We start from the raw sequence: 113,718 nt of genomic DNA, 5'->3' as shown, positions 1-113,718 counted from the left end.
GGTGCAGGGCATGTTCGTGCTCAAGCCCGAGAAGGTCTACATGAACATCGGCACCGGCGGCTCGATGCCGCAGGTCGTGCTCGATACGTTCGAGCAGGAAAACTTCGCCAAGGCGGCCGATTCCTCGAGCGGATATGGCAACCTCGCGGACCTGCGCGAGGCCGTGGCCAAGGGCTTCGGCGTCGATCGCGACGAGCTCGCCTTCTCGGCCAACACCTCGTCGGGCATGTGCCATGCGATTCTGGGCATCAAGTGGGAACCGGGCGATGTGGTGGTGACCACCAACCACGAACACGGCGGCGGTCTGACGCCGCTCAATATCGCGGTGGACCGCTATGGCATCGAAGTGTCGATGATCCAGGTGCCGACCGGCAATCGCCAGAGCGCCAGCACCTATGTGCAGCTGTTCGACGAACGGATCCGGGCGCTGAAGGGCCAGGGCAAGCGAGTGCGCGCGATGATGTGGTCATCGCCGACCTACAAGACCGGCACCATGCTGCCGATCGCCGATCTGATGGAGGTGGTCAAGGCGCATGGCCTGATCAGCATTGTCGATGGCGCGCACCTGCCCGGCATGATGGCGTACGACTACGGCGCGCTCGGCATGGACTTCATGTCCGGCGCCGGACACAAGTGGCAGTGCGGCCCCGGCTCGACCGGCATCCTGGTCATCCGCAACAAGATGCGCGCATCGAACCCGCTGCCGCTGCCCGACTGGTTCCCGATCCATACCAGTTCCTACGCGAGGCAGCAGCCGCGCGGCGCCTACGATATCGCCGCCACGGTGACCTCCTGCGGCAGCCTGCATGTGCCGATGTTCCGTGCGCTGGCACGGGCCTGCGAAATGTGGGATTCGATCGGCAGGAAGAAGATCGAAACCTACGATCTGACGCTGTCGGCCTACCTGAAGGAAAAGATCGTCGAACGCTGGGGTATCGACTCGCTGTATTCGCCGAAGGACGACCCGAAGCTGGTGTCGGCGCTGACCTGCTTCAATCCGTTCCGCAATCGCGACGACGTGATGAACCAGCAGAAGGCCACCACGTTCGTCAACCGCATGCTGAGCGACTTCTCGCCGGGCTTCGTGATCCGCTCGGTCAACTTCGAAGTCATCGGCGCGCCCGCGCAGCACTACGGCATCCGCATCTCGACGCACCTGTGGCACGACGCGAACGACATCGACCGGCTGGTGGAATCGATGTGGAATCTGTCCGGCGCCATGGCATAACCGACCTTCCCCCTTTCCAACAAGAGTCAGCCCATGAAACGATCGATCGCTTTGATTGCCGCCGCGCTTTGCGGCGCGGCATCGCTGTCCGCCTGCGCCCAGCAAGGCGGCGCCCTGCGCGCCGTCTCGTCTCCCGATGCGCCCAAGGCCATCGGGCCCTATTCGCAGGCGGTCCGCGCCGGCAATGTGCTGTATCTCGCCGGGCAGATCCCGATTCATCCGAAGACCGGAGAATTGATGAAGGACGCGCCAATCGAGGCGCAGACCCGGCTGGTGCTCGACAACCTGAAGGCCGTGCTGGCGGCCGACGGGATGACGATGGCCAACGTCGTCTCGACCACGGTCTACATGAAGGACCTGAACGACTTCGCCAAGATGAACGAGGTCTACGGGACCTACTTCACCGGCGTCACGCCGGCGCGCGCGACGGTGCAGGTGGCCAGGCTGCCGCGCGATGTGGCGGTCGAGATCGGGGCGATTGCGGTGAAGCCCTGAGCGGGCCCAAGGCCCGCCACGCGGCAAGGACAGCGGGGCACGGCGTCGGCCGGCCCCGCTTTCCCCGTTGCCGCTCGCGCCGCCCGCGGCGTCCACTCCCGCCTCGATCCCGCCACCGGATCGCCTCGATCACCAGCGTCAGCGCCTTCGACGCATTGCGCCGGTTCGGATAGCAGGCGAACAGCACCGGAAACTTGGGGGCCATGGGCCGCCATCGCATTGCACGCCGTGCGCCTCGAAGTAGTCCGGCGAGCCGACGCATCAGTGCTTGCCGATTGCGCACGCTGCGAGAAACGGCATTAGCGAATATCATTGCGCCGGAGCGCAATTCGGCGCGCAATCGGCGTGCATGCCGCAGCGGCCCGCGCTCGGATAACAACTCCCGAACACTACCCCACCGACCTCTATTCCGCCATGGCACGCCTCCAACTCAATGGCCAGATCAAGGAAATCGACGTTCCGGGCGATACCCCGCTGCTATGGGTATTGCGCGACGAGCTCGGCATGACCGGCACCAAATTCGGCTGCGGCATGGCACTGTGCGGCGCCTGCACGGTGCATATGGACGGCTCGCCGATTCGCGCCTGCATTACCGCGGTCTCCGCCGCGGACGGGCACGCCATCACAACGATCGAAGGCGTGGAATCCGATCGCGTCGGCCGCGTCGTGCAGAAAGCCTGGGTAGAGAACAACGTGGCCCAGTGCGGCTATTGCCAGGCCGGCCAGATCATGTCGGCGGTCAGCCTGCTGAAGGCCACACCGGCGCCGAACGAGCGCCAGATCGACGAAGCGATGAGCGGCAACATCTGTCGCTGCGGCACCTACCCTCGGATCCGTGCGGCGATCAAGCAGGCGGCCGGCGAACTGGCCAAGGGGGGCAAGTAATGCGCGCAAACGACTCGACCATGACCCCGGCCATGACCCCGGACCTCTCGCGCCGCGGCTTCCTGCAAGGCACTGCGCTCGGCACGCTGGCGCTGGCGGTAGGCGCCAATGGCATCATCGGCCTGGCCCGCGCCGATGACGACGCGCCGAAGAAATATGGCGCGGATTCGATGCCCGGCGGCACGGTGTCCGATCCGCTGGTATTCGTCTCGATCGGCGCCGATGGCACGGTGACCATCGTCGCGCATCGCGCCGAGATGGGCACTGGCGTGCGGACCAGCCTGCCGATGGTCGTCGCCGACGAGATGGAGGCGAACTGGGACCGCGTCAAGGTGGTCCAGGCCGAGGCCAACGAAACGCGCTACGGCAACCAGAACGTCGACGGTTCGCGCAGCGTGCGGCATTTCCTGATGCCGATGCGGCGCGTCGGTGCGGCGGCGCGGCAGATGCTGGAGGCCGCCGCCGCGGCGCGCTGGTCGGTGCCGGTCGGCGAGGTCCGCGCGCAACGGCATGAGGTGGTCCACCTGCCGACGGGCCGGCGCCTGTCCTATGGCGAGCTTGCCGCCGACGCCGCGAAGCAGCCGGTCCCCGCGCAAGGCACGCTCAAGCTCAAGACCCCCGACCAGTTCCGCTATATCGGCAAGGACCGCGTGCGCCTGGTCGATCTGGAAGCGATCGGCAAGGGCCAGGCCACCTATGGCATGGACGTGCGCCTGCCCGGTATGGTCTATGCCGTGGTCGCCCGGCCGCCGGTGGTCGGCGGCAAGGTGCGTGCGGTTCGCGCCGACAAGGCGCTGGCCGTACCGGGCGTGCTTAAGGTCGTGGAGATTCCGCCGTTCAGCGGCGCGCCCGCGTTTCAGCCGCTCGGCGGCGTCGCCGTGGTCGCGCGCAATACCTGGGCCGCGATGCAGGGCCGTGCCGCGCTCGAGATCGAGTGGGACGACGGCCCCAATGCCGCTTACGACTCGGTCGCCTATCGCCGTACGCTGGAAGCCGCGGCGCGGCAACCGGGCAAGGTGGTACGCAACGAGGGCGATGCGCCGGCTGCCTGGAACAAGAGCGCCGAGAGCGAGCGCTACGCGGCCGAGTACTACCTGCCTCACCTGGCCCATGCTTCGATGGAACCGCCGGTGGCGACGGTGCGCGTCAGCGGCAAGACCGCCGAGGTATGGACGTCGGTCCAGAATCCGGTGGCCGCCCAGACCGCCGTCGCCAAGCGGCTCAAGCTCGAGCCCAAGGACGTGCGCGTCAACGTGGTGCTGCTGGGCGGCGGCTTCGGCCGCAAGTCCAAGCCCGACTTCGTCGACGAGGCCGCGGTCGTGGCCCAAGCCATGCCCGGCACGCCGGTCAAGCTGGTATGGACACGCGAGGACGACATCCATCACGACTACCTGCACACCGTGTCGGTGGAGCGCCTCGAGGCGGTCGTCGGCAAGGACGGGCGCCCGCAGACCTGGCTGCACCGCAGCGCCGCGCCGACCATCGGCTCGCTGTTTACGGCCGGGGCCAAGGGCCAGCAGCCGTTCGAACTGGGGATGTCGGCCATCAACATGCCGTACCGGATTCCGAACGTGCGTGTCGAAACCGCGGAAGTCGAGGCCCACGCGCGCATCGGCTGGTTCCGCTCGGTGTCCAATATCCCGCATGCGTTCGCGGCACAGTGCTTCATCGCCGAGCTGGCTCATCGCGCCGGCAAGGATCACAAGCAGTTCGCGCTGGACCTGATCGGCCCGGCCCGCAAGATCGATCCGCGCACGATGGCGGATAGCTGGAACTACACCGAATCGCCGGAGCGCTATCCGTATGACACGGGCAGGCTGCGCGACGTGATCGAGGCCGCCACGCGCGGCGCGCGCTGGGGCCGCAAGCTGCCGCGCGGGCATGGCCTGGGCCTGGCCTTCTGCTACAGCTTCATGAGCTATACGGCCGCGGTCGTCGAGGTCGCCGTCAACGACAAGGGCGAGGTGCAGGTCGTCGCGGTGGACATGGCGATGGACTGCGGCCCGCAGATCAACCCGGAACGCATCCGTTCGCAGCTCGAAGGCGGCGCGATCATGGGGCTGAGCCTGGCGCTGTCCAGCGAGATCACCTTCGAGAAGGGGCGGGTCAAGCAAAGCAACTTCCACGACTACGAGGTACTGCGCCACCACGCGTCGCCGCGGACGATTCGCACGCACCTGGTCAACGGCAGCCACGACGTGCCGCCGGGCGGCGTCGGCGAGCCGCCGGTGCCGCCGGTCGCACCGGCGCTGTGCAACGCGATCTTTGCCGCAACGGGCAAGCGGATCCGTTCGTTGCCTGTGCGCACGGTCGCCTAGCACGGGCCACAGTGCCATCGCCGGGGGCTCGCTGCCTCACCGGCAAGCACGCGCGCAAGGCCGATCGCCTTGCGCGCGTGTTTTTTTGCAGTTGGTGCGCCGCTAACCCGCCACCACTGGCAGGCGGAACTCGAATTCGCTGCCGCCCTGCTCGGGCCACCTCGCCTGCAGCGTGCCGCCATGCGCCTCGACGATCGAGCGGCAGATCGCCAGGCCCATGCCCATGCCGCTCGCCTTGGTCGTAAAAAACGGATCGAAGATCCGTTCGGAGGCGTCCGCGGCGATGCCCTCGCCGCGGTCCTGCACGCTGACCACCACCTGCTCCTGCTGCCCCTGCCGCCCCGGCTCGCGCCGCGACGTCACGATCAGTTCGCGCCGTTCGGCGGGCGTGCCGTCCATCGCATCGAGCGCATTGGTAATCAGGTTCAGCACGACCTGCTGCAGCTGGACCCGGTCGCCTTCGACCGTCGCCGCGCCCGCCTCGAGCCGCACGTGGACGCGGACATCGTGTTCCTCGATATCCATCCGCACCATGTCAAGCACTTCACTGACCACGTCGTCCGGCCGCAGCGGCGCCAGCACGGCCGGCGCCTGCTTCGCCAGCGACCGCAGCGCGCGAATGATGTCGGCCGCGCGCAGTCCGTTCTGCTTGATCTGCGCGAGCCCCTCGGCGACCTCGCCCAGCTCCGGCGCCGGACGGTTCAGCCAGCGCAGGCTCGCATCGACCGATGCCACGATCGCGGTCAGCGGTTGATTGACCTCGTGCGCGATGGACGCAGCCAGGCTGCCCATTACCGTCAGATGCGAGGTGCGGGCCAACTCCGCGCGCGCCGTACGCAGGTTCATCTCGGCGGTCAGCCGGCGCGTGTTCTCGTCAAGCAGCTGCTCGTAGAGCCGCGCGGTCTCGAGCGAGATGGCGACCTGCGGCGCCAGCACCTCCAGTTCCGCGATGCAGTCGGCATGGAACACCCCCGGCGACAGGTTGTTCTCCAGATAGAAGGCGCCGATCAAGCCGCCGCCCCGGATCAGCGGCACGCACAGCACCGACCGCAATGGCCCGACGGTGCCGGCGCGCTCGCGGATCGACGGCGCCTCGACGGCCGCGTCGGCCAGCGCCAGCGTCCGCTGCGTCCTGAGCACGGTATTGAGCACGGTCAGCGGCAACGCCCACTGGGTCGGCGCGGCGGTGCCGAGCGTCACCGCGACGCGTCCATCGGCGACCCGCGCCGTTGCCTCGATCATCGGCCGGTCGCCATGCATCAGCAGCAGCACGCCGTACTGCGCGCCGGCATGCACCACGACATTGGTCATCAGCGTCTCGATCAGCCGGTCCATCACGACCTCGCCCGACAGCGCCTGCGCGGCCTCAATACCGAGTGAGCGCGTCGCCGCGGGCAGCGCCGCGCCCGACCGCGCCACGGGGCTTGCCTGGGCGTCGGACCAGGCGCCGAGCTCCGGATGGCGTGCGGCCAGCAGTGCCGCCTTGTGATCGGCGCCCCAGCGACGGTAGCAGTCCTGCGCGCCGCGGTAGTGCTGACGGGCCGCGGTATGCAGACCGTGGTTCTCGCACAGCATCGCGGCCAGTTCGTTGGCCAGCGCCTGCTCATGCACGAAGCCGGCGGCCTGCGCGGCGTGGGCCGCGCGCTCGTAGCAGACCAGCGCGGCAAGCGGGTCGCCGCGCAGCCGCGCGATCTCGCCGTCGAGCAGCGACAGCTTGCTCTGGAACGTCAGCGCATTGAGCGAGGCCCATTGCGCAAAGCGCTCGCGATGGTTTTGCAGCGCGGTGATGGCCTGGTCGCGATCCAGCGCGGCCGCCGGACCGCGGGCAAACGACAGCGCCAGAAACAGGCGGCAATCCGCCACATTGATATGCGCGGGCGCCGACCAGATCAGCGTTTCCGCCTGCGCCAGGCTGCGGCTCGCGTGCTCCCAGTCGTGCAGGTATGCCGCTGCCATGCCGTCATACAGCCAGATCCAGAAGCGTGTGGGCAACGAGTTGCTCAGGCGCAGCCGCTCCTTGACACTGGTCTGCGCCGCCGGCATCGGCCCGTCCTGCGCCATCGCATCGTCGCCGGCGCACAGGCGCTGCGCGAAGTGGCTCTGCGCGTGCAGGATCAGTTCGATGTCGCGGTACTGGACCAGCCTCGTCAGTTCGAGACCGCGCTCGATCTCCTCCTTGACCAGCCGCAGATGCTCGCCCATCGCCAGCAGGTCGGAGGCGATATGGTTGCAGGCGTAGCACGCCATGCCGATGTCGCCGGACGCGCGCCCCAGCGCGACCGCGCGCTGGGCGTGTTCCAGCGCGTACGGCAGCGGCCGGGTCCAGGCGCTGACCTGGTCGAGCGCGACCAGCGTGGCGATGCGCTCTGCCTCGTAGCCATGGCGATCGATCAGCGCCAGCGCGGCGAGGCCATAGGCCAACCCGTCGTCGTATTCGTCGTAGAGACTGGCGACGAACACGCCGAACCACGACAGGCCGTAGGCCGATTCGGGCGTCGCGCCGTGTTCCAGCGTCAGCTCGACCATCTTGGCGACATGCAAGAAGCTGATGCCGTCGGACACGAACAGCGACGAGATCAGCGTCGACAGCAGGCCCATCGCCGTGCGGATACGTGGATCGCCGGTCGCCGGCAAGGCGCCGAGATCGGCGATCGCGCGGTCGCCCAGCGCGGCCGTGACGGCCTCGTAAGCGGCGCGATGATGGATGCGCGCCGGATCCCGCTGCAGGCGCACGTCGAGCAGCGCGAGCCCGGACAGCGCCGCGTTGATCGCGCCTTCGTAATCGCAGCGCACGGTCAGCAGGATGGCCTCGAGACGGTGCACGGCCGCGCGGTCGATCGGCCGCAGCTCGCGCATCAGCAGCGCATCGATTTCCCGCCGGGCGCCGTCGAGATCGGCCTGCGCCAGCAGGCATTCGCAGCGCAGCACGCTGGCCGCGTAGGCCAGCGCGTAGGGGGAACCATCGTCGGGCCGCGCATGGGGGGCGTCATGCGGACCCTCAGGCGGACCGTCTTGCGGACCGTCATGCAAGCGGTCTTGCGGTGACCGCCACGACGCCGGCATCAGCCGGAACGCCGCGTCGGTATAGCGCGCCGCCTGTTCGATCGCGGCCGCGCGCTTGGCGCGCCGGCCCGCGACGATCGCGACATGGACAAAGGCGGCGCGCTGCTGCCCGGTCAGCGGATGATCGCCCGCGCGCTCGATCTGGTTGCAGATCTCGAAGGCGTAGTCGGGCAGCTCGTCCTGCCAGTGCTCGATCATGCTGGCCGCGATGTGCGCATGCATCGCCGAACGCCGGTCCGGCGCGATCATCGTGTACGCGGACTCGAGCACGCGATCATGGCGGAACGCATAGCCCTCGGGCAGCCGGTCCAGCAAGCCCGCGTCGACGAAGGGCCGCAGCCGCTGGCCGATCTGCAGCGGACAGATGCCGGCAATGCGCGCCAGCAGCCCCTCGCCGCAGCGGATGCCGACGCAGGCCAGTTGCTGCAGCAGCAGCGTGCCGGCGGTCGGCAGCCGCGCAAAGCGCCGGACCATCAGGTCGATCACGCTGTCGGTATAACGCAGGCGCACCAGGTCGGCCGCGTTCCACTGCCACAGCGAAGCCGCACCGTCGTAGGCCAGCACCCCTTCGTCGATCAGCGTGCGCAGCAGCTGGTAGGTAAAGAACGGATTGCCCGCGGTCTTGGCGCGCACGGCACGCGCGAGCTCCGCCACCCGGGCCGGCGCTTCGTCCAGCGCAGCCGCCACCAGCTCGGTGAGCTCGGCAAGCGCCAGCGGCTTGATCTGGATACGGCTGACGGCCATCGGGGCGCTCGTTGCGGCCGTCGTTGTGTCGGATATCGGCGTTGCCGGCGCTGCCGCCGTCATACCCGGCCGCGCCGGCTGCGCCAGACCCGCGAGCCGCTCGATGGCGCCGGCACCGGGCTCCTGCCCGGCGCGGGAATCGCGATAGGCACCGATCAACAGCACGTTGTCGGGCGGCTGCGCGATAAACGCCTCCAGCAGCCCGAGGGTTGACGCATCGGCCCACTGCAGATCGTCGATGAACAGCACCAGCGGCGTGCCCGCCTCGCCAAAGGCGGCGAAGGTTCGCAGCATCGCGGTGTCCACCCGTGCCCTCGCCTGCGCGGCCGGCACCTCGGACAGCGGCGCGGTGGCGCCGATCACGTGCTCGGCCTCGGGAACCAGCTCGACCACGGCCCTGCCCTGGCCCGCAAGCCCGTCGAGCCAGCGCTGCCGCAGCGGCGCCAGCACGGCCTCATCCTCGCCAAGCAAGGCCATCGTCGACGCGCGCAGCGCCTGCACCACCGGCGCATACGGCGTCTCGCGCTGCAACTGATCGCTCTTGCCGCCGGCAAAGTGCAGCGCGTCCAGGCCCGCCTCGCGCCGAAGCCAGTCGACCAGCGCCGATTTGCCGGAGCCCGCGGCACCGGCGATCAGCACCAGCTCGGATCTGCCGGTGTCGCGCACACGCGACCATGCCTCGGACAGCATCGCCTTCTCGGTGTCGCGGCCGAACAGCTGGCCGGGCAGCATCGGAATCGGCGGCCGAACGGCGGCGTCGGGCTGGAACGGCGCAATCCGCCCCGTCGACTCCCATTCGGTCCGCAGCCGCAGCAGATCCGACACCAGCGACGCGGCGCTGGCATAGCGGTCGGCGGGGTCCTTTGCCAGGAGCTTCAGCACGATGCGGCCCAGCATGCCGGGCACATCGTGACGGCGGAACTGCGGCGGCACCGGTTCGACGGCGAGATGGGCGTGATGCCATGCGGCCGGCGATTCGGCCTGGAACGGGGTCGCGCCGATCAGCAACTCGTACAGTGCAACGCCCAGCGCGTACAAGTCGGAACGCACGCCGATGCGGGCGACGTCGCCGCGGGCCAGCTCGGGGGCAAGATACGGCAGCGCGGCGGCGCCCGGTTGAGGTATGGGTTGCGGTATGGGTTGCGGGGCCGGTTGCGAGGCCGGTTGCTGGGCCGGTTGCGGTACCGTTAGGGACGCCCATTGCCCGCCGGAGTCGACGGGAACGGCATGGCCGAAGCCGGTCAGGCGCAACGCGCCGCTGTCGTCGATCAACAGGTTGTGCGGGCGGATATCGCCATGCAGCAGGCCTTTCCCGTGCATGGCCGCCAACGCGCGAGCGGCGGCGATGGCAATCTGGAATACGGCGGCAATGGGAAGCACGGGACCGATCTGCGCCGCGGCGGTGCGGGAAGACGGATGCGCCTCCGACAACAGCACCATTCGGTCGGCGGTCCAGACGGTGGCAATCGGCACCGTCGCCCATCCGGGATGCAAGCGCGGCGCCAGCCTCAGTTCGTTCTGCAACTGCCGATGCGCGCCGTCCGATGCGAGCGACGCGCTGCGGGACAGCCAGTATGTGCCGGTACGAGGATCGAACAGACGCTCGGCGACCACGCCGTCCGCCGCGCTCAACAGGTGGGCTGTCGTGGCGGCAAGCCATGCGGCATCGAAGGCGATCGGTGAATGCCGCTCGGGTCGGTTCGGCGAGGTCATGACGCGGCGCTCCTGGACTGGCCCGCGCCACCCCCAGCCGGGGCGATCGGGGCTGCCTGCACTGGATCCATCACCGCCCTTCTCCCGTCCGTTGCTTGCGAGTGGGCGGCCATTATAGACAGCCATGCGACGGCCGCGGCGCAGCGCGGCACGCCGCATCGAGTCAGGCCTGGATGCGGGCGCCGTCCAGATACGGATTGACGCCGCGTGCGCCTTCGCTGAAGGCATCGAAGCCGCGAGCACCATCGGTGTACGCATCGGCAGCACGGCCGGGGGTTGCCGAGACGCCCACGCGATCCAGTCCGGCCACCTTGCGCGCGCCGTCGACAAACGGGTCGGCCTTGCGCGCGCCCTGGGTGTACGGGTCGAAGCCGCGGGCGCCATCGCCATGCACATCGAAGGTGCGCGCCCCTTCGGTGTAGGTCTGCGGCGTGCGGAACTCGTAGCCGTACTTGTCGGCGGGGACCGTCGCGGCCTGCGCGATGCCGGCACCGGCAAACGACAGCAGCAGAGCGGAAGCGATCTTCAGGGCGGTGTTCTTGGGCATGGCTTTCTCCTTCATCAGTCAGCGAATTTGAATCGGTTCGGACGCTGCCGCGCTTGAGTTTGTTGCGCCGTCGCGTCGTCCATGTGCTGAACTATAGAGGGAGGTCGCAGTGGGAGAAAGACCGCGGTTTGGCCTTGTTATTCAAATATTTTGATGCCAGATCGCCCCCCGCTTGGGAAGGCACGCGTAGCGCGAATTCAGCCGGCCGGCAGGCCTTGCCGGATGCCCAGTTGCTGGGCCATCAATACCAGGTCGGCGAAGGTTCGGGCCTTCATCTTGCGCATGGCCTGCCCGCGATGGATCTTGACGGTGACCTCGCTGATGCCGATCTCCGCCGCGATCTGCTTGTTCAGCAGGCCAGTGACCGCCAGCCCCATGACCTCCGCCTCGCGCGGTGTCAGCGTGGCGTAGTGCCGCCGGATCGCTTCGACCTGGCGCATCCCTTGCCGTCGCGCGCGGTCCTTGTCGAGCGCCGCCGTGACGGCATCGAGCAGATCCTGGTCGCGAAACGGCTTGGACATGAAATCCACCGCGCCCGCCTTCATTGCCGCGACTGTCATCGGGATGTCGCCATGCCCCGTCATGAAGATGATCGGAATGGGAACGCCCATCTGCAACAGGCGCGATTGGAGCTCCAGGCCGCTGGGGCCGCGCAGGCGAACATCCAGCACCAGGCAGCATGGCATGTCGGGAAGCTCGAACTCGAGTAGTTCGGCTGCCGAGTCAAACAGCGCCACTCGGATGCCGACGGACCGGAACAGGTTGCCCAGTGCATTGCGCAGCCCCGCATCATCGTCGACGATCAGCACCATCGACTCGCCGCCGGCAGCATGTGCCTCGCTGTGGGTGGTCACGGTCGGTCCTCCAGTGTGCTCGAGCAGATCGCGGGGATTATAGACAGGGCCGATGACGCGGCCCGCGGGACCGGCCGATTTCAGCATAGCGGCGCCGGCACGGCCACCCATACCTTTGTGTTAGTGGCGCCGCCGGCAGCGATGCCGCCACCGCCGTCCCCGTGAACGCGGGCGACGACGGTTCGCGTACTGCGCTGCCGCCATCGCGCCACTGGCCACTAATACGATCGGTCAATGGCGGCCAACGCCTGGGCCGTCTAGTCTTCTGTCGGGCTGCATCGCCGTCGCCCCGCCGATCGCGCACCGGTTCGGTGCCGCCCACCCCGCTTCGCGTACCGCGAATGCGCGCACCGCCTTTTTCGTCCCTCTCGTCCCACTTCGTTCTAACCTCGTTTCCAGGGAGCTCCCGATGGCCAACCCGAAGCTAGAAGTCCTGACCCCGCAGAACAGCCAGCTGATCATCATCGACCAGCAGCCGCAGATGGCGTTCGGCGTGCAGTCGATCGACCGCCAGACGCTGAAGAACAATGTCGTCGGCCTGGCCAAGGCCGCGAAGATCTTCAATGTGCCCACGACCATCACCACGGTCGAGAGCGAGTCGTTCTCGGGCTACACCTTCCCCGAGATCCTGGACGTGTTCCCCGAGGCAAAGACGCTCGAGCGCACCTCGATGAATTCCTGGGACGACCAGAAGGTGCGCGACGCGCTGAAGGCCAACGGCCGCAGGAAGGTCGTGGTGTCCGGCCTGTGGACCGAAGTCTGCAATACCACGTTCGCGCTGTGCGCGATGCTCGAGGGCGACTACGAGATCTACATGGTGGCCGATGCGTCGGGGGGCACCAGCAAGGACGCGCACGACTACGCGATGCAGCGCATGGTGCAGGCCGGCGTGGTGCCGGTGACCTGGCAGCAGGTACTGCTCGAATGGCAGCGCGACTGGGCGCACCGCGACACCTATGACGCGGTGATGAAGCTGGTCAAGGAACACTCCGGCGCCTACGGCATGGGCGTCGACTATGCCTACACGATGGTGCACAAGGCCGAGCAGCGCACGGCCACCCCGCACCAGTCGATCGCGCCGGTCGCGGCACGCTGAACGCCCCCCACCCCACCGCTTCCACCTGACTCGAGGAACGAACCGATGAACACGATCACCACCAAGGATGGTACCCGCATCTTCTACAAGGACTGGGGCACCGGCCGGCCGGTCGTCTTCTCGCATGGCTGGCCGTTGAACGCCGACGCCTGGGATGCCCAGATGCTGTTTCTGGTGCAAAAGGGCTTTCGCGTGATCGCGCACGACCGGCGCGGCCACGGCCGCTCCGATCAGCCGGCCCACGGCAACGACATGGACACCTATGCGGACGACCTGGCCGCGCTGCTCGACGCGCTCGACATCCAGGGCGCCACGCTGGTCGGCCATTCCACCGGCGGCGGCGAAGTGGCGCACTACATCGGCCGCCATGGCACCAAACGCGTCGCCAAGGCGGTGCTGATCGGCGCGGTGCCGCCGACCATGGCCAGGAGCGCTGCCTATCCGAATGGCCTGCCGCTGGAGGTATTCGACGGCATCCGCAAGGGCGTGGCCGACAATCGGTCGCAGTTCTACCAGGACCTGGCGATGCCGTTCTTCGGCTTCAACCGGCCCAATGCCAAGGTTTCGCAGGGCACGATCGACGCGTTCTGGGCGCAGGGCATGGCCGGCGGCATTGTCGGTCAGTACGCCTGCATCAAGGAATTCTCCGAGGTCGACTACACCGAGGACCTGAAGAAGATGACGGTGCCGACGCTGATCCTGCATGGCGATGACGACCAGATCGTGCCGATCGACAACGCGGCGCGGCTGTCCGTCGAGATCGCGCCGAACGCCACGCTGAAGGTCTACCCGGGCGCGTCGCATGGCATGTGCGTGACCAATGCCGACGAGGTCAATGCCGACCTGCTGGCCTTCCTGAACGCCTGAGCCGCAAGACAAGCCTATGTCAGTCACCCGCCGGCAATTCATCGCCTCGGCGGCCGCGCTCGGCGCGGCCGCCTCTTCGGAGCTCTTCGCCATGTCACCGAACCCGACACCCGACCTGATTCTCGTCAACGGCAAGTTCGCCACGCTCGATCGCGCCAATCCGCAGGCCGATGCCGTTGCCATCGCGGACGGCCGCTTCATTGCCGTCGGCGAGCGCCAGGACGTGATGAAGCTGGCGGCATCGGGCACCCGGGTGATCGATCTGAATGGCCGGCGGGCCATCCCCGGGCTGATCGACAGCCATATGCACATCATTCGCGGCGGCCTGAACTACAACATGGAGCTGCGCTGGGATGGCGTACGCTCGCTGGCCGACGCGATGCGCATGCTCAAGGCGCAGGTCGACCGCACTCCCGCGCCGCAATGGGTGCGCGTGGTGGGCGGCTTCACCGAGCACCAGTTCGCCGAGAAACGCCTGCCGACCATCGAGGAACTGAACGCCGTGGCGCCCGACACACCGGTGTTCATCCTGCATCTGTACGACCGCGCGATGCTCAACGGCGCCGCGCTGCGCGCCGTCGGCTACAACAAGGACACGCCCAATCCCCCGGGCGGCGAGATCGTGCGCGACGGCAGCGGCAACCCGACCGGCCTGCTGCTGGCCAAGCCCAATGCCACCATCCTCTATGCGACGCTGGCCAAGGGCCCGAAGCTGCCGCCCGAGTACCAGAAAAATTCGACCCGCCATTTCATGCGCGAGGTCAATCGGCTCGGCGTCACGGGCGTGATCGATGCCGGCGGCGGGTACCAGAACTACCCGGACGACTACCAGATCGTCGAGGAGCTGCACCGCGAGGGCCATCTGACCGTGCGGCTGGCCTACAACCTGTTCACGCAGAAGCCCAAGGAAGAGCTGCGCGACTTCCAGAACTGGACCTCATCGGTGCGGCCCGGCCAGGGCGACGATCTCTATCGCCACAACGGCGCCGGCGAGATGCTGGTCTACACCGCGGCGGACTTCGAGGACTTCCGCGTCGAACGCCCAGACATGCCGCCGTCGATGGAGGCCGATCTGGAGCCGGTGATCCGCCTGCTGGCCGAGAAGCGCTGGCCGTGGCGCCTGCACGCGACCTACGACGAAACCATCACGCGCGCGCTCGACGTCTACGAGAAGGTCGCGCGCGACGTCTCGTTCCAGGGCCTGAACTGGTTCTTCGACCACGCCGAGACGATCTCGGACCGCAATATCGACCGCATCGCCGCGCTCGGCGGCGGCATCGCGGTGCAGCATCGCATGGCCTACCAGGGCGAATACTTCGTCGAGCGCTACGGCGCCAAGGCGGCCGAGGCCACGCCGCCGGTCAGGAAGATGCTCGAGCGCGGCGTCAGGGTCGGGGCCGGCACCGATGCCACCCGCGTGGCCTCGTACAACCCCTGGGTATCGCTGTACTGGCTGACCACCGGCAAGACGGTGGGCGGCATGGCGATGTACCCGCAGGCCAATCTGCTGGACCGGGAGACCGCGCTGCGGTTGTGGACCGAGGCCAATACCTGGTTCTCGTCCGAGGTCGGCAAGAAGGGGCAGATCCAGGTGGGGCAGCTGGCCGACCTGGCGGTGCTGTCGGCCGACTACTTCTCGGTGCCCGGCGACGAGATCCAGGACATCACCTCGGTGATGACCGTGCTCGGCGGCAAGGTGGTCTACGGTGACGCCGAGTTTGGCCGGCACGAACCGGACCTGCCGCCGCCGATGCCGGACTGGTCGCCGGCCCGCCATGGCAGCCGCTACCAGCCGCGGCCGCAGGCGCAGGCCCGCACGCTGGCGCTGAACACCGCCTGCGGCTGCGTGTCCTCGTGCGGCGTGCATGGCCACGCGCACGCGAAGGCGTGGACATCGAGCGTGCCGACCAGCGATGAAAGCGGGTTCTGGGGCGCGCTGGGGTGCTCGTGCTGGGCGTTCTGATGGGTAGCCCCACCTGCAAGCCGTCCTGCAAGCCGTCCTGCAAGCCGGCGTGCAAGCCGACCCGCAAGCCGCCAACCGGAGAACCAACATGATGCTGTCGAGCTCCCGGCCTTCCCCGGCCGATGACGATGCGGGCATGCTGCCGCGCGCGATGCGCTGGATCGCGCTGTTGCTGCTGTGCGGCGCCTATCTGCAGGGCGGGCTGGTCAAGCTGCTCGATTTCCCCGGTGCCGTCGCCGAGATGCAGCATTTCGGCCTGAGCCCGGCCGTGCCGATGGCCGTCGCCACCATCGCGCTCGAGCTGGTGGCCGCCGCCATGATCCTGGCCGGCATTGGGCGCTGGCTCGGCGCGCTGGCCCTGGCGGCCTTCACGCTGGCCGCCACATTCCTGGCCAACCGCTTCTGGAACGCGCCGCCCGAGGCGCAGTTCATGATGGCCAACGCCTTCTTCGAGCACCTGGGCCTGGTCGGCGGCTTCCTGCTGGTGGCCTGGCACGACTGGCGTACGCGGAGGCGGGCATGAGCACCGGCGCGTCCCCCGATACGGCAGCGGCCGCGCCGGCATCGGCCGGCACCTTCGCGCCGCTGGCCAGGCCGACCTTCGCGGTACTGTGGGTCGCGACCATCCTTGGCAATATCGGCAGCTTCATGCGCGACGTCGCCAGCGCCTGGCTGGCCACCGACCTGTCGAGCTCGCCCGCTGCCGTCGCGACGATTCAGGCGGCGGCCACGCTGCCGGTATTCCTGCTGGCGATTCCCGCCGGCGTGCTGTCCGACATCCTCGATCGGCGCCGCTTCCTGATCGTGATCCAGATCGGCCTCGCGCTGGTCAGCGGCACGCTGATGCTGCTGGCCTGGCGGCAGGCGCTGACCATCGAGATCCTGATCGCGCTCGCCTTCGTCGGCGGCATCGGCGCGGCGATGATGGGCCCTACCTGGCAGTCGATCGTGCCCGAGCTGGTGCCGCCGAGCACGCTGCGGCAGGCAGTGGCGCTGAACGCGCTGGGCGTCAATATCGCGCGCGCCATCGGCCCTGCCACCGGCGGCCTGCTGCTGGCGGCATTCGGTGCGGCGGCGACCTACGGTGCCGATCTGCTCAGCTATCTGTTCGTGATCGCGGCGCTGATCTGGTGGCAACGCCCGGCCCAGCCCAGCGATCCGCTGCGCGAGCATTTCTTCAGCGCCTTCCGGGCCGGACTGCGCTTTACGCGGGCGCACAGCAAGCTGCATATCGTGCTGCTGCGTGCTGCCGTGCATTTTGCGTTCGGCAGCAGCGTCTGGGCCTTGCTTCCTTTGGTCGCGCGTCAGCTGCTCAACGGCGGCGCGGGCCTTTACGGCATCCTGCTGGGCGCCGTGGGTGCGGGCGCGATCCTGGGCGCGCTGACGATGCCGGCGCTGCAGAAGCGGCTCGATTCGGATGGCATGGTGCTGCTGTCCGCGGTAGTCACCGCCGCGGTGATGGCCGCGCTGTCGATCGCACCGCCGGTGTGGGTTGCGCTGCCGCTGCTGTTGCTGCTCGGCGCGGCATGGATCATGGCGCTGACCACGCTGGGCGGCGCGGCCCAGGCCATCCTGCCGAACTGGGTACGCGGCCGCGCGCTGGCCGTCTATCAGATGGTCTTCAACGGCGCGCTGGCCGGCGGCAGCCTGATCTGGGGCTTCGTCGCGCAGGGTTTGGGGACGCCCAATGCGCTGTGGATTGCCGGCGCGGGCCTGATCGTCGCGACACTGCTGCTGCGCCGGGTAAGGCTGCCGCGCGGCGAAGAGGACCTCGGTCCGGCACGCCACTGGCCCGAGCCGGAAAAGGCCGACGAGATCGCGCACGACCGGGGGCCCGTGATGATCCTGATCGAGTACTGCATTCCGGCCGCCAGCCGCGATGCCTTCCTGCGGGCCGTGCATCAGCTGTCGGAGGAGCGGCTGCGTGACGGCGCCTTCAGCTGGGGCGTGATGGAAGATCCGACCGATCCGGAGCTGCTGACCGAATGGTTCCTGGTGGAGTCGTGGGCCGAGCATCTGCGCCAGCACCGCCGCGTACCGCACGCGGACGCCGACCTGCAGCGCGACATCGCCCGCTTCCACACCGGTACCGAGCCGCCGCGCGTACGCCACCTGCTCGGTGTCGGCCTGCCGCCCGCGCCGCCCTGATTCCGCTCGCTTTCGCCGCGCTTGCCGCTTGCTTCCCTTGCTTGCCGCTTGCTTCCCGCTTCCTTCCTGCTTCCTTCCTGCTTACGAGGCTGCCATGAAGATCTATCTCGTTTCCTTGGGCGCCGGCATCCTGGTCGGCATCATCTATGCGCTGATGCAGGTCCGATCGCCCGCGCCGCCAGCGGTGGCATTGATCGGCCTGCTGGGCATGCTGATCGGCGAGCAGCTGATTCCGCCGGTCAAGCGCATGCTCGCGGGCGAGCCGGTCACCGTGGCCCGGTTCCATGCCGAGTGCGTGCCGAAGATTACCGGCACGCCGGGGCCGACGCTTGCCGCCAATCGCAAGGATGGCGATGCGGCGCACTGACGCGCTCTGCTGCGCCGGCATGCTGACGATGACGTGCGGCTGCGCGCTGGCGGAGGGTTCCGTCACGGTCTACGGCCGGCTCAATACGGCGCTCGAATACGTCCGTGCCGGTACGGCCGCCGACGGAAGCCATTTGGGCAGCGTCATCCGCCAGAGCAACTACCGGTCGGTGTTCGGCCTGCGCGGCGAGCAAGCGCTGGGCGGCTCGATGAAGGCGGTATGGCAGATCGAGAGCAACCTGTCGCCCGACACCGGCGACGGTCAGATCGCCGGGCGCAATTCGCGGATCGGGCTGCAGGGCGACTACGGCCTGCTGTTCCTGGGCCATTGGCATACGCCGTATACCGAGTCGACGATGGGCTACGACCCCTACTATCCGACCACCGCGGGTTATATGGCGCTGATCGGCAATGGGTCGGCCTCCACCTCCGACAACGTCGAAAACATCAGTTCGTTCGATCGCCGCCAGAAAAACATCGTGCAATACCGGTCGCCGCGCTTCGGCGGTGCCAGCTTGTGGCTCGGCTGGGGCTTGCCTGAGGAAAGGACGACGGTCGCGCGCAATCCGTCGCTCTACTCCGCTGCTCTGGTCTACCAAAGCGGACCGATCGACGCGACCGTTGCCTACGAGGTCCACCGGCACTATCAGGCGGCCGGCCGCAACGACGACGCATTGAAGCTCGGCCTGGCGTGGCAATTGCTGCCCGGCACGCGCATCGCCGGCGTCTACGAGCGGCTGCACTACCGGACTGCCAGCGGCGATCTTCAACGCAATGCCTGGTATGCGTCGCTGGTGCAGCGCCTGGGCGCCGGCAGCCTGCGGCTGGGCTTTGGGCTTGCGGCCAATGGCTCCGGCGCATCGACCGACACCATCGGGTTCGTCCGCAGCGGTCCGCAGACTGGCGCCATGCAATGGACGGTCGGCTACGACCATCCGCTGTCGAAGCGCACGGCGCTGTATGCGTACTACAGCCGCATCGACAACAAGCGGAACGCCACCTATGACTTGGCGATCAATGAGCTCGGCATCGCGGCGGGAGCCAATCCGCAGGTCTTTGCGCTCGGCATGCGGCATACCTTCTAGGCAAACGCCCGATTCCTCAAGGATCCCTTGTGACCTCGCCCCCCGTGATTGCCATCGTCGACGACGACATCTCCGTCAGGGATGCCATGGGGAGGCTGGTGCGGTCCCTCGGCCTGGCGGTCGAACTCTATGGCTGCGGCGCGGATCTGCTGCAATCGGCCACGCTGCATCAGATCGCATGCGTGATCACCGACGTCCAGATGCCGCAAATGAACGGCTTCGCGCTGTGCGAGGCGCTGCGCGCGAGGGGCTGCCACGTGCCGATCATCTTCATGACGGCGTTTTCCGAACAAGGCCACGAGCGACGCGCCTGCGCGGCTGGCGCCGCCTGCTTTGTCAACAAGCCGTTCGAGGATACGGAGATCATCGGATGTATCGAGCGGGCGCTGGGCGGCGGCGAGCAGAACCGCTAGTCATCGAGCATATCGTCCAGCCTTTCCGCATGACAAAAGGCACAGGGCACATGGCACATGGCACGGTGATTCCCGCCACCCCAGGTTGACACCGCAAGTACGCATGCCAATACTGGGCTTTGGCAATGGCCTGCTCGGTTCTTGCCGTTTCGCTCACGCTGCAAGGAGTAAGCCATGCCTCAAGCCCGACCGCTGCTGCTCGCCGCCCTGCTGACACTGCTCGCGGGATGCGCCGGCCAAGCACCGATTGCGCCCACCGCTTCCACACCGGGGCCGGCACCAGCCGCCGCCGGCCCGACGTCTGGCGGCAAGACCGAGGTACTGTGGCTTGGCCAAGCCGCCACGCGCATTACGACGCCAGGGGGCAAGGTGATCGTGATCGATCCCTGGCTGACTGCGAATCCGAAGACCCCAGCCCCCTTCAAGCAGTTGCAGGCGCTGGGCAAGGTCGATCTGATCCTGGTCACGCACGCGCACGGCGACCACCTGGGCGACGCCCCGGCATTGGCCAAGATGCATAACGCCCCGATCTACAACGGCGGCGGCATGGGGCAAACGCTGGTCAGCCTCGGCATGGTGCCGGCCAACCTGTCGCAGCGCTTCGGCAAAAGCGGCACGGTGACGCCGTTCGGCCCGAACGGTCCCAGGATCACCGCCGTGCATGCCGAGCACTCGTCCGAGCTGGTCTGGAAGAACCCGAGTTCGGGCAAGGACGAGGTCCACTACGGCGGCGAGCCGGTGGGCTACATCATCGAGATGGAGAACGGCTTTCGCATCTGGCATATGGGCGATACCGGCCTGTTCGCCGATATGCGCCTGATCGGCGAACTCTACAAGCCCGACCTGGTGCTGATTCCAATCGGCGGGCATTTCACCATGGGACCGCGCGAGGCGGCGATCGCCGTGCGCGAGATGATCCGGCCGAAATACGCGATGCCGATTCACTACCTGACCAATCCGATGTTGCGCGGCACGCCGGCGGAATTTACTGCGGCGCTGGGCGCCACGGAAACGACCCGGATCATCGTGCCGGAGCCGGGGCAGAAGGTCGACTTCTGAGGGGCCGGCGCTCTCCGCCTGCATTGTCCCCGCGATCCGATGGCAGCCGCGTTGCCGGCTATCAGCCATCTCCGTGATTGACGCATCGCGCTGCGCCTCCTATGGTCGATTGGCCGCCCCCTTGCGCGGCCTGACAGCCTTCACAAGTGCCGGTCCAAGGCCAAGGCGGAATATCGACATGGAGACAAAGCATGCAAGATACCAACACGGACAATCCGCCGGACCAGGACCGCAGCACCCGCCACGCTGACTATCCGATCCGCGCCGCCTCTGGCGCGCTGCTGGCCGGCATCGTCCTGACCCTTTCCGCCTGCGGGGGCGACGATCACGAACACAAGCCACCACCCAGTGCCGCCAAGCCCAAGACCTGCGCCGAAATGGCGACCGTCGAAGTACCGGCCACGGCAATCGGACTGCCCACTTCTGGTGCAGTGGTCACCGAGGCGACCGTGGTGCCGGCCGGCGGCAGCGGCGCGCAGGCTACCGGCGAGTATTGCCGGGTGTTGGGCCATATCCGGCCGGTCGACCCCAATGCGCCGAATATCCGCTTCCAGTTGAATCTTCCGGCCAACTGGAACAACAAGATCATGATGTTCGGTGGCGGCGGCTACAACGGCACGATTCCGGCGGCGCAAGGCAATGTGCCGGCCGGCCCCGCCGACCAGCCCACGCCGCTGGGGCGCGGCTATGCCACCTTCGCCAGCGACTCCGGCCATCAGGCCGGCGCGCTGGGCAGCCGGGATGGCTCGTTCGGCGTCAATGACGAGGCCTTGCGCAATTTCGCCAGCGATGCGTTGAAGAAGACCCGCGACACAGCGCTGCACTTGATCAAGGCTCGCTACGCGACCGAAGGACCGCGCAAGGCGTACTTTGCGGGAGGCTCCACCGGTGGCCGCGAAGCGCTCGCCGTGGTCCAGCGCTGGCCCGACGATTGGAACGGTGCCATCGTGCTCTATCCCGCGTGGAACGCTGCGACATTGGATCTGGCGTTTGGGCGCATCACGCGGGCGCTCGCGCAGCCAGGGGCCTATCCCAATGCCGCCAAACGTCGCGCACTCTTTGACGCCTCACTGCAGGCCTGCGATACGCTCGACGGCGTGCAGGATGGCCTCATCAGCAATGTCGCGGCGTGCAACGCCACCTTCGATCCGGCGACGGCGACCCTGAACGGCGCCCCGCTGCGCTGCACGGGCGGGGGCGACACCGGCGACAACTGCCTGTCCGATCCGCAGATCGCGGCGCTAAAGGTCTACAACGCGCCGATCCAGTTCGCGTATCCGCTGGGCAGCGGCGAGACGCAGTACCCGGGCTTCAACGTATGGGGAGCGGACTTTGGCATGTCGGGGCCGTCGCCCGTGCAAGCGACGGTGATCGCGCTCGCGCTCAATCTCGACCCGCCCGCGACGCCGATGTCTGCCACGGCGCCGTATTTCGCGGTGTTCTGGGACCAGTGGGTCCGCTTCTTCGTCACGCGCGACCCGAACTTCAACTCGCTGTCGCTGGATCCGGAGAACCCGGGCCCCTGGCAGTCTCGCGTCAGCGAACTGACCGCGCTGCAGGACATCAACAAGACGGACCTGAGCGCATTCGCCGCCAAGGGCGGCAAGATCCTGATGGCCCATGGCAATGCCGACGTGCTGGTCAGCTCGCGCGCGACGGCCCAGTACTACGAGCGCGTGCGCACCACCATGGGCGCGGACCGGGTCGGGCAGTTCATGCGCTACTATGAAATCCCGGGCTATGGCCACGCCGCCAGCACGGTGTTCAACGCGGCCTGGGATTCGCTGACCGCGCTGGAAAACTGGGTAGAGAAAGGTGCCGAACCGCCCCCGCAGGTGGTCGCCGACACGGTCGGTGTGCCGGGACGCACGCGCCCGCTTTGCCCGTATCCGAGCTGGCCGCGGTACAAGGGAGGCGGTGACATCAACATGGCCGGCAGCTTCAGCTGCGTCACGCAATAGCAAATAGCGCGAGCGTCTGTTACGAACGGCCTCGTGCTCCGGAGGCCCGGCCTCGGGTAACAGCGAGGCCGGGCCGGTGGCTAGTCTTGCTTTACAAGTCCGACCTGCCCCCGATTGCATGCGTCAGGGGCGAAAAACGTCGTCCAGGCACTCCGCCTCCAGGGTTCTGTCCTGCCAGACCTCCAGCTGATCCGTTGAAGCGGCGTCCAACTGGGCGAGGACATGTGTGGACAATGGGCCGAAACGATGCCGCAGGAGCTTTGCCAAAGCTTTGGCGTGACCCATGTGAACCCCCTTCTCGATCCCCTGCTCGACCTCCTTCTGCGCATACTCCCGCGCCCAGCGGTAAAACTTTGCCGTCATGTCCATTTCCAACTCCATCAGGTTATGTACTTCAGTTAAACGCAACGCATTCGGTGTCAGAGCAGCGAACCAGGCTGTCATTGCCTCGTCGAGGGCGGCATTGTGTGCCGTCAATTCTCTCGCCAGCCGCAATGGTTCGAGCATCGCTTCGATGTTCTGGGCCCGTTCCAACCGCATCAGCACTGCCACCAAATTTCGCTTCCCCGCCAGGTCGGCATCCGTGTAGCGGGTACGGTCGATCAGGAAATAGTTCAGGCGCGGCTGGTGACTCGCCATGGACGGCGGCAGTGGGCAAATCATCGCCGCGATTTCCGTATCCGCTTGCCATGGTCGGTTGCCGTTGTAGAACACGATCGGCAGCACCGCCGGATACCGTGGACCGCGCCGACGGCCATGTGGACGGCTGGGTCGACGGCTCGCATCGCGGTAGAACATGCCGACATAGGCGAGCATGCGTGCCGCCATGTCGGCATCGACTCGACTTTGAAATTCAATCAGCAAGTAGAGCGGCTGCTCCTGCCCGGCGACGTCGATTCGCCGAACCACATCGTTGATGCCGTAACGAAGGCGGTCCGACACATAGTGTCCGGGTACCGGCTCAAGGGAATTCCAGTCCAGCGCGTGCAGCCAGGACTCGTCGATGAAACCATGTATCAGGTCGCGCACGACTTCGCGAAAGGAGAACACCAGCTTGTATGAGCCATCGTGGTCGCGGCCTTTCGCAGGGGCGTCACCGTCTGCCGTATCCCCGGGTTCGGCTATGCGGTGGCATATCGGATCGGGAAATCGGCGCAGGGTCGAATAACCGCCGATGGCATGCCCGCCCGAATGCGTCATCAAACAGCGCGCGGGAGGGCGAACGGGATAGCGGGCGAGATGGGCGGCAACGGGGGGGTCGAGATAGGGGTTCATAGGCAAGGACAGCCAGGTTGAGGAGGGGGCCAACGTCCCGATAAGTTGCCAGCCAATCGGCTACGGTGCTTGCCTGAAATGCCGCGGATTTAACAGGCGGGGACCTCTATAGGGTGCGCGCAGGAACGCCTGCCCGCGGCGGCCCCTGCGCGATACCGGTTCCCTGTCCATACCGCCAGCAGCCCCCTGGATCGGCGTCCCGTACGGCCCTTCCTGTGCCCCCAATCTCGGTTAGTGGTAACCTCCGCTATTTTTAAAACGCATATCTGGTCTCTGAAAATATGACTTCGCCCGCCCCACTCCCGCCCTCTAGACTTGCTCCAGCCCAGCGGGACCGGCGCAATCCGGCCGCGACAAGCCAGCAGCACGACTGGTTCGGGACAATCCAGAACAGGAGACAAACGATGAAGAAGGCGTTGCTCGCCCTTCTGGCGGTCTGCGGCATGGCCGCGGTCGCCCCGGCCCAGGCCGACCCCGCCTGGCCTTCGAAGCCGATTCGACTGGTGATTCCATTCCCCCCGGGCGGCGGCACCGACATCCTGTCCCGCCTGGTCGCCAATCAGCTGACCCAGAGCGCCAAATGGACCGTGGTACCGGACAACCGTCCGGGCGCGGGCGGCACCATCGGCATTGCCGAAGCCGTACGGGCGACGCCCAATGGCTATGAGCTGGTGATGGGCCAGAAGGACAACCTGATCGTGGCCCCGTGGCTCTACAAGACGGTCAAGTACGATCCGACCAAGGACTTGGTGGCAGTGACCCACGTCGCCTATACGCCGATCATGATCGTCGCGCCGGCCAATTCGCCGTTCAAGAACATCGCCGACGTGGTTGCCGCCGCCAAGCGTGCGCCCGGTTCGATCAAGTACGGCTCGCCGGGCAATGGCACTACCATTCACCTGGCAGCGGAGATCTTCAGCCAGGCCGCGGGCATCAAGCTGCTGCACGTGCCGTACAAGGGCTCGAACGCCGCGATGATGGATGCGATCGCCGGCAACGTCGATCTGATGGTGGCCTCGGTGCCGTCGGCCATGGCGCAAATCAAGGCCGGCAAGCTGCGCGCGCTGGCCGTGACGTCCGCCACGCGCAGCACCTCGCTGCCCGATGTGCCGACGCTTGCCGAAAGCGGCTACAAGCAGGTCGACGTCAGCACGTGGTATGGCATCTTCGCGCCGGCGAAGACGCCGCGCGAGGTCGTCGACAAGCTGGCGACCGAAGTGAACAAGCAGCTCGCCACGCCGGCGATGATCCAGGCCATCCACGAGCAAGGCGCCGAGCCGAAGGTGATGACCCAGAAGCAGTTCGCCGACCTGGTCCAGTCGGACTACAGGAAGTGGAAGACCATCGTGCAGGAATCCGGCGCGACGGTCGAATAAGCAGCACCTCTGCCTCGCCGGGCGTCTTTCCGGATGCCTGCATGACGCGATGCCGCCGCCTTCGGTGGCGGCATCGGCGCCTCTCCCCTCCCTCCTCGCCCCGTTTCGGCAAATAACACTGACCTATTGGGCCTTGGCGGCATCCTCCGTCTGCTCGCCTATATTCGAGTGATCCGGACTCGCGAAATCGAGACGCCGCGTATCGCCCGATCCGCCGCGGTACGGCACCGGTCCGGGAGGCAAGACGAGGAGGCAACCATGGCCACGCCCAACTGGAACATCCGGGGTCAGTACTACGAGACCTGCAACTGCGACTTCATTTGCCCCTGCCTGCCCGGGCAGCTCGCGGTACCGCCCACCAAGGGCCACTGCATCTTCGCGATGGGCTTCCAGATCGAGCAGGGCCGTTATGGCGAGGTCCCGCTGGATGGACTTGGCTTTATCGTGCTGGGCTCGACGCCGGAGGAGATGGGCAAGGGCAACTGGTCGGTCGGCTTGATCGTCGACGAACGCGCCGATGCATCACAGCGTGATGCGATCACCGCCATTGCGAGCGGCGCCGCGGGCGGGCCGATGGCGGCGCTCTCCCCACTGGTCGGCACCTTCGAAGGCGTGGAGTCGGCGCAGATCCGCTTCGATCGCAACACCAGAAGCTGGTCGGTCACCGCGCCGAACCTCGTCGACATGGCCGCCGAAGGCGTGATGGGCATCAACCCGAATGCGACCGAGCCGATTCATCTGGACAACACCGGCCATCCCGCAGCCGACCGCGTCGCGCTGGCGCGCCCCGCACGCAGCCACGTCCACGCGCTCGGCATGGTCTGGGACGACGACAGCGGCCGCAACAATGGCCAATATGCGCCATTCTCCTGGCAGGGAACCTGAGCCCGCCGGCGCGGTGCCGCTGCCCGACGCCAGACGTTTCGGCGCACTGCCGCAACGCGACCGCCTGCTGGTCTGGGGTTGCATGCTGGTCATCGCCGCGCTGGCGTGGGGCTATCTGCTCCATCTGCATCGCTCGATGGCGCCGGCTACGGACCACGCCGCGATGATGGCCGGCATGGGCATGGCGATGCCGATGCACTGGTCGGCCGCGGACGGGCTTTACACCCTGGCGATGTGGGTGGTCATGATGATCGGCATGATGGCGCCGGCCGCCGCGCCAGTGATGTTGGTCTACGCCGGCCTGCAACGCCGGCGGCCCGGCCGCAGGCTGCCGGCAGCCGTGGTCTGCTTCGGGCTTGGCTATCTGGCCGTCTGGGTCGGTTTCAGCGCCGCCATCACACTGGTGCAATGGGGCCTTCATCAGACCATGCTGCTGTCTCCGGCGATGGCGATATCGAGCCGCGTGGCCGCGGGCGCCATCCTCTGCCTGGCGGGACTCTACCAGCTGACGCCATGGAAGCGGGCCTGCCTGACCCACTGCCGCAGCCCGCTCGGTTTCCTGATGACGAACTGGCGCGACGGCAAGCGCGGTGCGCTGACGATGGGTCTCCGTCATGGCGCGTTTTGCCTGGGCTGCTGCTGGGCGCTGATGGCCGTGCTGTTCGTCACCGGCGTGATGGCGCTGGTCTGGGCTGCCGCGCTCGCTCTGCTCGTGCTGCTGGAAAAGGCAGGGCCGGCCGGCCTGCAGCTGGCACGGCTTTCCGGCGTCGTGCTGATCGTGGCCGGCGCGCTGATGATCTGGCTTGCCGTGACACCTGCCGCCTGAGCGACTTGCCCTGTCTCGGCCATGCGGCGCCGGTACACTGCGGTATTCGACATCGGAGCCCGCACCCATGCCCGCACTGCGCACCCTCTACCCAGAAATCGAGCCCTACGAGACCGGCACGCTCGATGTCGGCGACGGCCATGTCATCTACTATGAGCGCGCCGGTACGCCGGGCGCCAAGCCCGCGGTGTTCCTGCACGGCGGGCCGGGGGGCGGCATCTCGCCCGACCATCGGCGCCTGTTCGACCCCTCACGCTATGACGTATTGCTGTTCGACCAGCGCGGCTGCGGCCGGTCGACCCCGCATGCCGGACTCGAGGCCAATACCACCTGGCACCTGGTCGACGATATCGAACGGCTGCGCGCATTGGCCGGCGTCGAGCGCTGGCTTGTGTTCGGCGGCTCCTGGGGCTCGACGCTGGCGCTGGCCTACGCGCAGAAACATCCCGAGCGGGTCAGCGAGCTGGTCTTGCGCGGCATCTACACGGTGTCGCAGGCCGAACTGGACTGGTACTACCAATACGGCGTCTCCGAAATGTTCCCCGACAAGTGGGCACGCTTCCAGGCGCCGATCCCCGAGGCCGAGCGCGGCAACATGATGGCGGCCTACCGCAAGCTGCTGACCGGCGACGACAAGGCCAGGCAGATCGAAGCCGCGCGCGCGTGGAGCGTGTGGGAAGCCGAAACCATTACGCTGCTGCCCGATCCGGCGATCGCCGCCAAGCACGACGATGGCCATTTCGCGCTGGCATTTGCCCGGCTGGAGAACCACTACTTCACGCACCGCTGCTGGCTGGAAGAAGGGCAGCTGCTGCGCGACGCGCACCGGCTGGCCAACATCCCCGGCGTCATCGTGCACGGCCGCTACGACATGCCGTGCCCGGCGCGCTACGCCTATGCGTTGCACCAGGCCTGGCCGCGGGCGGACTTTCATCTGGTCGAGGGTGCCGGGCATGCATGGACGGAGCCGGGCATTCTTGATCGGCTGATTGCGGCAACGGATCGCTTTGCAGCGGAGCGGTAGCAGGCAGCCGCGGTCGTCGTAACCCGCCGCGCCTGCCTGGCGGTTTTGCCACTACCCCGCCGTCACACCTCCCCCATCGCCGGATCGCTGACCGTATGCCGCCCGGTTTCCACCCGGCCGGCAAAGCGGCGATAGAAGGCCGGATCGCTGCTGCATGTCACCGCGAAGTCGTACCACTGGCCGCTGTCGGCCAGCGACCAGTGACGCGATGCCGTGCCGCCCGCGGCAACATCCACTTGCCATGGGCCGTCGGCGCGATAGGCCAGCGGCGTGATGGCGAACTGGCAAGCGGCGGCGCCCGGATTGAGCAGGTCCACGTAGACATCGCCATTGGCGATGTCGTAGCAGACGCGGATCTCGGGCGCGGCCTGCGTACCGCCCAGCCGGTTCAGATCGCCCTTGAAGTGCCGGTGATAGCCGTTGGGGCCCAGCACCCACAGATCGTAGCGGCCGAAATTGTCGGACGCGGCGTTCCAGGTATCGGACAGCGTCTTGCCGGCCTCGACCATATAGCGGCGTGGAATGCGGTCGAGCTTGTGGCCGTCGTAGACGTGGAACACGGCGGCCTGCGTCCCGGTATTCGAGAACAGCAGTTCGACCTGGCCGGACGCCTGGCACCGCGCGCTGGTATGCAGCTCGTAGGGAAGCGCGCGCGAAGGACGCGTGCCCGGTGCCTGCAGCGGCAGCGCCATGTCGCGCGGCACCGGCACGGCCGGCAGCCGCTGCTGCGCGGCGCGCAGCGCGTCGGCGGCGTCGCGCGTGGTGCGGCCGGCCAGCGTCGGCAGCGCTTCCGAATTGGGCGTCTTGAAATTGAACGCGCTGGTCAGGTCGCCGCAGACGGCGCGCCTGAACGGGCTGATGTTCGGCTCCTGCACGCCGAAGCGGGCTTCGAGGAAGCGCAGCACCGAGGTGTGGTCGAACACCTGCGAATTGACCCAGCCGCCGCGGCTCCACGGCGAGATCACGTAAAGCGGCACGCGCGGGCCCGGCCCATAGACACGGCCATCCGGCGCCGGCTGGCTGGTGCTGCCCTGCGGCGGCGGCTGCGTGAAATACTCCGGCGCCAGTTGCTCCTCGCTCAGCGTCGTCTTGCCGGCGTACGTGTTGTCCGGATTGCGGGACGGCGCCGACGGCGACGGCACGTGATCGAAATAGCCGTCGTTCTCGTCGAAATTGACGATCAGGACCGTCTTGCTCCAGACCTCGGGGTTGGCCGTCAGCGCATCGAGGACTTCCTGCAGGAACCACGAGCCTTGCACCGGGCTCGACGGCCCCGGATGCTCGCAGTAGATCGACGGCGCGTTGATCCACGACACCTGCGGCAGCTTGCCTTCGCGCACGTCGCGCTTGAAGGCATCAAGATACTGGTCCGGCTGGCTTCCCGGCAGCGTGTTGGCGACGCCCTTGTACAGCGGGTTGTTGGCGTTGTCGGTCGCCGCATCGTAGGCGTGATACGGCAGCGGCTGGCCCGTATCGTTGTACGGCGCGCCCGGGGCGCCGCCGCTCGACACCGGAAAGCCCGATGCCAGATTGGCGCGGCGGAAGCTCTGGAAGGCGCCGAGCATGTTGTCGCCCCACTCGTCCGGCATGTTCTGGTAGCTGATCCAGCTGATGCCGGCCTCTTCCAGCCGCTCGGCATAGGTCTTCCACGTGTAGCCGATGTTCGCGTCCGACGGAATGCCGTTGATCGCATCCCACTCGTTGTTGACGAAGGCGACGTTCTGCGGCACCGGGCCGTTGGTGCCGGTCAAATGGAACGACCGGTTCGCGTCGGTGCCGGTATGCATCGAGCAGTGATAGGCGTCGCAAATCGTGAACGCGTTGGCCAGCGCAAACTGGAACGGGATCTCCTGTTCCTTGTAATACCCCATCGACGTGTCGGTCTTGGCTACCGGCCAGCGTGACATGCGGCCGTGGTCCCACGCTTCCTGGCTGTCCTTCCACGAGTGTGGCGTGCCGGCGACGCGCTGCGCGTTATTGGCGGTGCCATCCAGATGGTAGGGGGTGATCACCGTGCCGTTGGCGCGTTCCTGCTGCCAGACCTTGCGGCCGTTTGGCATCGGAATCGTGATGCGATCGCCGAATCCGCGCACGCCGCTGAGCGTGCCGAAGTAGTGGTCGAACGAGCGGTTCTCCTGCATCAGGATCACCACGTGCTGCACGTCCATGATGGTGCCGGTGGCGTTGTTGGCCGGAATGGCCAGCGCGCGGCGGATGCTCGGAGGAAAGGCGGCCAGCGCGGCGGCCGAAAAACCGGCAGCCGCGCTCGCCTGCAGGAATCTGCGGCGAGAGGTCATTTCTGTTCGTTGTTGTGGTAGGAGGCAGAGCGCGCGATGGCGCAAGGTACGCCGGTTGACGGAGTGCGGGCGTTCGCTCAGGGCGCGCAGCGCAGTTCCGGCTTCGGTGTCTCCGGCGGCTTGGGCGTTTCGCCCGGCTTGTCGTCGTCGCCGCCGCAGGCTGTCAGCACGGCAGTGGTCAGAAGAACGGCCAACAGCGCTCTCGTCATTCTCAGGGCTTGCATTGGGACCTTCGCTGGCGTGGAAGAAGGATGGGAAAGATTCCGGATCGACAGGCGTGCCGCTCCGGAAAATCCCGCCAGCCTAGTGCCGATGCATGACGGCACTGTGACCCGAGCCCGAACTCCCGCACAAGTTGTGAAGTGGCGGCTGTCATCCCGACGTCATGGCGCTGACATCGCGCTCCGGTACGGTGCCGGCTTCGGCTGTCCGGCGTCCCGCTGAACGCGGGCGCCGGCGCCCATGGTTTCCCGATCGCCGCCCTGCCGGTACCATCCCGTCATCCCAGCCGCCTTTCGCCATGCCATCGAACAGCCGTCGTCAATTCCTGAAGATCGCCAGCACCGGCGCCGCCGCTGCCGCCACGCTGGCCGCATTCCCGCCTGCGATTCGCCGCGCCCTGGCCATTCCCGCCAACAACGCCACCGGCACGATCCGCGATGTCGAACACGTCGTGATCCTGATGCAGGAGAACCGCTCGTTCGACAACTACTTCGGCACGATGAAGGGTGTGCGCGGCTTTGGCGACCGCTTTCCGATTCCGCTGGCCGGCGGACGCAACGTGTTCGAGCAGACCTATACCGAGAACGGCGTCAGCCGCATCGTGCTGCCCTACCACCTGGACAGCAGCGCCGGCAATGCGCAGCGCGTCAGCGGCACGCCGCACAGCTATCCCGATGCGCAGGACGCCTGGGACCTGGGCCGCATGAACCAGTGGCCGACGTACAAGGAACCGCATTCGATGGGCTTCTATACCGAAGCCGAACTCGACTTCCAGTACGCGCTGGCCAACGCCTTCACGATCTGCGACGCGTACTACTGCTCGTTCCACGGCGGCACCAATCCGAACCGCCTGTTCCACTGGACCGGGACCAACGATCCGACCGGCGCGATGGGCGGCCCTGTCATCGACAACCGCGGCGATTCGCTCGATGCAACGAGCATCAGCTACCGCTGGACCACCTATCCGGAACGGCTGCAGGCGGCCGGCGTCAGCTGGAAGGTCTATCAGAACCTGCCGGACAACTTCACCGACAACCCGCTGGCCGGCTTCAAGCAATACCGCGACGCCAACGCGGCGCGGGGGAACCAGCCGAATGGCAGTCCGTATCCGCCGTACACGCCGGCCGACGAATCGATCAGCCCGCTGATCAAGGGCATCGGCAACACGATGCCCGACGGCGGCTTTCTGCAGGCGCTGAAGGACGATATCGCGGCGGGAACGCTGCCGCAGGTGTCGTGGATCGTGGCGCCGGCCACCTACTCCGAACACCCGGGACCGTCGAGCCCGGTGCAGGGCGCCTGGTATACGCAGGAGGTGCTCAACGCGCTGACGGCCAATCCGGAGGTCTGGAGCCGCACGGTGCTGCTGATCAACTTCGACGAGAACGACGGCTTCTTCGACCACCTGCCGCCGCCATGTGCGCCCGCTTTCGACAACGGCACGCTGGCCGGCGCGTCGACGGTGGCGACCGACGGCGAATATCACACCGACGGCAATCCCTATGGCCCGGGCCCGCGCGTGCCGATGTACGTGGTATCGCCGTGGAGCCGCGGCGGCTGGGTCAATTCGCAGGTGTTCGACCACACCTCGGTGCTGCGCTTCCTCGAGGCTCGCTTCGGCGTGATGGAGCCGAATATCAGCGCGTACCGCCGCGCAATCGCGGGCGACCTGACCTCGGCGTTCAACTTCGTCAATCCGAATACCGAGACGCTGCCGTCGCTGCCGACTCGGGACAAGACCAGTGCGGACGCGATCCGCACCGCGCAGAGCCAGCTGCCGCAGGTGCCGCTGCCCGCGACGAGCGCGCAGCAGTTGCCCGCGCAGGCAACCGGAACGCGGCCGTCGCGCGCGCTGCCGTACGAACTGCATGTCAGCGGCCGCGAAGACGCCAGCGGCCGCGCGATGTGGCTGCTGTTCAGCAATACGGGAACCGCCACCGCGGTGTTTCACGTCTACGACCGCCTGCATCTGGACCGCGTGCCGCGCCGCTATGCCGTCGAACCGGGCAAGCAGCTCGATGGCCGCTACGACGTCTTTGCCAGCGACGAGGGCCGCTACGACCTGTTCGTGCTCGGGCCCAATGGATTTCACCGCAGCTTCCGCGGCGACGTCAGCACGCTGGGCACCGCGGGCGCCAGCGCACCGGAGATCCGTGTCTGCTACGACATCGCCAACGCGGCGGTCTATCTGACGATGATCAATGCCGGCGCCAGTGCCTGCACCTTCACCGTGGTGCCGAACGCCTATCGCGACGACGGTCCGTGGACCTTCGAGGTGCCCCCCGGCAAGCAGCTGGACCAGCACTGGCCGGTCGGATCGCAGGGCAATTGGTACGACTTCACGGTGACCACCCAGCAGGGCAGCTTCCGCCGCCGTTTCGCCGGACGCATCGAAACGGGCAAGGACCTGGTGTCCGACCCGGCGATGGGCGAACGCGACTGATGGCTTGAACGCTTGAGGGCTTGCGCCCGCTTCAGCCGAGGCGGCGCTCGCGTTCCGCCCGCAGCTTTTCGTAGTAGGCCCGCTTGGCGGCGTACATGCGTGCGTCGGCCTGCTTGACCGTGTCGGTCAGGCGCTCGCCGACCGCACAGGTAGCCGCGCCGATGGCGAAGTTCAGTGCCGCCCCGGGATAGAACTGGTTGTTCAGCTCGACGACCTGCTGGATCTGCGCGACGACCGAGGCCGCGGCATGCTCGTCGCGGTCCGGCAGCAGGACCATGAACTCGTCCCCGCCGACACGGGCCACGCAGAAGCCGTCGCCGACAGCCTTCTTCAGGACCTCGCCCGCGCGCCGCAGCAGCGCATCGCCATCGGCATGGCCGAAGTTGTCATTGACCTGCTTGAGCCCGTTCAGATCGACCGCGATCACGCTGACCGGCCACGGGCCCTTGCGGCCCAATCGGGCCAGCTCGTCCTCGTAGTAGGCGCGGTTGTACAGCTTGGTCAGCACGTCGTGCTTGCCGAGAAACTCGACATAGGCCTCAGCCTTCTTGCGCGCGGTGATATCGGTCAGCGATACCAGCACCTGATCCCATTCCGCCTCATGGCCCGGGAACACCGACCACTGCATGTACACATCGACCTGACGGCCGTCCAGCGCATAGTTGACGATCTCGCGCTGCTGCCACAGCTTCTCGTTCCACAAGTCGACCAGCTGCTCGGCGAAATGCTGATGCATGTCGTCCCGAAAAACGTCGCCCAGGCGGGAATACAGCACCGCTTTCGACGGCGCGCTGAACATCAGCAGCGTCTGCTGGTTGACGTCGATCACGCGGATTTCCTGCATGCAGCGCGCGACGAAATCGGGATGCACATTCAGGAATGTCCGGAAATCGGTGATGCCGGCCGCCCGGACCTCATCGAGCAGCACCTTTACTGCACTGAAGTCCTCGACCCACAGCGACACCGGGGAATGCTCGAACAGCCCGACCGCGTATTGCCGGCTATTGCGCAATTCGCGTTCGGCACGCTGGCGTTGCGTGATGTCGTCGATCGACAGCAGCACTCGATCCCAGTGCTGCTCGTGGCCGGGCAGCACGCGGCCGGACAGCTGGATATCGAGACGCTGGCCATCGAGCGTGTAGTTGACCGACTGGCCCGAGAAGGTTCCCTTGCCTTCCCACAGCTGCACCAGTTCTTCGACATGCTGCTCGAACATGTCGTCGCGGAACACCTTGTCCAGATTGCCGACGAGGTCGGCGAGATCGCGGGCGCCGTACAGCTCCAGCGTGCGGCGATTGACATGGACGATCCGCATCAGGGACGAACAACGGGCGACCTCGTCAGGATGACCGTGCAGATGGGCACGCAGGTCGACGATGCCCGCGGCGCGCAGGCCGTCCAGATGCCGTTTCAGGTCGCTATAGTCTTCCAGCCACAACGAGACTGGCGCGAGATCGAACAGGTTTTGGTAGTCGTCGACGGTCGACGCGGTGCTATCGGCCTTCAAGGCGGGGTCCTCTGATTCCTGGCTGGCGTGGCGCCCGCGGCGGGCCGGATGGCCCTGCCGCTGCGCCGGCAGGCCACGCAAAGCCCGTAGCATAGGGCACCGGGCCCCGGATGGGAAATCCCGCGATGGTACGGGAGCTGGCGCTGGCGCCTAGGTTCCCTCGATCTTGAAGCCGATGTCCTTGATGAACTTGCCCCAGCGGGCATGATCGGTCTTGATCTGCGTGGCAAAGGCGTCCGGCGTGACGGCCTGCGGCGGCAATACGCCGACGCCCGCCAGGCGCTTGTGATAGGCCGGATCGGCCAACACCTTGCGCACCGCGGCCGATACCGCTTCCACGGTCTCCTTGGGCATCGCCTTGGGACCGAACAGCGCGAAATAGCCGCTCAGCTGCTCCATCTCGGGGAAGCCGAGTTCCCGGAACGTCGGCGCACCGGGAGCCAGTTCGGAACGTTCCGGAATCGTGGTGGCCAGCACCTTGGTCTTGCCGGCTTGATACAGCGGCACGCCCGTGGTCAGCCCGTCGATCATCAGCGGCACCACGCCGCCGACCAGATCCTGCGTGGCCGGCGCCGAGCCCTTGTACAGCACCGGCTCGATATGGGTGCCGGACAGCCGATTGAACAGCAGCGGCCCGAAGTGCGACGAGGTGCCCGGGCCGTACGAGGCCGAATGCAGCGGTTTGCCGGGGTTGGCCTTGGACCAGGCGACCAGCTCCTTCAGCGACGAGAATGGCGCGTCCTTGTTCGCGACCATCACGACCGGGGCCTTGCCCAACTCCGCCAATGCGGTCAGATCGGTCAGCGGGTCGTAGGGCACGCGGTTGATATGCGCCCCGGAGGTCGCCGACGAGCCCAGCGTCACCAGCAGCGTATGGCCATCGTTCTTCGCGCGAATCACGTCCTGCGTGGCAGGGATCGTCGCGCCGCCTGGCTTGTTCTCCACGACCACGGACTGGCCGATGACCTTGGTGAAGTAGTCGGCGAACAGGCGCGCCACCACGTCGGTACCGCCGCCCGGCGGATAGGCGACCACCAGACGGATCGGCCGGCTCGGCCAATCGGCGGCCCATGCCTGTGGCGCCAGACCACTTGCCGCCAGCGCTGCGGTGGCACAAGCCGCCGCACCGAGGAACTGTCGTCGATCCATGCTGATGTCTCCGGCTGTCGTTTTGAAGTCCGCTGCTGCCGGTTCATCTTAATGGCTGTTCCAGGCCGCGACATGTTGGGGTTTTCCGCCATTTTCCGCAGAGCAGAACGACGGCGATTGAGCCACGGCGGCGTCGGCTCAGGTACCGCTTTCCTGGTCCGGTACCAGCTTGATGGTCAGCGGTGCCAGCGCCGGGCCGGACAGCACGCTGCCATCGGGCGCGAAACGGCTGCCGTGGCATGGGCAGTCCCAGCTTGCCTCGACCGCGTTCCAATGGACGATGCATTTCATGTGCGTGCAGACGGGCGATACCGCGAACAACCGTCCAGCGGGATCGCGATAGGCCGCGACGCGTTCCCCTTCCAGCTCGGCAATCGCTGCGCTTCCCGGTGCGAGGCTCTGCAACTGTTCGTGCTGGCGGCGCGTCAGATAGTCCTGGATCAGCGCCTTGCCCATGCTGACCACTTCCTCGGCGGTGCCCTTCGCCGATTTCACGGCGGTCAGCCGCGTTGCCCTGTAAAGCTCGCTCCAGCGGTTGTCGGCCCCGAGAATCCGGTCAGCGATGATGGCCGCGGCCAGCGTGCCGTAGGTCAGGCCGTCGGTCGCGAAACCGGTGGCCACGTAGCAGCCAAACGCGTCCTTGCCGATATAGGGCAGCCCGTCCGGCGACGGGAAGTTCTGCGCGGACCAGCGAAAGGCAATTTGGCGAATGCCGAGGCGCAGCCTTGCCGATTCTTCGAGCCTGGCCATGGCGGCGGCCGCGTCATGCTGACCGGTCTTGGCCGTCTGGCCGACGCATACGAGATAGTTGCCCTGCGTGGTATCAAGACCGCGCACCGACAAGCGCTCGCTGCCTTCGGCGTAGAAAATCCCCGCGGGAAACGAGTCGCCGTTCAATGGCGCAGCCAATCCATACTCGCGATGCGGCACCATGCCGGCCTGCATCAGATGAAAGCCGCTCGGCGAATGCGTGGCCAGAACGATGTGCTGGGCCTTGACGCTGCCGCGCTCCGTTCGCAGCAGCTGTTGCGAGCGGTCCAGCTCGATCACCGGCGAGCGCTCGAAGATGCGGCAGCCATTGTCGGCGGCATGCCGGGCCAGCGCGAGCACATAGGCAAGCGGATGGAATTGCGCCTGCTGCTCCAGCACCAGCGCATCGCCGTGGGCATGCGGCAAGCCCGGAGGCAAGACGCCCTCCCTCCGAATTGCTAGGCCGGCGGCCAGCGACGCCTCGAACTCGGCCTCGATCCCGTCGCGCGCATCGGCCGACGCCGGATAGCGAACCAAAGGGCAACGCCGAAACGCGCAATCGATGCCGAGGCGATGAACGTGTTCTTCGATCCAATCGACCGCCTCGCCGCGCGACTGGGCGACCTGCCGTACTACGTCGTCGCCCCACTTCTGCCGAATGGCGCGCAACCCGCTGCTGACCGTCGCATAGAGGTTGCCGGTGGAATTGCCGGTATCGCCGACGCCCAGGGCATTCGCTTCCAGCAGCACCACGCTGCGCCCCGCCTGCACGAGACGCCAGGCGAGGCTGACGCCAGTAATGCCGCCACCGACGATCGCGATATCGGTCTGGATGTCCTCGACCAGCATCGGACATCCTGTCGGGTTGGTCGTGCCGCGCCAGAGGGAGGTGGTCATGTCGAGTTCCTTGCGGCGTTGTTGATGGCGTTGTCTGGCACGTGGGCTACTTTGGCGATCCTTTCATCCCTTGCCAGCGTTCTCGCGGTCCAACCGTGCCATCACCCCCTGCACGATCCGATCGCAGCGCACGCCACCGAATTCGTACAGATCGCGGCCGGCCAGATCGACCTCGCGAGCCAGCGCCTCCCGCAGCAGGCTTCGTGCACGGAAATGCCGGCTGCGGACGGTTGCCTCCGGAATGTCGAGACACTGCGCGGTCTCCTCCACGCTCATTTCCTCGACTTCCCGCATCACGAATACGAGACGAAACGCCTTCGGCAAGCGGTCCAGCTGACGCTCGATCAATCCGCGCAACTCGGTACGCGCGAACGCCCGCTCGGGCGCATCGTCGTCGGGTGCGGGATAGTCGTGCTCCATAGCGTCATCCCCCGATGAAGCCACCATCGGAATCACCTTCTCGCGGCGCGCGTGCCGGCGCAATCGACCGAGACATTGATTCAGTACCAGCCGCGACAGCCAGGTCGCCAGCGCCGCATCGCCGCGGAATTCGCCGATCGCGCGATAGGCCGAGAGATAAGCCTCCTGCAAGGCGTCCTCGGCTTCCGCGTCGTCGCGCAGCGCGGCCCGCGCCAGACGATACAGGCGCCTGTTGTTCCGCCGGATCAGCAACTCGAACGCCGAACGATCGCCCGCCGCGATACGCCGGGCAAGCTCCTGGTCATCGTGATAAGGATTGCCGGTGGCGAGCGCCGTTGCACTGGAAGGGATCATCGCTTGCGAACCTCAAGCACCGCCTGCATGGTCGGATGGAGCGTGCAGACATAAGGCAGCGATCCTTGGCCCTGCACCACATGCTCCCATGACGCACCGGGCGCGATATGGCCGGAATCGAAGCCCTTGCCGTCCGACGCGGTCGCGGTATGCGGCACGAGATCCTGATTGACCCAGACGACGCGATCGCCGCGGTGCAGCACCAATGTCGAAGGACGGAATTCCATGCCCTCGATGGTGACAATATAGGTCGCCGCGCCGACTTCCGTGCCGCCAAGGATCGCCGCCATCAGCAGCGATCCCAGGATGGTCCCCCGGCTGCGAATCATGGCTACTTGTTCCTGGCGCCAGTCTTGCCCTTGGGCAGCGAGGCTTGCAACTGCTTCGCATGCTCCAGATGCGCAACGAAGGCAGGCCGTACCTTGACCAGCAGCGCCTTCAGCTCGGCATTGCTGGCGTTCGGCACCAGGGTCTTGTCCAGGGCATTGAGCACGGCCTGGTGGTAGTCGACCTCCTGATCGACATAGGCCCGGTCGAACGCCTCACCCTTGAGCCCCTTCAGTTTGGCGATGTTTGCTTCCCCTCCACGCTTCAGGGTCTGGGCGGTCGGGTTGTCTTCGGGCGTGAGGTCGAGCTTCCTGGCCAGGTCCATTGCGGACTGGTTGACGCTGGAGTGGTCGGTGACCATCAGGTCGGCGAACTGCCTCACCTCCTTCGACTTCGCCTTCGTTCGGGCCAGTTCGCCGGCGTCGATGTCGACCTGGTTTGCCGTGACGACAATGGCGGCGATTTGGGCGTCGTTGGGTGCCTGTGCCCATGCGATTGCCGCAGCGCAGCACAGGGATAGGGCTGTCAGCACGTGTTTCATGGCATCGCTCCTCCATCAAGTGGATCCGGTGGCCGCCGCCGGAAGGCGTGGGCGATCGGGTCCTTTCATGGAGATGGATGTCACGAGGGCAGGCGGCGTTCCGGGGGAAAGCGCCACCATCGAGACGCACTCCCGATCATCCCACTGCCCCGGCCTCCGCCCCCAGCCTCTCCCGCACAAACCCCAAAAATCCCCTCACCCCCTCCGGCAACGTCCGCCCCGCCAAGGTCTGCAGTTCGATCGAACGTCCCTTCATCCCGCGCTCCCGTATCACGGCAGCGTGCAGCTCCCCACGACGCAGCCGGTCTCCCACCGTCACCGCACCCGAAATCGATAACCCGCCGCCATGCAGCACAAAGCTGGTCAGCGTCTCGAAATGATTGGTGACCAGCACCGGCTCGAACACGATGCCGCGTTCGCCGGCGGCGATGTCGAACAGCTGGCGCACCGTGTTGTCGGCCTCCGGCAATGCCAACGGATACGGCTGCATCTGGGCCAGCGTCACGCTGCGAAAGCGAGCGAGCGGATGGTCCGGGCGCATGATGGCGATCACCGGTGCCGGCTGCCGATGCTCGACGCGGATGCCCTGCTCGCCTGCGCGGCTATAAGTAATGCCGATATCGGCGTCGCCATGCAGCACGATGCCGGTGACTTCAGCGGGCGGTGCCACGCGTACATGGAAATGCAGGCCCGGATAGCGCTCGCGGAATTCGGCAATGCATCGCGGCAGGAAGTCGATGGCAAATCCAGCCGAACTGGCAATGCGTACACGTCCGCGCCGCAGGCCCTGCAGCGCGGCGATTTCCGAGACGACACGGTCGGCTTCCAGAGCGCCGCGCAATGCGTAGGCGGCCAGTAATTCCCCAGCCGCACTGGCCACCATGCCGCGCGGGCGGCGATCGAACAGCGGCACGCCCAGCAGCGCCTCGAGCGAGGCCACCTGGCGGCTGACCGCCGATACCGTGACATTGAGCCGCTGGGCGGCTTCGGTCAGCGAGCCGCTGCGGACCACTTCGAGGAAATAGCGCAGCGAGGTGTCCTGCAGGCGGTGCGACAGCATCGGTTCGGGTCTCCGGCGGGAAGGTTTCCAGGTCTGGTTTGCGTTTTACGCAAGGATATTTGAAATAATCGTCGATTGTGCGAAAGCCTGCCCGGCCCGTATGCTTTGACGAATCCACGAAGGAGACAATGCCGAGCTCGCCCGCGGACAAAGCCGCGGCCCCCTGCATGGCTTCCCGCAGGCGCCAAAGGACATCAGCCCGGCCGCGGGCATGGTCACCACCAAGGGCTCGCCGATCTTCGCCGGCCAGGTCACGCAGACCGATGCCGCGATCTTCGCGCGCATGCGTGAAGCCGGCGCGCTGTTTGTCGGGCGCACCAATTCCCCCGAATTCGGCCTGGGCGGTCATACCTACAACCCGGTCTACGGCACCACGCGCAATGCCTTCGACCCGTCGCGCTCCGCGGGCGGCAGCAGCGGCGGCGCGGCGGTCGCCGTCGCGCTGCGCATGCTGCCGGTGGCGGACGGCTCGGACATGATGGGGTCGCTGCGCACGCCGGCAGCGTTCAATCATGTCTATGGGTTGCGCACGTCGTTCGGCCTGGTGCCGCACGGTCCGACCGATGAAGTCTTCTTCCAGCAATTCAGCGTGGCCGGTCCGATGGCGCGCAACGTGCCGGATCTGGCCCTGTTGCTGTCGGTGCAGGCGGGTTTCGATGCCCGCTTACCGCTGACGCGCCGCTGCGAGCCGCCGGGCAGTTTTGCGCTGCCGCCGGAGCGCGATTGGAGCGGCGTGCGCATCGGTTGGCTGGGCGATATGAACGGCCAACTGCCGACCGATCCGGGCTTGCTCGATACCTGCGCCCGCGCGCTGGACCATTTCCGCACGCTGGGCTGCACGGTCGAGCCCGCGCTGCCGGCATTCGATCTGGAAACGCTGTGGCACGCCTGGATCGATCTGCGCAGCTTCTCGGTGGCCGGCGCCAATGCCGCGCTGTGGCACGACCGTGCGAAGCGCGCGCTGCTCAAACCCGAGGCTGCATGGGAAATCGAGCGCGGCATGGCGCTGCCGAGCCCGCGCGTCTACGAAGCGATGTGCGTGCGCAGTGCCTGGTATCAGGCGCTGGTCCACCTGTTCGAGCGTTACGACTATCTGGTGCTGCCCGCCGCGCAGGTGTTTCCGTTCGACGCCGAATGGGACTGGCCGCAAGCCATCGACGGCCGCGACATGGACACCTATCACCGCTGGATGCAGACCGTGGTGCCGGCGACGATGGCCGGGCTGCCCGCCCTGGCCGCACCGGCCGGCTTCGGACCGAACGGCCTGCCCGCCGGCATCCAGATCATCGGCCCCGCGCAGACCGATGCCGCCGTGCTGCAGCTGGGCCATGCCTACGACCTTGCGGGCGGTTTCTCGCGGGTGCGCAGTCCCTGGCTGGGTTGAGCCCCGCCACCTCCGGCGATCCCACAGCCGCCCGACGAATTCGAACTTCACCACTGCTGGCAGGAGTGCCCTTGATGACCGCAATGCCCCCGAAGCTGCCCCACAAGCGATTCTTCCTCGCATGCACCGGCCTGATCGCCGTCCTGGCGACCACCATGGCGCCAGCCACGGCGCAGACGTATCCGGAGCGCCCAATCCGTCTGGTGGTGCCGTTTGCCGCCGGCGGCGCGACCGATGTGCTCGGGCGTCTGCTGGCGGTGGGCCTGGGCGAGAAGCTCGGTCAAACCGTGGTCGTCGAAAACAAGCCGGGCGCCAGCACGGTGATCGGCGCCACCCAGGTCGCCAAGGCCGCGCCCGATGGCTACACCCTGCTGCTCGCGGCCAGCACCACGCTGACGCTGAACCCGGCGATCCGCCCAAGTCTCGCCTACGACCCGGTCAAGAGCTTCACGCCGCTGGGTCTGGTCGCCGATATGAGCCTGGTGCTGGTCGCCAACCCGGATACGTCGCTGCATTCGCTGAAGGATCTCGTCACGCAGGCGAAGGCCGATCCGGACAAGTTCTCCTACGGCTCGTTCGGCACCGGTTCGTCGGTGCATTTCGGCGGCGAGATGCTGAAGTCCGCCACCGGCATCCGCATGGTCCATGTGCCCTTCAACGGCAGTGCGCCCAATCTGACGGCACTAGCCGGGGGCCAGGTGCAAGTCGCAGTCGATACCGTGGTCGCGACGCTGCCGCTGATCAAGGCTGGCAGGATCCGCCCGCTTGCGGTGCTGTCGCCGCTGCGCCTGCCAGCATTGCCGCAGGTGCCGACGGTGGCCGAGAGCGGCTACCCTGGCTTCCAGATGGGCACGTGGTTCGCGCTGATCGCACCGGCGGGCTTGCCGGCGCCGGTCCAGCGGAAGTTGGAGAAGGCGCTGGCCGACGTCGTCAATGCGCCGGCCACGCGCGCTCGACTCGTCGAGCTGGCGCTGACGCCGGCCTATGGCAATGCCGCCGCGGTCAAGGCCCGGGTCGAAAAGGAGCTGCCGGAGATGCGCGCCGTCGCGGCGCGGGCGAATATTCGCGCGGAATAAGGGCGGAGTCAGGCAGCGCCGCTGCGTAATCCCGCGTGCCCGGCCGCGGGCACAAGCAATGGCGCCCCGGCATTATTTGACTGACCGGTACAAAACAAATTATGCTCGTCGGCACGCGCTCAACCCACTGAGCGCCGTTGCCCCTCAAGCAACGATGCAACGGGTCTCATACACCCGTTGTTTTTTTGCCAATTTCTGTACCGATCGATAAATTTTTAGCCGCCACGAATACCGATGAGCCATCCCGTTAGCACCGACGTCCGCCAGATTCCGACCGCCACCGGCATGGTGGCCATTCCGCCCGAGCTCGAGGCCGACGTCGCGCAGTTCCACTATGCTCCCGCCCGGCGCGTCGGCGACTTCGTTTATCTGTCTGGCGTGGTCGCCTGCAACCGGCATGCCGAGCCGATGGACGAGGCAGCGTTCTGCGACGAATTGCGTGCGGTCTTCCGGCAGATCGAGCGCCTGCTGCTGGCCTGCGGCGCGCAACTGGACGATGTCGTTGAGCTGCAGATGTTTCATGTCTTCGGCAGCGAACGCCTCGCGCTGGATAAGGCCGGACAGCTGGCGGCGATCGGCCGCGTACGCGACGAGTTCTTTGCCGCGCCGTATCCGGTCGCGGTGGAATTGGCCGTCGCGGACTTGAACCCCGAGGGCGGACTGGTCGAAATCAAGGCCACCGCATTTGCGCCTCGATAGCCCTGCCCAAAGGCTGCCGCGCTAGCGCACGACGCGGCTGCTTTCCCGGATCACGAGGTCGCAGGCGATCTCTTGCACTTGCGGGCCGGCCGACGCCGTGCTGGCATGCAGCGAGGCCACGACGATTTCCATGGCGCGGCTGCCGATCGCATAAGGATCGGGGCGCACCGTGGTCAGCGAAGGCGTGGTCACCGCCGCCAGCGGCGCATCGCCAAATCCCGCCACCGCCAGATCCCCAGGTATGGCCAGGCCATGGGAATGCGCGCACAGAATGGCGGTAATCGCCATATTGTCGTTGGCAAAGATCACCGCCCGCGGACGTCTGCCGGGCGGCATGGCCGCCAGCGCGGCCATCGCTTCGCGCGCCGCCCCGACGTCGTCGCTCGCTCGCGCACGCCAGACATCGGGCACGAGCCCGGCGTCGTGCATCGCCTGTGCGTAGCCCTCGCTGCGCCGCGTGGCACGGCCGTCTTCGACGGCGCCGTTGAGCACGAAGCGGATGCGCAGCGCGCCTTGGCCAACGAAATGTTCAGCCAGCATCCGTCCGACTACCTGCTGGGAGAACCCGACCTGGTGAAACGGCCGGCCGGCGTGCACTTCCCATGCCTCGACGATCGGTACCTTCAGCCTGGCCAACAGCGCATCGGACTCCGGCGAATGATCACCGCGTGTCAGGATCAGCGCGCGCGGATGCCACCCTGCAAAGGTGCGCAAGGCACGGGCCTCGGAATCGCGCGAGAAGTGGCTGTTCGCCAGCAGCAGCTGCAGATCGTTGCGCTCCGCCACATCCATCATGCCGCGCACCATGTCCGCAAAGGTCGGGCTGGTGACGTTCTGCATCACGGCTCCGACCACGCCTCCCTGATTGGTCGCAAGGATCCGCGCCACCTGGTTCGGGACGTAGCCCGTTTGCTCGATGACCTGTGCCAGCCGCGTGCGCAGTGCCTCGGACACCTTCTGCGGTTCGTTGAAGTAGCGCGACACCGTGACCGACGACACCCCCGCCATCCGGGCGACGTCGTGAACCGTATAGGTGCCTGACCTCGGCCGCGACGCACGCGACCGCGTGGCGGCGGGTTTGGCGGGAGGAACAGGGCCGGGATCGGTGGGCATGCTGCCGAGGATCGGTTGATGGGTTGACCAGTTGGCGCAGCGGATTATACACTCGGGCAATGTTACCGGTTTCATTTCGCCAGCGATGCCGAAATGTAACCGGTAACATCCCCGACCGAGGCGAGGCTGACATCGCCCTTTCCATGGAGACACCCTCATGCATCCCCTCCGCCGCGCGGCCCGCATGCTGCCCTTGCTGGCTGCTCCCCTCCTCGTCGCGGCGGCGCCGGCCGCCATCGCCGCCTGGCCCGAGCGCCCCGTTGTGATGGTCGTGCCGCAACCGCCCGGCGGCGCGGCCGATGCCTTCGCCCGCCCCTTCGCGCAGGCGCTGGCCCAGCGTCTGGGCCAACCGGTCGTCATCGAGAATCGCGCCGGTGCCAACGGCAACATCGCGGCGGCCTACGTCGCCAAGCAGCCCGCCGACGGCTACACGATCTTCTTCGGCTCGGTCAGCACGCTCGCGGTCAATCCGCATCTGTACAAGTCGCCCGGCTTCGATCCGCTCAAGGACTTCCAGCCGATCACGCTGACCAATCAGACGCCCAACGTGCTGGTCGTCAACGCCGCCGCGCCGTATCGCACGGTCGCCGACGTGGTGGCGGCCGCCAAGGCGGCGCCTGGCTCGCTGAACTACGGCTCGGCCGGCAACGGCAACACCATGCATCTGACCGGCGTGCTGTTCCAGCAGAAGACCGGCACCACGCTGACCCACGTGCCCTACAAGGGCGGCCCCGCGGCGCTGACGGACGTGCTGGGCGGCCAGATTCCGATGATGTTCCACAACCTGAATGCGGTGCTGGCCTACGAGAAGTCAGGCAAGGTGCGCATCCTGTCGGTGGCCGACAACAAGCGCGCCCCGCTGTTGCCCAATGTGCCCACCATGAAGGAGGCCGGCGCGCCGGGCGTGGTGCAGGTGCCGTGGAGCGGCATGCTGGTGCGCGCCGGTACGCCGCAGCCGATCGTCGAGCGGTTGAGCAAGGAGATGGTGGAGATTCTGAAGAGCCCGGCCTTCCGCGCCCCGCAGGAGGCCCAGGGCACCGAGGTCCTGTCTTCCACGCCGGCCGAGTTTGCCGACCGCATCAAGTCCGACTACACCTCGATGGGCGCGCTGATCAAGGCCGCCAACGTCAAGATCGACTGACCCGACAGATCCTTCCCGATACCGGAGCACACGTGCCCTCACATAACCACTTCAAGCAGGCGCTGCACGAGCAGCGCCCCCAGATCGGCCTCTGGTCCACGCTGCCGTTTCCCTATGTGTCCGAACTGATCGCCGGTTCGGGATTCGATTGGCTGATGCTCGACACCGAGCACACGGCCAGCGATCCGGTGCTGATGCAGCAGCAGCTGCAGGCCGTGGACGCGGGCCGTACCGGCACGACTTCGGCGGTGGTCCGCCCCGCGTGGAACGACACGGTGCTGGTCAAGCGCTACCTCGACATCGGCGCGCAGTCGCTGCTGTTCCCCTTCGTGCAGACGCCGGAAGAAGCGGCCGCCGCGGTCGCGGCCACGCGCTATCCGCCGCGCGGCGTGCGGGGCATGGGCGGCACCGTGCGCGCCTCGCGCTTCGGCCGCGATGCCAACTATGTCCGCGATGCAGACGCGCAGATCTGCGTGCTGGTCCAGATCGAGACCGAGGAAGCGCTGGAACGGCTCGAAGAGATCGCCGCCGTGGACGGCATCGATGGCATCTTCATCGGGCCTGCGGACCTGTCGGCCAGCATGGGCGTGCCCGGCGAGCTGAACCACCCGCGTGTACGCGCGGCCATCGACGCGGCCATCCGCCGCATCCGGGCCTGCGGCAAGGCCCCCGGCATCCTGATGCTCGACGAGAAGCGTGCGCAGGAGTGCCTCGACCTGGGCGCGCTGTTCGTCGCGGTGGGTACCGACCAGGTACTGCTGCGCAAGAGCGCCGATGATCTGGCCAAGCGTTTTGGCCGCGGCCCCGGCGCGGCCAACGCGTCGTACTGAACGCGCGCTGCAAACCGGAGGAATCGCAAGCATGACACGCCCAGACAAGCCGCCGCGCCGCCCGGAAGACCTGCGCAGCCATCGCTGGTTCGCCAGCGACGATATTCGCGGCTTCGCGCATCGCCAGCGCATGCAGCAGCAGGGACTGGCCCGGGAGGCCTTCATGGGCCGGCCGGTGATCGGCATCATCAATACCTGGAGCGAACTTTCGCCGTGCCACGCGCATCTGCGCGAACGCGCCGAATCGGTCAAGCGCGGCGTGCTGCAGGCAGGCGGCTACCCGCTCGAACTGCCCGCGCTGAGCCTGGGCGAGGTGATGGTCAAACCCACCACCATGCTCTATCGCAACCTGCTGTCGATCGAAACGGAAGAGCTGCTGCGCAGCCTGCCGCTCGACGGCGCGGTGCTGATGGGCGGCTGCGACAAGACGCCTCCCGGCCTGATGATGGGCGCGTTCTCGATGGACCTGCCGGTGATCTTCGTGCCGGCCGGACCGATGCTGAACGACCGCTATCGTGGCGCCGCGGTCGGCGCCGGCACCCACACCAAGAAATACTTCGCCGAATACAGCATCGGCAATATCGCCAGGGATGAGTGGATCGCGATGGAGGCGCGCATGACGCGCTCGGTCGGCACCTGCAACACGATGGGGACGGCCAGCACGATGACGGCCATCGTCGAGGCGCTGGGCTTCACGCTCCCTGGGGCAATGAGCATCCCGGCCGTCGACGCGGCGCATAGCCGCATGGCATGGCGCTGCGGACAGCGCATCGTCGAAATGGTCTGGGAGGACCTGCGGCCATCGCAGATCGCCACCAAGGCGGCCTTCCTCAATGCGGTTGCCGCCTATGCCGCGCTGGGCGGCTCGACCAACGCCGCGGTGCATCTACCGGCAATGGCCGGCCGGGCCGGCGTCGCGCTGGACCTGGACGAGATCGACGCGGTTGCGCGCAATGTGCCGGTGATCGCCAACCTCTATCCCTCCGGCGAACGCCTGATGGAGGACTTCCACTATGCGGGCGGCCTGCCCGCCGTGCTGCAAAGGATCGCGCCGCACCTGGACCTGGACGCGCGCACGGTCACCGGCCGCACGCTTGGCGAGAACATCGCCGCATGGCCCTGCGAAAACGACGGCACCGTGCTGGACCTGGACCGGCCGCTGAAGACCGGCACGCCGGAATGTCCGGAGGCCGGACTTGCGCTTGCCGTGCTGCGCGGCAACCTTTGCCCCGACGGCGCGGTCATCAAGCCGTCGGCCGCCAGCCCTCACCTGCTGCGGCACGAGGGCCGGGCGCTGGTATTCGATTCCAACGCGGAGATGTTCGCGGCGATGGACGACCCCGACCTTGATGTCGATGCCTCGACCGTGCTGGTGCTGCGCAATGCGGGCCCAATCGGCGGCCCCGGCATGCCCGAGTGGGGCAACCTGCCGATCCCGAAAAAGCTGCTGCGCGAAGGCGTGCGCGACATGCTGCGCATCTCGGACGGCCGCATGAGCGGCACCCACTACGGGACCTGCGTGCTGCACGTGGCGCCCGAATCCGCGGTCGGCGGGCCGCTCGCGCTGCTGCGCACCGGCGACCTCGTGCGCCTGGACATCGGCGCCCGCCGGCTCGACATGCTGGTACCGGAAGCCGAACTGGAAGCGCGCCGCGCAGCGTGGCAGCCGCCACCGCTGCCGTATGCGCGCGGCTATGGCCGCATCTTCCAGCACGAAGTCACGCAGGCCAACGAGGGCTGCGACTTCGCCAGCCTGGCAGGCAACGCGCCGACCGTTGAACCGCCGATCTACTGAACAGCGAACAAACGGCGAGCAACGCTGATGTCATTGACCACCATGCCCCTTCCAGACCCAACCCTGTTCCGCCAGCCATGCCTGATCGGCGGCGAATGGCGCCACGCGGTCGCCAAGATCGAGGAGCATATCGCCGACGCCCGCCAGCGCGGCGCGCAGGTGCTGTGCGGCGGATCGCGCCACGCGCTGGGCGGCACCTTCTTCGAGCCCACGGTGATGACCGGCGTCACGCAGTCGATGCTGGTCGCGCGCGAGGAGACCTTCGCCCCGCTGGCCCCACTGATCCGCTTCGAGCCCGAGGCCGACGCCATCGCCATGGCCAACGATTCCGAGTACGGGCTGGCCGGCTACTTCTTCTCGCGCGACATGGCGCGCATCTGGCGCGTCGCCGAGGCGCTCGAATGCGGCATCGTCGGCGTCAACAGCGGCCCGATCGCCAACGAGGCAGCGCCGTTCGGCGGCATCAAGCAGTCCGGCATGGGGCGTGAAGGCTCGCGCGACGGTATCGACGACTACCTCGAGATCGAATACGTCTGCATGGCAGGGGTGGCGTGATGGCAGACCGCATGCACGACAGCCAACCGAGTGCGACGCCGGTCAAGGTGGAGCGGCTCGACGCCTTCGTCTTGCGCGCGCCCGCCGATCCGCCGGTGCAGACGTCGTTCGGCATCATGCGCGATCGCCCGGCGGTGCTGGTCCGTCTGACCGACAGCGATGGCTGCGAAGGCTGGGGCGAGGTCTGGTGCAATTTCCCGACGGTAGGCGCCGAGCATCGCGCCCGCCTGCTGCTGGCGTACGGCCGGCCCATCGTGACGGGCCAGGCGTGGGCCTCGCCCCGACGGGCCTGGGAAACGCTGGTGGCGCGGCTGGCGGTACTGATGCTGCAGACCGGCGAGCCCGGACCGCTTCACCAGATCGCCGCCGGCATCGACATGGCGATGTGGGATCTGTTCGCACGCCGCGCCGGCCAGCCGGTCTGGCGTGCGCTGGGCGGTGCCGGCGCGTGGCCCGTGCCGGTCTATGCGTCGGGCATCAATCCGACCGATCCCGCCGAACTGGCCTTGGCCAAGCGGGCCGAGGGCTACCGGGCCTTCAAGCTCAAGGTCGGCTTCGGCGCGGAGCGCGACCTCGGCAATCTGCGCGACATGCGCGAGGCGCTCGGTGGCGATGCGGTGCTGATGGTCGATGCCAACCAGGCGTGGGACGCCGAGGATGCGGTGGCCGCCGGCCATCGCATGGCACCGTTCGATCTGCTGTGGCTGGAGGAACCGGTGCGCGCCGACGCGCCGCCGCAGACGTGGGCAAAGCTCGCTGCCGAGCAGCCGCTGCGGCTGGCCGGCGGCGAGAACCTGTGCGGCCATGCACAGTACCGCGATTTCATCGGCGAACCCGGCATGTCGGTGATCCAGCCGGATGCCGGCAAATGGGGCGGACTGACCGGATGCCTGGACGTCGCGCAGCAAGCGATTGCGGCGGGCAAATGGTATTGCCCGCATTGGCTGGGCGCCGGCATCGGCCTGCTCGCCTCGCTGCACCTGAAAACCGCCGCGGGCGGGGCCGGCTATGTCGAAGTGGACGCCAATCCGAATCCGCTGCGCGACGCGATGGCGGCGCCGGTCATGCATCTGAGCGACGGCTGCGTGCAGCTTGGCGACGCGCCTGGCTTCGGCGTGGTGCCCGACCTGGGCGCGCTGGCGCCGTATCTGGTGGAGCTGCAGCAAACAGGCCTTTGAACAGGCCGCAACCGGCGGCAGTCCACCGTGCTGCCGCAGGTTCGTACTTGTCTCACGCGTGCGGATACGCCTGAAACGCCGCGAAGCCCTCGGCGGCTGCCGTCAGCGACGCGATGGCCGGATGCGCGGCCGCATCGACGGCCCCCGGCAGCATCGCCTGCGTGAAGGTCCACACCACCGCGGTCGTCAATTGCGCCTGCGTCAGCGCGGTCTCCTGCACCGGCACCGGCAGGCGGGCGACTTCTTCCTCGAGCAAGGCGAAGGCGCTGGTGCGCTGGCCGTCGACGCGCTCGACCCACGGCTGGTGCTGTTTCTCTGCCGGCCGCAGCATGTGCTCGTAGACGTTCTGCACCGCCTTCTCGCAAGCGGCCAGCGCCAGACCGATCACGCGCAGGTCGCGCTGGCGCGCCGCCAGCTCCGTCGGCATCAGGCTGCGTCCGGCCAACGCCTCGACGTAGTCGATGATCAGCGTCGAGTCCATCAGCACCACGCCGTTGTCGCAGACCAGCGATGGCGCCTTGACGACCGGGTTGATGGCGCGGAACTGCTCGAAGGTGCGGAACACCGAAACCGGTTCATGTTGGAAGGACAGCCCCAGCAGGCGCATCGTGATCGCGGCGCGGCGGACATAGGGGGAATCGAGCATGCCGATCAGTCTCATCGTGTTGGCTCCTGGGGTCGATATGGGTGTGCGGGAAATCGCCATATCATCCGTTGTCCGTAGCCCACTTGCCAACCCCCATCGCTTCGAACCCGCGCCGCCCGGCTCAGTCGCGTTTGCCTGAGGTCCGATGCAGCGGCAGGCGCCACAGTTCGTAGCGCTCCTGGCCGGCCTTGACCGCCCCCGCGAAATGCCCGTTCAGATGGCTGGCAGTAAACACCAGATCGCCGTTGGGCAGCAGCGCGGGCGTATCGGGCCAGAACACGCCCTCGTCCGCCGCGAGCAGCGACATCGTGCCGGTGGCCGGGTCGTATTTGACGATGCCATTGCGCGTCACGTCCGTGATGTACAGCTTGCCCTTCGCGTCGGTGACGATGCCATCGGTATTGCCGCCGACCTCGCCCAGATCGCGCACCGCCGCGGCCAGGCTCTCCGGGCTGGCGCCCTGGTCACGCAGCAGCCGCGTCGGCGCGGCATGGATGTGCGTACCCGTGGTGACGGCCCAGTACAGCGTGCCACCATCGGGCGACAGTGCGATGCCGTTGATGCCGAGCTTCAACGGATTGCCCGGCCACACCTCGGCGCCATGCGAGACGACCTTCGCGCCGGGCTCCGGCAGGAGGCTCGCGTGGCGGTCCAGCACGCGCCGCGCCTTGCCGGCGGCAAAGTCCACCACGATCAGCCCCGCCTGATTGTCCGGCGCGCTGCGCAGGCCGCTGTCGGAGATATAGGCGATCCGGCGCCGCTCGTCGACGACGATATCGTTCAGGAAGCTGCCCTTGCGGTCGGCCACCCCATCGAGTGCGATGCGCCGGACCGTGCGTCCGGTACGCAGGTCGTAGACCATCACCTTCTGCGCGCCGGCCGGCGCCTCGGCCTGGCCCGCGACGAAACCCATGTCGAGCGCCCATAGCCAGCCGTTGCGGCGGTCGACATGAAAGCCCAGCACATTGCGCAGATGGGTGTCGGGGGCGCCATCGACCGCATTGCCGGCAACCGACGGAAAGGCCGACAGTCGGGCCGGGCCGCTCTGCACGCTCGTGTCGAGCAGGCTCAGTGTCGCCGGCGCGTCGGCCGACACCAGCCGCGGCGTGGTGACGAAGGCGCGGCCCTGTGCATCGAAATGGATGCCCGCGATTGGCGCGTTGACCGAGCCGGCGAAGGGCACCGGGTCCGCGCCCCGGCGAGACGGCTCCCAGCTGACGCCCGCATAGCTGCGCCAGCGTTCGAGGGTGACCTGGGCGGGGGAATCTGCGGCATCGGCGGAACCGGCGAAGGCCGGCACGGCGGTGAGCGCGGTCAGCGCCAGCGCGGCGAGACGGGATAGGCGAAGCAACATGATGATGTCCGGAAGGTTGGGCCGAAAGGCAGTGACGGCCATCAAAGGATCGAGCGGAACGACCCGCCCTCGACACGGACGCCAGCCCCATTGGACGCAGCGCCGAGCGGACTGGCGAGCAGCGCCACCATCGCGGCGATCTCGTCCGCCTCGATCATGCGAGCGATCAGCGAACTGGGCCGGTACGTCTGGAAGAAATGCGCTTCGATCTCGGCATCGCTCATGCCCGGACGCGGCGCGGTCTGGCGCAGGTATTCGACGATGCCGTCCGAACGCGTCGCGGCCGGCAGCACGCTGTTGACCGTGACGCCGGTCCCCTTGGTCAACTCCGCCATGCCGCGCGACACGGCCAGCTGTGCCGACTTGCTGACGCCGTAATGCACCATGTCCGGCGGCGTGAAGGCGCCCACCTCGCTGGAGATGAAGATCACCCTGCCCCAGTTCTTGTCCAGCATGCGCGGAAAGTAATGGCGCGACAGCCGCACGCCGGACATCACGTTGATGTCGAGCATGCGCAGCCAGTCTTCGTCGGTGATTTCTGCGAAGGGCCGGGCTTCGTAGTAGCCCAGGTTGTTGATCAGGATGTCCGTGGCCGGCACGGCCTCGGCCAGCGCGGCCGCGCCGCGGGCACTACCCAGGTCGGCGACGAAGCCGGACACCTTTGCGGCGGGCGCGGCCGCGGCGATCTCAGCGACGGCGGCATCGAGCTTGTCGCGATGCCGCCCGGTGATCGTCACCGCAACGCCCTCGCGCGCCAGGGTCCGGGCGATGGCCAGACCAATGCCGGCCGTGGCCCCGGTGACGATGGCAGTCTTGCCTTGAAGTTGAAGGTCCATGGAGTTCTTCGTGATCGGGTGGTGATGCCCGACTTTATTACCCACACCAACGGAGATAAACTCGCCAATCGGGAATTCATCTGTTCTTCGGGGGACATAATGGCGCGCCGCTTCGACCATCTTGGGGACGTGGAGGCCTTTCTGGCGGTGGTCGAGCATGGCTCGTTCACGGCGGGCGCGGTGGCGTTGTCGACCACGGCTTCGGTGCTGAGCCGCGCCATCGCCCGGCTGGAGGCCCGGCTCGGCAGCCAGTTGCTGCGCCGGACCACCCGTCGCATCGGACTGACCGACGCGGGACGGCAATATGTCGAACAGGCTCGCGCTGCTTTCACGCTGCTCGACGACGCCGAGCGTGAGATACAGGGTCAGGAAGGCGAACTGTCGGGAAGGGTGCGGCTCAGCGTGCCGACCACCTATGGGCACTACCGGCTGCCGCCGTTGCTGGCGCGATTCACGCGGCAGTACCCGCGCGTGCAGGTGGAACTGAACATCACGAACCGCAATGTCGACCTGGTGGCGGAGGGCTTCGACCTCGCCATCCGTCTCGGCGAGCTGCCCGACAGCGGGCTGGTCGCCCGCAAGCTCGAAGACGCGGCGCTATGCCTGGTCGCGGCCCCGGACTATCTGCGGCGCGCGGGCACGCCGCGGACGCTGGACGATCTGCATCGCCACGTCTGCCTGCCCTTCGTGCTGCCCAGCACTGGCCGCATTGCGCCCTGGGTATTTCGCGACGGCGACCGAGATATCGATTGGGCCACCAGCTCCCCGATCGCGATCTCCGACGATGTGCTGGGCGTGGTCTCGCTCGCCGAGCACGGCGCCGGCATCTGCCAGAGCTATGACTTCATCGTGCGCGACCGGATCGAGCGCGGGCGGCTGGTCGAAGTGCTGCCGCTTCTGCGGGGGCGCTCGCGGCCGTTCTCGCTGATCTACGCGCCGCACCGCCGCCAGTCGGCGGCGGCACGGGCGATGATCGATCTGCTGACCGCCGGTTGAGCGGCAGCACGCACGCGGCCTCAGTCGAGATAATCCGGCTCGAGCCGTGCCAACTGACGGTGGATGCTCGCCAGATGCAGGCGCGCGCTGTCGGGATCGCCCTCGCGCATCTGCCGCGCGCACAGGGCAGCGACGTCGGGCGGCACGGGTATCAACTTGCGGCCGGTGCCGTGCGCGCGCACCTGGACCTCGGCCGCACGCTCCAGGTAATAAAGATCGTCCCACGCCTGCGCGATGTTCGGCGCGGTCACCATCACGCCGTGGTTGCGCAGGAAGGCGATGTCCGCATTGCCCATCGCGTCCGCGATGCGATCGCCCTCCAGTTCATCCAGCGCCAGCCCATTGAACGGCACCGTGGCCACGCGGTCGTAGAACTTCAGCGCGGTCTGCCCAGCCCATACCAGCGGTTCGCCATCGACCATCGCCAGCGCGGTCGCGTTCGGCATGTGCGTATGAAAGGCCGCGACCGCCGAGGGTTTGCGCATGTGCAGGCGGGCATGGATGAAGAAGGCCGTGGCCTCGGGCTCGCCATCGCCATCGAGCACGCGGCCGTCGACATGGCAGACCAGCAGGCGCGAAGCCGTGACTTCGCAGAACGCCAGCCCCAGCGGATTGACCAGGAACAGCCCGGGGTGCCCCGGCAACGTCGCCGAGAAATGGTTGCAGATGCCCTCCGCCATCCCGAGCCGCGCCGCCATGCGCAGGCAGGCCGCCAGATCGATACGGGCCTGCCGGACAGCAGGATCGTTCCGCAACACCGCCGCCATCTCGGCGTCGCCCGCAGCCCGGCTCGAAAGTTGATGCGCCATGGATCGCTCCTTCAGGGTTGCACCCATCCGAGCGTAGCAAATAACTGGCGCAGACCGGCGAGATCGGGCAGGACGGCGTCGGGCCGATAGTCGGGCAAGGGCTTGCGCGCCGTGCCGCGATCGATCCAGACGCAACGAAACCCCATGTCTCGCGCGGCGGCCAGATCCAGGTGCGGACTCGCGCAGATATGCAGCAGCTGGCCTTGCGACACGCCGATCGCGTCATGGGCGTGTTCGAACAGCCGCGGCGACGGCTTGTAGGCCCGTCCCTGCTGCGCGGTGACGACCCGATCGATATGGCCGCCGAGCTGGGCAACGTTACCGGCGATGATGGCGTCATCCGTATTGGACACGATGCACAGCTTGAAGCCTTGCGCCTTCAGCCAGGCCAACGTCGGCACGACCTCGGGAAAAGCCGGCATCGCCGCGATATGGCGCGTCAGCGCATCGGCATCGCCGGGCTCGAACGGTAGCCGGAACGCCTCCAGCGCGGCGCGCAGCGACAGCGCCGATATCTCGGCAAAACTGCGATGCGGCGGCGTCTGTTCCAGCCGGTGCTCGTGTTCGTCGTAGACGCGAATGAATTCGTGAGGATCGACGCCGCGCAATCCCTTACTGGCCAGCAGGCGGTCGACGCAGGCCAGCAAGCCTTCGTCCCATTGGATCAGGGTGCCATAGCAGTCAAAGGTCAACCATTCCGGACGAGGGGAAGCTTGCATGATCGGGGCTCCAGCTTTTACGTTGCGAATGGCTGCATGCTAAGCTGATGCAGAAAAATTCGAAAATTCGATTTTTAGCGCAATTTCATCGGCATTCCTAATCATGCTCGATCTCGAACTGCTCAAGACGTTTGTTAGCGTCGTCGACGCGGGCGGCTTCACGCGCGCCGGCGAGCGAGTCCACCGCACACAGTCGACCGTCAGCCAACAGATTCGCAAGCTGGAGGACCAGGTGGCGCAGCCGCTGCTGCTGCGCCAGCGCGCCGGCAAGTCGGTTGCTCTGACGGAGGCCGGCGAGCGGCTGCTCGGCTACGCGCGCCGTCTGGTCGATCTTGCCCGGGAGGCCGAGACGATGATGCAGACGCGGGGCAACGCCGGCGTCATCCGGCTCGGCGTGCCCGACGATTTCGATGTCAAGCGGCTGATTCCGCTGCTATCCGGCTTCGCCGCGCGCCATCCGGCGATCCGGCTGGATACCGTCAACGGTTTGAGCGTGGAGCTTTCCAACCGGATCGCCCGGCACGACCTTGATCTGGCGCTGCTCAAGCGCGACGCCGACGGTGCACCCGTACTGCTCCGGCGTCCGGAAACACTGAAATGGGTCGTGGGCCGGGGCTTTGCGATGGACACCGACCCGCTACCGCTGGTGGTGTTCGGCCATGGTTGCCTGTATCGGGACCGTGCGATCCACGCGCTCGAATCCTCGGGCCGCGGCTGGCGCATCGCCTTCACGAGCCAGAGCCTGGTCAGCATCCAGGCGGCGGTCGCCGCGAATCTCGGCCTAAGCCTGCTCCCGGCCACCGCCGTGCAGGACGATCATGTCGTGCTCGGCGCCAGGGCCGGATTGCCTGCCCCGCCGCCGACCGAGCTGGCGCTGATCGGCAGCGCGCGGCTGCTGACGCCCGCGCAGCAGGCGCTGGTGAACTATCTCGATGAGAAGCTGCCCGGACGCCGCCTACGCGCGCGACGTTGACGCTTCGGTCGATCCACGCCCCTTGCGCCGTACCGCCCGGACCTTCCCGCTGGGGCCGCCACCGCAGAAAAACCGATCCGCGCCATCGGACTCCAATCCCGACACGCCCATGCCTGCCGGCATCTCGATGCGCTCGATCACTTCCCCGGTCGCGGGATCGACATGGCGCAGGTCGCTGGCCTCGCCCTCCCAGGTGCCGTGCCACAGTTCGCCATCGACCCACGTGACACCGGTGACGAAGCGGTCGGAGGTCAGCGTGCGCAGCACCGCGCCGGTTTCCGGGTCGACCTGATGGATCTTGCGATCGCGCCACACGCCGACCCATAGCGTACCTTCCGCCCAGGCCAGTCCGGAGTTGCCGCCGTCGGTGGGTGCAGGGATGGTCGAGACAACCTGGCCGGTCTGCGGGTCGATCTTCTGGATACGGTCCCCGGCGATCTGGTACAGGTAGCGGCCGTCGAAGGCGGTGCCGGCATTGGCAGTGACGTCGATGGAGCGAAGCATCTGGCCGCTGGCCGGGTCCATGGCGTGGAGGCCGTCTCCGGACGCTACCCAGACATGCTTGCCGTCATACGACACGCCATGAACGGCCTCGATGCCAGGGAATGGCCCGTACTCCTGGAGGACTTCTGCGGGAATGGATTTCATGCTCGCTTCCTGGTGGATGGTGGTCAAAGGACTTGGCGCGTCACCGGCGGGCAAGCAAGTTGCGCGATGGCGCCTTCATGCCCGCATCCTAGTCCAGACTCGGGATCGCCGGGAGTAACAAGGTCGTCGTGATTTCCGGCACCGGCGCCGTCATCCACCGGCGCGCACGTCCGTGGCCAATGGCCTGCACCTTGCCGGCCTCCGCCAGCGCATCCAGCGCGCGTTGCACGGTCCGCTGGCTGGCGCCGAGCGCCAGGGCCAGCCCGGAGCTGGACCACGATTCGCCATCGGCCAGCAAGGCCAGCACCGCGGCATGCCGCTCGTCGACCGGCCGTGCCAGCACCACGACGGGCCGTGTGCCGTGCGGCACCAGCGCATAGCCGCGCGCCGTCGCGCGGATGTCGGCCAATGACCGAATGGCGGCACGCAGCCGGCCCATTTCGACACGCAGACGGGACCGATGCGAATCATCGGCATGCTTGATGCGAAAGGCATGCGCGATCAGGCTGTCGCGCGGTACATCGTCCGGCCAGGCCTCGCCCAGGGCGTGCGCGAGCGCGAACAGGACCGGCCGCGTCGCCAGCGGGACCACCGTGCCGGCGTGGCGCACGGCGTGGCGGCACCCGTCGACCACCAGCGTGTTCGATGCAAGCAGTGCCTCGACTTCGTCCAGCCGTAGTTGTCGCGTTTCGCCGCGATCGATCAGGCGGGCCGCGGGGCCGGCGAGCATCGCGGCGGTCCGATCGACCTCCGCGGCCAGGGCCGGGATGGCAGCCAGGCGGGCCGCGTGGCGCGCGCGATCCAGCGCCGCGGCGGCGCTGCGCGCATGCACGCGCCGCATGGCGATGCCGGCGATCACCAGTTCGTGCACCGTCCGCAGCGCCGGTGGCAGCTGCGCCGGATCGACCCCGGTCAGCATCTGCTCGGCCTCGTCCAGCCGCCCGATCAGCAACAGCCGGCGGCTGGCCAGATAGCGTGCATGCGCGGCATTGGCGTGGTCGCCGTGCGCCTCAAGCGTCAGGCGGGCCGCATCGAGCGCCCTGGCCGGCCAGCCAAGGTCGCGCGCAGCCAGGGCGATCTCCGCCTCGGCCACCACGCATCTGGCCCGGGCAACGGGAGCGCGGTGGCCGAAGGCTCGCGCGGCGCTGCGCACCAGCGCCTTGGCCCGCACGAGATCGCCAAGTTGCGCCATCGCGATGCCGCGCAACGCCAGCGCCGGCGCGTCATCGCGCAGGGCAACGCAATTGAGTGCCCCGAGCGGGTTACCGGCCGCAAGCGCGCGGGCCGCCGCCGAGATCGTCGGGTCCATTCGAATCACGCCACACTTGTCACTCCCTCCCTGTCGAAGCCGGCGCCTAATCTAGCACGACGATCAACCGACCCGGCGCGCCGCTGCCGTGCAGCACGACAACACGACAGCACGGCAGCCCACGCCACGTCCACATGGAGGAAGCACGATGACAACCCACCCCACCGCCAACCGCGAACATTGGCTGGCCGCCCGCCTGGAGTTGCTCGAGGCCGAGAAGGCGCTGACGCGGCGCAGCGACGAAATCGCCCGCCAGCGTCAGGCGCTGCCATGGCTGCGCATCGACAAGACCTACCGCTTCGACACCGACGAGGGCCCCGCGACGCTGGCCGACCTGTTTCGCGGCCGCTCCCAGCTGCTGGTCTACCACTTCATGTTCGGCCCCGACTACAAGGCCGGCTGCCCGTCGTGCTCGGCGATCGCGGACGGCTTCAACGGCTTTGCCGTCCACCTTGCCAATCACGACGTCGCGCTGACCGCCGTATCGCGCGCGCCGCTGGCCAAGCTGCAGGCCTACAAGCAGCGCATGGGATGGACCTTCCCGTGGGCGTCGTCGCACGACAGCGACTTCAATGCCGACTTCAACGTGTCGTTCACCACCGCGCAGCAGCGCGATGGCGACATCGAATACAACTACCGCCGCGAGCCCGCCGTACGCGGATGGCGCCGCAACATGGAAGGCGGCGGCCAGGCCGCGGAAGACCGGATCGCCGCGATGTGCGGCACCGATACCGCTACCTTTCACCGCGACCGGCCCGGCTTGAGCGCCTTCGTGATGGAGGACGGCGTGGTCTATCACACCTACTCGGCGTATTCGCGTGGACTGGACGGACTCTGGGGCATGTACCAGTGGCTGGACCGCGCGCCGAAGGGCCGCAACGAAACGGGCGTTTGGTGGCGCCGCCATGACGAGTACGGCGAGCGCTGAACCGGCGCACTGCTGCGCCGGCGGCGAGCTTGCGGGCAGGGACGGGAGCCGGCGAACCTTCTTCGGCGCCTGCGCCGTGCTGTTCGGCCTCGGCGCAGCGGCCACGGTGTCACTGCATGACGCGCTGCATGGCGCGATGTCTTCGATGGCGGCCACGCCGATGCCCGGTGGCTGGACGCTGTCGATGGCCTGGGCGCCGATGTGCGGGCAAACCTGGGCCGGCGCCGCCGCGGCCTTCATCGGCATGTGGGTCGTGATGATGGTAGCGATGATGCTGCCGTCGATCGCGCCGGCGCTGTGGCGCTGCCGCGTGGCCGCGGAGGAAACGGGGCGCGCGACGTGGCTGACGCTGGTGGCAGCGGCGGCCTACTTCCTGTTGTGGGCCGCGCTGGGATTGGCGGTCTTCATGCTCGGCGCCGCGCTGGTTGCGCTTGCGATGCAGTGGCCGACGCTGGCGCGGGCCATGCCTACCCTTGCCGGCCTCGTGGTGCTCGCCGCCGGCGGCCTGCAATTGACCGCGTGGAAGACTCGCTTGCTGACGGGCTGCCGGCACTCGTCCCCCGCAGCGTCACTGCAAAACACGGCTGCCGCGTGGCGGCATGGCGTTCGCCTCGGCCTGCATTGCATCCAGTGCTGCGCGGGCGTGACCGCAAGCCTCGCGGCGGTCGGCGTGATGGACCTTGGCGCCATGGCGGTCGCTACCGTGGCAATCAGCGCCGAACGGCTGGTGCCGGCCGGCCAGCGGGTAGCCAGGGCCAGCGGCACGCTCGGCATCGGCGCGGGCGCATGGCTGGCGCTGCACGGTGCCGGGCTGCTCTAGCGCTGATGGCGAGCGGGGAATGGCCAACGCCGCGCGGCAACGGCCATCACGGCACCCACCAATACCGGGTGATATGGAAGAACACCGGCGCGGCGAACACCACCGAGTCGAGCCGATCGAGCATGCCGCCGTGGCCCTGGATCATCTGGCCCCAGTCCTTGATGCCGCGGTCGCGCTTGATCGCCGACATCACGAGCCCGCCGAGAAAGCCCATCAGCGCGATGACCAGCGCGATCGCGCCCGCCTGCCACGGCGCGAACGGCGTGATCCACCACAGCGCGGCACCGAGCGCGGTCGCGCTGGCGACGCCGCCGACGAAACCCTCGACCGTCTTGGACGGCGACAGCAGCGGCGCGATCTTGCGCTTGCCGCACAGCTTTCCCCAGACATACTGCAACACGTCGCTGCCCTGCACCACGATCACCAGGAAGGCGATCAGCAGCAGGTTGCGGCCCTCGAAGCCCGGGATCGGCAGCGTCAGCAGCGCCGGCACATGCGAGATGCAGAACACGCAGATCATCACGGCCCATTGCACGCCTGCGCAGCGTTCGAGAAAACGCGTCGTCTCGGCCGACAGCGCGGCGAGAATCGGCAGCAGCAGGAAGGCATAGACCGGGATCAGGATCGAGAACATGCCGTACCAGTCGACATAGACCAGCACGTATTGCAGCGGCAGGAACAGGAAGAAGGCGGCGACGATCGCACGATGGTCGCCGCGCCGCGTCGTCGTAATGGTCACGAACTCACGCAGTGCGAAGAACGACAACAGGTAGAACAGCACGATCACCGCGGTGCGGCCCAGCGCAAAGGCCACGCCCATCACGCCGATCATCCACCACCAGGCCCAGACCCGCTGCGCCAGGTTGTCGATCACCGGGTGCGCGCCGCCACCGGCAATGCGCCAGCGCAGCAGCAGCGTCACCGTCGAGGCGAGCAGCAGCACGGCAAACAGGCCGCCGAACAGCAGCCAGGTCTCGTGGTTCCAATGCAGGGTCGGCATGGCGGGTCAATCCAGTACGGGGGCGAGCGCGAGCAGGCCGTCGCGGCATCGGGCGAGGAAGCGGTCCTTGTCGTCGTCCGGAGCCAGCAGCACCGGCTGACCGAACGTCACCGTGCACAGCAGCGGCACCGGCACGAATTCGCCCTTGGGCATCACGCGGTTCAGGTTGTCGATCCACACGGGAACGAACTCGACCGACGGGCAGGCGCGCGCCAGATGGAAGATGCCGCTCTTGAACGGCAGCAGCCGCGCCTCGGTGGTGTTGCGCGTGCCCTCGGGAAACAGGATCAGCGAATCGCCGCCTTCCAGCGCGCCACGCATCAGCGCGACCGGATCGCTGCCGGGGTCGCTGCGGGTGCGATCGATCAGCAGCGCACGAAAGACATCGCGCCCGATGAAGCGCCGCAACGGCGAGCGATCCCAGTAGTCGGCGCCTGCTACCGGCCGCGTGCGCGGGCGCAGCTCTGGCGGCAGGCAGCCCCAGATCAGCACGAAGTCGCCGTGGCTGCTGTGATTGGCGAAGTAGACGCGCTGCACTGCCGCCGGCACGCAGCCTTGCCAGTTGGCCCGCATGCCGGTCAGCAGGCGGGCGAAGACGATGATGGCGCGCGCGGTCACGCGGGCTATCCACATGGCGTTATCCCAGGATCGATGCAAGAAAGGTCAAGACAAGCTGAATCACGGCCAGCGCGCCGCACAGCCGCACCAGCCGCAGCGCACCGCGCGCGCGGTCGGTCATCGTCCGGCCCTGGCGGCCTGGCGCGATCCAGCCGAGCTGCAGCAGCGCCGCATCCAGGCCCGCCAGATCGGCCGCGCCGTGGCGGCTCGCGTAAGTCGCCAGCGCCTCGAAGAGCCGGCGGTCGATCGCCACCCGCAGCAGCAGCCAGAGCTGGGCCAGCGCGAGCAGCACCGGCATGCCCGCGAGCCAGCCGGGCAAATCGTCGGCAACGAGCAGCCAGACGGTCGCAAGGCCGAACGCCAGCCCGGCACCCGCCATCCAGATGGCGCCGGACAGCGCACCGGCAACGGCATGCGCGGTCCAGGCGTCGATGTTGGCTTCGACGTTTACGCCGGCGCCCTTCTGCATCGAATCAGGCGGCATGGTCCATCTCCGTTGCCCGGGCCTGCACGAGCCACCGCCGCAGCGCGTCGGCATGGGCGTCGCCGAGCACGACCGCATGACGGTGGGTACGCAGATGGGCAAGCGCCGCGTCGACGGCCGCCACGGCATCGGGCGAACCTTGACGACGCGCGAGCCACGCGGTGACCACCATCGCGCTGCGCGAATAACCAAGCGCGCAACTGACCAATACGTGCCTGCCCGCCGCGTGCCACGCGTCGAGCTGGGCTACCGCCAGATCGAGCTGCGCGGAGGTGGGAACGGTCAGGTCCAGCATCGGCACGCAGCGATAGCCGAGCGGATCGCCGCCGACCGCGCGCGGCAGTTCCGCGCTGAGGTCGAGCACGGCATCGGCACCGCACGCGCGCAGGTCCGCCCGCGTGGGGAAACGCCCTACCCGAATGCCGTCCGCGATGACGCTTGCCTGCGGGTCGCGCCGCGTCCACCAGCGCGAATTGAGAAAGGCGCTCAGCACATAGGGCGCCAGCACCCAGCGCGCGGCGATCGCCATGGTGCCGTCGCTGTCCTTCTGGAACCAGGCCGGCGCCGCCAGCGCATAGATGCGGGCGACACAGGCGAGCGCCAGCGCGCCCCACAGCAGCAACAGCGCCAGCGTGACCGAGGCACTCAGTGCCAGCAGCGCGCACAGCAACGTCGCCACCGCCCCGAGCCCGTAGCGGCGCGCGAGCCGGCGCGTGCTTCCATCCGGGGCGTTTGCCGCAACAGCCGGCAGGCGCAGCGGAAACAGATAGACGCACAGCCAGCCAACCAGCGCGCCGGTAGGCACGTCGATCAGATGGTGCTGCCAGGTCGTCAGCACCGAGACGCCGATCAGCGCGAACCAGCCATGCAGCAGCCAGTGCCAGCGCCTGGGCAGGTGCGCGGCGAACGCGACCCACAGAATGATCAACAGGCTGATATGCAGCGACGGCGCCTGATTGAACGGCAGATCGAAGCCGCCCAGCAGCCGGAACAGCTCGCCCGGCAAGCCATCCGCCTCGGGACGCGCGAAGGCAAAGCGCAGCGGGAACGCGATAAAGCAGGCAACCGAGATCAATTGCGCCGCGACCAGGCGCTTGACGTGCGTCAGCAGCCCGGCGCGAGTGCGCCACAGGAAAAACGAGATGCCGTACAGCAGGTCGATCGACCAGTACGGCACGATGGTCCACGGCACGAAGGGGATGCCGCGTTCCCAGCCGAAGTGGAACGACGGCACGTCCGCACGCTGGCTGGCCAGCCAGTTGGCGAAGCCGTAGCTCGAGAAGAACAGCGCGCCGGCCAACGCCAGCAGCACGCAGGCCAGGCCCCAGGGGCGGGCCTCCCTCGGAGCAGGCTGCGTCCCAGACTGCGTGTCGGCAGGCAAGGCGCTCATGCGTCGTGCCTGCGCGCCAGGCTGACGGTGAAGATGCCCCAGCGGTCGATCCGCTGCGTCACCTTGTCGAAACCGGCGGTGCGCACCAGTTCGTCCATCTCGGCCTGCGAGCGGCGCCGCATCACCCAGGCCGCGCCGGCGCGGTGGCTCGTCAGCGCGCGGGCGATGAACTCGAGCTGCGGATGCCACGGCTGGCCCGTATACACAAGATAGCCGCCGGGCGGCACCGCACGCGCCAGGCCGCCAAGCGAGCGGCGGATCATCGCGTTGTCGGGAAACAGCTCGTATAGGCCGGAGACCACCGCCAACGTGGGCGCCGGCGACAACGCGGCCAGATCGTCGCCGTCGAACGCGTCGCCCTGCTCGAAGCGGGCGATGTCGCCGAGGCCCTTGGCCGTGATCAGCGCCCTGCCCTGTTCCACGTTCAGCGCGCTGTAGTCGCGCAGCAGGATCGATTCGACAGCGCTGCGATCGAGCTTCTCCAGCGCCTCCAGCACGTAGCGGCCGTGGCCGGCGGCGATATCGACGATCCGCACCGGCACGCCGTCCGCGCGCAGCCGGCGCACGCCCTCGGCAATCAGCTCCTCGGCATGAACCTTGCGCTGGCGGATGCCGCGCCAGCCGATCGCCTCGAGGTACTGGCGGTCGGCCATCCGGCCCAGCGCGCCGCGGCCCGATGGCGTGTTGCGATAGACGTAGTCGAGCGTCGAGCCCGAATCGAAGCCGGTCTGGTGCCCGAGGCGCACGCCGTCGGACAGCAGGCCGCCCAGCTTCAGGTTGGCGCGCGCCGCGCGCCAATACCACGCCGCCAGGCCGGTCGGCGCCGAGGCGAGCCGGTCCGATTCCTCGCGGAACGGGCCGATCTGGTCGGCATCGAGCAGCGAGCGCGGCGCCGACGGCGAGTCGAATTCGCGCACGATGAAGCGCCGCGCCGCCTCGACCGCGCGCTGCCGGTCGCGCTCGCCCAGCGTGTCGTGATAGAAGCCATCGAGCACGATGCGCTCCTTGGTCCGGCTGCCCAGCCGTTCGTAGAAGCGGTCCTGCGGGCCGCGATGGACCACCCAGTCTGCGCCGGAGATCAGCAGCTGCGTCGGCACGGTGATCGCCGCGGCGTCGGCGACGATCCGTTCGGCGGTCTCGTACAGATCAAGCAGGATATTGACCGCTATCGGCCGCGTGATCAGCGGATCGTTGTCATAGCTGGCAATGCGCTCGGGATCGTGGGTCAGGAACTTCGCCTTGACATAGCTGTTGACGAAGAACTTGCCGCGCAGCCGGTGCATCAGCTTCAGGCCCGGGCGCGCGAACGGCACATACAGCTTGACCTTGAACGCAGGCGAAGCCAACACCAGCGCGCGGATCGGCGGCGCGTAGTCGTGAACCCAGGTCGCGGCCAGCACCGCGCCGACGCTCTGCGCCACCACCGCCATCCGCTGCAGCGGGATACCGTGGTTGGCACCGATATGTTCGGTAAAGGTCTGGATATCGCGCACGGAGTCGGCCAGGCTCGGGCTATAGCCGCGCTCTCCCGGCGAGCGCCCATGGCCGCGGGCGTCCCAGGCAAAGATGCCGTAGCCCGGCAGATTCAGTTCGTCGGCAAGGTGGGCGACACGGCCGGAATGTTCGTGCCCCCGATGGAACAGCACCACCGCACCGCGCGGCTGCCCCTCGACCGCCGGCCAATGCCGATAGAACAGCGTCTGCCCGTCGTGGGTCTGAAATTGCAATTCCTGCGGCTGGCGTGACGACAGTCGATCCATGCTTACTCCGCAGTGTGGGCTGGCGATTGGGCCTGCGCTTCGGCAACGCCGCGCCGCACCCGGTTGACGACGGTCAGCACCGACAACAGCGACAGCAGCAGCCACAGCCACGGCCCGGCCGCGCCGAAGCCCAGGCCGACGCCGGCCCACAGCGCGATCGCGCCAACCACCAGCGCGCGGTCGCTCTTGCCGAAGGGGCCGTCGTAGCGGCGGCTTGCACCGGCCAGCGGACCGATCAGCCCCGCGGCCTCGACGATCACCGCCAGCAGGGCAAACGGTCCGACCTGGACCAGATTGAAGTCCGGCAGCGCGGCCAGCGGCAGGATCAGCGCGACATCGGAGACGATGTCGCCGAGCTCGTTCAGATAGGCACCCAGCGCGCTCTTCTGGCCATGCTCGCGCGCCAACATGCCGTCGATCGCATTGAGCGCCATCCGCGCGAACAGCCATAGAGGGAACAGCAGGAACAGCGCCGAGGTCTCGGCAACCAGCGCGCCGATCGCGGCCAGCGCACCGACGGCCAGCGAGCCGGCCGCGGCGACCAGCGTCACCTGATTGGCGGTGGCGCCGCGCTCGGCCAGATCCTGGACCAGCGGCCGCAGCCATGCCTGAAATCTGGGCTTGAGTTCGTAGAGCGTCATTGCGCCGGCCTCCCGCAGAGCTTGCGCCGGAAGCGGCATGGCGATGCGCCAGGCTGAGCCGGGACCGGACGCCCTGTGCGCCCGGTGAACCGGGACCCCTTCCGGATTTATTGGTATTGGTATCTGGTGTTGGCTCGACGCCGCGCATGCCCGTGGCGGCATGGCTGGCGTCAAGGCCGAGACATTACCAGAACTGCAGTCGGCGGTGAATTCAGCAATTGTTAATTCGGCGCCCGGGTGCGCCGATGCAACGCCACGAGCTCACGCAGGCATAAGCCGCCGAGTTCAAGCCGGCGCGGCCGCGTCAATTCCTGGCAGACAAAGCCATCGATGCTTGCGCTGCGCCCAATGCAGCAATTGCGGCGGCGGGAAATCCCGGTCCTCCAGACAGCCCGCCGATACCGAAATGGCTTCCTTCAATGCCTCCGCCCGCATCAGCACCACCGATCCGCACGTGGTGCAGAATTCCTGTATTCGGCATAGATGGCCCGGTAGGAAAAGGCCGAGCCGGTACAGCGCTGGCACTCGAGGCAGCTGCACGCGTAGACGCGGCGCGGTTCGCCCGCGAGGATCAGTTCCACGCCACGGCATGAACAAGCCGCGGTTCGCTTGCGGACTTCAGCCTGCATTGGCGCACTCCGCAATCTGATGCGGAGCCGATTGGCACGGGTTCATTAGAATGGCAATGGCAATGGCAGGCAAGTTCATCTGCCAAGCGGCACGCGGCTGCGAATTCGATGTCATGCAACAGTTCTCCGGCGATCGAACGAACGACCAAGGTCGCGACCGCCCGATGTTTGTGGAAGGGAGAATCGATGATATCGATTCACCTTTGCCCGAGGAAGAACGCACCTCGAGGTAAGTACCCCGAATCCGGGGATGGAGTTTTTTTGCGATGAGGAACAAGGAACCGGACAGCTGCGGCTTTGCCTCTGCGCTGCAGGCAATCGGCGGCAAATGGAAAACATCGGTGCTTTGGGAATTGCATCTGCGCCCGCATCGATTCGCGGAATTGCGCCGGCTGTTGCCCGGCGTCAGCGAAAAAGTCCTGGCGCAGCAATTGCGGCAGATGGAGCTGGACGGACTGATCCATCGCCATGATTACGATGAAGTGCCGCCGCGCGTCGAATACTCGATCACGCCGTTGGGCGTGAGCCTGAACGACGCGGTGACGGCGATGTCCGCCTGGGGCAAACGGCACGAGGCGTGGAAGGCCGGGCAGCAAGCAGCGGCCTGAGCGGCTGAGCGCAATGGGCGGGGACCGAACGGAGCGATGACCATGGTGCAGAAGACCGTAACGCGCTTCGAGGTCGATGGCACCGATTGCGTCGGCTACGTCTATCGCCCGGCGCAGCGCAAGCCGTTGCCCGTCTGCATCGTGATGGCGCACGGCTTCGGCGGAACGCAACAGGGCTCGCTGGCCAGCACCGCCGGGGACTTTGCCTCGGCGGGCTTTGTCGTGCTGACCTTCGACTACCGCTATTTCGGCGAGAGCGGCGGCATGCCGCGCCAGCTGATCTCGATCGCCGCGCAGAAGAGGGACTGGCATGCGGCAATCGCGCACGCTCGCCACCTGCCAGGCGTCGATGCGGAGCGCATCGCGTTGTGGGGCAGCTCGCTGAGCGGCGGGCATGTGGTCGAGGTAGCCGCCGAAGACTCGCGTATCGCCGCGGTGGTCGCGCAGGTGCCGTTCAACGGCTTTCCGCGCAAGGTCGAAGGCAGGACCCCGGCCGAAACCCGACAATTGCTGTCGGCCGTGCTGAAGGACTGGTGGCATGGCCGAACCGGCCGGCCGCCGCACTATGTCCCAGCGGTCGCCCCGCGTGGGCGGCTGGCGGTGATGGCATTCGACGAGGCTGAAGAGGTGATTCGCTCGATGCGCAACGACAGCTGGCGCAACGAAATCACGCCGCGCGTGCTGCTCGACATGATGCTGTGGTATCGGCCGGGGCGCCGCGCGCACCGCGTCAACGCGCCGCTGCTGGTCTGTCTGGCCGAGCGCGATGCACAAACGCCCTCGCACCTCGGCCGCCGGATCGCGGATCGGGCACCGCTCGGCGAATTGCGGCGCTATCCCTGCGCGCATTTCGACTTCTACAAGGAGGCGGTCCGCCGCCTCGTCGTCGAAGATCAGATCGGCTTTTTGCGTACCCATCTGGCCTGGCCCGAAAGGCAAGCCGAATTCGCTTGAACGCGGCGCCGGGCCGCGCTCGGCATCTCGTCCGGCACATCCCGCCTGGTTCCGCCGCGATCCCGGTGACGGCCCTCGACATTCGCCGCCGCAACTTCTACTGTCCAGCAAGACAGGAACGCTGCGCGCGGCGCATCGGCCTGCCCGGACAACACAAAAGGGGGGCCGCCATGACGACCTTGCATTCGCGCCGCACGTTTCTCGTCGCCACGCTCGGGACCGCCCTCGCCGCCTGCGGAGGCGATGACGACGATCCCCCGCCATCGGGCGGCGAGCCACCCCCGCCGGTGCCGGAGGCGCGGATCACCCAGGCCATCGCCAGTCTGGACAAGCTGGTGACCGACCAGATGTCGCGCACCGGCGTGCCCGGGGTGGCCACCGCTGTGGTGCGGCGCGATCCCGCCGGCAATCGCGTCGTCTATGCCAAAGGCTTCGGCAAGCGGGCTGTCGACGAGCCGGCGACGGTCGACGCCGATACCGTATTTCAGCTTGCCTCGATGTCGAAATCGATCGGCGCCATGGTCGTCGCGAATCAGGTCGGCGTCGGCCGCATCCGTTGGGACACGCCTGTGCAATCGCAATTGCCCTGGTTTGCCTTGTCCGATCCCGCGGTGAATCCGGTATTGACGGTGGCGGACCTGTACTCGCACCGCTCGGGCCTGCCGGATCATGCCGGCGACCGGCTCGAGGACATGGGGTACGACCGCCGCCAGGTGCTGGAGCGGCTGCGGTTCCTGCCGCTGCATCCGTTCCGCGCGTCGTACCAGTACACCAATTTCGGGCTGACCGCCGCCGCCGAAGCGGTCGCAACCGCAGCGGCGACGGACTGGGCCACGCTATCGGAACAGACCCTGTATGGTCCGCTCGGCATGACGCGCACCAGCTCGCGCCACGCCGATTATGTGGCCCGCGATAATCGGGCGGTCGGCCACGTACGGGAGAACGGCGTGTGGGTACGCGGGCCGGTACGCGATGCCGATGCGCAATCGCCGGCGGGCGGCGTCAGCGCCTCGGTCAACGATGTCGCCCGCTGGCTGATCATGATGCTTGGCGAAGGCATGTTCGAAGGCAGACGCATCGTCGAGGCCGGCGCGCTGAAGGAAGCGATCGCACCGCATAATCAGTCGACGCCGCCGGCAGGCGGACGTCCGGCCGGCTTCTACGGCTATGGCTTCAATGTCGGCACGAATCCCGCCGGCCGCCCGATGTACAACCACTCGGGCGCGTTCGCGCTCGGCGCCGCCACGGCCTTTCTCGCGGTGCCATCGCTCGGCCTGGCGATCGTCACGCTGACCAACGGCTATCCGATCGGCGTGCCCGAGACGATCAACAACCAGTTCTTCGATCTGGTCGATCACGGGGCGATCCAGCAGGACTGGGCCACGATCATCGAGGAGGCGCTCGCCCCCGTGCTGGCGCCGGAGGGCGCGCTGGTCGGCGCCACGCCGCCGGCCTCGCCGCTGCCGCCGCGCGCGCTGTCCGTCTATGCCGGCGACTACGCTAACGACTACTACGGGCCCATCACGGTGCGCGAGTCCGCGGGTGCGCTGGTGCTGACGATCGGCCCGGCGCCGCTGGTGCTGCCGTTATCGCATTGGGATGGCGACGTCTACACGTTCCAGCTGCGCAACGAGAACGCGACGCCCGGCACGATCTCGCGCGTCTGGTTCGGCAGCGATCGGCTGACGCTGGAGTACTACGACCAGGAGGGCCTGGGCACCTTCCCGCGGACGAGCTGAAGCGCGGTCCCGTGCGGGACCGCGCTTCGTTCAGCAGACGACTTCAGCCGACAGCGTCAGGCCGCCGTCAAACCTGCCCCATCGCCGGATCGCTGACCAGGTCCTTGCCGGTTTCCATCCGTCCGGCAAAGCGGCGGCGGAACGCCGGGCTTGCGTCGCAGGTCACGACGAAGTCGTACCAGCAGCCCGAGTCGGCGATCGCCCATTCGAACTCGACGACCTTGCCGGGGGCGACCATCTTCGTCCACGGGCCGTCGTTGCGATAGGCCAGCGCCTCGGCCGTAAAACGGATCGGCCGGCTGCCGTTGTTATGCAGCTTGACTTGCACGGTGGGGCGCTCGCACGGGTTGTAGCAGACCTGGATCTCCGGCATCGCCTCGCCCTGCTCCGCCACATCGCCGACGAAGCTGCGGTGATAGCCGTTCGGACCCAGTACCCACAGATCGTACTTGCCACCGTCGCCGCTCAGATCCCAGACGTCGTCGATCATCTTGCCGGCCTCGACGACGATGCGCCGCGGAATGCGGTCCAGATGCAGGCGATCGTAGACGTGGAACACCGCACCGGCACTGCGCGCGCTGGCATTGGCGAACAGCAGCTGCAGCCGGTTGTTGCGGGCATCGACGCGTGCGCTGGTGTGAAGCTCGTACGGCAGCGCACGGGACGGACGCGTGCCGGCGTCCTGTACCGGCAACTCCGGCGTGGCGGGCACCGGGATCTTCGGCATGGCTTGCTGCGCGGCCGTCAGGCTGGTGGCCTCGGCGCGCGTGGTGCGGCCGGCCAGCGCGGGCAGCGGATCGGCGTTCGGCGTGGCGAAATTGAAGGCGCTGGTCAGATCGCCGCAGACCGCGCGGCGGTACGGGCTGATCTGCGGCTCCATCACGCCGAAGCGTGCCTCGAGGAAGCGGATCACCGAGGTATGGTCGAACACTTCCGAATTGACCCAGCCGCCGCGGCTCCACGGCGAGACGATCCACATCGGCACGCGCGGACCCGGGCCATAGGGCCGGCCATCGCGGGCCGGCTGCTTCGGCGTGGCCGGCTGGTAGTCGTGGTACTCGAAGGCCATCTGCGCATCGGACAGCGTCGATTTGCCGGCAACGGTGCCATCGGGATTGCGCGACGGCGCGGTCGGCGGCGGCAGGTGGTCGAAGAAGCCGTCGTTCTCGTCGTAGTTGATGATCAGCGCGGTCTTGCTCCAGACCTCGGGGTCCGACGTCAGCGCATCGAGAATCGCCTGTACATACCAGCCGCCCTTGGCCGGGCTAGACGGCCCCGGGTGTTCGCTGAACTCGGCCGGCGGGATGATCCAGGAGACTTCCGGCAGGCGGCCGTTCTGCACGTCGTCGCGCAGCGACTGCAGGAAGCCGCCATCGGCCATGGTGTTGCAGAAGCCCTTGGCGAACGGGCTGTAGCGGTCGTCGATCGCGGGATCGTACGGCGGATTGAAGCCGGGGGCGTTGGTGTTCGACACCTGCCGGCCCGCCGGCATCTTCTCCATCTCGGCGCGCCAATGACGGAAGCTCATCATCTGGTTGCAACCGAAGTTGTCGGGGATGTTCTGGTAGACCTTCCAGCTGACGCCGGCGGCCTGCAGCCGGTCCGCATAGGTTTCCCAGGTCCAGCCCTCGGTCGACGGGCCAACGTCGGCGCCGCCATTGAATTCGTTGACGGTGACCGCGACGTTGTCGCCGGTCGGGCCGTTGGAGCCTGTCCAGTAGAACAGGCGGTTGGCGATGGTGCCGGTATGGATGCCGCAATGGTAGGCATCGCACAGCGTGAAGGCATCGGCCAGCGCGCGCTGGAACGTCACCTCCTCGTCATCGTAGTAGCCCATCGACAGCGGCTGCTTGGCGACCGGCCAGCGATCCATGCGTCCGTGGTCCCAAGCCGCCTGCGAGTCGGCCCAGTTGTGCGGCGTGCCGCCGGCGCGCTGCGCGTTGCCGGCCGTCTCGTCGAGGTGATACGGCGTGATGATGTTGCCGTTCGCATCGGTCTGGTACAGCGCGGTGCGGCCGTTGCGCAGCGGAATCGGGAAGCGGTCGCCGTAGCCGCGCACGCCCTTGAACGTGCCGAAATAGCTGTCGAACGAACGGTTCTCGAGCATCACCATCACGACGTGCTTGACGTCCTTGATGGTGCCTGTCGCATTGTGGGCTTCGATCGCCAGCGCGCGGCGGATGGCGGGCGGGAAGCTCGCCAGCACGGCAGCAGCGGCGCCGGTGCCAAGCGAAGCCTTCAGGAATTGTCGCTTCGACGGATTGAATGTCATGGCGGATTCTTGTTCGTTGGGGACGGAGCCCAGTCAGGGCGCGCAGCGGCTCGAGCAGTTGCCGGGCTTGCCGGGCAGCTTGCCGCTCGGATTGGTGGTGTCGGGGGCGGCCGAGGGCGACAGCGTCGCGCCATCGTCGCCGCCGCCGCAGCCGGCCAGCAGCAGCGCGGCCAGCATGGCGCCGACCGCGAGCGGCGCCGAAGTGCGGCGCCGCAACAGGGAAGCGAAGGGAAGAAGCATGGCTGGAGTTCCGTGGTGGGGAAAGGGACAGCGTTATCGTTGGCATGCATTGTTGGCAGCTCAAATGTCAGTTCCTTGACACATTGCGACAACTACGAATCTTCGTTACTGATTGCATTGCCTCTGCGCTGTGCCGTCGCGGTGGAGCACCGCTTGCAGCGGCCCTTCCCTTCCTCTAGGCTTGCCTGGTCGATCGTTCGCGCACGCACGCCCTCTTCACCATGCAGCGCTTTCTCGTCATCGCCGGCCTGGCCTTGCTCGCGGCCGGACTCGCCTGGCCCTGGCTCTCCCGTCTTCCCTTCGGTCGCCTGCCAGGGGACATCCATATCGTCCGGGAGGGCTTTCAATTCCATTTCCCGATCACGACCTGCATCGTGATCTCACTGATCGTTTCCGTTCTGATCTGGCTGTTCCGCCGCTGATTCGCGACGCCAGGTGCCGTCGATGCGGCATAGCGGCATTCGTCAGCGGAAGGCCCAGCACCGTCATCGCTCTGTCATCACCTCCCCCCAGAATGCCCCCGTCATTCAGCAAGGGAGTCGACATGACCCATGCAATCGAAGTGCGCGGCGTCAGCAAGTCGTTCCGGGCCGACCGAAAGGCCCTCGACGACGTGACGCTGCAGGTGGCGCCCGGCGAAATGGTGGCGCTGCTGGGGGCCTCGGGCTCCGGCAAGTCCACGCTGCTGCGTCATGTGGCCGGTTTCGTCGCCGCCGACAGCGGCGAGATCCTGGTACATGGCCGCACCGTGCAGCGCGATGGCCGGCTCGCCGCGGACGTTCGCAAGGCCCGCGCCGAAATCGGCTTCGTGTTCCAGCAGTTCAATCTGGTCGGTCGCCTGCCGGTGATCACCAACGTGATGATCGGCATGTTGAGCCGCATCCCGAAATGGCGTGGCCTGCTTCGCTATTTCAAGGCCGATGAACTGCGCGCCGGGCTCGATGCGCTTGCGCAAGTTGGTATAGACGACTATGCGTTTCAACGTGCTTCGACGTTGTCGGGCGGCCAGCAGCAGCGCGCCGCGATTGCGCGGACGCTGGTGCAGAACGCCCGCGTGATCCTGGCCGACGAGCCGATCGCCTCGCTCGATCCCGAATCGTCGCGCCGCGTGATGGCGCTGCTGACACAGATCAATCGCACGCACAAGGTCGCCGTGGTGGTGTCGCTGCATCAGGTCGACATCGCGATGCGCTACTGCCCGCGCGTGGTGGCGCTGCGCCACGGCAAGGTCGTCTACGACGGCCCGTCCCAGGCGCTGACGCAGAGCATGCTGCGCGATCTCTATGGCACCGAGGCCGACGAGCTGCTGCATGACCTGGTGCCCGACCGGATCGCGATGCCGGCCGACGGCATGCTGGTACCGGCCACCGTCAGGATGGATCTCGCGGCCGCGTGAGCACCCTTGCTGATCCAGCTGCTTCTCGCTGCCGCACCGCATTCCTCACCCCAATTCCGCATCGGAGACCACCATGCTTCGCAGAACCTTCTTCGCGCTGATCGCATCGGCCATCGTCGCCACCCCGGCCCTGGCGCAGGATGCCAAGCCGCTGAGCATCGGCTTCATCTCGACCGAGTCGTCGTCGAACCTGAAGACCGCCTGGCAACCGCTGATCGATGACCTGAGCAAGACGCTCGGCGTGCCGGTCAAGCCGTTCTTCGCGTCCGACTATGCCGGCATCATCGAAGGCATGCGCTTCAACAAGGTGCAGATCGCCTGGTTCGGCAACAAGTCGGCGATGGAGGCGGTCGATCGCGCCAACGGCGAGGTATTCGCCTCGGTGATCGACAAGGACGGCAACCCGGGCTACTGGTCGCTGCTGATCGTCAGCAAGGACAGCGACCTGAAGTCGGTCGACGACGTGATCAAGCGCGGCAAGGAGCTGTCCTACGGCGCCGGCGATCCGAACTCGACCTCGGGCACGCTGGTCCCCGGCCACTATCTGTGGGCGGCCAACAAGGTCGACCCGAAGACGCTGTTCAAGGCGGTGCGCATCGGCAACCATGAAGCCAACCTGTTGTCCGTGCTGAACAAGCAGGTCGACGTCGCGGTCAACAATACCGAGAACCTCGGGCGCTATCGGGTCAACACCGGCAAGGACCCGTACGAACAGGTGCGCGTGCTGTGGAAATCGCCGCTGATCCCGGCCGATCCGATGGTGTACCGCAAGGACCTGCCGGCCGACCTGAAGAAGAAGATCCAGACCTTCTTCGTCAACTACGGCAAGGGCGCCGATGCCGCGCGCGAGAAGCAGGTGCTGGCCACGCTGACCTACCAGGGCTTCCGCCCGTCCAGCGATGCGCAACTGGTGCCGATCCGGCAGATCGAGCTGGCCAAGGAGAAGGCCCGCATCGAATCGGACGGCACGCTTGGCGCCGCCGACAAGGAAAAGCGGCTGGCGGACGTGTCGCGCCGGCTTGCCGAACTCGACAAGGCCGTCAGCGCGCAGTGATCGCGCTGTAATTGCGCTGTGATTGCGCAGTCGTTGCGCATCGTTTCGACTGACCGCAGGGCCGGGGCCGTGCCGCGTCCCTGCCGCCTACTTTCTTTCTACGGATTCCCTGATGACCGCCACCGCCAAGCCCGGCCTGCCTTCGCCGAACGCGAACGGCCGGCCGCCGCGCGCCTCCCTGTCCGCCATGCTCGTCTGGGCCATCGTGCTCGCGATGCTGACCCTGTCCTGGCAGGGCGCCGACATGCGCCCGCTTGACCTGCTGCGCGACTCCGGCAATATGGCGCAGTTCGCCGCCGACTTCTTCCCGCCCGACTTCCGCGACTGGCGGCACTATCTCGACGAGATGCTGGTGACGGTGCAGATCGCCGTCTGGGGCACCGCGCTGGCGGTCGCCGTGGCAGTGCCGCTGGGCCTGCTGTGTTCGGCCAATATCGTGCCGGCGTGGATCTACCAGCCGGCGAGGCGCCTGATGGACGCCTCGCGCGCCATCAACGAGATGGTGTTCGCGATGCTGTTCATCGTCGCCGTCGGGCTGGGACCATTCGCCGGCGTGCTGGCGATCTGGATTCACACCACCGGCGTGCTCGCCAAGCTGTTCGCCGAGGCGGTCGAGGCCATCGATCCGCGTCCGGTCGAGGGCGTGCGCGCCACCGGCGCGGGCCGGCTGGAAGAAATCGTCTACGGCGTGATTCCGCAGGTGCTGCCGCTGTGGCTGTCGTTTGCGCTCTATCGCTTCGAGTCGAATGTCCGTTCGGCGTCGGTGGTCGGCATCGTCGGCGCGGGCGGCATCGGCACCGTGCTGTGGGAGATCATCCGCAGCTTCCAGTACGCGCAGACCTGTGCCGTGATGCTGCTGATCATCGCCTTCGTGACCGTGATCGACGTGCTTTCGGCGCAGATCCGCAAGGTGCTGGTCTGAGGACGGCCGGCACCGCTTCCGTACCTTCCGTACCGGGTTTCGGCGATCAGCGCCCTTCGTCCGCCGGCCTGATGGCCGGCGCGATGCCGATTGCCTTTGCCATCGCCTCGGCAGCCGAGTGCAGCGCCCCGCTGTTGTCGATCTCGACAATCCGGCAATCGGCGGGCACATCGAACGGCGCGGTGGCACGTGCCAGGCGCCGTGCGATTGCCTCTTCCGACTCCCGGCCACGCTGGCGCAAGCGTGCGGCCAGCACTTCCGGCGACACCCGCACATGGAGCGCACTCAGCTTTGGATAGCGCGCCACCGCTTGCGGCAGGTACTCGCGCGAGCCATTGACGACGACCTTCATACCCCGTGCCAGCCACTGCTCGATCTCGATACCGATGCCATAGTGCAGGCCGTGGCTGTGCCAGTGCATCGCCATGCAGCCCCGCGCCACGCGGCGATGGAATTCCTCGGTGGTCAGCGCCACCGACGCCTCGTTGGCATCCGCCTGTCGCGTGATATAGCGATGCGCGACGATCAGGCGGTCGTCGCTGCCCGCTCTCGCGCGCAGCGCCCGCAGCAGCGAGTCCTTGCCGCTGCCCGATGGCCCCATCAGGTAGAACAGACCGGCGCCATCCACGCCGTGATTTGCCGCGCTCATGCCGACAGGTACGCCCCGCCGGCGCCATCTCTGGTTCCGCCATCGAAACCGTAGTGCCGTGCCGCCACGAAAGCGGCCCCGGGCTCGGGCTGGACGAACACGCTGACGCTGTCCACGCGAAGCGGCGTGTCCAGCAGCGCGCCGGCCGCCATCGACAGCTGGGCCAGCGCCGCGGCCTGCCGCTCCGCGTCCAGCATGCCGGTCAGCGTGATATGGAAGGTAAAGGTCTCGAACAGATAGGGATAGCCCCAGTCGCGCAGCATCTGCTGCTCCAGCTCGGACAGCCGTTCGGGGTTGCGCCGCGCGATTTCGTCCGGCGTTGGCGGCGCGCGGAAGCGGTCCAGCTCGCGCACGCTCGCGTCGGCAAGCAGGTGCACCCGCTCTGCCGCCTCGTGCCGATCCGCCAGGCTCCACGCAACAAAGCCCCGCAGCGCGCGCAGCGTCAACGGAACCTGGAACGGATGCCGACCGCGGGCGAAATTGCGCACCGCATCATCCAGCATTGCCGGGACCATGCCTTCGGCCAACCGGAACGGCGGCTTCAGCGTCGCGTGCAGGCCGTAATGGGCCGGCGCCTCGACCCACTCGGCCGGCCGCGCCGCCATCTCGGGAAGCAGGGGTACCGCTGCCCCTGTGTCCGCGTCGCGGCCGAGCCAGTGTTGGCCGAAGGTACGGAACGGCTCGTTGGGAGCAAGGTAAATGGCGTATCGATGCGCCGGCATGGTCATGTGCGTGCGTGTGTCCAATCGGCAGGCTAACGCGGCAAGGTGACAGACGGATGTCTAGACCAATGGAACAGCCATGCCATCCGCTCGCGCCGCGGTTCAGTCGTTATCCGATACGGTCAGCTGAACCCAGTCGCCAGCAAACCGCGTGACGCTGTACTGCACCGGCGCGCCGTCGATGTCGACGTTCAACGCCTCGACCTGCAGTACGGGCCTGGTCTTCGGCTGGTTCAGCAGCCGCGCCACCGGTGCGCTGGGCAGCGCCGCCGTGATGCGCGACCACTTGCGAGTGTAGTCGGCGATGCCGCATTGCGCGAGCGCCCGCGAAATCGAGCGCTGGTCGCGCAGCAGGTCCGCCAGCTGCGGGAAGCGCTCGTAATCGAAATAGTGCTCCGCCACATCGATCGGACGGCCCTCGGCCTTGCCCACCATCTGCACATGCAGCACCGGCGCCGTGCGCGCCAGGCCAAGATGCCGGGCGACCTCGGGCAGACGGCTTACCTGGCTGCCGACCACTTCGGTATGGCCGCGCATGCCTTGCGCGGCGAGGTTTTGCGAGAAGCGGGTACGCCGCGCGATCGCATAGTCGATCGCATGCTCCTGCACGAAGGTGCCGCGCCCCTGCTCGATCCGTACCAGCCCGCTCTGCTCGAGCTCGCTCATGGCACGTCTCACCGTATGGCGATTGACCGCAAACCGCATGGCCAGCTCCGACTCGGGCGGCAGCTGCTCGCCCGGCCCGTACAGCTTCTTGCGGATGTCATCGGCCAGCGCCTCCCCGATCTGGCGCCACACCGCGACGCCCGAGCCCCGTTCGACTTCTCGTTCCGACATCGTTGTTGTTCTCCTGGTCATGGACCGCTGTCATTCGGCGGCCATCGCATCGTGCGATTGTGCCCGAGCCGCATGCCTGCGTGCGCGGTGTCCGATCACGATCCGGGCTCGTCATCAAACGGTCATCCCGCCGTGGTCTAGTAGCGCCGTGTTGTTGCAGCTCACATCTAAACGTATAGACGTATAGGGATGACGATGACAGGCAAGATCGGCGAAAGCGGCCAGATCAGCGATACCGCCGACGCTTCCCGGGCCGCATGGCTGCGGATTCTGGCGCTGGCGGACACCGACGCGCTGGACGGCGCCTACCGGCAGTTGGCACAGCACGGCCCCTTGCCGGCATACCGGCTGCTGCGCAAGCCGGAATCCGGCATGGCGATGGTGCGCGGGCGTACCGGGGGCACTGGCGCGCAGTTCAACCTCGGCGAAATCACCGTGACGCGTTGCGCGGTGGTACTCGAGGCCAGCCCGGCGTCCACCGAAGAGCCAGCGGTCGCCGGCGTGGCCTATGCAATGGGCCGCTGCCCGCGCCATGTCGAACAGGCGGCCGTGCTCGACGCACTGCTGCAGCGGCCAGAATGGCATGCCCGTGTACAGCAGATCGTGGTCGAGCCTCTGGCCAGCGCGCTGGCAGAGCGCGCCGCGACGGAAGCCGCCACTGCCGCGCAGACCCGCGTCGAGTTCTTCACGATGGCCCGCGGAGAGGACTGAGATGCCGACCCTGCATACGATGTCCGGCCAGACCACCGCGTCGCTGCTGCCCGGTTTCGACAATCCTGTCGACGACGCTCAACAGGTCTTTCGCGCGACGTTGCAAGCGATCTCGCATCCGGGCCGCATCGAGACGCTGAACGCCGATTGCGGCGTGCCCGACGGCCTGTCGCCGGCGATGACGGCGCTGCTGCTGACGCTGGCCGATCCGGACACGCCGGTCTGGCTGCCGGCCGACGTCGCCGCATCGATCGGCGGCTTCCTGCGGTTTCACTGCGGGTGCCCGCTGGTTGAAGAGCTGGCGTCCGCGCAATTCGTCTGCGTGCCGGCCGGTCATGACATGCCGGCGCTGCGCCGCTGCGCGCAGGGCGATCCCGCCTTTCCGGACCGCTCGGCCACGCTGATCGTCGAGGTGGCTTCGCTCGACGAAGGTGGCACGCTGACGCTGCGCGGTCCGGGCATCGAGACCACCCGCACGCTGCGCGTCGGCGGCCTGCCGGACGACTTCCGCCGGCAATGGCAAGCCAACCATGCCGGCTTTCCGCTGGGCGTGGACCTGTTGCTGACCGCCGGCGATCGGATTTGCGCGCTGCCGCGCACCACACTGGTGGAGGACTGACATGTACGTCGCAGTCAAGGGCGGAGAACGCGCCATCCTCAATTCGTACCGCATGGTGGACGCGTATCGACGCGGCGATCCTTCGGTGCCGGAACTGACGCTGGCCCAGATCCGCGAACAGATGCCGCTCGCCGTTTCCCGCGTGATGGCCGAGGGTTCGCTGTACGACCCGCATCTCGCCGCGCTGGCATTGAAGCAGGCCGCCGGCGATCAGATCGAGGCGGTATTCCTGCTGCGGGCCTATCGCACCACGCTGGCGCGCTTCGGCTATACGGTACCGCTCGATACCGGGGCCATGCGGCTGCGCCGGCGGATTTCGTCGACCTTCAAGGATGTGCCGGGCGGGCAGGTGCTGGGGCCGACGTACGACTATACGCAGCGGCTGCTCGACTTCTCGCTCGAGGCAGAGGGCGTTGCCCATGCGGTCGCGGCGACGTACAAGGAAACGGGCGGCGAGGCCGAGGCGATGCCGCGCGTGACCGATCTGCTGCAAGCCGAAGCGCTGGTCGAGGCCGAGCCCATTCCGCCTGGCGATCCCGCGCCGACCGACCTGACCCGCGAGCCGTTGACCTTCCCGGCCGCCCGTGCGGCGAGGCTGCAGAATCTGGCCCGGGCCGACGAAGGCTTCCTGCTGTCGATGGGCTATTCGACGCAACGCGGATACGGCAATTCGCACCCGTTCGCCGCGGAGATCCGCTACGGCCTCGCAGAGGTTGAACTGTTCGTCGAAGAGCTGGGCTTTGCCGTGACGATCGGCGAGATCGAGCTGACCGAGTGCCAGATGATCAACGACTTCGCCGGCAATGCCGAGGAAGCGCCCTGCTTCACCCGCGGCTATGGCCTGGTGTTCGGCTACAACGAGCGCAAGGCGATGTCGATGGCGCTGGTCGATCGGGCGATGCGCGCCGAGGAACTCGGCGAGGCCGCCGACAATCCGGCCAACGACATCGAATTCATGCTGTATCACAGCGACAACGTCGAGGCCTCGGGCTTCGTCCAGCATCTGAAGCTGCCGCACTACGTGGACTTCCAGACCAATCTCGAACTGCTGCGCCGGCTGCGCGCGCAGCGCCAGACGGCGGCGCCGGGCTCCGAAGCCCCAGCGGTCGCCGCGTCTGCCCGCGCTCCCCAACACAGCGAAACTGCGCAACAAGGCCAGCCCCACGAGGAGAGCGTCGCATGACCGCCGCCATTGCCCCTGTCGTCGTGGAAAGCCCCACGCCGGACGCCCACTACAACTTCGGCTATCTCGACGAATCGACCAAGCGCATGCTGCGCCGGGCCCTGCTGAAGGCGGTGGCGATTCCCGGCTACCAGGTCCCGTTCGGCAGCCGCGAGATGCCGCTGCCCTATGGCTGGGGCACCGGCGGCATCCAGGTCACCGCGGCCATCATCGGCCGGCGCGACGTACTCAAGGTCATCGACCAGGGTTCGGACGACACCACCAACGCCATCAACATCCGCCGCTTCTTCGGCAGGGTGACCGGCGTACGCACCACGGAACGCACCGCCGAGGCAAGCATCATCCAGACCCGCCATCGCATCCCTGAAACACCGCTGCGCGAAGGCCAGACCATCGTGTTCCAGGTGCCGATCCCCGAGCCGCTGCGCTGGCTCGAGCCCAGCGAAACGGAGACACGCACGATGCATGCGCTGGCGGAATACGGCGCCATGCACGTCAAGCTGTACGAAGACATCGCGCGCCACGGCCATATCGCCACGACCTACGACTACCCGGTCATCGTCAACCAGCGCTACATGATGCGGCCTTCGCCGATCCCGAAGTTCGACAACCCGAAGCTGGACCGCAATCCGGCGCTGATGCTGTTCGGCGCGGGCCGCGAGAAGCGCGTCTACGCGGTGCCGCCGTACACCTCGGTCAAGAGCCTCGACTTCGCCGATCATCCGTTCACGGTCGAGAAGTGGTCCAGCTGTTGCGCCCAGTGCGGCGCCACCGACAGCTATCTGGACGAGATCATCACCGACGATGCCGGTACGCGCATGTTCGTCTGCTCGGACACCGAGTACTGCGCCGATCGGCAGGCCCGACAGGCCGCCGAGCCCACGGATTCGGCCGCCGGAGGTGTGCGATGAGCGCGACGCCCTTGCTGTCGGTGCGCGGGCTGACGCGCACGTGGGACGGCGTCCATGGCTGCCATGACGTCAGCTTCGACTTGTATCCCGGCGAAGTGCTGTGCATCGTCGGCGAATCCGGCTCGGGCAAGAGCACCTTGCTGCAGGCGCTGTCGATGCAGGCGCCGGCCCAGCGCGGCAGCGTCAGCTACGACATGCGGGAGTCCGGGCTGACCGATCTGGCGACCCTGTCGAGCGCGCGCCTGCGTCTGCTCGCCCGCACCGACTGGGGCTTCGTGCATCAGCACGCGCGCGACGGCCTGCGCATGCAGGTCAGCGCCGGCGCCAATATCGCCGAGCGCCTGATGGCAGTCGGACAGCGCCACTACGGCGAGCTGCGCGAGATCGCCGGCGCCTGGCTGGAGAAAATGGAGATCGACCTCGCGCGGCTGGACGACACCCCGCACGCCTTCTCCGGCGGCATGCAGCAGCGGCTGCAGATCGCCCGCAACCTGGTCACGCATCCACGCCTGGTCTTCATGGACGAGCCCACCGCGTCGCTCGACGTCTCGGTTCAGGCGCGCCTGCTCGACCTGCTGCGCCGGCTGGTGTCGGACCTCGACCTGGCCGCCATCCTCGTCACGCACGACCTCGCCGTCGCCCGGCTGCTCGCACACCGCACGCTGGTGATGCAGGGCGGGCGCGTGGTCGAGCAAGGCCTGACCGATCAGATTCTCGACGACCCGCAGCATCCCTATACGCAGCTGCTGGTCTCTTCCATTCTGCAGGGTTGAACCATGAATCAAGCACGGCAGGCCGAGCACGCACGGACGCTGATCGAGGTCCGCGGCCTCGGCAAGATGTTTACCTTGCACAACCAGGGCGGCATCCGGCTGCCGGTGCTGCAGGCGATCGATTTCGACGCGGCGCGCGGCGAATGCCTGGTGCTGTCGGGCAGGTCCGGCACCGGCAAGAGCACGTTGCTGCGATGCCTGTACGGCAACTATCTGGCCACCGAAGGCAGCATCCGGCTTCGCGATACCAGTGCCGAAGGCGAGCCCTGGGTCCTTTTGACCGATGCACCCGAGCAACGCGTGCTGAAGCTGCGCCGCGACGTGATCGGCTATGTCAGCCAGTTCCTGCGCGCGATTCCGCGCGTGGGCGCGCTCGACGTCGTGGCGGAGCCGCTGCAGCAGCGCGGCATCGACCGCAACGAGGCCCGCGCGCGCGCCGCGGCGCTGCTGCAACGGCTGAACCTGCCGCGCCGGCTGTGGGAGCTGCCGCCGGCAACGTTCTCGGGCGGCGAGCAGCAGCGCGTCAATATCGCGCGCGGGCTGATCGGCGGCCACCCGATCCTGCTGCTGGACGAGCCCACCGCCTCGCTCGACGCCGATAACCGTACCGTGGTGGTCGAACTGATCCGCGAGGCGCTGGCCGAGGGCCGCTGCCTGATCGGCATCTTTCACGACGAGGCGGTCCGCGATGCGGTCGCCACGCGCCTGCTGCCGTTGCAGCCGGCGACCGCGGCCGCGTGATGCGCGTCGCGGCCGCCCCTATCCGCACCCTACGTGCACCTTACCCCGCACCAGCCTGAACCGACACGGAGCCGGACATGTCCGCCACTTACCTGACGCACGTCACCCTGGTACTGCCCGACCGCGTGCTGCAAGACAGCGCGCTGCTGATCGAGGATGGACGCATCGCCGCCATCGAGCCCGACCCATCCACGCTGCCCGCGCTGGCCAGCGTCGTGGCGCTGCGCGGACACACGGTGATGCCCGGCCTGATCGACGTCCATTGCGACGCGATCGAGAAAGAGGTCGAACCGCGTGCCAACGTGCTGTTCCCGATGGATTTCGCCGTGGCACAGGTCGATCGGCGCAACGCGGCGGCCGGCATCACCACGCCCTACCATGCGCTGTCCTTCGCCAATAACCAGTTCGGCGTACGCAACAACGACACGGCGGCCGAACTGGTGCGCACCGTGGCGGCGTACCGCGACCACAGCCTGGTCGACAACCGAATCCATTGCCGCTACGAAGTGACCGACGCTGCCGCGGTGCCGGTGCTCGAGATGCTGATGCTCGAGGGCGTGGTCGACCTGCTGTCGGTGATGGACCATTCGCCGGGACAGGGCCAGTTCAAGACGCTCGACGCGTACCTTGCCTACATGGTCGGCAACCATGGCATGAGCCGCGAGGAAGCGGCGGACGCCGCCGCGAAGAAGGCCGAGCAGCGCGACGGTGCGCACGAGCGGGTCCGCCGGCTGCTGTCCCGCGCGCACGAAGTCGGCGTGCCGACCGCCAGCCATGACGACGATTCCCCGCAGCGCATTGCCGCGATGCAGGCCCTCGGCGTGCGCATGAGCGAGTTTCCGATCAACCTCGACACCGCGCAGGCGGCCGCCGCCCACGCGCTACCGACGATCTTCGGCGCGCCGAACGTGCTGCGCGGCCGCAGCCAGAGCGGATCGATGCGCGCGATCGACGCGATCCAGGCGGGGGTCGGCCATATCCTCTGTTCGGACTACCAGCCCTCGACGCTGATCGCCGCCGCGTTTGCCGCGGCGCGCCTGGCCGACTTGCCGCTGAACGAGGCGGCCGCGCTGGTCACCGCCAATCCGGCGGACGCCTGCCTGTTGCACGATCGCGGCCGACTGGCACCGGGATTGCGCGCGGACGTGATCGCGGTCGCGCCTGTGGCCGGGCAACCGATGGTCACGCATACGTGGTCGGCCGGCCGGCTGGTGTTCGCGGCGGGGTACCGGGCCCTGCCCGACCATGCGGCCCGGCCGCGCACGCACGAGAAGCTGTTCGAGACGGCGTGAGTTGCGGCAGTGTGCGGACAGCCGGCGGCCGGCGCGTCAAGGTGCGCGGCTGTCCGTCACCGCGCGAATGAAGTCGACCGTGGCATGCGCGGACGCCAGGCAGGCCGCGCCAACCACCGGCTGCCAGAACGCCTCGGAACCGTGGGCCATGCGCCATTGATGCAGGCGTCGCGTCAGCAACTGCAGATCGTATTCCTCGGTAATGCCGATCGCGCCGTGCAACGCGTGAGCGGTGGCGGCGATGGCGGCCGCTGCCTCGCTGGTACGAGACTTCGCAATCGCGGCGGGGAGGCGGTCCGGCTGGTCGCCATCGCCAGAGAGCCCGATCTGCGCGGCGATATGGCAGGCGGCGACCAGTTCGGCCATCACGCTGAGCTGGTGCTGCACGGCCTGGAATTTCCCGATCGCCCGGCCGAACTGGGTCCGGTCATTGCAATACTGCAGCGTCAGATCGAACACACGACGCGCGGCGCCAGCGATCAGCGCGGCATGCAGCGCCGCGCCCCATGCGCCGACGTCGGCGCCGGGCGCCGCCACGGGCTCGGGCACCGCCTGCGCCGGCCAGCGCAGCGTCGCGGCCTGGTCGCGGTGCACGCCGGTGGCAACGCGGCTGGCGGCGCCCGCATCGAGCAACAGCACCTTGCCGTCGAGGCCCAGCACCACGTGGTCCGCGATCGCCCCGTATGGCGTCACGGGGCACACCACGCCGCCATCGGCTTCGCGCATGCCGGCCTGCGCCAGCGTGATCATTCCGTTCGGGACCCCCAGCCTGGCCCGGCGCAGCAGCGCCCGTGCGGCCACCGACTGCGCCAGCGGCACCGGTAGCGGCTGGCGTCCCATGGCGATCAGCACCGGTGCGAGTTCGGACAGCGTCAAGCCCGCACCGCCGCTCTGCTCGGGCACGAGCAGTTCCAGAAAGCCGGCATCCTCGATGGTGGCCCACAGCCCCCTCGGGTCGGCGCCGCCCTCGATGGCTCGCACCACCGTTGGCGTGCAGGCATCCTGCAGGATCGATTCGATCGCTTCGACGAACATGGTGCTCTCCCCTTGCGCTTGCCGCCGCGTGCCTAGCGCAGTCCCAGGCTGCGGGCGATCATGCCGCGCAGGATTTCACGGGTGCCGCCCCGCAACGAGAAAGTCGGCGAGATCTGGCTCAGATAGCTGACGGTGCGATACAGGTCCGCATCGGCAACGGTGCGCGGATCGCCGGCAATGACGGCCTCGAGCGCGGCGGGAATCTGCTGCTCCAGCGTCGTGCCCAGGTCCTTGACCAACGCCGCCTCGGCTACCGGGCTCTGTCCGGCCGCCAGCCTGGCGGTCACCGCGATCGACATCTGCCGCAGCGTGGCCAGTTGCGCGCAGAATCGGCCCAGCAGCGCCTGCTGTTCCGGCGTGGCGCCATCGCGGCGCAGGCGCGCAACCCACAGATCCAGCAGCACCACGCTCGAGTAGATCCGCTCGGGGCCGCTGCGCTCGAACGCCAGTTCGGCATTGACCTGCTCCCAGCCGCTGCCTTCGTTGCCGATCAGCGCGTCGTCGTCCAGCTGAACATCGTCGAATACGACCTCGGCAAAATGCGCGTCGCCGGTCAGATCCTCGATCGGGCGCACGGTGACGCCCGGCAACGACAGGTCGACGATGAACTGCGACAACCCCTTCTGCTTGTCCTCGGGCACGCCAGAGGTCCGCACCAGCGCGATCATGTACCGGCAGTGCGGAGCATTGGTGGTCCAGATCTTCCGGCCATTCAGCACCCATCCATCGCCAACGCGGCTTGCCCGGCTGCGCACGCTGGCCAGGTCGGAGCCGGAGTTGGGTTCGCTCATGCCGATGCAGAAGAAGCTCTCGCCGCGGCAGATGGCCGGCAGATGGCGGCGCTTCTGCGTCTCGGAACCGTAGCGCAGGATCAACGGCCCGCTCTGGCGATCGGCGATCCAGTGCGCGGCGACCGGTGCGCCGGCGGCCAGCAGTTCTTCGACCAGCACGAAACGTCGAAACGGATCGAGCCCGGCGCCACCGTATTCCGGCGGCAGCGTGATGCCGACCCATCCACGCGCCGCCAGCCGGCGGCTGAAGTCCGCATCGAAGCCCATCCATGAGCGCGCACGGCGATCGGCCGGCGCGTCGGGCAGTTGCGCGGCAAGAAAGCGCTTGACTTCGGCACGGAAGGACTCTGCCTCGGGCGGCAGTTCCGCACGGACGAAGTTATCGAGAAGACTGGACACTGCGATCGGCTCCGATGCGGTCGATGTTCGGTCTGTTCATGGTCGTTTCCGCGGCTCGCACGTGGAACGGCGTCAGTACCGCATCTGGATCAGCCCGGTCGCCACCATCGCCGGCAGGTCGGCGAGCGCATCGATGCTGCGCTGATCCAGCGGAAAATTCCCGCTGACGGCAGCAGGCGCGCCAACCGCCGCACGTAACTGCTCCAGCGAGGCGATGGTGTGCATGGGCGACTCCATTCCATGTTGGGTGCGCCGGCCAGCTACCGGCGTCAAATCACGCCCTTGGCACGCAACGCATCGATCCGGGCCTCGTCGAAGCCGAGCCTGTCGCGCAGCACCGTCTCGGTGTGTTCTCCCAGCGTCGGCGCGGCGCGCTCGTACCGGATCGGCGTGGCCGACAGCCGGATCGGATTGGCAAGTCCCGGCGCCTGCACGCCCGCGCCATGGGGCAACGACAGCTGCATGCCGCGATGGCGCACCTGGTCGTCTTCGAACACCTGCTGCATGTCGTAGATGGGCCCGCACGGCACGTTGGCCGCTTCCATGCGCTCGACCCACTCGGTCATCGTGCGCGCCAGCATCGCTTCGGCGATCTGCGGGATCAGCGCCTGGCGGTTGCGGTTGCGTTGGCCGGCGGAGGTGAAGCGGGGGTCGGTGGCCAGTTCGGGACGGCCGATCACCTCGCACAGCGCGGTGTATTGCGCGTCGTTGCCCACCGCGACGATGACGTCCCCTTCGCGGCAGCGGAACACCTGGTAGGGCACCATGTTCGAGTGCGCATTGCCCATCCGTTGCGGGACCTTGCCGGACAGGAAGTAGTTGATCGCCTGGTAGGAATTGATGGTCACCACGCAGTCCAGCAGCGCCATGTCGATGTATTGCCCTTCGCCGCTGACATTGCGATGCTCGAGCGCTGCCAGGATCGCGGTGCTCGCGTACATGCCCGTCAGCAGGTCGGTGATCGCGATGCCCGACTTGATCGGCCCGCCGCCGGGCTCGCCGTCCGGCAGGCCGGTGATGCTCATCAGCCCGCCCATGCCCTGGAACACGAAGTCGTAGCCCGGCAGCGCGGCATAGGGACCGGACTGGCCGAAGCCGGTGATCGAGCAGTAGACCAGCCGCGGATTGAGCGCGCGCAGATCGTCGTAGCCGAGGCCGTAGCGCGCCAGCGTGCCGACCTTGTAGTTCTCGACGACGACATCCGCCTCTCGCGCCAGCTCGCGGATGATCTGCTGCCCCTCCGGCACCGCCAGATCGACGGTGATGGACTTCTTGCCGCGATTGGCGCTGAGGAAGTATGAGGAATCGGCGGTTTCGCGGCCCTGCGCATCCTTCAGGAACGGCGGGCCCCAGGCACGGGTATCGTCGCCGACGCGCGGACGTTCGACCTTGATGACTTCGGCGCCCATGTCGGCGAGGTTCTGCGTCGCCCACGGGCCGGCCAGGATGCGGGTCAGGTCGAGAACCTTGATATGTGCCAATGCGCCTTTCACCAGTGGTCTCCTGTGGCTGCGATTGGGGCAAGCGTAGTGAGGGCAAACGCAATGCGTCCAATATCGAATCGCCATCGATCGATAGCGATCGTTTATCGCTAGCAACCACCCCCGTCGTCCCCGCGTTCCCGCTGACGACAGGGAGTCCAACTCCCCGGGGGGCAGCGATAAGTTTTGTATATCGCCGCGCGCCGAATTCATATTGGACAGGCTGCCGACGCCGCTCTTAGCCTTGCGCACAAGCCTCGCGATGACGGGGCGCCGACTGGAGAGAGACATGCTGATGACCCGCCCGGGCCGGCTGCTGGCCGCCATCTTCTGCGTCGCCGCGCTTTCCCTGAGCCTTGCCGCGCCGGCGCGAGCCGACTATCCGAACAAGCCGATCCGCCTCGTCGTGTCGTTTCCGCCCGGCAGCGGCACCGATTCCACTGCCCGCTACGTGGCGCGCAAGCTCGAGGAAAAGACCGGTCAGTCGGTGGTGGTCGAGAACCGGCCAGGCGGCAACAGCTTTATCGCGGTGCAGACTGTCACCCGCGCCGAGCCCGACGGTTACACGCTGCTGCTCGCAAGCAATTCCCCGGTGGCGACCAATGTCGCGATGTTCCGCCAGCTACCCTACGATCCGGTCGGCGAACTGGCGCCGATCGCTCGGCTCGGCGTGGGAGCGATGGCGGTGGTCGTCAATCCGGCCTCGCCATTCCATACGGTCGCGGAACTGGTCGCGCACGCCCGTCAGCATCCGGGCAAGCTCAATTACGGCGCCGGCAGCGCCTCATATCAGATCGCGACCGAACTGTTCCTGACACAGGCGCAGATCAAGGCCAACCACGTGCCGTACAAGGGCGCCGCGCCAGCGCTGACCGACGTTGCCGCAGGTCAGGTCGATTTCGCCTTCGCCGACTACGGCGCGGTGCTGCCGCTGCTGCAGGGCGGCAAGCTGCGGCTGCTGGCGGTGACCAGCGAAAAACGGCTGGCGACGCAGCCGAATACGCCTACGCTGCAGGAAAGCGGGTTTCCCGGCTACTTCATGGTCAACTGGACCGCCGCCTTCGCGCCGGCGAAGACGCCGCGCCCGGTGGTCGAGAAGCTGGAAAAGCTGCTGCTGGAAATCAATGCCGCCCCGGAGACCGCCGAGTTCTTCGCCCGCACCAACTGGGATGTCTTTACCGGCAACGCTGCCGAACTGCGGCGCTTCCAGTTGGCGGAGATCCGCAAATGGTCGGATGCGGCGACGCGCGCCGGCATTCCGAAGCAATAGAACTCACCGGCAACGACGACGACGGGCCGCCGTCGCCAACCCACCCAACGAGGACCACCATGAGCCAGTTCCTGGACTACGCGCAACAAGGTCATATCGTGACCCTGAGCTTGAACGAGCCCGCACGCCGCAATCCGCTGACCGGCAACACCGCGGTGGCGGAGCTGGTGGAAGCGGTGGACCGCATCGACGGCGACGACTCGGTACGTGCGGTGATCCTGACCGGCGCCGGCACCGTCTTCTCGACCGGCGGAGACATCCGCGACATGGAGCGGCAGGCCTCGGGCACGGTGCCCGGCATGGAAATCCGGCGCGACTACCGCCGCGGCATCCAGCGGCTGCCGCTGGCGCTGTTCAATCTGGAGGTGCCGGTAATCGCCGCGGTCAACGGGCCGGCGATGGGCGCGGGACTGGACCTCGCCTGCATGTGCGATCTGCGCATTGCGTCCGAGAGCGCGCAGTTCGCCGAGAGCTTCGTGCGGCTGGGCATCATTCCGGGCGACGGTGGCGCCTGGCTGCTGCCGCGCGTCATCGGCCTGTCGCGCGCCGCGGAAATGATCTTCACCGGCCTGCCGATCGATGCCGCGCGGGCGCTGGAATGGAACCTGGTGTCCCAGGTGGTGCCCGCCGATCGGCTGCTGCCGACGGCGATGCGCCTGGCCGAGGCGATCGCCGCCAATCCGCCGCAAGCCGTGCGGCTCGCCAAACGGCTGTTGCGCGAAGGCATGCACACGCGGCTCGACACGCTGCTCGAGATGTCGGCGACCTTCCAGGCAATGTGCCACCAGACCGAGGACCATCGGCGCGCGGTGACGGCCTTCCTCGAGAAACGGAAACCGGCGTCCCAAGGCTGACCGGCGGGCGCGGCGTCGGCCATCGGTAAGATGTGGGCTTCGCCACTGCCGCGCGCCGCCCTGCCCCATGGATTTCCGACGTATCCGGCATTTTGTCGTTCTCGCGGAAACGCTGAACTTTCGCCGCGCCGCCGAACGGCTGCATATCGCACAGCCTGCGCTGACCGTTTCGATCCAGAAACTGGAACAGGAACTGGAGACGCCGTTGTTCGTGCGCGAGACGCGCGGTGTCACGCTGACGCCGAGCGGCCTCGCGGCGCTCGCCGAGGCGCGGCGCATCCTGTTCCATGCCGGCCATTTCCGCGAGGCCGCGCACGCCGCGGCGAGCGGCATGGGTGGAACGCTGCGTATCGGTTTCGTCGGCTCCACGACCTATCACCTGCTGCCGCAACTGGTGTCGCGCTTTCGGGCCGAGTATCCGGCGGTGGAGCTGACACTGAAGGAGGCCACCTCGGCGTCGATCGTCAAACAGCTTGAAGACGGGGCGCTGGATGTCGGCCTGGTGCGCATTCCGCTGCTGCAGGCCGGCAGGATCACGCTCGCTCCGCTTGAGCACGACCGCTTTGTCGCCGCGCTGCCGCGCCATCATCCGCTGGCCGGGCACCGATCGCTGAACCTGTCCGAGCTGGCCGGCGAACGCTTCGTGATGTACGCCCGCGAGGAGGCCTCCGGCCTGCACGCGGCCGCGATGACAGCCTGCCAGCTGGGCGGCTTCCAGCCCCGCATCACGCAGATCGCGACGCAGATCCAGACCGTGATGGCGCTGGTGGAAAGCGGCCTCGGCATTGCGCTGGTGCCATCGATCATGCATCGCTTCGCCAACGAGCGCCTTGCGTGCATCCCGGTCGACGACATGCCGGATGCCGCGTCGATCGGACTGGCGCTGGCCTATTGCGACGACACCGAGACGCCGACGGGACGGCACTTCCGCCAGGTCGCGCAATCGGCCTTTCCCGTCGAGGGATCGGCCGGCACGCCGTCGTTGCGCTGATGTCCGCGCGGCGCGGCACGCCGGAGACTGCGTGCTACATTGCCCTCGTATTGCGGACCGGAACACTTGCCGCTCGGATGTCCGCACACATATCCACACGCCCGCACCGATGAAAACGCTGCTGATCGTCTACCACACGATGACCGGAGGCACGCAGCAGATGGCCGAAGCCGCCGCCAATGCGGCGAGATCGCGGCCAGACGTCGAGGTCCGCCTGCTGCGCGCCACCGAGGCCCAAGCCGGCGACGTGCTGAACGCCGACGGCTATCTGTTCGCCACGCCGGAAAACCTCGCCGCAATGTCCGGGCTGATGAAGGACTTCTTCGACCGCTGCTATTACCCGGTGCTCGACCGCGTCAATGGCCGCCCCTACGCCGCGATGATCTGCGCCGGTAGCGACGGCCAGAACGCGCTGCGCCAGATCGACCGGATCGCCACCGGCTGGCGCCTGCGCTGCGTGGCGCCCGGTCTGATCGTCTGCACGCATGCGCAGACGCCGGAGCGCATCCTGGCACCGAAGCAGATCGGTGCCGAGGACCTCGCGCGCTGCGCGGAACTTGGGGAAGGATTGGCAAGCGGGCTGGCGCTGGGGGTGTTCTAGGACTTACGCTTCTTTCCAGCTTTCGGTGAGGCGGTCCTCCAAAAACAAGGCGTCCCCTTTAGGGACAACAAGCAACTTCAGCCCCAGACCATCGAGTACCTTCATCAGGCCGTCGAGCCCGACCGATCTGCCGTTCTCCAGACGAGAAAGCAAGTCCTTGGAGACATTGAGCAAATCGGCCGCATCGTCGATCCGCAATTGACAACGTCCTCGTTGGCTGCGAATCAAAGCCCCTAACGACTGCAGATCGTGAGCGACCGGGCTCAGGGAGATATCCGGCAACGGTAGTTTTCTGACCATGTTTTGACCTCGTCATCCACCTTGGTCGGCCCATTAGTTCCCAATATTCCGGAACTATCGGCCTATTGGCCGCCACGGAGGCAATAATTCCTCAATCTCCGGAACAATAACGACTTGGATGGCGCGCCGCGCGCCGGCTGGCGAGTGCAATCACGTCGTGTCGAACGCTTGCTCCATGACTTGCCGCACCGTCGCCGCCACCCAATGCGGATTGCCACGCCGCCAGACCAGATGTAGCTCGACATCCAGCCGGACCTGATCGTCGATCGGCCGGAAGCGCACCCCGGCGTAGCCGAGGCGCCAGGCCGACTGCGGCACCAGCGCGACGCCCATGCCTGCATCGACCAGCGACAGGATCGAGTGGGTATGGCTCAGCGTCTGCACGGTGTCGGGCGCCACGCCTTCGGCGCGCAGGCGCCCGGCGACGATCTCGTACAGATAGCGCGATTCGGAGCGGCAGAACTCGATGAAGGGCTGGCCTTCGAGCGCGGACAGCGGCAGGCGTTCGGCCTGCAGCAGCGGATGCCCGGCCGGCGCGGCCAGCACGAAAGGCTCGCGCAGCAGCGGCGCCGATTCGACGAAGCTGCGCGGCGCGAACGGGCGCACCAGGCCCAGTTCGATGCGGTCGGCGGCGATCGCCTCGAGTTGCGCGTCGGTCTGCATCTCGCGCAGCGACACATGGACCTCGGGCAGGCTGCTACGGATCGCGCCCAGCAGTTGCGGCAGCAGCGCAAAGCTCGCCGCCGGAATGAATCCCATCGACACGCTGCCGGCATCGGCACGCATGGCCCGGCGCGCGGCCAGCTTGGCCGCCTGGCTGCGGCGCAGGATGTCCTCGGCCTCGCGCAGGAAGATGGCGCCGGCCGGCGTCAGGCGCACCGCGCCGCCGGAGCGGTCCAGCAGCTGCACGCCCACCTCATGTTCGAGCAGCTGGATATGCCGCGTCAGCGGCGGCTGCGTCATGTTCAGCAAGGCAGCCGCCCGGCCGAAATGCAATTCGGTCGCGACGGCCACGAAGCTGCGCAGATGGGATAGCTGGAACACGATTCAAATCTTGTATTGGGCAATCGCCAGTTTGGATTGGACGGCAGCACCGGGGGCTTTCTACAGTAGCGCCTCTCATGTCCATTCCATCAGGAGTTCAAGTGGCGACTTTCGAAGGTTCCGCGCTGCGCGAGGCGCTCAATGGCATTTCCGGGATCCTGGTCACGCCGTTCGACGCGAATGATACCGTCTCGCCCGGTCCGCTTTCGGCCGTGGTCGACCGGGCCGTGAACGCCGGCGTGCACGTGCTGGTCGCCAATGGCAATACCAGCGAGTTCTACGGCCTGCGCGAGCAGGAGGCCGTGCGCATGGTCCATGTCGCCGCCGAATACGTGGCGGGCCGGGTGCCGCTGCTGGCCGGCGTCGGCCGCAGCATCCACGAAGCCTGCGCCCTTGCGCGCGCCTCCCGCGAAGCCGGCGCCGATGCGCTGATGGTCCATCAGCCGCCCGATCCCTTTGTCGCGCCGCGCGGCGTGGTCGCCTATGTCCAGAAGATCGCCGAGGCCGGCCAGGGCCTGCCGCTGGTGCTCTATCTGCGTAACGACAACATCGGCCTGGCCGCGATCGAAGCGCTGTGCCGGATTCCCGAGGTCGTCGGCGTCAAGTGGGCCTCCCCTACGCCGATGGTGTTGGCCGAAGCGATCCGCCGCACCGCCGACCGCGGGCTGGCCTGGGTCGGCGGGCTGGCCGAAGTCTGGGCGCCGCCCTTCTATGCGGTCGGCGCGCGCGGCTTCACCTCGGGCCTGATCAACGTGATGCCCGAACGCTCGGTGGCGATCCACCGGGCGCTGGAAGCCGGCGACCATGCGCTGGCGATGCGCCTGATCGGCGAAATGCTGCCCTTCGAGGACCTGCGCGCCCAGGAAAACAACGGCACCAACGTCACGGTCGTCAAGGCGGCGCTGCAGCTGATGGGCAACGACTGCGGCGCCGCACGGCCACCCTCGGCATGGCCGCTGACCGATGCCCAGCAGCGCCGCCTGCACGAGCTGATGTCCGGGTGGGGGCTCGCACGCTGATTTCATCGCGGGCGGCCGCCCGCTGCGCACTGACGGGACGCCTCGTCCCACTACAAGAACGTTCATTGGAGACCAACGATGTCATTTCGTCGCACCCTGCTTGCCTTCTGCGCCTTCGCCTCGCTGACCGGCGGCGCGCTCGCGGAAACCTATCCCGCTCGCCCCATTACCATCGTGATCGGCTCGAGTCCCGGCAGCGCCACCGACGGCCTGGCCCGCGCGCTCGGCAATGAAGTCACCCGGCTGACCGGACAAGCGGTGGTGATCGAAAATCGCGCCGGCGCGATGGGCGGTATTGCGGCCCAGACCGTGGCGCGTGCCAAGCCGGACGGCTACACGCTGTTCATCACGACCAATACCACGCAGGCGGCCAACCCGCATCTGCTGAAGAAGCTGCCTTACGACCCGATCAAGGACTTCACGCCGGTGTCGATGCTGACCAAGGGCTACCAGCTGCTGGTCGTCAATCAGAATGTCAAGGCCAACAGCGTCGCCGAACTGATCGCGCTGGCGAAGAAGGAGCCGGGCAAGCTGACCTACGGTTCGGGCAGCTCGTCGGCACGCGTCGCCGCCGAGCTGTTCCAGCAGATGAGCGGCACCGAGATGACCCACGTCCCGTACAAGGCCAATCCGCCGGCGGTGGTGGACCTCGTGGCCGGCCAGACCGACCTGATGATTGTCGACCTGCCTGCCAGCCTGCCGCAGGTGCGTTCGGGCAAGCTGCGCGTGCTCGGCTTCAGCGGTCCGAAGCGCTCGGCCCTGGTGCCCAATGTGCCGACCATCGCGGACACGCTGCCGGGCTATGAGGCCGGCTATTGGAACGCGCTGTACGCACCCGCCAATACGCCGCAGCCGGTCGTGCAGCGCCTGAGCGAGCTGGTCCATCGCGCGCTGGCCACGCCCAGCGTGCGGCAGGTGGTCGAGCAGAGCGGCCAGGAAATCTCGCTGTCGAGCCCCGAGGAGCTCGGCCGCTTCCAGCTGGCCGAACTCGATCGCTGGGGCCGCATCATCCGCACCGCCGGCATCGAGAAGGAATGATCGCCGCGGTTCCCGCGCAGGCGGGAACCCGGCGTCTTCGCAAGCCGCTTGCCCCCCTGCAAGGGGCCGACATCAACGCCGCAGCGCCGACCCGTTGAACAAGGAAGCCACCGTGAAATCGCACTACATCGCCGGCGAATGGGTCGCCGGCCCCGACAGCACCGCCAACGTCAATCCGTCCGACCTGTCGGACATCATCGACCACTATGCGCAAGGCGACGCCGCCCTCGTCGACCGGGCGGTGGCCGCCGCGCGGCAGGCCTTCGGCAAGTGGTCGCTGTCGACGCCGCAGCAGCGCTTCGATGTACTCGATTTCGTCGGCAACGAGCTGCTGCAGCGCCGCGCCGAGCTGGGCGATCTGCTGGCGCGCGAGGAAGGCAAGACGCTGCCCGAGGCGATCGGCGAGGTGGTGCGTGCCGCCCAGATCTTCAAGTTCTTCGCCGGTGAGGCGCTGCGTACCGCGGGCGAGCTGCTGCCCTCGGTGCGCCCCGGCATCGGCGTCGAAATCACGCGCGAGCCGATCGGCGTAGTCGCGTTGATCGCACCGTGGAACTTTCCGATCGCGATTCCCGCGTGGAAGATCGCCCCGGCGCTGGCCTACGGCAATTGCGTGGTGTTCAAGCCGGCGGAACTGGTGCCGGGTTCGAGCTGGGCACTGGCGGAAATCCTGAGCCGTTCGGGCCTGCCGGCCGGCGCCTTCAATCTGGTGCTCGGCCGCGGACGCGATGTCGGCCAGCGGATGGTCGAACATCCGCAGGTCGATGCGATCAGCTTCACCGGCTCGGTGGCCACGGGACGCAACATCGCCGCGCAGGCCTGCCAGCGCCTGGCGAAATTCCAGCTGGAGATGGGCGGCAAGAATCCGCTGGTGGTCACCGACGATGCCGACCTCGAACTCGCGGTCGAGGTCGCGCTGCAAGGCTCGTTCTATTCGACCGGCCAGCGCTGCACCGCGTCGAGCCGCATCATCGTCACGCATGGCATCCACGACCGCTTCGTTGCCCGGCTCGCCGAGCGGACCGCGGCGCTGGTAGTCGGCGATGCCCGCGATGCGCGCACGCAGATCGGCCCGGTGGTCGATGCGCGGCAGCTCGAACAGGACGAGCGCTATATCGCCATCGGCAAGGCCGAAGGCGCTCGACTGGCATGCGGCGGAGAACGGCTGTCGCTCGACAAGGACGGCTTCTACCTGAGCCCGGCACTGTTCGTCGATTGCAGCAACGACATGCGGATCGCGCGGGAGGAGATCTTCGGGCCGGTGGCCGCCGTGATCGCGGCACGCGACTACGAGGAAGCGCTGGCGCTCGCCAACGATACCGAGTTCGGCCTGTCCGCCGGCATCTGCACCACGTCGCTGAAGCTGGCCACGCATTTCAAGCGCCACGCGCAGGCCGGCATGGTGATGGTCAATGCGCCAACCGCCGGCGTGGATTTCCACGTGCCGTTCGGTGGACGCAAAGGATCGAGCTACGGTCCGCGCGAACAGGGACGGTATGCGCAGGAGTTCTATACGACGGTGAAGACGGCCTATACCGCGGCTTGATCGCAGCTTGATCGCGGCTTGACGCACCGATTGCCCCGCTTAGAATGCTGCCATTCCACCATCAAGCGGGGCATGGCGAATGGAATCTGTCATCGGGGTCGTGGCGCGCTTCGCGATGTATGCGCTGTTCCAGTTCTTCCTCTACTGGCCGGGCTGGCTCGTACTGAAGATCGTGACGCTGGGCCGGTATCCGGTCTCCCCGATGCGGCGCGAGGCATGGTACGAGTTCGAACTGGTGGCAGCCGTCGGTATGCTGGCCCTCGTCGGCATCGGGATGGCTATCGCGGCGCTGGCTTAGCAGACGAGCCACAGCGCCTCCGTGACCCTTCTATAGCCCCTTCGGCAGCAACGCCCCCACCGCCTCTCGCATCAACCGCGCGATCAATTGCTGGCGATCGCGCGGCATCCGCGCCAGCGTGCTGGCGACGCTGATGCCGGCCACCGGTTCGCCGTCGCGGTTGTGCACGGCCATGCCGACCGCGAGGGCGCCGCGCGTGGCGTGATTGCCGATCACTGACCACCCGCGTTCGCGCGTGGCCCGAATCAGGATGCGCATCCGCTCGGGCGTCATGCCGCCGTACTGAGCCAGCGTGTCGGCATTGCCTTCGATGATTTCCCCCACCGCTTCATCCGGCAGCGCGGACAGCAGCGCCAGCCCGGCCGCGCCAACGCCGAGCGGCTGACGCGTACCGACCTGGATCACCAGCACCTGCACCGGATGCGTGCCGACATGGCGCGCGATGCAGCGCGACAGCGAACCATCGCGCACGATTGCGAAGGCCGCATCTCCGCACGCTCCGCTGACCCGCGCCAGCACCGGCCGCAGCTTCTCCGCCAGTTCGGTCGAACCGTCGCGCTGCGGCATCGCCGCGAGCCTCGGCCCGCTGACATAGCGAAAGCGGCCGCGCTGAGCGACGTAGCCGCATTCGATCAGCGTCGCCAGCAGCCGATAGACGGTCGGGCGCTCGAGCCCCGCCGCCCTGCATAGATCGACGACGCGCAAGCCGTCCCTGCCGCCCGCGAGAATCGCGTCGAGCAGCGTCAGGCCGCGCCGCAGCGCACGCGCCCCCTCTTCCGGAGCGGTCGTTGAAACGTCCGCCTGCCGGACGTTCTGATTCGCAAGGCGAGAGGTCATCGGGAAGAATTTCCGTGCCGGGATACCAGTCCGCAGTATGCCCCAACACCACAAGAGGGCTCGCCCCGGCAAGGCTATCGACCCAGGAGACACCCATCATGAACGTACGGAACGCGCCGCGTCGGCGCCTGTTCGGCTGTGCCCTTGCCCTTTCGCTTGCCGTGCTGGCTGGCGGAATTCCCCCTTCTGTCCATGCCCAGCAGCCTTGGCCCAGCAAGCCGCTGCGGCTCGTCGTCGGCTATGCCGCGGGCGGCGCGACCGACGTGCTGGCGCGCCTGGTCGCCATGAAGCTCGGCGACGAGCTTGGCAAGCCAGTGGTCGTCGAGAACCGTGCCGGCGCCAACAGCAATGTCGGCGCCGAGGTGGTCACCAAGGCCGAGCCCGATGGCTACACGCTGTACGTCTATACGATCGCCAACACGATCAATGCCTCGCTCTACGACAAGCTCGGCTACGACCCGGCCAAGGACTTCGAGCCGGTCGGCATGATCGCGAAGATTCCGAACGTGCTGGTCGTCAATCCGAGCCTGCCGGTCAAGAACGTGGCCGACTACCTGCGCTTTGCGAAGGAATCTTCGTCGGGCATCACGTTCGCCTCCTCGGGCAGCGGCTCGTCGATCCATCTGTCCGGCGAGATCTTCCGGATGCGCAGCGGCATCAATATGCTGCACGTCCCCTATCGCGGCAGCGCGCCGGCGGTCACCGACCTGCTCGGCGGGCAGGTGCAATCGATGTTCGACAACACGCCGTCCGCGATGCCGCACGTCAAGGCCGGCCGCTTGCGCGCCATCGCGGTGACCAGCCCGCAGCGTCTTCCGTTGCTGCCCGATGTGCCGACCGTGGCCGAGTCGGGCTACCCCGGTTTCGACGTGCAGTCGTGGTTCGCGATCGCGGCGCCCGCCGGTACGCCGAAACCCGTGGTGGACCGGCTCAACGCCGCGCTGAACAAGGCGCTGGCCGCGCCCGACGTGCGCCAGCGCATGCAGGATCTCGCCGCCAATCCGCAACCGGGCACGCCGGAGCAGATGCGCAGCTTCATGCTGTCCGAGATCAAGCGCTGGCACGATGTCGTCAAGCAGTCCGGCGCCCGTGTGAACTGAGGAGTCCCATGTTTCCGATCGATCTGTTCTGGCGGGCCGCGGAGCGCTGGCCCGACAACATCGCCATCGACGCGCCGGACGGCTGCCTGACCTATCGCGAATTGGCGGCGCGCGTCGCCGCGGCGGCGGCCGGCCTGCTGGCGCTCGATGCCTCGCCGCAGAGCCGCGTCGGCATCTGCGCCGGCAATTCCACCGCGCATCTGGTCGCGCTGCTCGCGGTGCTGGCCAGCGGCAAGGTCTGGGTGCCGCTGAACCCGAAGAGCACGCGACCGGAGCTGCGCCGCATTGTCGATGCGACCGAGCCGAGCATTCTGGTGCTGGATAGCGGTTGCATGGCACTGCTCGACGGCGCGCCGGGCACCCGCATCTTCACGGATGTGGCGGACGACGACGGCGACGCTTTGCCCGCGATGATTGCTCGCCATGCCGACGCGGCACGGCCCCGTCTCGATCTTTATCCCGACCTCGATCGCGATGCCACCCAGGCCATCAAGTTCACCGGCGGCACCACCGGCGCGCCCAAGGGCGTGATGCAGCCCTACCGCGCGTGGATGGCCAATATCGTCAACCAGATCCATGCGTGGGGCTTCGATGCCGACGATCGCTATGTGATGGCGGCCCCGATCACGCACGGCACCTCGACCTATGTGCTGCCGATCCTCGCACAAGGCGGCTGCCACGTGATCCTGGACGGCAGCGGTGCCGAGGCGGTCCGCGCCGCGTTTCGCGACCGGCGCGGCACGGTGTCCTTCATGCCGCCGACGCTGATCTACATGCTGATGGCGCTGCCGGGCACGTCCCGCGACGACTACCCCGCGCTGCGCCGGCTGATCTATGGCGGCGCGCCGATGCCCGTCGAGAAGATCCGCCAGGCGCGCGCGTTCTTCGGCCCGGTGGTCGGCACGACTTACGGACAGACGGAAGCGCCGCAGCTGCTGACGGTGCTGCGCCCCGAGGATTTCGACGACGAGCGCAATCTGGCCTCGGTCGGACGGATCACCTGGTTCAGCGACGTCGGCATCATGGCACCGGACGGCACGCTGTTGCCGCCGGGACAGATCGGCGAGGTCGTGGCTCGCGGCGACCTGGTGATGACCGGGTACTGGCGGCGCCCCGACCTGACCGCCGCGACGATCGTCGACGGCTGGCTGCATACCGGCGATCGCGGCCTGTTCGACGAGCGCGGCTATCTGTATCTGAAGGACCGGTTGCGCGAGGTCGTCATCAGCGGCGGCTTCAACGTCTATCCGATCGATGTCGAGAACGCGCTGGGACAGCATCCCGCCGTCCATGAGTGCGCGGTGTTCGGCGTGCCCGACGACAAATGGGGCGAGGCGGTGCACGCCGCGGTGCAATTGCGCGAAGGATGCCCGCCACCGAGCGAAGCGGAGCTGGTCGCCTTCGTGCGCGAACGCCTGGGACCCGTGCCCACGCCCAAGCGCATCCACTTCCACGACAGCCTGCCGCGCTCCAGTGTCGGCAAGGTACTGAAGAACGCCGTACGCGAACGGGCGCTCGCCGATGCGTCGGCTACCCCGTCCATATCGCCCATACAACAGGGAGAGCAGCCATGACCGCCACCACCAAGCCCGTAACCCGCCTTTGCACGCATACGCTGACGAGCCTGCACTACCGCGATGCCGATCTGGTCAATGACCTGATGGGCAAGAAGACCTTCACCGAAGTCATGCTGATGCAGATTCTCGGCCGCACGCCGCGGCCCGTCGATATGCGGATCACCGATGTCGTGCTGATCGTGCTGATGGAACACGGCCTGACCCCGAGCGCCATCGCGACGCGGCTGATCTACATGAGCGCGCCGGAGAACCTGCAGGGGGCCGTTTCCGCCGGGCTGCTGGCCGTGGGCAGCTCCTTCGTCGGCACCATGGAGAATTGTTCGCAACTGCTCGATCGGCTGCTCGCCGCAGGCGACTCCGAAGCGGAAGCGCGCGCCATTGCCCGCCACTACAAGGAAACGAGGAGCCCGGTGCCCGGCTTCGGCCACCATCTGCACAAGCCGGTCGATCCACGCGCGTACAAGCTGCTCGAATTGGCCGAGGCAGAGCCGGAATTGGGCGGCGAGCGGATTCTCGCGCTGAAGCAGTTGTCCGCGGCGGTCGACGAAGCGGCCGGCCGGCCGATCACGATCAACGCCACCGGTGCGGTGGCGGCGCTGCTCGGCGAGATCGGCGTACCGACCGCGGTGATGCGCGGCTTCGCCGTGATCTCGCGCGCGGCCGGGCTGGTCGCCCATATCGTCGAGGAACAGCAAAGTCCTTCCGGCCGCTATATCTGGGACACCGTCGAGCACGCGATTCCCTATGTCGGCAACGCGCCGACGGGAGAGGCATCGTGACGCCCACCCCCGCGCTCCCGCTGAGCCTTGCGGACCGTACCGTATTCGTCGCCGGCGCGGGATCGGCCGGCCCCGGCTGGAGCATCGGCCGCGCCGCCAGCCTGACCTATGCGCGTCTCGGCGCCCGCGTCTGCGTGGTCGATCGCGATGCCGCGTCCGCCGAAGAGACCACGGCGCTGATCCGCGCGGAAGGCGGCACAGCGGAGACGTTCATCGGGGACGTCGCCATCGAGCCGGAGGTCGAGCGCCTGTTTGCCCAGGCACGCGATCGCCTTGGTCCGATCGATGTGCTGCACCACAACGTCGGCATCGGCAAGCCCGGCGGCCCGCTCGACACCGCGGTCGCCGACTTCGACCAGGCGCACAACGTCAACGTTCGCAGCCTGCTGCTCGCGTCGCAACAGGTGTTGCCCGAGATGGTCGCGCGCGGCCGCGGCGCCATCGTCACCATTTCCTCGGTCGCGGGGCTGCGCTATCTCGGCTATCCGCACCTGTCATACTGCGTGACCAAGGCGGCGGTGATCCAGTTCACCCGCATGCTGGCCCAGCAATACGCGTCGCATGGCATCCGCGCCAACACGGTGGTGCCGGGCCTGATCGATACGCCGCGGATCGCGCATACCGTGGCGAAGATGTTCTCCGACAACGACCTCGACGAAGCGCGCGCGGCGCGGGCAAGGCAGGTACCAGTGCAGCGGATGGGAACGGCCTGGGACGTGGCCTACGCCTGCGCGTTTCTGGCCTCGGACGCGGCGGCCTATGTCACGGGGACGGAGATGGTGGTGGATGGCGGGTTGACGGGGAAGTACGCATAGGCTCGCATTGTCCGTCAGTTCGCCTACCTCATGTCCTGGCCGCGACCGAACTTGAAATCCGCGGGTAATCGTCCGCGGAATGTTCGCAGGCGCTCCAACAACGCATCAGCGTCCCGACTCCTGCGCCTTGGCGAACTGCCCGAATTGTCGACAACAATTTCGACGTGGTCCCCCTCGCTCAATTCCAGCAGCTCCACGATGCTGTTCGGAAGGCGGATGGCCAAACTGGTTCCCCCTTCTCTATGCGCATTGGCGTTCTCCGTGGCTAAGGACCGTAGATGTTCGCTGAAACAAAACGCGACGGCCAGGTTTCTACCCGCCACCAGGCCGGCAACAACTCCCGCACCGACGGCTGCGCGAAGCGGTCGTCGATCAGATACACCACGCCGCGGTCCTCGCTGGTGCGGATGACCCTGCCCGCCGCCTGCACGACCTTGCGCAGGCCCGGATACAGGTAAGCGTACGCATAGCCGTCGCCGAACGTGTCCTCCAGCCGGCTGCGCAGCTGCTCGTTGACCGGATTGAACTGCGGCAGTCCGAGCGTGGCGACGAAGGCGCCGATCAGCCGGTCGCCGGGAAGGTCGACGCCTTCGGCAAAGGGGCCGCCCAATACGGCAAAGCCCACGCCTTGGCCGCCCGGCTGGAATGCTTCAAGGAAATCAGCCTGCTCCCGTTCGTCCATGCCGCGCGCCTGCGACCAGCTCGGGATATCGGCATGCCGCTGCGTGAACAGCGCCAACGCGTCGCCGAGGTAGTCGTGGCTGCTGAAGAAGGCGAGATAGTTGCCTGGCTTCTCCCGATACTGCGCGGCGATCAGCTCGACGATATCCGGCAGCGAGCGCTGCCGATGCGCAAATCGGGTCGAGATATGCGAGGCGACGCGAACCCGCAACTGGTCCGGCTGGAATGGCGACGGCACCTCGTGCCAGACCCATCGCTCGGGCAGGCCCAGCATATCGGCGTAGTACGAGGCCGGCGCCAGCGTCGCGGAGAATAGCGAGACGGAATGCGCCGCCGCCAGCCGCGGCCGCAGGAAATGCGCTGGCACGAGGTTGCGTACGCCGAGACGGACGTTGGCGTGCGCGCCGCGCGCCGGCATGCGCGTCATGTCGAACACGGAATGCGGACCGATCTGTTCGGCCAGCCGGCAGAATTGCAGCACATCGAAATAGAAGCGCTGCAGCGCCGGGTCCTGTTCGGTGGGCCGCTCCGTGAACCGTTCCAGCAACGCTGCGCACAGCCCTTCGAAGGCATCGAGCAACGGCGCGGGGACTTTCGCCTCGGCCCGATAGTCGCCGGCCAGGTTCTTCACCACCGCGTTCCATTGACGGCCGACGCGATCGAACACGCGGCGCAGATCCGCAGGCGCCTGACGCCGCAGCGTGCGGAATTCGGCCTGGTCGAGCGCGGCGCTATACATGTCGCGCGCCCGCTCCGGCAATTGATGGGCCTCGTCGACCAGCACGCTGACGCGCCAGCCGTCGTGCAGCGCGAAGGCATGCAGCAACGCGGTGCGGTCGAAGTAGTAGTTGTAGTCGGCCACCACCACATCGCTCCAGCGCGCCATTTCCTGGCTCAGGTAGTACGGGCAGATGTCGTGTGCCAGCGCGATCTCGCGAACTTGAGCGCGGTCCAGCATCGTCCGTCCGGCCGCCTGCGCGCGCGCCGCCGGCAGACGGTCATGGAAGCCGCGCGCCAGCGGACAGGCTTCGCCGTGACAGGCGCGGCCCGGATATTCGCAGGCCTTGTCGCGCGCGACCATCTCCAGCACGCGCAGCGGCATCGCATCCCGCTGCGCGGCCAGTCCGCGTGTGGCCTCCAACGCCAGCGCCCGGCCGGTCGAGCGGGCCGACAACACGAACAGCTTGTCGATCTTCTGCTTCGGCATCGCCTTCAGCGCGGGAAAGATCGTGCCGACGGTCTTGCCGATGCCGGTGGGCGCCTGCGCGAGCAGGCAGCGGCCCGACAGATTGGCGCGATAGACCGATTCGGCGAGTTCGCGCTGGCCGGCACGAAACCCGGCATGCGGAAAGGCCAGCGAGTCCAGCGACAGGTCGCGCCCGGCGCGATGCGCCAGCTCCTGCTCGGCCCAGCCGATAAAGGCACGGCATTGCGCCTCGAAGCATTCGCGCAGCGTCTGTGCCGTAAATCGCTGCGTCTCGGCAAGCTCGCGGCCGCTGACGATATCGAAATAGACCACCGCGATTTCGATGTCGTCCAGCGCCTCCCGCTGGCACATCAGCCAACCGTAGACCTTGGCTTGCGCCCAATGCAGAAGCCGATGATGGGCCGGCACCTCGGCGGCGTCGCCGCGCACCGTCTTGATTTCCTCGAGCCGCCGCAGGGCGGGATCGTAACCGTCGGCACGGCCGCGCACGCGCAGCGGACCGAAGTCCGCGCTCAGGGAAATTTCGGTCCGATAGCCGGCGGGACGGCGGGAGGTCACGGTGGCATGGCCCGCCATGCCTTCGAGCGCGGTCGGCGAAGGCGTAAAGCGCAGGTCCAGGTCGCCGGCACGGGCGGTGAAATCGCACAGCGTGCGGACTGCAACGATGTAGCGCGGTTCGCTGTCGGCAGCCGGCGCAGGCTCGCCTTGCTCGCCTGGCGAGGCGGATGGCTGGTCCTGGACGGTGGCGGCGGAATCGGACGGGCTGGCAGTGGCGGACATCGATAACGGCTGGGAATCGCGCCATTTCGTGGGGGACGAAGTGGACTGTATAAATATACAGGTGCGTGACCAGCGTGTCGATGTCCCATTCCCGTCGTCCCCGCAAAGGCGGGGACGAGGGGACACAACGGAAAAACGCGATTCAATCCACCGTGATATTCGCGCTGCGCGCCACCTTGCCGAATTTCTCGTACTCCGCCTGCGTCAGCGATTGCAATTCCGCGGCGCTCGACGACTTCGGATTGAAGCCGGCCTGCACCAGCTTGTCGCGCACCGCGGCACTGCCCAGCGCTTCGACAAACGCGGCATTGAGCTTCTGCACGATATCGGCCGGCATGGCGGCGGGCCCGTACACGCCGAACCATGGCTCGACCGAATAGCCGGCCAATCCCGCCTCCGCCAGCGTCGGCACATTGGGCAATGCCGGGGAGCGCGTGCTGCCCGCCACCGCCAGCGCGCGCAGCTTGCCCGCCTGGATATGCGGCAACGAGGCCGGCAGGTTGTCGAACATCACGGGGATATGCCCGCCCAGCATGTCGTTGATCGCCGGGCTGCTGCCCTTGTACGGGACGTGGGTCAGGCTGGTGCCCGTCATCTGCGCAAACATCGCGGCGGCCAGATGCATCGACGTGCCGGTGCCCGCTGTCGCATACGTCAGGCCGGGATTGCGCCTGGCGTACGCCACCAGTTCGGCCACGGTCTTGACCGGCAGCTGATTGCCCACCTCCAGCACGATGGTCGACGTGCCCAGCAAACTGACCGCGGTGAAGTCGCGGCGCGGATCGAACGGCATCGCCTTGTAGATATGCGGGTTCAGCGCATTGGTGGAGATCGCGCCGAAGCCGATCGTATAGCCGTCCGGCGCCGCCTTGGCCACGGCCTCCATGCCGATATTGCCGCCGGCGCCCGGCCGGTTCTCGATCACCACGGGCTGGCCGAGCTTCTCGGCGACGCGTTGGCCGACGGTGCGCGCGACCAGGTCGGTGGTGCCGCCGGCGGCGTAGGGCACGATGAAGCGGATGGGCTTGGTCGGATATTCGGCGGCGCTGGCTGGCGTCGGCAGCCCAACGATTGCGCTTGCCAGGCCGGCGAGCGCGATACCGAGAACGGTGCGGCGGGGAAGATGGCGGACGCGAGGCGTCATGAGGCGGTCTCCTTTCGTGTTGTGATTGGCGATCGTTGTTATGGTGCTCAGGCAATGCCGGCGGGAACCGGCCGGCGCCATCTTATCCAATCCGCACCGCGCGCGGTCTCGATCAGGTCTCGATCAGGTCTCGATGAAGCCGTCGTGCTGCCTCGCGTTGCACGTATCATGCCGGCGATGAACCCGACCTTTTCCACACCGGCAACGCCGGACGCTGAACCGCAATGGACAAACTGCTTGCGCTGAAGATGTTCGTCGAGACCGTCGACGCCAAAGGCTTTTCGGCCGCGGCGCGACGGCTGGATCTTGCCACCTCGTCGGTGACGCGCGCGCTGGACGGCCTCGAGCAATCGCTCGGCGCGGTGCTGCTGAATCGCTCGACGCGCCAGATCACCGTCACCGAAGCGGGCGCCGCGTACTATCAGCAGGCGCGCCGGATTCTCGAGGCGGTCGAGGAAGCCGATGCGCTGATCGCCGACCGCGGCGACGTACCGGTCGGCCAGTTGCGCGTGTCTCTCCCGGTTGCCTTCGGCCGCCGCTGCATCGCCCCACATCTGGGCACGCTGCTCGAGCGGTACCCGCAGCTGGACCTGGAGGTGACGCTGACCGACGACATCGTCGATCTGCTCGGCGACCGCTTCGACCTGTCGGTGCGCATCGGCAATGCCTCGTCGTACGACAATGTCATCGCACGACAGATCGGCATGTTCCGCCGGCATGTGGTCGCGAGCCCCGCCTACCTGCAGCGGCATGGCGCGCCGTCGCTTCCCGACGATCTGGTCGGCCATGCGTGCCTGCGCTTCCGTTTCGGCCACGGTGCGCGCGACCAGGTCTGGACGTTCGAGCGGGACGGACAACGGCAAATCGTGCCGGTCCACGGGCATTTCCGCAGCAACAACATCGATGTGCTGCACGAACTTGTGTTGGCCGGGGCCGGCATCGGTCTGCTGCCGGACTGGATCACCGATGGCGATATCGCTTGCGGACGACTGCAACGCCTGTTCGACGATTGGACCGTCAATCCGGATCAGGTGAGCAGCGGCGTTTCGGCGCTGTATCTGCCGAACCAGCGAGGCTCCCGCCGTATCGCCGCCTTTCTCGCGTTTCTGCAGGGGCTGCCGGCCCTGGCGCAGGGCCGTCCTTGATGGCGCAGCACGCAGCGCATTGCCCGCGGCGCAACGCTGATTTGCGCCGGCATGGGATTCACCGCAATGCCCCGTCCCCCTAAGCTTCGGGCATTCCAACCGACAAGTCCGAGGCCCTCAACATGCCCTCTTCTCCCGCTCTCGCCCCATCGGCCTCCCACGCGCCGGCGATGCCGGCCACGCTGGTCGCACTGTTCTCGCTTTGCGCCGGTGTGCTCGTAGCCAACCTGTATTACGCGCAACCGTTGATCGAACTGATCGGCCCGCAGATCGGCCTGTCCCCCAGCCATGCCAGCCTGATCGTGTCGCTGACACAGATCGGCTATGCAGTTGGGCTGTTCTTCCTGGTGCCGCTGGCCGACCTCTACGAAAACCGCCGGCTGCTGCTGCTCAGCGGCACGGCGGCCACGGCGAGCCTCGTGGCCGCGGCGCTGTCGACGCAGCCCGGTCCTTTCCTGCTGGTATCGCTGCTGCTCGGCCTGAGCTCCGTCAGCGTGCAGATCCTGATTCCGCTGGCCGCGCATCTGGCGCCGGAGGCCACGCGCGGCCGCACCGTCGGCACCATCATGGGGGGCCTGCTGTCGGGCATCCTGCTGGCACGGCCGCTGTCGAGCCTGCTGGCGGAGGCACTGGGATGGCGCGCCGTCTTTGTCGCGGCGGCGGCGATGACGCTGGCCACCGTGGCCATCATCGCGCTGACGCTGCCGCGCCGCGTGCCGGAACACCGTGCGCGCTATCTTGAACTGCTGGCGTCGCTGTGGCACCTGCTGATGCGCTTCCCGCTGCTGCGTCAGCGTGCGTTGTATCAGGGTCTGTTGTTCGCCGCCTTCACCCTGTTCTGGACCGCCGTACCGCTCGAACTGGCCGGCCGCCACGGCCTGTCGCAAGCGCAGATCGGCGTCTTCGCGCTGGTCGGTGCGCTGGGCGCCGTCGCGGCGCCGGTTGCCGGACGCCTTGCCGATGCGGGGCATACCCGTATCGCGTCCCTCGCCGCGATGGCGCTCGCCGCGCTGAGCTTCGTGCCGGGATTGGCCACCGGCCCGTACGGCGTCTACGCCCTCGCCGCCACCGGCATCGTGCTTGACTTCGCCGTGCAGATGAACATGGTGCTGGGCCAACGCGCGATCTATGCGCTCGATGCCGCCAGCCGCGCTCGCCTGAATGCGCTGTACATGACCGCCATCTTCATCGGCGGTGCGGCCGGCTCGGCGGTGGCTAGCTTGGTCTACGCCCAGGCCGAATGGCGAGGCATCGTGATGACGGGCAGCGGCCTGGCCGCCACCGCGCTGGTGGCGTTCGTGTCGGTTGCGGGCATGCGGCGGTGAGCGCGGCGCCTGCCCCGCGCATCGGATCGGCCGCGCCTGCCTGTCAGCCAGAAATCGTGGGCAGGTCGCCCCGATGAACCACCTGGACCTTGTTGCCGTCCGAATCGCGCAGATAGGCGCCGAAATACCCCTTTATGCCAGCAGATCGTCGATCTGCCTGGCGCCGCCGATTCCCCGGACAAACCCCTGCCTGGTGCAGGCCGGCTTTGAAGGTTTGGTTCGAATCCTGGCGGTTAATTGCACTCCACGATGTGGACCGCGTACCGGGGAATCTCATTCGGCCCGATGCAAGGCCTTGGTCCGGTACAGCATGGCGAGCGCCACTGGCGCGCCGACCAGGCCGATCACCGCATTCAGGTGGAACACATGCCGGCTCCAGGGCAGATGCACCACCAGGTCGGCGGCAAGGCCGAGCACCGCGCCGACCAGCGCCGCGCCCGGCAGCAGCACGCGATGGTCGGCGCAGCGCCACAGCGCGCGCGCCACCTGAGCGGAGACCAGTCCAAGGAAGGCCACCGGCCCGCAGAATGCCGTCACCAGCCCGGTCAGCCATGCCGTGGCCAGCAAGGCGGCGCGCTTGACCCGCGCCACCGGAATCCCCATCGACTCGGCATAGCGCTCGCCGAGCAGCAGGCCGTTGAGCGGCTTGACGAGCAGCACGCCGCCGAACAGGCCGAGCGCCACGCCGGGCACCAGCAGCTCCAGCTGCCGGCGCGTGGCACCGGCGAAGCTGGCGTCGTCCCAGGCCTTGAACGCGCGCGCCTGCGTTTCGTCGATAAAGTGCATCGAGGCGCTGATCAGGCCGACCGCCAGATAGCCGAGCATCAGGCCCGTGATCAGCAGCGTCACCGTGCCGACCCGGCGCGACAGCACCGCAAGCAGGGCCAGCACGGCGGTGGAACCGGCAATCGATGCCGCCGCCATGCCGAGGTCGCCGACCACTCCGTAGCGCAGCAGGAACGCATTGCCCGCGACGCCTGCGATGGTGACCAGCAGCGCCGTGCCGAGCCGCGCCCCGTGCACGATGCCCAGCACGAAGGGATCGGCGAGCGGATTGCGGAACAGCGTCTGCAACAGCAGGCCGGACACACCGAGCGCGGCCCCGCTGACCATCGCATTGATGGCCCGGGGCAGCCGAAAGCCCAGCACGATATCGCGCCAGACCTCGGCCTCCACCGGCTGCGCAGTCAATGCCTGCAGCACGGCGGGCAGCGGCACGGCCACGGCGCCCAGCGTGAGCTCGGTCACCAGCAACACCAGCGTGGCGAGCACCAGGCCGGCGAAGATCAGCGGGCCGCGCCGGGTGGAAACGCGCGGCAGCGAAGCCGCGGCGGAAGTCAGGGTCGTCACGGTAGTTTCCGCAGGAATGGAGAGGTGAGACCGGAAGCCGGCGTGTCCTTTCGCGAGACGGCGAGGATCTCTGCCGCTTCCGACGCCAGTTCGGGATGCAGCGCGGCGATGGCCTCGGCGAGCTGGACATGCGGCCGCGTCATGCTTTGGTCCTGATACGGGTACGCCCACGCGCCGGTATAGCCGCGATCCCATGCGTAGACGTTGCGGCCGGCAGCCGCGGCAAAGCGTCCATGCAGCGGACTGGCGGCGATCCACGCCTCGATATCGGCCCGCCCTCCCACCGTGCCAAGCCAGACTGGCGCATCGGCGCCGCGTGCATAGACGCGCTCGAACGGCAGATAAACCAGGCTTCCCGTGCCGCCACCGTCCAGCACATAGCGTCCCCCGGCATCGGCGATCAAGCGCGCGCGCTGGTTGTCCGCGCCGAACGTCTCGAAGCTCTGGCGTCCCGCGGCAAAGCCGGACATCACCGCGGGGCGATTCGGTGCGCCGGCCGCCAACCCGGCCAGGCGCCGGTATGCCGTCTCGATCGACGCGAACTGCGCGTCGGCGCGCTGCTCGCGGTTGGACAGCAGCGCCAGCAGCTTGAGCCATTCCGCACGCCCGAGCGGATGGGGCTCGTGATGGTCCGCCTGCGCGATCGCACGCACACCCAGCTCCCACAGGCGGGGATGCATATTGCCCTGCGGATAGGCCGAATAGAAACTCAGGTAGACATTGGCCTGCACCGACATCGCCTGTTCGATCGACGCATGGCCATAGCCCCACATGTCGTGGACCTGGCCCTGCGCGATCCGGGCCCGCACCGATGGCACCGTCACGCTGCGCACGTTCTCCGTGCCGTACAGACGGTCCACCAGGCCCAGCTCGTCCAGCGCGCCGAGCATGGCCGCGTTGCCGGTCACCAGGCGCTGGATCGGCACCATGATCACCGGCACCTCGCCGCGATGCGGGGGGACCGGCGTACCGCACTGGACCAGCAGATATTCGAGCCGTTCGCCGGTGCCCACGCTCGGCGTGAAACGAACGCGCTTGTAGTGCGGGCCGTACTCGACCTCGAGCTGCGACGCGTGGGAGAACGTCGTCTTGTGCGGGAAGTAATCGACCCCGGGACGATAGTCGGCGACGCAGGCGGCATCGAGATTGGCGATGGGCCCGGCAGCGCCGACGACCTGCTTCGGCCACGTCGCGCGCGGCGGCGCGTCGATCCGGGTGCAGCCGCACAGCAGCACGGCGAGCGCCATTGCCGCTGCAATCGCCGGCGCGAACGTGGGCCGGCACCGGCTCACGGCCGCCCCTGCGCGATCGCGGTGCCGTTCGACGCCGACCGCAACGCCTCGACCAGCGCGCCGAGCGTCGAATGGCACGTCGCCACCCCATCGCTGCCGACGACGGTATATCCGCTCGCATCGGCGCGCAGCGTCAGCGCGGCGGCGGGATCGTGGACAAACCCTGCCCGCTCGAGCGCGCGTGCGGCCCAGCTGGCGCGCAGCCCGCCGCCTTCGACCCGGATCGCGCTTCTTCCCGCCGGTCCCACGCGCAGCTCCGCGCGCTCGAGATCGAAGGTCAGCCCGTCGGCGGCGAAGCTCGTTCCCAGCACGCCGTCGATGGCCAGGTCCTCCGGCGCGCCGACATGCATGCTGCGCTGGCCGTCGATCAGCCACAGCTCGTCGGCATAGCGCAGCGCCAGCTCGAGGTCGTGCGTGGACAGCAGCACCGCCAGGCCATTCCGGTGGGCGAGATCCAGCAGCAGCTGCATCGTGCCGACGCGGCGCGGCAGGTCGAGAAAGGCCGTCGCTTCGTCGAGCACCAGCAGGCGCGGCTGCTGCGCCAGCGCGCGCGCAATCATGATCTTCTGCCGCTCGCCATCGGACAGTTCGGCAACCAGCCGATCCGCCAGCGACAGCGCGCCGGCGCTGCTCAGCGCCTGGTGCACGATCCGGTGGTCGTCCGCACTGAGCCGGCCCGCCCACCCGAGATAGGGATAGCGCCCCATGCTGGCCAATTCGTAGCCGCGCATCAGCGTGCCGTCGACCCGCTCGGTCAGCACTACCGCAAGACGCCGCGCGCGTTGCGCGGCGGACATTGCATGGATCGGCTCGCCATCGAGATGCACCTGCCCTGCCACGGGCGCCTGCATCGCGCACAGTGTGCGGATCAGCGTCGACTTGCCGGCGCCGTTGGCGCCCAGCAGGCAGACGAACCGCCCGCTCGGGATGGCCAGGTCGAGCGGCCCCAACAGCGGGCGGCCGCCATGGCCGGCGAACAGGCCCGTGGTCGCCAGCACCGTCACAGCGTCGCTCCGAAGCTGGCGAACACGGTGCGCGGCGCTCCCGGATAGGTCGGCACGAAGGCGCCGCCGGAATCGTAGTAGCGGCGATCGCCGAGGTTCTGCACCGTCAGCTGCACCTTGTAGCGCCGGGCCTTGCCGAAGCGGTACGCGATATTGGCATCCCAGCGCGTGTAGGAAGGCAGCGCGAAGGTGTTCTCGGTATTGGCCTGCCGTTCGCCGACATAGGTCGCCCCGATGCCGACACTGAGCCCGGACGCGGCACCGGCGAAATCGTAGGTGGTCCAGATGCTGGCGGTGCGGCGCGGCGCATTGGCCAGCAGCTTGCCGACCAGCGCGGGATTGCTGTCGGCCGCGATCTCCGCCTTGTACTGCGTGTAGCTCGCCAGCACGCGCCAGCGTGGCGTGATGCTGAAAGGCACGTCGATCTCCCAGCCGCGGCTGCGCTGTTCGCCGACCTGGATCACATAGTTGAAGTCGTCCGGATCGGATACCACGCCGTTGCTGCGGCGGATGTCGAACAGCGCGACGGTCGGCTCCAGCCGCCCGTCCAGCAGGCTGAACTTGGCACCGACCTCGGTCTGCTTGCCGCGCGACGGTGCCGGCAGCGTGCCGGCGCGCAGCATGCCGCCGGACGGCTCGGTCAGGAAGGATCGTGCCCAGCTGGCGTACAGGGACACCGGCTCGGCCGGCGTCCACGTCAGCCCCACCCGCGGCGACAGCGCATCGTCATGCCGGATCAGCGTGCCGGCGGCCTGCAGGTACTGGGCGCGTGCACTGGTCCGCGCGCGGTCGTAGCGCAGTCCGAGCAGCAGGCGCCAATGCGGCCCGAACTGCAGCTCGTCCTGGGCGTACAGGCCGAGATTGCGGCTGGCGTAGCGCGAGCCGTCGTACGGCAGCAGCGCTCCGGCGCTGGCGCCATGCACCGGCTGATGGAGATCGATCGGCAGGTTCACCGGAAAGCCGCCGGGTCCGAGGTTCGCCTGCGCGCTGAAGTCCCACTCGTCCCAGTTGTAATCGGCACCGATCAATACGCGGTGGCCGATGCCGCCGGTGTCGAAGCGGCGCGAGGCCTCGGCCATCAGCGTGGTATCGGTCTGCCGGTCGATATTGCGCTGCTTGCGGCGATTGACCTGCGGGTCGGGACCGTCGGCGCCGCTGATGGCAGGAAAACCGTACGGGTACCAGACCGCGTCGGTGCGCGCATAGGATCGCATCGCCCCGGCGTGCAGCATCCAGCCATTGTCGAAGCGATGATCGAGCACCAGCGAACCCAGCGCGCTGTCATTGTCCAGCCGCGCATCCCGCTCGCCATAGTTGTAGTGGATCGGTACGTTCAGGAACAGCGGACTGTTGCCGAAACCGCGATCAAAGGCGCCGCGCCGCCGGCCGAATTCGAATTCCGCGGTCAGCCGCGTCTGCGGCGCCAGCTTCCACTGGAGCACCGGCGAGACGAACAGCGTCTGTGCATCGACGAAATCGCGAAAGCTGCGGTTGTCCTGCCACGAGCCGGTGATCCGGTAGCTCAGCGTATCGCTGATCGGACCGGTGCTGTCCACCGTCGCCCGCCGGAAGTCGTGGCTGCCGCCGGTCAATTCCACGCTGTGCTGCGGCTTGTCCAGCGGCTTGCGGGTCACGATGTTGACCACGCCGCCGGGCTCGAAACGGCCATAGAGCGCCGACGCCGGGCCCTTCAGCACTTCGATCTGCTCGATGTTGGCCATCTCGTCGAGCGGAGCGAAGACGCTGCGGCGAAAACCGTTCTTCAGGTTGGCAGAGGTGGCGAAGCCGCGCAGCCGGAAGCGGTCGTTGCTGCCGCCCCAGCCGACCTGGGCGGTCACACCGGGAACGGTGCGAATCGCCTCGCCGAGCGTGAACACGCCGCGGTCCTCGATCAGTTCGCGCGTCA

General features: G+C 67.5%; 104 protein-coding genes and 2 pseudogenes (2 of these 106 cut by a window edge). 60 read left to right on the top strand and 46 right to left on the bottom strand.

The annotated features are described in order from the left end of the window. From F7Q96_RS02515 to F7Q96_RS02500, 4 genes are all read left to right on the top strand, one after another. Window positions 1–1,228: the 3' portion of an aminotransferase class V-fold PLP-dependent enzyme gene (locus F7Q96_RS02515; protein ID WP_053823935.1), read on the top strand. Its footprint begins 224 nt before the window's first position; 1,228 of the gene's 1,452 nt are visible here — the last part of the coding sequence; the start codon falls outside the window, past its left edge; its stop codon occupies window positions 1,226–1,228. Window positions 1,229–1,261: 33 nt separating this feature from the next. Continuing rightward, window positions 1,262–1,723, top strand: coding sequence for a RidA family protein (locus tag F7Q96_RS02510; protein WP_082371743.1), 462 nt, complete (start codon window positions 1,262–1,264; stop codon window positions 1,721–1,723). Window positions 1,724–2,137: 414 nt separating this feature from the next. After that, complete coding sequence (locus F7Q96_RS02505; protein ID WP_053823936.1) at window positions 2,138–2,608, top strand: (2Fe-2S)-binding protein; 471 nt, start codon at window positions 2,138–2,140, stop codon at window positions 2,606–2,608. A gap of 32 nt (window positions 2,609–2,640) precedes the next feature. Next, window positions 2,641–4,926, top strand: coding sequence for a xanthine dehydrogenase family protein molybdopterin-binding subunit (locus tag F7Q96_RS02500; protein WP_226994936.1), 2,286 nt, complete (start codon window positions 2,641–2,643; stop codon window positions 4,924–4,926). A 102-nt stretch (window positions 4,927–5,028) separates the two neighbouring features. Here the strand turns inward: F7Q96_RS02500 and F7Q96_RS02495 are convergent, their stop codons facing one another. The 3 genes from F7Q96_RS02495 to F7Q96_RS02485 all read right to left on the bottom strand — a co-directional run bounded on the left by F7Q96_RS02495 (window position 5,029) and on the right by F7Q96_RS02485 (window position 11,805). Next, complete coding sequence (locus tag F7Q96_RS02495; protein ID WP_151021986.1) at window positions 5,029–10,446, bottom strand: ATP-binding sensor histidine kinase; 5,418 nt, start codon at window positions 10,444–10,446, stop codon at window positions 5,029–5,031. A gap of 163 nt (window positions 10,447–10,609) precedes the next feature. Beyond that, window positions 10,610–10,993 carry a hypothetical protein gene (locus F7Q96_RS02490; protein ID WP_053824627.1) on the bottom strand — a complete coding sequence of 128 codons (384 nt, stop codon included), beginning with the start codon at window positions 10,991–10,993 and terminating at the stop codon, window positions 10,610–10,612. A 197-nt stretch (window positions 10,994–11,190) separates the two neighbouring features. After that, complete coding sequence (locus tag F7Q96_RS02485; RefSeq protein WP_053824628.1) at window positions 11,191–11,805, bottom strand: response regulator transcription factor; 615 nt, start codon at window positions 11,803–11,805, stop codon at window positions 11,191–11,193. Window positions 11,806–12,256: 451 nt separating this feature from the next. Here F7Q96_RS02485 and F7Q96_RS02480 point away from each other — a divergent pair, with 451 nt between their 5' ends. The 10 genes from F7Q96_RS02480 (at window position 12,257) to F7Q96_RS02435 (ending at window position 22,805) form a co-directional block, all read left to right on the top strand. Next, window positions 12,257–12,943, top strand: coding sequence for a hydrolase (locus tag F7Q96_RS02480; protein WP_053823938.1), 687 nt, complete (start codon window positions 12,257–12,259; stop codon window positions 12,941–12,943). Window positions 12,944–12,988: 45 nt separating this feature from the next. After that, window positions 12,989–13,810 (top strand): alpha/beta fold hydrolase, encoded by an 822-nt coding sequence (locus F7Q96_RS02475; RefSeq protein ID WP_053823939.1) that lies wholly within the window; start codon window positions 12,989–12,991, stop codon window positions 13,808–13,810. A 16-nt stretch (window positions 13,811–13,826) separates the two neighbouring features. Next, entirely contained in the window at window positions 13,827–15,773 is a 1,947-nt protein-coding gene (locus tag F7Q96_RS02470; protein ID WP_053823940.1) for an amidohydrolase, read from the top strand. A 91-nt stretch (window positions 15,774–15,864) separates the two neighbouring features. After that, window positions 15,865–16,296, top strand: coding sequence for a DoxX family protein (locus F7Q96_RS02465; RefSeq protein ID WP_390885713.1), 432 nt, complete (start codon window positions 15,865–15,867; stop codon window positions 16,294–16,296). Continuing rightward, complete coding sequence (locus F7Q96_RS02460) at window positions 16,293–17,921, top strand: MFS transporter (RefSeq protein ID WP_053823942.1); 1,629 nt, start codon at window positions 16,293–16,295, stop codon at window positions 17,919–17,921. Before F7Q96_RS02465 ends, F7Q96_RS02460 begins: the two co-directional genes overlap by 4 nt. 94 nt (window positions 17,922–18,015) lie before the next feature. Continuing rightward, the gene (locus tag F7Q96_RS02455) at window positions 18,016–18,288 is read left to right on the top strand and encodes a XapX domain-containing protein (RefSeq protein WP_053823943.1); all 273 of its coding nucleotides are present in this window, start codon (window positions 18,016–18,018) and stop codon (window positions 18,286–18,288) included. Beyond that, window positions 18,275–19,372 (top strand): porin, encoded by a 1,098-nt coding sequence (locus F7Q96_RS02450; protein ID WP_144425954.1) that lies wholly within the window; start codon window positions 18,275–18,277, stop codon window positions 19,370–19,372. Before F7Q96_RS02455 ends, F7Q96_RS02450 begins: the two co-directional genes overlap by 14 nt. Window positions 19,373–19,416: 44 nt before the next feature. Then, the gene (locus F7Q96_RS02445; protein WP_082371745.1) at window positions 19,417–19,785 is read left to right on the top strand and encodes a response regulator transcription factor; all 369 of its coding nucleotides are present in this window, start codon (window positions 19,417–19,419) and stop codon (window positions 19,783–19,785) included. Between the two features lie 174 nt (window positions 19,786–19,959). After that, on the top strand, window positions 19,960–20,844 hold the full coding sequence (locus F7Q96_RS02440; protein ID WP_053823945.1) for a metal-dependent hydrolase: 885 nt from the start codon (window positions 19,960–19,962) through the stop codon (window positions 20,842–20,844). Between the two features lie 191 nt (window positions 20,845–21,035). Further along, window positions 21,036–22,805, top strand: coding sequence for a tannase/feruloyl esterase family alpha/beta hydrolase (locus F7Q96_RS02435; RefSeq protein WP_082371746.1), 1,770 nt, complete (start codon window positions 21,036–21,038; stop codon window positions 22,803–22,805). Window positions 22,806–22,928: 123 nt separating this feature from the next. Here the strand turns inward: F7Q96_RS02435 and F7Q96_RS02430 are convergent, their stop codons facing one another. Next, the gene (locus tag F7Q96_RS02430; protein WP_082371747.1) at window positions 22,929–24,080 is read right to left on the bottom strand and encodes an Rpn family recombination-promoting nuclease/putative transposase; all 1,152 of its coding nucleotides are present in this window, start codon (window positions 24,078–24,080) and stop codon (window positions 22,929–22,931) included. A 404-nt stretch (window positions 24,081–24,484) separates the two neighbouring features. Between F7Q96_RS02430 and F7Q96_RS02425 the strand changes: the two genes are divergently transcribed. The 4 genes from F7Q96_RS02425 to pip all read left to right on the top strand — a co-directional run bounded on the left by F7Q96_RS02425 (window position 24,485) and on the right by pip (window position 28,191). After that, on the top strand, window positions 24,485–25,456 hold the full coding sequence (locus F7Q96_RS02425; RefSeq protein WP_053823947.1) for a Bug family tripartite tricarboxylate transporter substrate binding protein: 972 nt from the start codon (window positions 24,485–24,487) through the stop codon (window positions 25,454–25,456). A gap of 258 nt (window positions 25,457–25,714) precedes the next feature. Further along, on the top strand, window positions 25,715–26,341 hold the full coding sequence (locus tag F7Q96_RS02420; protein ID WP_082371748.1) for a DUF1326 domain-containing protein: 627 nt from the start codon (window positions 25,715–25,717) through the stop codon (window positions 26,339–26,341). Beyond that, window positions 26,313–27,167, top strand: coding sequence for a DUF2182 domain-containing protein (locus tag F7Q96_RS02415; protein WP_212762833.1), 855 nt, complete (start codon window positions 26,313–26,315; stop codon window positions 27,165–27,167). The genes F7Q96_RS02420 and F7Q96_RS02415 overlap by 29 nt, the downstream gene beginning before the upstream one ends. A 67-nt stretch (window positions 27,168–27,234) precedes the next feature. Beyond that, window positions 27,235–28,191: a prolyl aminopeptidase gene (pip, locus tag F7Q96_RS02410; protein WP_053823949.1), complete on the top strand. Its 957-nt coding sequence runs from the start codon at window positions 27,235–27,237 to the stop codon at window positions 28,189–28,191. 62 nt (window positions 28,192–28,253) lie between these two features. Here pip and F7Q96_RS02405 read toward each other — a convergent pair whose 3' ends face one another. Continuing rightward, the gene (locus F7Q96_RS02405) at window positions 28,254–30,488 is read right to left on the bottom strand and encodes a phosphocholine-specific phospholipase C (RefSeq protein ID WP_053823950.1); all 2,235 of its coding nucleotides are present in this window, start codon (window positions 30,486–30,488) and stop codon (window positions 28,254–28,256) included. Between the two features lie 520 nt (window positions 30,489–31,008). Between F7Q96_RS02405 and F7Q96_RS02400 the strand changes: the two genes are divergently transcribed. Next, window positions 31,009–33,153, top strand: coding sequence for a phosphocholine-specific phospholipase C (locus F7Q96_RS02400; protein ID WP_053823951.1), 2,145 nt, complete (start codon window positions 31,009–31,011; stop codon window positions 33,151–33,153). Window positions 33,154–33,184: 31 nt separating this feature from the next. On the opposite strand, the gene F7Q96_RS02395 is transcribed toward F7Q96_RS02400, so the two are convergent. The 7 genes from F7Q96_RS02395 to F7Q96_RS02365 all read right to left on the bottom strand — a co-directional run bounded on the left by F7Q96_RS02395 (window position 33,185) and on the right by F7Q96_RS02365 (window position 40,158). Beyond that, window positions 33,185–34,660, bottom strand: coding sequence for a sensor domain-containing diguanylate cyclase (locus F7Q96_RS02395; protein WP_053824631.1), 1,476 nt, complete (start codon window positions 34,658–34,660; stop codon window positions 33,185–33,187). Window positions 34,661–34,810: 150 nt separating this feature from the next. Continuing rightward, entirely contained in the window at window positions 34,811–35,809 is a 999-nt protein-coding gene (locus tag F7Q96_RS02390) for a Bug family tripartite tricarboxylate transporter substrate binding protein (protein ID WP_151021985.1), read from the bottom strand. Between the two features lie 138 nt (window positions 35,810–35,947). Continuing rightward, window positions 35,948–37,456: an FAD-dependent oxidoreductase gene (locus tag F7Q96_RS02385; RefSeq protein WP_053823952.1), complete on the bottom strand. Its 1,509-nt coding sequence runs from the start codon at window positions 37,454–37,456 to the stop codon at window positions 35,948–35,950. 63 nt (window positions 37,457–37,519) lie between these two features. Then, complete coding sequence (locus F7Q96_RS02380; protein WP_053823953.1) at window positions 37,520–38,230, bottom strand: RNA polymerase sigma factor; 711 nt, start codon at window positions 38,228–38,230, stop codon at window positions 37,520–37,522. Beyond that, window positions 38,227–38,520, bottom strand: a complete 294-nt coding sequence (locus F7Q96_RS02375) for a cupredoxin domain-containing protein (RefSeq protein WP_053823954.1) — start codon at window positions 38,518–38,520, stop codon at window positions 38,227–38,229. The genes F7Q96_RS02380 and F7Q96_RS02375 overlap by 4 nt, the downstream gene beginning before the upstream one ends. Window positions 38,521–38,561: 41 nt before the next feature. Next, window positions 38,562–39,098 carry a DUF4142 domain-containing protein gene (locus tag F7Q96_RS02370; protein ID WP_053823955.1) on the bottom strand — a complete coding sequence of 179 codons (537 nt, stop codon included), beginning with the start codon at window positions 39,096–39,098 and terminating at the stop codon, window positions 38,562–38,564. Window positions 39,099–39,234: 136 nt separating this feature from the next. Further along, on the bottom strand, window positions 39,235–40,158 hold the full coding sequence (locus F7Q96_RS02365) for a LysR substrate-binding domain-containing protein (RefSeq protein ID WP_053823956.1): 924 nt from the start codon (window positions 40,156–40,158) through the stop codon (window positions 39,235–39,237). Window positions 40,159–40,285: 127 nt separating this feature from the next. Here F7Q96_RS02365 and F7Q96_RS02360 point away from each other — a divergent pair. The 3 genes and pseudogenes from F7Q96_RS02360 to F7Q96_RS02350 all read left to right on the top strand — a co-directional run. Further along, window positions 40,286–41,542: pseudogene (locus F7Q96_RS02360) on the top strand (amidase); the annotation flags it as partial. A gap of 74 nt (window positions 41,543–41,616) precedes the next feature. Next, window positions 41,617–42,618, top strand: a complete 1,002-nt coding sequence (locus F7Q96_RS02355) for a Bug family tripartite tricarboxylate transporter substrate binding protein (RefSeq protein ID WP_053823958.1) — start codon at window positions 41,617–41,619, stop codon at window positions 42,616–42,618. A 234-nt stretch (window positions 42,619–42,852) separates the two neighbouring features. Next, window positions 42,853–43,317, top strand: coding sequence for a Rid family hydrolase (locus tag F7Q96_RS02350; protein WP_053823959.1), 465 nt, complete (start codon window positions 42,853–42,855; stop codon window positions 43,315–43,317). 21 nt (window positions 43,318–43,338) lie between these two features. Here F7Q96_RS02350 and F7Q96_RS02345 read toward each other — a convergent pair whose 3' ends face one another. Beyond that, window positions 43,339–44,616, bottom strand: a complete 1,278-nt coding sequence (locus F7Q96_RS02345; RefSeq protein ID WP_170265869.1) for a LacI family DNA-binding transcriptional regulator — start codon at window positions 44,614–44,616, stop codon at window positions 43,339–43,341. On the opposite strand from F7Q96_RS02345, the gene F7Q96_RS02340 reads away from it, so the two are divergent. From F7Q96_RS02340 to F7Q96_RS02320, 5 genes and pseudogenes are all read left to right on the top strand, one after another. Further along, window positions 44,588–45,571 carry a Bug family tripartite tricarboxylate transporter substrate binding protein gene (locus F7Q96_RS02340; protein ID WP_151021981.1) on the top strand — a complete coding sequence of 328 codons (984 nt, stop codon included), beginning with the start codon at window positions 44,588–44,590 and terminating at the stop codon, window positions 45,569–45,571. The genes F7Q96_RS02345 and F7Q96_RS02340 overlap by 29 nt on opposite strands. Window positions 45,572–45,603: 32 nt before the next feature. Next, the gene (locus F7Q96_RS02335; protein ID WP_053823961.1) at window positions 45,604–46,401 is read left to right on the top strand and encodes an aldolase/citrate lyase family protein; all 798 of its coding nucleotides are present in this window, start codon (window positions 45,604–45,606) and stop codon (window positions 46,399–46,401) included. Window positions 46,402–46,432: 31 nt separating this feature from the next. Beyond that, the gene (araD, locus tag F7Q96_RS02330) at window positions 46,433–48,196 is read left to right on the top strand and encodes an L-arabinonate dehydratase (RefSeq protein WP_053823962.1); all 1,764 of its coding nucleotides are present in this window, start codon (window positions 46,433–46,435) and stop codon (window positions 48,194–48,196) included. A 105-nt stretch (window positions 48,197–48,301) separates the two neighbouring features. Continuing rightward, a pseudogene (locus F7Q96_RS02325) lies at window positions 48,302–48,751 on the top strand (aldehyde dehydrogenase family protein); the annotation flags it as partial. A gap of 11 nt (window positions 48,752–48,762) precedes the next feature. After that, entirely contained in the window at window positions 48,763–49,929 is a 1,167-nt protein-coding gene (locus F7Q96_RS02320; protein WP_151021979.1) for a mandelate racemase/muconate lactonizing enzyme family protein, read from the top strand. 52 nt (window positions 49,930–49,981) lie between these two features. Here F7Q96_RS02320 and F7Q96_RS02315 read toward each other — a convergent pair whose 3' ends face one another. The 3 genes from F7Q96_RS02315 to F7Q96_RS02305 form a co-directional block, all read right to left on the bottom strand. After that, window positions 49,982–50,590, bottom strand: coding sequence for a glutathione S-transferase (locus F7Q96_RS02315; RefSeq protein ID WP_053823964.1), 609 nt, complete (start codon window positions 50,588–50,590; stop codon window positions 49,982–49,984). A gap of 106 nt (window positions 50,591–50,696) precedes the next feature. Beyond that, complete coding sequence (locus tag F7Q96_RS02310) at window positions 50,697–51,929, bottom strand: L-dopachrome tautomerase-related protein (RefSeq protein WP_151021978.1); 1,233 nt, start codon at window positions 51,927–51,929, stop codon at window positions 50,697–50,699. A 41-nt stretch (window positions 51,930–51,970) separates the two neighbouring features. Further along, the gene (locus tag F7Q96_RS02305; protein WP_053823965.1) at window positions 51,971–52,765 is read right to left on the bottom strand and encodes an SDR family NAD(P)-dependent oxidoreductase; all 795 of its coding nucleotides are present in this window, start codon (window positions 52,763–52,765) and stop codon (window positions 51,971–51,973) included. 99 nt (window positions 52,766–52,864) lie between these two features. Here F7Q96_RS02305 and F7Q96_RS02300 point away from each other — a divergent pair, with 99 nt between their 5' ends. Next, complete coding sequence (locus F7Q96_RS02300) at window positions 52,865–53,761, top strand: LysR family transcriptional regulator (protein WP_151021976.1); 897 nt, start codon at window positions 52,865–52,867, stop codon at window positions 53,759–53,761. Between the two features lie 20 nt (window positions 53,762–53,781). Here the strand turns inward: F7Q96_RS02300 and F7Q96_RS02295 are convergent, their stop codons facing one another. Together F7Q96_RS02295 and F7Q96_RS02290 are read right to left on the bottom strand one after the other, a co-directional pair. Further along, the gene (locus F7Q96_RS02295) at window positions 53,782–54,570 is read right to left on the bottom strand and encodes an aldolase (RefSeq protein ID WP_151021974.1); all 789 of its coding nucleotides are present in this window, start codon (window positions 54,568–54,570) and stop codon (window positions 53,782–53,784) included. Window positions 54,571–54,581: 11 nt separating this feature from the next. Then, entirely contained in the window at window positions 54,582–55,289 is a 708-nt protein-coding gene (locus F7Q96_RS02290) for an HAD family hydrolase (protein ID WP_151021972.1), read from the bottom strand. Window positions 55,290–55,392: 103 nt separating this feature from the next. Between F7Q96_RS02290 and F7Q96_RS02285 the strand changes: the two genes are divergently transcribed. Further along, the gene (locus F7Q96_RS02285; protein ID WP_053823966.1) at window positions 55,393–56,262 is read left to right on the top strand and encodes a LysR substrate-binding domain-containing protein; all 870 of its coding nucleotides are present in this window, start codon (window positions 55,393–55,395) and stop codon (window positions 56,260–56,262) included. Here the strand turns inward: F7Q96_RS02285 and F7Q96_RS02280 are convergent. Together F7Q96_RS02280 and F7Q96_RS02275 are read right to left on the bottom strand one after the other, a co-directional pair. Beyond that, complete coding sequence (locus F7Q96_RS02280) at window positions 56,245–56,910, bottom strand: Vgb family protein (protein WP_053823967.1); 666 nt, start codon at window positions 56,908–56,910, stop codon at window positions 56,245–56,247. The two genes, F7Q96_RS02285 and F7Q96_RS02280, sit on opposite strands and share 18 nt — an antisense overlap. Before the next feature lie 88 nt (window positions 56,911–56,998). Next, window positions 56,999–58,219: a DNA-binding protein gene (locus F7Q96_RS02275; RefSeq protein ID WP_053823968.1), complete on the bottom strand. Its 1,221-nt coding sequence runs from the start codon at window positions 58,217–58,219 to the stop codon at window positions 56,999–57,001. Between the two features lie 148 nt (window positions 58,220–58,367). Between F7Q96_RS02275 and F7Q96_RS02270 the strand changes: the two genes are divergently transcribed. Continuing rightward, the gene (locus F7Q96_RS02270) at window positions 58,368–59,147 is read left to right on the top strand and encodes a DUF899 domain-containing protein (RefSeq protein ID WP_053823969.1); all 780 of its coding nucleotides are present in this window, start codon (window positions 58,368–58,370) and stop codon (window positions 59,145–59,147) included. Then, window positions 59,125–59,967, top strand: coding sequence for a DUF2182 domain-containing protein (locus F7Q96_RS02265; protein ID WP_053823970.1), 843 nt, complete (start codon window positions 59,125–59,127; stop codon window positions 59,965–59,967). The genes F7Q96_RS02270 and F7Q96_RS02265 overlap by 23 nt, the downstream gene beginning before the upstream one ends. A gap of 46 nt (window positions 59,968–60,013) precedes the next feature. Here the strand turns inward: F7Q96_RS02265 and F7Q96_RS02260 are convergent, their stop codons facing one another. From F7Q96_RS02260 to F7Q96_RS27550, 7 genes are all read right to left on the bottom strand, one after another. After that, window positions 60,014–60,967 (bottom strand): phosphatidate cytidylyltransferase, encoded by a 954-nt coding sequence (locus F7Q96_RS02260; RefSeq protein WP_053823971.1) that lies wholly within the window; start codon window positions 60,965–60,967, stop codon window positions 60,014–60,016. Window positions 60,968–60,973: 6 nt separating this feature from the next. Continuing rightward, window positions 60,974–61,600: a lysophospholipid acyltransferase family protein gene (locus F7Q96_RS02255; protein WP_053823972.1), complete on the bottom strand. Its 627-nt coding sequence runs from the start codon at window positions 61,598–61,600 to the stop codon at window positions 60,974–60,976. A 4-nt stretch (window positions 61,601–61,604) separates the two neighbouring features. Next, complete coding sequence (locus F7Q96_RS02250; protein ID WP_226994942.1) at window positions 61,605–62,069, bottom strand: hypothetical protein; 465 nt, start codon at window positions 62,067–62,069, stop codon at window positions 61,605–61,607. Beyond that, window positions 62,059–63,459 carry a phosphatase PAP2/dual specificity phosphatase family protein gene (locus F7Q96_RS02245; protein WP_053823973.1) on the bottom strand — a complete coding sequence of 467 codons (1,401 nt, stop codon included), beginning with the start codon at window positions 63,457–63,459 and terminating at the stop codon, window positions 62,059–62,061. Before F7Q96_RS02245 ends, F7Q96_RS02250 begins: the two co-directional genes overlap by 11 nt. Further along, window positions 63,456–65,219 carry a bifunctional alpha/beta hydrolase/class I SAM-dependent methyltransferase gene (locus F7Q96_RS02240; protein ID WP_053823974.1) on the bottom strand — a complete coding sequence of 588 codons (1,764 nt, stop codon included), beginning with the start codon at window positions 65,217–65,219 and terminating at the stop codon, window positions 63,456–63,458. Before F7Q96_RS02240 ends, F7Q96_RS02245 begins: the two co-directional genes overlap by 4 nt. Before the next feature lie 2 nt (window positions 65,220–65,221). Further along, window positions 65,222–65,860 (bottom strand): CDP-alcohol phosphatidyltransferase family protein, encoded by a 639-nt coding sequence (locus F7Q96_RS02235; RefSeq protein WP_053824633.1) that lies wholly within the window; start codon window positions 65,858–65,860, stop codon window positions 65,222–65,224. A gap of 434 nt (window positions 65,861–66,294) precedes the next feature. Further along, entirely contained in the window at window positions 66,295–66,489 is a 195-nt protein-coding gene (locus tag F7Q96_RS27550) for a GFA family protein (protein ID WP_455550982.1), read from the bottom strand. Window positions 66,490–66,551: 62 nt separating this feature from the next. Between F7Q96_RS27550 and F7Q96_RS26765 the strand changes: the two genes are divergently transcribed. The 4 genes from F7Q96_RS26765 (at window position 66,552) to F7Q96_RS02215 (ending at window position 69,790) form a co-directional block, all read left to right on the top strand. Then, a complete protein-coding gene (locus tag F7Q96_RS26765) occupies window positions 66,552–66,722 on the top strand; it encodes a hypothetical protein (RefSeq protein ID WP_158507288.1) in 171 nt (56 codons plus the stop codon). A 33-nt stretch (window positions 66,723–66,755) separates the two neighbouring features. After that, window positions 66,756–67,097, top strand: coding sequence for a winged helix-turn-helix transcriptional regulator (locus F7Q96_RS02225; protein ID WP_053823975.1), 342 nt, complete (start codon window positions 66,756–66,758; stop codon window positions 67,095–67,097). A 36-nt stretch (window positions 67,098–67,133) separates the two neighbouring features. Further along, window positions 67,134–68,051 carry an alpha/beta hydrolase gene (locus tag F7Q96_RS02220; protein ID WP_082371751.1) on the top strand — a complete coding sequence of 306 codons (918 nt, stop codon included), beginning with the start codon at window positions 67,134–67,136 and terminating at the stop codon, window positions 68,049–68,051. A gap of 170 nt (window positions 68,052–68,221) precedes the next feature. Next, a complete protein-coding gene (locus tag F7Q96_RS02215) occupies window positions 68,222–69,790 on the top strand; it encodes a serine hydrolase (protein WP_053823976.1) in 1,569 nt (522 codons plus the stop codon). 67 nt (window positions 69,791–69,857) lie between these two features. On the opposite strand, the gene F7Q96_RS02210 is transcribed toward F7Q96_RS02215, so the two are convergent. Together F7Q96_RS02210 and F7Q96_RS02205 are read right to left on the bottom strand one after the other, a co-directional pair. After that, window positions 69,858–72,062, bottom strand: coding sequence for a phosphocholine-specific phospholipase C (locus F7Q96_RS02210; protein WP_053823977.1), 2,205 nt, complete (start codon window positions 72,060–72,062; stop codon window positions 69,858–69,860). Between the two features lie 33 nt (window positions 72,063–72,095). After that, window positions 72,096–72,302: a hypothetical protein gene (locus F7Q96_RS02205; protein WP_053823978.1), complete on the bottom strand. Its 207-nt coding sequence runs from the start codon at window positions 72,300–72,302 to the stop codon at window positions 72,096–72,098. A 221-nt stretch (window positions 72,303–72,523) separates the two neighbouring features. Between F7Q96_RS02205 and F7Q96_RS02200 the strand changes: the two genes are divergently transcribed. From F7Q96_RS02200 to phnE, 4 genes are all read left to right on the top strand, one after another. Next, window positions 72,524–72,724, top strand: coding sequence for a DUF2905 domain-containing protein (locus F7Q96_RS02200; RefSeq protein WP_053823979.1), 201 nt, complete (start codon window positions 72,524–72,526; stop codon window positions 72,722–72,724). Window positions 72,725–72,846: 122 nt separating this feature from the next. Next, complete coding sequence (gene phnC / locus F7Q96_RS02195; RefSeq protein WP_053823980.1) at window positions 72,847–73,698, top strand: phosphonate ABC transporter ATP-binding protein; 852 nt, start codon at window positions 72,847–72,849, stop codon at window positions 73,696–73,698. Between the two features lie 73 nt (window positions 73,699–73,771). Further along, window positions 73,772–74,752 carry a phosphonate ABC transporter substrate-binding protein gene (gene phnD, locus F7Q96_RS02190; protein ID WP_053823981.1) on the top strand — a complete coding sequence of 327 codons (981 nt, stop codon included), beginning with the start codon at window positions 73,772–73,774 and terminating at the stop codon, window positions 74,750–74,752. 112 nt (window positions 74,753–74,864) lie between these two features. Continuing rightward, window positions 74,865–75,674, top strand: coding sequence for a phosphonate ABC transporter, permease protein PhnE (gene phnE / locus F7Q96_RS02185; protein WP_053823982.1), 810 nt, complete (start codon window positions 74,865–74,867; stop codon window positions 75,672–75,674). Window positions 75,675–75,720: 46 nt separating this feature from the next. On the opposite strand, the gene phnN is transcribed toward phnE, so the two are convergent. The 3 genes from phnN to phnF form a co-directional block, all read right to left on the bottom strand. Beyond that, window positions 75,721–76,323: a phosphonate metabolism protein/1,5-bisphosphokinase (PRPP-forming) PhnN gene (phnN, locus tag F7Q96_RS02180; RefSeq protein ID WP_053823983.1), complete on the bottom strand. Its 603-nt coding sequence runs from the start codon at window positions 76,321–76,323 to the stop codon at window positions 75,721–75,723. Further along, a complete protein-coding gene (locus F7Q96_RS02175; RefSeq protein ID WP_053823984.1) occupies window positions 76,320–77,051 on the bottom strand; it encodes a DUF1045 domain-containing protein in 732 nt (243 codons plus the stop codon). The genes phnN and F7Q96_RS02175 overlap by 4 nt, the downstream gene beginning before the upstream one ends. A 96-nt stretch (window positions 77,052–77,147) precedes the next feature. Continuing rightward, window positions 77,148–77,882 (bottom strand): phosphonate metabolism transcriptional regulator PhnF, encoded by a 735-nt coding sequence (gene phnF / locus F7Q96_RS02170; protein WP_053823985.1) that lies wholly within the window; start codon window positions 77,880–77,882, stop codon window positions 77,148–77,150. Between the two features lie 189 nt (window positions 77,883–78,071). On the opposite strand from phnF, the gene phnG reads away from it, so the two are divergent. The 7 genes from phnG to F7Q96_RS02135 all read left to right on the top strand — a co-directional run bounded on the left by phnG (window position 78,072) and on the right by F7Q96_RS02135 (window position 84,112). Then, window positions 78,072–78,593, top strand: a complete 522-nt coding sequence (phnG, locus tag F7Q96_RS02165) for a phosphonate C-P lyase system protein PhnG (protein ID WP_151021970.1) — start codon at window positions 78,072–78,074, stop codon at window positions 78,591–78,593. A 1-nt stretch (window position 78,594) separates the two neighbouring features. Further along, window positions 78,595–79,212, top strand: coding sequence for a phosphonate C-P lyase system protein PhnH (gene phnH, locus F7Q96_RS02160; protein ID WP_053823986.1), 618 nt, complete (start codon window positions 78,595–78,597; stop codon window positions 79,210–79,212). Window position 79,213: 1 nt separating this feature from the next. Then, entirely contained in the window at window positions 79,214–80,395 is a 1,182-nt protein-coding gene (locus tag F7Q96_RS02155) for a carbon-phosphorus lyase complex subunit PhnI (RefSeq protein ID WP_053823987.1), read from the top strand. Beyond that, window positions 80,392–81,306 carry an alpha-D-ribose 1-methylphosphonate 5-phosphate C-P-lyase PhnJ gene (locus tag F7Q96_RS02150; RefSeq protein ID WP_053823988.1) on the top strand — a complete coding sequence of 305 codons (915 nt, stop codon included), beginning with the start codon at window positions 80,392–80,394 and terminating at the stop codon, window positions 81,304–81,306. Before F7Q96_RS02155 ends, F7Q96_RS02150 begins: the two co-directional genes overlap by 4 nt. Further along, window positions 81,303–82,079 carry a phosphonate C-P lyase system protein PhnK gene (gene phnK, locus F7Q96_RS02145; protein WP_151021968.1) on the top strand — a complete coding sequence of 259 codons (777 nt, stop codon included), beginning with the start codon at window positions 81,303–81,305 and terminating at the stop codon, window positions 82,077–82,079. The genes F7Q96_RS02150 and phnK overlap by 4 nt, the downstream gene beginning before the upstream one ends. A gap of 3 nt (window positions 82,080–82,082) precedes the next feature. Beyond that, a complete protein-coding gene (gene phnL, locus F7Q96_RS02140) occupies window positions 82,083–82,820 on the top strand; it encodes a phosphonate C-P lyase system protein PhnL (protein ID WP_053823989.1) in 738 nt (245 codons plus the stop codon). A 77-nt stretch (window positions 82,821–82,897) separates the two neighbouring features. Beyond that, a complete protein-coding gene (locus F7Q96_RS02135; protein ID WP_053823990.1) occupies window positions 82,898–84,112 on the top strand; it encodes an alpha-D-ribose 1-methylphosphonate 5-triphosphate diphosphatase in 1,215 nt (404 codons plus the stop codon). Window positions 84,113–84,148: 36 nt separating this feature from the next. Here the strand turns inward: F7Q96_RS02135 and F7Q96_RS02130 are convergent, their stop codons facing one another. The 4 genes from F7Q96_RS02130 to F7Q96_RS02115 form a co-directional block, all read right to left on the bottom strand. After that, entirely contained in the window at window positions 84,149–85,147 is a 999-nt protein-coding gene (locus F7Q96_RS02130; RefSeq protein WP_053823991.1) for an acyl-CoA dehydrogenase, read from the bottom strand. A 32-nt stretch (window positions 85,148–85,179) separates the two neighbouring features. Continuing rightward, window positions 85,180–86,337 carry an acyl-CoA dehydrogenase family protein gene (locus tag F7Q96_RS02125; RefSeq protein WP_053823992.1) on the bottom strand — a complete coding sequence of 386 codons (1,158 nt, stop codon included), beginning with the start codon at window positions 86,335–86,337 and terminating at the stop codon, window positions 85,180–85,182. A 72-nt stretch (window positions 86,338–86,409) separates the two neighbouring features. After that, entirely contained in the window at window positions 86,410–86,562 is a 153-nt protein-coding gene (locus F7Q96_RS02120; protein WP_193392495.1) for a hotdog family protein, read from the bottom strand. 44 nt (window positions 86,563–86,606) lie between these two features. Then, window positions 86,607–87,830 carry a CaiB/BaiF CoA transferase family protein gene (locus F7Q96_RS02115; RefSeq protein ID WP_053823993.1) on the bottom strand — a complete coding sequence of 408 codons (1,224 nt, stop codon included), beginning with the start codon at window positions 87,828–87,830 and terminating at the stop codon, window positions 86,607–86,609. Window positions 87,831–88,113: 283 nt separating this feature from the next. Between F7Q96_RS02115 and F7Q96_RS02110 the strand changes: the two genes are divergently transcribed. From F7Q96_RS02110 to F7Q96_RS02095, 4 genes are all read left to right on the top strand, one after another. After that, entirely contained in the window at window positions 88,114–89,088 is a 975-nt protein-coding gene (locus F7Q96_RS02110; RefSeq protein WP_390885714.1) for a Bug family tripartite tricarboxylate transporter substrate binding protein, read from the top strand. 59 nt (window positions 89,089–89,147) lie between these two features. Continuing rightward, window positions 89,148–89,942 carry a crotonase/enoyl-CoA hydratase family protein gene (locus F7Q96_RS02105; protein ID WP_053823995.1) on the top strand — a complete coding sequence of 265 codons (795 nt, stop codon included), beginning with the start codon at window positions 89,148–89,150 and terminating at the stop codon, window positions 89,940–89,942. 67 nt (window positions 89,943–90,009) lie between these two features. Beyond that, window positions 90,010–90,933, top strand: coding sequence for a LysR family transcriptional regulator (locus tag F7Q96_RS02100; RefSeq protein WP_053823996.1), 924 nt, complete (start codon window positions 90,010–90,012; stop codon window positions 90,931–90,933). 109 nt (window positions 90,934–91,042) lie between these two features. After that, a complete protein-coding gene (locus F7Q96_RS02095; protein ID WP_053823997.1) occupies window positions 91,043–91,534 on the top strand; it encodes a flavodoxin family protein in 492 nt (163 codons plus the stop codon). Window positions 91,535–91,537: 3 nt separating this feature from the next. Here the strand turns inward: F7Q96_RS02095 and F7Q96_RS02090 are convergent, their stop codons facing one another. Both F7Q96_RS02090 and F7Q96_RS02085 read right to left on the bottom strand, forming a co-directional pair. Continuing rightward, window positions 91,538–91,834, bottom strand: coding sequence for a helix-turn-helix domain-containing protein (locus F7Q96_RS02090; RefSeq protein WP_023264823.1), 297 nt, complete (start codon window positions 91,832–91,834; stop codon window positions 91,538–91,540). A gap of 150 nt (window positions 91,835–91,984) precedes the next feature. Further along, entirely contained in the window at window positions 91,985–92,878 is an 894-nt protein-coding gene (locus F7Q96_RS02085; RefSeq protein WP_151021966.1) for a LysR family transcriptional regulator, read from the bottom strand. Between the two features lie 101 nt (window positions 92,879–92,979). Between F7Q96_RS02085 and F7Q96_RS02080 the strand changes: the two genes are divergently transcribed. The 4 genes from F7Q96_RS02080 (at window position 92,980) to F7Q96_RS02065 (ending at window position 96,776) form a co-directional block, all read left to right on the top strand. Continuing rightward, a complete protein-coding gene (locus F7Q96_RS02080; protein WP_082371752.1) occupies window positions 92,980–93,897 on the top strand; it encodes a dihydrodipicolinate synthase family protein in 918 nt (305 codons plus the stop codon). Between the two features lie 78 nt (window positions 93,898–93,975). Next, on the top strand, window positions 93,976–94,935 hold the full coding sequence (locus tag F7Q96_RS02075) for a Bug family tripartite tricarboxylate transporter substrate binding protein (RefSeq protein WP_053824000.1): 960 nt from the start codon (window positions 93,976–93,978) through the stop codon (window positions 94,933–94,935). A gap of 112 nt (window positions 94,936–95,047) precedes the next feature. Further along, window positions 95,048–96,478: an aldehyde dehydrogenase family protein gene (locus tag F7Q96_RS02070; protein ID WP_053824635.1), complete on the top strand. Its 1,431-nt coding sequence runs from the start codon at window positions 95,048–95,050 to the stop codon at window positions 96,476–96,478. A 79-nt stretch (window positions 96,479–96,557) separates the two neighbouring features. Continuing rightward, window positions 96,558–96,776, top strand: a complete 219-nt coding sequence (locus tag F7Q96_RS02065; RefSeq protein ID WP_053824001.1) for a hypothetical protein — start codon at window positions 96,558–96,560, stop codon at window positions 96,774–96,776. A 30-nt stretch (window positions 96,777–96,806) separates the two neighbouring features. Here F7Q96_RS02065 and F7Q96_RS02060 read toward each other — a convergent pair whose 3' ends face one another. Then, window positions 96,807–97,613, bottom strand: a complete 807-nt coding sequence (locus F7Q96_RS02060; RefSeq protein WP_053824002.1) for an IclR family transcriptional regulator — start codon at window positions 97,611–97,613, stop codon at window positions 96,807–96,809. Window positions 97,614–97,711: 98 nt separating this feature from the next. Here F7Q96_RS02060 and F7Q96_RS02055 point away from each other — a divergent pair, with 98 nt between their 5' ends. Genes F7Q96_RS02055 through F7Q96_RS02040 form a run of 4 tightly spaced genes read left to right on the top strand, consistent with a single transcriptional unit; the run spans window position 97,712 to window position 101,884 of the window. Continuing rightward, window positions 97,712–98,713: a Bug family tripartite tricarboxylate transporter substrate binding protein gene (locus F7Q96_RS02055; protein WP_053824003.1), complete on the top strand. Its 1,002-nt coding sequence runs from the start codon at window positions 97,712–97,714 to the stop codon at window positions 98,711–98,713. Window positions 98,714–98,721: 8 nt separating this feature from the next. Beyond that, the gene (locus F7Q96_RS02050) at window positions 98,722–100,287 is read left to right on the top strand and encodes a class I adenylate-forming enzyme family protein (protein ID WP_053824004.1); all 1,566 of its coding nucleotides are present in this window, start codon (window positions 98,722–98,724) and stop codon (window positions 100,285–100,287) included. Then, entirely contained in the window at window positions 100,284–101,069 is a 786-nt protein-coding gene (locus tag F7Q96_RS02045; protein ID WP_053824005.1) for a citryl-CoA lyase, read from the top strand. Before F7Q96_RS02050 ends, F7Q96_RS02045 begins: the two co-directional genes overlap by 4 nt. Continuing rightward, on the top strand, window positions 101,066–101,884 hold the full coding sequence (locus tag F7Q96_RS02040) for an SDR family NAD(P)-dependent oxidoreductase (protein ID WP_053824006.1): 819 nt from the start codon (window positions 101,066–101,068) through the stop codon (window positions 101,882–101,884). The genes F7Q96_RS02045 and F7Q96_RS02040 overlap by 4 nt, the downstream gene beginning before the upstream one ends. Before the next feature lie 23 nt (window positions 101,885–101,907). Here the strand turns inward: F7Q96_RS02040 and F7Q96_RS02035 are convergent, their stop codons facing one another. The 3 genes from F7Q96_RS02035 to F7Q96_RS02025 form a co-directional block, all read right to left on the bottom strand. Then, the gene (locus tag F7Q96_RS02035; RefSeq protein ID WP_322789916.1) at window positions 101,908–102,081 is read right to left on the bottom strand and encodes an AbrB family transcriptional regulator; all 174 of its coding nucleotides are present in this window, start codon (window positions 102,079–102,081) and stop codon (window positions 101,908–101,910) included. Window positions 102,082–102,149: 68 nt separating this feature from the next. Continuing rightward, window positions 102,150–104,552, bottom strand: a complete 2,403-nt coding sequence (locus tag F7Q96_RS02030) for an ATP-dependent DNA helicase (RefSeq protein ID WP_249041640.1) — start codon at window positions 104,550–104,552, stop codon at window positions 102,150–102,152. Window positions 104,553–104,694: 142 nt separating this feature from the next. Beyond that, complete coding sequence (locus tag F7Q96_RS02025; RefSeq protein WP_053824008.1) at window positions 104,695–105,696, bottom strand: Bug family tripartite tricarboxylate transporter substrate binding protein; 1,002 nt, start codon at window positions 105,694–105,696, stop codon at window positions 104,695–104,697. Window positions 105,697–105,920: 224 nt separating this feature from the next. Here F7Q96_RS02025 and F7Q96_RS02020 point away from each other — a divergent pair, with 224 nt between their 5' ends. Further along, complete coding sequence (locus tag F7Q96_RS02020; protein ID WP_151021964.1) at window positions 105,921–106,841, top strand: LysR family transcriptional regulator; 921 nt, start codon at window positions 105,921–105,923, stop codon at window positions 106,839–106,841. A gap of 122 nt (window positions 106,842–106,963) precedes the next feature. Further along, window positions 106,964–108,166, top strand: coding sequence for an MFS transporter (locus F7Q96_RS02015; protein WP_053824010.1), 1,203 nt, complete (start codon window positions 106,964–106,966; stop codon window positions 108,164–108,166). 273 nt (window positions 108,167–108,439) lie between these two features. Here the strand turns inward: F7Q96_RS02015 and F7Q96_RS02005 are convergent, their stop codons facing one another. The 4 genes in view from F7Q96_RS02005 to F7Q96_RS01990 are tightly spaced (at most 41 nt apart) and all read right to left on the bottom strand, a layout consistent with a single transcriptional unit that may run on beyond the window. After that, window positions 108,440–109,516, bottom strand: coding sequence for a FecCD family ABC transporter permease (locus tag F7Q96_RS02005; RefSeq protein WP_053824011.1), 1,077 nt, complete (start codon window positions 109,514–109,516; stop codon window positions 108,440–108,442). Then, window positions 109,513–110,763 carry an ABC transporter substrate-binding protein gene (locus F7Q96_RS02000; RefSeq protein WP_053824012.1) on the bottom strand — a complete coding sequence of 417 codons (1,251 nt, stop codon included), beginning with the start codon at window positions 110,761–110,763 and terminating at the stop codon, window positions 109,513–109,515. Before F7Q96_RS02000 ends, F7Q96_RS02005 begins: the two co-directional genes overlap by 4 nt. Before the next feature lie 41 nt (window positions 110,764–110,804). Beyond that, window positions 110,805–111,812, bottom strand: a complete 1,008-nt coding sequence (locus F7Q96_RS01995; RefSeq protein ID WP_053824013.1) for an ABC transporter ATP-binding protein — start codon at window positions 111,810–111,812, stop codon at window positions 110,805–110,807. Continuing rightward, on the bottom strand, window positions 111,809–113,718 hold the 3' portion of the coding sequence (locus F7Q96_RS01990) for a TonB-dependent siderophore receptor (RefSeq protein WP_211923492.1). It continues 292 nt past the right edge of the window; the window shows 1,910 of its 2,202 coding nt (coding positions 293–2,202); the start codon falls outside the window, past its right edge; its stop codon occupies window positions 111,809–111,811. The genes F7Q96_RS01995 and F7Q96_RS01990 overlap by 4 nt, the downstream gene beginning before the upstream one ends.

The organism is Cupriavidus gilardii, from assembly GCF_008801915.1.
Lineage (GTDB): Bacteria > Pseudomonadota > Gammaproteobacteria > Burkholderiales > Burkholderiaceae > Cupriavidus > Cupriavidus gilardii.
The sequence above is the reverse complement of the archived record's forward strand: the minus strand, read 5'-3'. Positions and strand labels throughout refer to the sequence as shown.

Coding starts and splice junctions, on each gene's coding strand:
- F7Q96_RS02365 (WP_053823956.1), bottom strand. CDS start 40,158: ATGCTGTCGCACCGCCTGCAGGACACCTCGCTGCGCTATTTCCTCGAA.
- F7Q96_RS02490 (WP_053824627.1), bottom strand. CDS start 10,993: ATGCCCAAGAACACCGCCCTGAAGATCGCTTCCGCTCTGCTGCTGTCG.
- F7Q96_RS02090 (WP_023264823.1), bottom strand. CDS start 91,834: ATGGTCAGAAAACTACCGTTGCCGGATATCTCCCTGAGCCCGGTCGCT.
- F7Q96_RS02375 (WP_053823954.1), bottom strand. CDS start 38,520: ATGGCGGCGATCCTTGGCGGCACGGAAGTCGGCGCGGCGACCTATATT.
- F7Q96_RS02205 (WP_053823978.1), bottom strand. CDS start 72,302: ATGCTTCTTCCCTTCGCTTCCCTGTTGCGGCGCCGCACTTCGGCGCCG.
- F7Q96_RS02340 (WP_151021981.1), top strand. CDS start 44,588: ATGCATCCCCTCCGCCGCGCGGCCCGCATGCTGCCCTTGCTGGCTGCT.
- F7Q96_RS02025 (WP_053824008.1), bottom strand. CDS start 105,696: ATGACGCCTCGCGTCCGCCATCTTCCCCGCCGCACCGTTCTCGGTATC.
- F7Q96_RS26765 (WP_158507288.1), top strand. CDS start 66,552: ATGGCAGGCAAGTTCATCTGCCAAGCGGCACGCGGCTGCGAATTCGAT.
- F7Q96_RS02250 (WP_226994942.1), bottom strand. CDS start 62,069: ATGCCGCCTGATTCGATGCAGAAGGGCGCCGGCGTAAACGTCGAAGCC.
- F7Q96_RS02305 (WP_053823965.1), bottom strand. CDS start 52,765: ATGGACCTTCAACTTCAAGGCAAGACTGCCATCGTCACCGGGGCCACG.
- F7Q96_RS02510 (WP_082371743.1), top strand. CDS start 1,262: ATGAAACGATCGATCGCTTTGATTGCCGCCGCGCTTTGCGGCGCGGCA.
- F7Q96_RS02405 (WP_053823950.1), bottom strand. CDS start 30,488: ATGACCTCTCGCCGCAGATTCCTGCAGGCGAGCGCGGCTGCCGGTTTT.
- F7Q96_RS02310 (WP_151021978.1), bottom strand. CDS start 51,929: ATGTTGCTTCGCCTATCCCGTCTCGCCGCGCTGGCGCTGACCGCGCTC.
- phnF (WP_053823985.1), bottom strand. CDS start 77,882: ATGTCGGAACGAGAAGTCGAACGGGGCTCGGGCGTCGCGGTGTGGCGC.
- F7Q96_RS02285 (WP_053823966.1), top strand. CDS start 55,393: ATGCTCGATCTCGAACTGCTCAAGACGTTTGTTAGCGTCGTCGACGCG.
- F7Q96_RS02105 (WP_053823995.1), top strand. CDS start 89,148: ATGAGCCAGTTCCTGGACTACGCGCAACAAGGTCATATCGTGACCCTG.
- F7Q96_RS02350 (WP_053823959.1), top strand. CDS start 42,853: ATGAGCCATCCCGTTAGCACCGACGTCCGCCAGATTCCGACCGCCACC.
- F7Q96_RS02265 (WP_053823970.1), top strand. CDS start 59,125: ATGACGAGTACGGCGAGCGCTGAACCGGCGCACTGCTGCGCCGGCGGC.
- F7Q96_RS02485 (WP_053824628.1), bottom strand. CDS start 11,805: ATGGTGCTGATCGTCGACGATGATGCGGGGCTGCGCAATGCACTGGGC.
- pip (WP_053823949.1), top strand. CDS start 27,235: ATGCCCGCACTGCGCACCCTCTACCCAGAAATCGAGCCCTACGAGACC.
- F7Q96_RS02460 (WP_053823942.1), top strand. CDS start 16,293: ATGAGCACCGGCGCGTCCCCCGATACGGCAGCGGCCGCGCCGGCATCG.
- F7Q96_RS02500 (WP_226994936.1), top strand. CDS start 2,641: ATGACCCCGGACCTCTCGCGCCGCGGCTTCCTGCAAGGCACTGCGCTC.
- F7Q96_RS02420 (WP_082371748.1), top strand. CDS start 25,715: ATGGCCACGCCCAACTGGAACATCCGGGGTCAGTACTACGAGACCTGC.
- F7Q96_RS02030 (WP_249041640.1), bottom strand. CDS start 104,552: ATGTCCGCCACTGCCAGCCCGTCCGATTCCGCCGCCACCGTCCAGGAC.
- F7Q96_RS02210 (WP_053823977.1), bottom strand. CDS start 72,062: ATGACATTCAATCCGTCGAAGCGACAATTCCTGAAGGCTTCGCTTGGC.
- F7Q96_RS02175 (WP_053823984.1), bottom strand. CDS start 77,051: ATGACCATGCCGGCGCATCGATACGCCATTTACCTTGCTCCCAACGAG.
- F7Q96_RS02315 (WP_053823964.1), bottom strand. CDS start 50,590: ATGAGACTGATCGGCATGCTCGATTCCCCCTATGTCCGCCGCGCCGCG.
- F7Q96_RS02150 (WP_053823988.1), top strand. CDS start 80,392: ATGACCGCCGCCATTGCCCCTGTCGTCGTGGAAAGCCCCACGCCGGAC.
- F7Q96_RS02415 (WP_212762833.1), top strand. CDS start 26,313: ATGCGCCATTCTCCTGGCAGGGAACCTGAGCCCGCCGGCGCGGTGCCG.
- F7Q96_RS02290 (WP_151021972.1), bottom strand. CDS start 55,289: ATGCAAGCTTCCCCTCGTCCGGAATGGTTGACCTTTGACTGCTATGGC.
- F7Q96_RS02200 (WP_053823979.1), top strand. CDS start 72,524: ATGCAGCGCTTTCTCGTCATCGCCGGCCTGGCCTTGCTCGCGGCCGGA.
- F7Q96_RS02225 (WP_053823975.1), top strand. CDS start 66,756: ATGAGGAACAAGGAACCGGACAGCTGCGGCTTTGCCTCTGCGCTGCAG.
- F7Q96_RS02380 (WP_053823953.1), bottom strand. CDS start 38,230: ATGATCCCTTCCAGTGCAACGGCGCTCGCCACCGGCAATCCTTATCAC.
- F7Q96_RS02045 (WP_053824005.1), top strand. CDS start 100,284: ATGACCGCCACCACCAAGCCCGTAACCCGCCTTTGCACGCATACGCTG.
- F7Q96_RS27550 (WP_455550982.1), bottom strand. CDS start 66,489: ATGCAGGCTGAAGTCCGCAAGCGAACCGCGGCTTGTTCATGCCGTGGC.
- F7Q96_RS02065 (WP_053824001.1), top strand. CDS start 96,558: ATGGAATCTGTCATCGGGGTCGTGGCGCGCTTCGCGATGTATGCGCTG.
- F7Q96_RS02000 (WP_053824012.1), bottom strand. CDS start 110,763: ATGGCGCTCGCCGTGCTGCTGTGCGGCTGCACCCGGATCGACGCGCCG.
- F7Q96_RS02435 (WP_082371746.1), top strand. CDS start 21,036: ATGCAAGATACCAACACGGACAATCCGCCGGACCAGGACCGCAGCACC.
- phnH (WP_053823986.1), top strand. CDS start 78,595: ATGCCGACCCTGCATACGATGTCCGGCCAGACCACCGCGTCGCTGCTG.
- F7Q96_RS02370 (WP_053823955.1), bottom strand. CDS start 39,098: ATGAAACACGTGCTGACAGCCCTATCCCTGTGCTGCGCTGCGGCAATC.
- F7Q96_RS02060 (WP_053824002.1), bottom strand. CDS start 97,613: ATGACCTCTCGCCTTGCGAATCAGAACGTCCGGCAGGCGGACGTTTCA.
- araD (WP_053823962.1), top strand. CDS start 46,433: ATGACACGCCCAGACAAGCCGCCGCGCCGCCCGGAAGACCTGCGCAGC.
- F7Q96_RS02015 (WP_053824010.1), top strand. CDS start 106,964: ATGCCCTCTTCTCCCGCTCTCGCCCCATCGGCCTCCCACGCGCCGGCG.
- F7Q96_RS02095 (WP_053823997.1), top strand. CDS start 91,043: ATGAAAACGCTGCTGATCGTCTACCACACGATGACCGGAGGCACGCAG.
- F7Q96_RS02245 (WP_053823973.1), bottom strand. CDS start 63,459: ATGAGCGCCTTGCCTGCCGACACGCAGTCTGGGACGCAGCCTGCTCCG.
- F7Q96_RS02110 (WP_390885714.1), top strand. CDS start 88,114: ATGACCCGCCCGGGCCGGCTGCTGGCCGCCATCTTCTGCGTCGCCGCG.
- F7Q96_RS02470 (WP_053823940.1), top strand. CDS start 13,827: ATGTCAGTCACCCGCCGGCAATTCATCGCCTCGGCGGCCGCGCTCGGC.
- F7Q96_RS02270 (WP_053823969.1), top strand. CDS start 58,368: ATGACAACCCACCCCACCGCCAACCGCGAACATTGGCTGGCCGCCCGC.
- phnD (WP_053823981.1), top strand. CDS start 73,772: ATGCTTCGCAGAACCTTCTTCGCGCTGATCGCATCGGCCATCGTCGCC.
- F7Q96_RS02505 (WP_053823936.1), top strand. CDS start 2,138: ATGGCACGCCTCCAACTCAATGGCCAGATCAAGGAAATCGACGTTCCG.
- F7Q96_RS02050 (WP_053824004.1), top strand. CDS start 98,722: ATGTTTCCGATCGATCTGTTCTGGCGGGCCGCGGAGCGCTGGCCCGAC.
- phnE (WP_053823982.1), top strand. CDS start 74,865: ATGACCGCCACCGCCAAGCCCGGCCTGCCTTCGCCGAACGCGAACGGC.
- phnG (WP_151021970.1), top strand. CDS start 78,072: ATGACGATGACAGGCAAGATCGGCGAAAGCGGCCAGATCAGCGATACC.
- F7Q96_RS02255 (WP_053823972.1), bottom strand. CDS start 61,600: ATGTGGATAGCCCGCGTGACCGCGCGCGCCATCATCGTCTTCGCCCGC.
- F7Q96_RS02235 (WP_053824633.1), bottom strand. CDS start 65,860: ATGACGCTCTACGAACTCAAGCCCAGATTTCAGGCATGGCTGCGGCCG.
- F7Q96_RS02320 (WP_151021979.1), top strand. CDS start 48,763: ATGCACGACAGCCAACCGAGTGCGACGCCGGTCAAGGTGGAGCGGCTC.
- F7Q96_RS02055 (WP_053824003.1), top strand. CDS start 97,712: ATGAACGTACGGAACGCGCCGCGTCGGCGCCTGTTCGGCTGTGCCCTT.
- F7Q96_RS02430 (WP_082371747.1), bottom strand. CDS start 24,080: ATGAACCCCTATCTCGACCCCCCCGTTGCCGCCCATCTCGCCCGCTAT.
- F7Q96_RS02120 (WP_193392495.1), bottom strand. CDS start 86,562: ATGCACACCATCGCCTCGCTGGAGCAGTTACGTGCGGCGGTTGGCGCG.
- F7Q96_RS02240 (WP_053823974.1), bottom strand. CDS start 65,219: ATGGATCGACTGTCGTCACGCCAGCCGCAGGAATTGCAATTTCAGACC.
- F7Q96_RS02280 (WP_053823967.1), bottom strand. CDS start 56,910: ATGAAATCCATTCCCGCAGAAGTCCTCCAGGAGTACGGGCCATTCCCT.
- F7Q96_RS02275 (WP_053823968.1), bottom strand. CDS start 58,219: ATGGACCCGACGATCTCGGCGGCGGCCCGCGCGCTTGCGGCCGGTAAC.
- phnC (WP_053823980.1), top strand. CDS start 72,847: ATGACCCATGCAATCGAAGTGCGCGGCGTCAGCAAGTCGTTCCGGGCC.
- F7Q96_RS02345 (WP_170265869.1), bottom strand. CDS start 44,616: ATGCGGGCCGCGCGGCGGAGGGGATGCATGAGGGTGTCTCCATGGAAA.
- F7Q96_RS02130 (WP_053823991.1), bottom strand. CDS start 85,147: ATGTTCGTCGAAGCGATCGAATCGATCCTGCAGGATGCCTGCACGCCA.
- F7Q96_RS02480 (WP_053823938.1), top strand. CDS start 12,257: ATGGCCAACCCGAAGCTAGAAGTCCTGACCCCGCAGAACAGCCAGCTG.
- F7Q96_RS02425 (WP_053823947.1), top strand. CDS start 24,485: ATGAAGAAGGCGTTGCTCGCCCTTCTGGCGGTCTGCGGCATGGCCGCG.
- F7Q96_RS02075 (WP_053824000.1), top strand. CDS start 93,976: ATGTCATTTCGTCGCACCCTGCTTGCCTTCTGCGCCTTCGCCTCGCTG.
- F7Q96_RS02495 (WP_151021986.1), bottom strand. CDS start 10,446: ATGACCTCGCCGAACCGACCCGAGCGGCATTCACCGATCGCCTTCGAT.
- F7Q96_RS02155 (WP_053823987.1), top strand. CDS start 79,214: ATGTACGTCGCAGTCAAGGGCGGAGAACGCGCCATCCTCAATTCGTAC.
- F7Q96_RS02440 (WP_053823945.1), top strand. CDS start 19,960: ATGCCTCAAGCCCGACCGCTGCTGCTCGCCGCCCTGCTGACACTGCTC.
- F7Q96_RS02450 (WP_144425954.1), top strand. CDS start 18,275: ATGCGGCGCACTGACGCGCTCTGCTGCGCCGGCATGCTGACGATGACG.
- phnL (WP_053823989.1), top strand. CDS start 82,083: ATGAATCAAGCACGGCAGGCCGAGCACGCACGGACGCTGATCGAGGTC.
- F7Q96_RS02215 (WP_053823976.1), top strand. CDS start 68,222: ATGACGACCTTGCATTCGCGCCGCACGTTTCTCGTCGCCACGCTCGGG.
- F7Q96_RS02355 (WP_053823958.1), top strand. CDS start 41,617: ATGACCGCAATGCCCCCGAAGCTGCCCCACAAGCGATTCTTCCTCGCA.
- F7Q96_RS02465 (WP_390885713.1), top strand. CDS start 15,865: ATGCTGTCGAGCTCCCGGCCTTCCCCGGCCGATGACGATGCGGGCATG.
- F7Q96_RS02300 (WP_151021976.1), top strand. CDS start 52,865: ATGGCGCGCCGCTTCGACCATCTTGGGGACGTGGAGGCCTTTCTGGCG.
- F7Q96_RS02400 (WP_053823951.1), top strand. CDS start 31,009: ATGCCATCGAACAGCCGTCGTCAATTCCTGAAGATCGCCAGCACCGGC.
- F7Q96_RS02295 (WP_151021974.1), bottom strand. CDS start 54,570: ATGGCGCATCAACTTTCGAGCCGGGCTGCGGGCGACGCCGAGATGGCG.
- phnK (WP_151021968.1), top strand. CDS start 81,303: ATGAGCGCGACGCCCTTGCTGTCGGTGCGCGGGCTGACGCGCACGTGG.
- F7Q96_RS02220 (WP_082371751.1), top strand. CDS start 67,134: ATGACCATGGTGCAGAAGACCGTAACGCGCTTCGAGGTCGATGGCACC.
- F7Q96_RS02135 (WP_053823990.1), top strand. CDS start 82,898: ATGTCCGCCACTTACCTGACGCACGTCACCCTGGTACTGCCCGACCGC.
- F7Q96_RS02020 (WP_151021964.1), top strand. CDS start 105,921: ATGGACAAACTGCTTGCGCTGAAGATGTTCGTCGAGACCGTCGACGCC.
- F7Q96_RS02455 (WP_053823943.1), top strand. CDS start 18,016: ATGAAGATCTATCTCGTTTCCTTGGGCGCCGGCATCCTGGTCGGCATC.
- F7Q96_RS02390 (WP_151021985.1), bottom strand. CDS start 35,809: ATGGATCGACGACAGTTCCTCGGTGCGGCGGCTTGTGCCACCGCAGCG.
- F7Q96_RS02385 (WP_053823952.1), bottom strand. CDS start 37,456: ATGACCACCTCCCTCTGGCGCGGCACGACCAACCCGACAGGATGTCCG.
- phnN (WP_053823983.1), bottom strand. CDS start 76,323: ATGAGCGCGGCAAATCACGGCGTGGATGGCGCCGGTCTGTTCTACCTG.
- F7Q96_RS02260 (WP_053823971.1), bottom strand. CDS start 60,967: ATGCCGACCCTGCATTGGAACCACGAGACCTGGCTGCTGTTCGGCGGC.
- F7Q96_RS02100 (WP_053823996.1), top strand. CDS start 90,010: ATGGATTTCCGACGTATCCGGCATTTTGTCGTTCTCGCGGAAACGCTG.
- F7Q96_RS02475 (WP_053823939.1), top strand. CDS start 12,989: ATGAACACGATCACCACCAAGGATGGTACCCGCATCTTCTACAAGGAC.